This window comes from Hymenobacter aranciens, assembly GCF_030580865.1.
In the GTDB taxonomy this organism is placed as follows: Bacteria; Bacteroidota; Bacteroidia; order Cytophagales; family Hymenobacteraceae; genus Hymenobacter; species Hymenobacter aranciens.
On record NZ_JAUQSY010000001.1, the window covers coordinates 171,073 to 286,415 of the forward strand.

General features: G+C 61.9%; 99 protein-coding genes, 1 tRNA gene and 1 pseudogene (2 of these 101 only partly in view). 66 read left to right on the forward strand and 35 right to left on the reverse strand.

Features of this window, described 5'->3' with window-relative positions; translation table 11 throughout:
• The 3 genes from Q5H93_RS00655 to Q5H93_RS00665 all read right to left on the reverse strand — a co-directional run.
• Positions 1 to 65: the start of a reprolysin-like metallopeptidase gene (locus Q5H93_RS00655; protein ID WP_305004536.1), read on the reverse strand. 3,139 nt of this gene lie to the left of the window's left edge; only the first 65 of its 3,204 coding nucleotides appear in the window; it begins with the start codon at positions 63 to 65; the stop codon falls past the left edge of the window.
• Between the two features lie 161 nt (positions 66 to 226).
• Positions 227 to 3,427, reverse strand: coding sequence for a reprolysin-like metallopeptidase (locus Q5H93_RS00660; protein WP_305004537.1), 3,201 nt, complete (start codon positions 3,425 to 3,427; stop codon positions 227 to 229).
• A gap of 71 nt (positions 3,428 to 3,498) precedes the next feature.
• Complete coding sequence (locus Q5H93_RS00665; protein WP_305004538.1) at positions 3,499 to 4,413, reverse strand: SMP-30/gluconolactonase/LRE family protein; 915 nt, start codon at positions 4,411 to 4,413, stop codon at positions 3,499 to 3,501.
• Positions 4,414 to 4,591: 178 nt separating this feature from the next.
• Between Q5H93_RS00665 and Q5H93_RS00670 the strand changes: the two genes are divergently transcribed.
• From Q5H93_RS00670 to Q5H93_RS00680, 3 genes are read left to right on the forward strand one after another with little or no spacing between them, the layout of a single operon-like run.
• Complete coding sequence (locus Q5H93_RS00670) at positions 4,592 to 5,773, forward strand: hypothetical protein (RefSeq protein WP_305004539.1); 1,182 nt, start codon at positions 4,592 to 4,594, stop codon at positions 5,771 to 5,773.
• A 27-nt stretch (positions 5,774 to 5,800) separates the two neighbouring features.
• Positions 5,801 to 6,982 carry a hypothetical protein gene (locus Q5H93_RS00675; RefSeq protein WP_305004540.1) on the forward strand — a complete coding sequence of 394 codons (1,182 nt, stop codon included), beginning with the start codon at positions 5,801 to 5,803 and terminating at the stop codon, positions 6,980 to 6,982.
• An 11-nt stretch (positions 6,983 to 6,993) separates the two neighbouring features.
• Positions 6,994 to 7,128: a hypothetical protein gene (locus Q5H93_RS00680; protein WP_305004541.1), complete on the forward strand. Its 135-nt coding sequence runs from the start codon at positions 6,994 to 6,996 to the stop codon at positions 7,126 to 7,128.
• A gap of 166 nt (positions 7,129 to 7,294) precedes the next feature.
• Here Q5H93_RS00680 and Q5H93_RS00685 read toward each other — a convergent pair whose 3' ends face one another.
• From Q5H93_RS00685 to panC, 9 genes are all read right to left on the reverse strand, one after another.
• Entirely contained in the window at positions 7,295 to 7,543 is a 249-nt protein-coding gene (locus Q5H93_RS00685) for a hypothetical protein (protein WP_305004542.1), read from the reverse strand.
• A 197-nt stretch (positions 7,544 to 7,740) separates the two neighbouring features.
• Positions 7,741 to 9,438, reverse strand: coding sequence for a hypothetical protein (locus Q5H93_RS00690; protein ID WP_305004543.1), 1,698 nt, complete (start codon positions 9,436 to 9,438; stop codon positions 7,741 to 7,743).
• Positions 9,439 to 9,577: 139 nt separating this feature from the next.
• Positions 9,578 to 10,225 carry a DNA-binding domain-containing protein gene (locus Q5H93_RS00695; protein ID WP_305004544.1) on the reverse strand — a complete coding sequence of 216 codons (648 nt, stop codon included), beginning with the start codon at positions 10,223 to 10,225 and terminating at the stop codon, positions 9,578 to 9,580.
• Positions 10,226 to 10,377: 152 nt separating this feature from the next.
• Complete coding sequence (locus Q5H93_RS00700) at positions 10,378 to 11,007, reverse strand: helix-turn-helix transcriptional regulator (RefSeq protein WP_305004545.1); 630 nt, start codon at positions 11,005 to 11,007, stop codon at positions 10,378 to 10,380.
• 229 nt (positions 11,008 to 11,236) lie between these two features.
• Positions 11,237 to 11,914, reverse strand: coding sequence for a zinc metallopeptidase (locus Q5H93_RS00705; protein WP_305004546.1), 678 nt, complete (start codon positions 11,912 to 11,914; stop codon positions 11,237 to 11,239).
• Positions 11,915 to 12,012: 98 nt separating this feature from the next.
• Positions 12,013 to 12,486, reverse strand: coding sequence for a D-glycero-beta-D-manno-heptose 1-phosphate adenylyltransferase (rfaE2, locus tag Q5H93_RS00710; protein ID WP_305004547.1), 474 nt, complete (start codon positions 12,484 to 12,486; stop codon positions 12,013 to 12,015).
• A gap of 118 nt (positions 12,487 to 12,604) precedes the next feature.
• Positions 12,605 to 13,648 carry a lysylphosphatidylglycerol synthase transmembrane domain-containing protein gene (locus tag Q5H93_RS00715; protein WP_305004548.1) on the reverse strand — a complete coding sequence of 348 codons (1,044 nt, stop codon included), beginning with the start codon at positions 13,646 to 13,648 and terminating at the stop codon, positions 12,605 to 12,607.
• A gap of 87 nt (positions 13,649 to 13,735) precedes the next feature.
• Positions 13,736 to 14,083, reverse strand: a complete 348-nt coding sequence (panD, locus tag Q5H93_RS00720) for an aspartate 1-decarboxylase (RefSeq protein WP_305004549.1) — start codon at positions 14,081 to 14,083, stop codon at positions 13,736 to 13,738.
• 114 nt (positions 14,084 to 14,197) lie between these two features.
• On the reverse strand, positions 14,198 to 15,049 hold the full coding sequence (panC, locus tag Q5H93_RS00725; protein ID WP_305004550.1) for a pantoate--beta-alanine ligase: 852 nt from the start codon (positions 15,047 to 15,049) through the stop codon (positions 14,198 to 14,200).
• 117 nt (positions 15,050 to 15,166) lie between these two features.
• Here panC and Q5H93_RS00730 point away from each other — a divergent pair, with 117 nt between their 5' ends.
• The 6 genes from Q5H93_RS00730 to Q5H93_RS00755 all read left to right on the forward strand — a co-directional run bounded on the left by Q5H93_RS00730 (position 15,167) and on the right by Q5H93_RS00755 (position 22,583).
• On the forward strand, positions 15,167 to 15,979 hold the full coding sequence (locus Q5H93_RS00730; RefSeq protein WP_305004551.1) for a glycogen/starch synthase: 813 nt from the start codon (positions 15,167 to 15,169) through the stop codon (positions 15,977 to 15,979).
• The gene (locus tag Q5H93_RS00735; protein WP_305004552.1) at positions 15,963 to 17,441 is read left to right on the forward strand and encodes a DUF4270 family protein; all 1,479 of its coding nucleotides are present in this window, start codon (positions 15,963 to 15,965) and stop codon (positions 17,439 to 17,441) included. The genes Q5H93_RS00730 and Q5H93_RS00735 overlap by 17 nt, the downstream gene beginning before the upstream one ends.
• An 88-nt stretch (positions 17,442 to 17,529) precedes the next feature.
• Positions 17,530 to 19,365: a glutamine--fructose-6-phosphate transaminase (isomerizing) gene (glmS, locus tag Q5H93_RS00740; protein ID WP_305004553.1), complete on the forward strand. Its 1,836-nt coding sequence runs from the start codon at positions 17,530 to 17,532 to the stop codon at positions 19,363 to 19,365.
• Positions 19,366 to 19,481: 116 nt separating this feature from the next.
• Positions 19,482 to 19,865: a RidA family protein gene (locus tag Q5H93_RS00745; protein WP_305004554.1), complete on the forward strand. Its 384-nt coding sequence runs from the start codon at positions 19,482 to 19,484 to the stop codon at positions 19,863 to 19,865.
• Positions 19,866 to 20,075: 210 nt separating this feature from the next.
• Entirely contained in the window at positions 20,076 to 21,617 is a 1,542-nt protein-coding gene (gene gltX / locus Q5H93_RS00750; RefSeq protein WP_305004555.1) for a glutamate--tRNA ligase, read from the forward strand.
• 567 nt (positions 21,618 to 22,184) lie between these two features.
• Positions 22,185 to 22,583, forward strand: coding sequence for a hypothetical protein (locus tag Q5H93_RS00755; RefSeq protein ID WP_305004556.1), 399 nt, complete (start codon positions 22,185 to 22,187; stop codon positions 22,581 to 22,583).
• 12 nt (positions 22,584 to 22,595) lie between these two features.
• Here the strand turns inward: Q5H93_RS00755 and Q5H93_RS00760 are convergent, their stop codons facing one another.
• Positions 22,596 to 23,894, reverse strand: coding sequence for a T9SS type A sorting domain-containing protein (locus Q5H93_RS00760; RefSeq protein WP_305004557.1), 1,299 nt, complete (start codon positions 23,892 to 23,894; stop codon positions 22,596 to 22,598).
• A 232-nt stretch (positions 23,895 to 24,126) separates the two neighbouring features.
• On the opposite strand from Q5H93_RS00760, the gene Q5H93_RS00765 reads away from it, so the two are divergent.
• On the forward strand, positions 24,127 to 24,909 hold the full coding sequence (locus tag Q5H93_RS00765) for a TIGR00266 family protein (protein WP_305004558.1): 783 nt from the start codon (positions 24,127 to 24,129) through the stop codon (positions 24,907 to 24,909).
• Positions 24,910 to 24,945: 36 nt separating this feature from the next.
• Here Q5H93_RS00765 and Q5H93_RS00770 read toward each other — a convergent pair whose 3' ends face one another.
• From Q5H93_RS00770 to lptB, 3 genes are all read right to left on the reverse strand, one after another.
• Positions 24,946 to 25,170, reverse strand: a complete 225-nt coding sequence (locus Q5H93_RS00770; RefSeq protein WP_305004560.1) for a hypothetical protein — start codon at positions 25,168 to 25,170, stop codon at positions 24,946 to 24,948.
• A gap of 179 nt (positions 25,171 to 25,349) precedes the next feature.
• Entirely contained in the window at positions 25,350 to 26,885 is a 1,536-nt protein-coding gene (locus Q5H93_RS00775; protein WP_305004561.1) for a GH3 auxin-responsive promoter family protein, read from the reverse strand.
• A 208-nt stretch (positions 26,886 to 27,093) separates the two neighbouring features.
• Complete coding sequence (gene lptB / locus Q5H93_RS00780) at positions 27,094 to 27,828, reverse strand: LPS export ABC transporter ATP-binding protein (RefSeq protein ID WP_305004562.1); 735 nt, start codon at positions 27,826 to 27,828, stop codon at positions 27,094 to 27,096.
• Positions 27,829 to 28,016: 188 nt separating this feature from the next.
• Here lptB and Q5H93_RS00785 point away from each other — a divergent pair, with 188 nt between their 5' ends.
• From Q5H93_RS00785 to Q5H93_RS00810, 6 genes are all read left to right on the forward strand, one after another.
• Positions 28,017 to 29,321: an OmpP1/FadL family transporter gene (locus Q5H93_RS00785; RefSeq protein ID WP_305004563.1), complete on the forward strand. Its 1,305-nt coding sequence runs from the start codon at positions 28,017 to 28,019 to the stop codon at positions 29,319 to 29,321.
• 33 nt (positions 29,322 to 29,354) lie between these two features.
• Positions 29,355 to 30,794: an SGNH/GDSL hydrolase family protein gene (locus tag Q5H93_RS00790; protein ID WP_305004564.1), complete on the forward strand. Its 1,440-nt coding sequence runs from the start codon at positions 29,355 to 29,357 to the stop codon at positions 30,792 to 30,794.
• 137 nt (positions 30,795 to 30,931) lie between these two features.
• Positions 30,932 to 31,402, forward strand: a complete 471-nt coding sequence (locus tag Q5H93_RS00795; protein ID WP_305004565.1) for a hypothetical protein — start codon at positions 30,932 to 30,934, stop codon at positions 31,400 to 31,402.
• A gap of 74 nt (positions 31,403 to 31,476) precedes the next feature.
• Positions 31,477 to 31,932 (forward strand): lipocalin-like domain-containing protein, encoded by a 456-nt coding sequence (locus Q5H93_RS00800; protein ID WP_305004566.1) that lies wholly within the window; start codon positions 31,477 to 31,479, stop codon positions 31,930 to 31,932.
• 134 nt (positions 31,933 to 32,066) lie between these two features.
• Complete coding sequence (locus Q5H93_RS00805) at positions 32,067 to 32,528, forward strand: hypothetical protein (RefSeq protein WP_305004567.1); 462 nt, start codon at positions 32,067 to 32,069, stop codon at positions 32,526 to 32,528.
• A 169-nt stretch (positions 32,529 to 32,697) separates the two neighbouring features.
• A complete protein-coding gene (locus Q5H93_RS00810) occupies positions 32,698 to 33,204 on the forward strand; it encodes a hypothetical protein (protein WP_305004568.1) in 507 nt (168 codons plus the stop codon).
• Positions 33,205 to 33,280: 76 nt separating this feature from the next.
• Here Q5H93_RS00810 and Q5H93_RS00815 read toward each other — a convergent pair whose 3' ends face one another.
• The 5 genes from Q5H93_RS00815 to Q5H93_RS00835 all read right to left on the reverse strand — a co-directional run bounded on the left by Q5H93_RS00815 (position 33,281) and on the right by Q5H93_RS00835 (position 38,295).
• Positions 33,281 to 34,255: a YpdA family putative bacillithiol disulfide reductase gene (locus tag Q5H93_RS00815; protein ID WP_305004569.1), complete on the reverse strand. Its 975-nt coding sequence runs from the start codon at positions 34,253 to 34,255 to the stop codon at positions 33,281 to 33,283.
• 109 nt (positions 34,256 to 34,364) lie between these two features.
• On the reverse strand, positions 34,365 to 36,194 hold the full coding sequence (gene htpG, locus Q5H93_RS00820) for a molecular chaperone HtpG (protein WP_305004570.1): 1,830 nt from the start codon (positions 36,192 to 36,194) through the stop codon (positions 34,365 to 34,367).
• Positions 36,195 to 36,331: 137 nt separating this feature from the next.
• A complete protein-coding gene (locus Q5H93_RS00825; RefSeq protein ID WP_305004571.1) occupies positions 36,332 to 36,793 on the reverse strand; it encodes a hypothetical protein in 462 nt (153 codons plus the stop codon).
• Positions 36,794 to 36,870: 77 nt separating this feature from the next.
• The gene (locus Q5H93_RS00830; RefSeq protein ID WP_305004572.1) at positions 36,871 to 37,302 is read right to left on the reverse strand and encodes a Fur family transcriptional regulator; all 432 of its coding nucleotides are present in this window, start codon (positions 37,300 to 37,302) and stop codon (positions 36,871 to 36,873) included.
• Positions 37,303 to 37,371: 69 nt separating this feature from the next.
• A complete protein-coding gene (locus Q5H93_RS00835) occupies positions 37,372 to 38,295 on the reverse strand; it encodes an NAD(P)/FAD-dependent oxidoreductase (protein ID WP_305004573.1) in 924 nt (307 codons plus the stop codon).
• 271 nt (positions 38,296 to 38,566) lie between these two features.
• Between Q5H93_RS00835 and Q5H93_RS00840 the strand changes: the two genes are divergently transcribed.
• The 13 genes from Q5H93_RS00840 (at position 38,567) to Q5H93_RS00900 (ending at position 48,917) form a co-directional block, all read left to right on the forward strand.
• Positions 38,567 to 38,923, forward strand: a complete 357-nt coding sequence (locus Q5H93_RS00840) for a hypothetical protein (RefSeq protein ID WP_305004574.1) — start codon at positions 38,567 to 38,569, stop codon at positions 38,921 to 38,923.
• 179 nt (positions 38,924 to 39,102) lie between these two features.
• Entirely contained in the window at positions 39,103 to 41,529 is a 2,427-nt protein-coding gene (locus Q5H93_RS00845; protein WP_305004575.1) for a TonB-dependent receptor, read from the forward strand.
• A gap of 46 nt (positions 41,530 to 41,575) precedes the next feature.
• Positions 41,576 to 42,133, forward strand: coding sequence for a hypothetical protein (locus Q5H93_RS00850; RefSeq protein ID WP_305004576.1), 558 nt, complete (start codon positions 41,576 to 41,578; stop codon positions 42,131 to 42,133).
• A 165-nt stretch (positions 42,134 to 42,298) separates the two neighbouring features.
• Positions 42,299 to 42,874, forward strand: coding sequence for an RNA polymerase sigma factor (locus Q5H93_RS00855; protein WP_305004577.1), 576 nt, complete (start codon positions 42,299 to 42,301; stop codon positions 42,872 to 42,874).
• Positions 42,875 to 42,876: 2 nt separating this feature from the next.
• Complete coding sequence (locus Q5H93_RS00860; protein ID WP_305004578.1) at positions 42,877 to 43,143, forward strand: hypothetical protein; 267 nt, start codon at positions 42,877 to 42,879, stop codon at positions 43,141 to 43,143.
• Positions 43,144 to 43,226: 83 nt separating this feature from the next.
• Positions 43,227 to 43,919, forward strand: coding sequence for a ClpP family protease (locus Q5H93_RS00865; protein ID WP_305004579.1), 693 nt, complete (start codon positions 43,227 to 43,229; stop codon positions 43,917 to 43,919).
• 74 nt (positions 43,920 to 43,993) lie between these two features.
• Positions 43,994 to 44,920, forward strand: coding sequence for a cation diffusion facilitator family transporter (locus tag Q5H93_RS00870; RefSeq protein WP_305004580.1), 927 nt, complete (start codon positions 43,994 to 43,996; stop codon positions 44,918 to 44,920).
• Positions 44,921 to 45,187: 267 nt separating this feature from the next.
• A complete protein-coding gene (locus tag Q5H93_RS00875; protein WP_305004581.1) occupies positions 45,188 to 46,432 on the forward strand; it encodes an MFS transporter in 1,245 nt (414 codons plus the stop codon).
• A gap of 104 nt (positions 46,433 to 46,536) precedes the next feature.
• Positions 46,537 to 46,893: a hypothetical protein gene (locus tag Q5H93_RS00880; RefSeq protein WP_305004582.1), complete on the forward strand. Its 357-nt coding sequence runs from the start codon at positions 46,537 to 46,539 to the stop codon at positions 46,891 to 46,893.
• A gap of 162 nt (positions 46,894 to 47,055) precedes the next feature.
• Positions 47,056 to 47,322 carry a hypothetical protein gene (locus tag Q5H93_RS00885; RefSeq protein WP_305004583.1) on the forward strand — a complete coding sequence of 89 codons (267 nt, stop codon included), beginning with the start codon at positions 47,056 to 47,058 and terminating at the stop codon, positions 47,320 to 47,322.
• 117 nt (positions 47,323 to 47,439) lie between these two features.
• Positions 47,440 to 47,880, forward strand: a complete 441-nt coding sequence (locus Q5H93_RS00890; RefSeq protein WP_305004584.1) for a DUF6526 family protein — start codon at positions 47,440 to 47,442, stop codon at positions 47,878 to 47,880.
• Positions 47,881 to 47,998: 118 nt separating this feature from the next.
• Positions 47,999 to 48,301 carry a DUF4286 family protein gene (locus Q5H93_RS00895; RefSeq protein ID WP_305004585.1) on the forward strand — a complete coding sequence of 101 codons (303 nt, stop codon included), beginning with the start codon at positions 47,999 to 48,001 and terminating at the stop codon, positions 48,299 to 48,301.
• Positions 48,302 to 48,338: 37 nt separating this feature from the next.
• Entirely contained in the window at positions 48,339 to 48,917 is a 579-nt protein-coding gene (locus Q5H93_RS00900; RefSeq protein WP_305004586.1) for an arylesterase, read from the forward strand.
• A 129-nt stretch (positions 48,918 to 49,046) separates the two neighbouring features.
• On the opposite strand, the gene Q5H93_RS00905 is transcribed toward Q5H93_RS00900, so the two are convergent.
• Positions 49,047 to 49,961 carry a DUF72 domain-containing protein gene (locus Q5H93_RS00905; RefSeq protein ID WP_305004587.1) on the reverse strand — a complete coding sequence of 305 codons (915 nt, stop codon included), beginning with the start codon at positions 49,959 to 49,961 and terminating at the stop codon, positions 49,047 to 49,049.
• Positions 49,962 to 50,390: 429 nt separating this feature from the next.
• Here Q5H93_RS00905 and Q5H93_RS00910 point away from each other — a divergent pair, with 429 nt between their 5' ends.
• The 3 genes from Q5H93_RS00910 to Q5H93_RS00920 all read left to right on the forward strand — a co-directional run bounded on the left by Q5H93_RS00910 (position 50,391) and on the right by Q5H93_RS00920 (position 55,203).
• The gene (locus Q5H93_RS00910) at positions 50,391 to 51,251 is read left to right on the forward strand and encodes a septal ring lytic transglycosylase RlpA family protein (RefSeq protein ID WP_305004588.1); all 861 of its coding nucleotides are present in this window, start codon (positions 50,391 to 50,393) and stop codon (positions 51,249 to 51,251) included.
• Positions 51,252 to 51,417: 166 nt separating this feature from the next.
• On the forward strand, positions 51,418 to 53,856 hold the full coding sequence (locus tag Q5H93_RS00915) for a penicillin acylase family protein (protein WP_305004589.1): 2,439 nt from the start codon (positions 51,418 to 51,420) through the stop codon (positions 53,854 to 53,856).
• Between the two features lie 246 nt (positions 53,857 to 54,102).
• Positions 54,103 to 55,203: an energy transducer TonB gene (locus Q5H93_RS00920; protein WP_305004590.1), complete on the forward strand. Its 1,101-nt coding sequence runs from the start codon at positions 54,103 to 54,105 to the stop codon at positions 55,201 to 55,203.
• Between the two features lie 100 nt (positions 55,204 to 55,303).
• On the opposite strand, the gene Q5H93_RS00925 is transcribed toward Q5H93_RS00920, so the two are convergent.
• Positions 55,304 to 55,549 (reverse strand): hypothetical protein, encoded by a 246-nt coding sequence (locus tag Q5H93_RS00925; protein WP_305004591.1) that lies wholly within the window; start codon positions 55,547 to 55,549, stop codon positions 55,304 to 55,306.
• Between the two features lie 174 nt (positions 55,550 to 55,723).
• Positions 55,724 to 56,428: a C40 family peptidase gene (locus Q5H93_RS00930; RefSeq protein WP_305004592.1), complete on the reverse strand. Its 705-nt coding sequence runs from the start codon at positions 56,426 to 56,428 to the stop codon at positions 55,724 to 55,726.
• 322 nt (positions 56,429 to 56,750) lie between these two features.
• Between Q5H93_RS00930 and Q5H93_RS00935 the strand changes: the two genes are divergently transcribed.
• Positions 56,751 to 57,074, forward strand: a complete 324-nt coding sequence (locus tag Q5H93_RS00935; RefSeq protein WP_305004593.1) for a hypothetical protein — start codon at positions 56,751 to 56,753, stop codon at positions 57,072 to 57,074.
• A 116-nt stretch (positions 57,075 to 57,190) separates the two neighbouring features.
• On the opposite strand, the gene Q5H93_RS00940 is transcribed toward Q5H93_RS00935, so the two are convergent.
• Positions 57,191 to 57,919, reverse strand: a complete 729-nt coding sequence (locus tag Q5H93_RS00940) for an SDR family NAD(P)-dependent oxidoreductase (RefSeq protein WP_305004594.1) — start codon at positions 57,917 to 57,919, stop codon at positions 57,191 to 57,193.
• Positions 57,920 to 58,159: 240 nt separating this feature from the next.
• Here Q5H93_RS00940 and Q5H93_RS00945 point away from each other — a divergent pair, with 240 nt between their 5' ends.
• On the forward strand, positions 58,160 to 58,873 hold the full coding sequence (locus Q5H93_RS00945) for a hypothetical protein (protein ID WP_305004595.1): 714 nt from the start codon (positions 58,160 to 58,162) through the stop codon (positions 58,871 to 58,873).
• Between the two features lie 41 nt (positions 58,874 to 58,914).
• On the opposite strand, the gene Q5H93_RS00950 is transcribed toward Q5H93_RS00945, so the two are convergent.
• From Q5H93_RS00950 to Q5H93_RS00960, 3 genes are all read right to left on the reverse strand, one after another.
• Complete coding sequence (locus tag Q5H93_RS00950) at positions 58,915 to 59,232, reverse strand: hypothetical protein (protein WP_305004596.1); 318 nt, start codon at positions 59,230 to 59,232, stop codon at positions 58,915 to 58,917.
• An 86-nt stretch (positions 59,233 to 59,318) separates the two neighbouring features.
• On the reverse strand, positions 59,319 to 59,633 hold the full coding sequence (locus Q5H93_RS00955) for a hypothetical protein (RefSeq protein ID WP_305004597.1): 315 nt from the start codon (positions 59,631 to 59,633) through the stop codon (positions 59,319 to 59,321).
• Positions 59,634 to 59,717: 84 nt separating this feature from the next.
• Positions 59,718 to 59,790 (reverse strand) — tRNA-Thr (locus tag Q5H93_RS00960).
• A 139-nt stretch (positions 59,791 to 59,929) separates the two neighbouring features.
• Between Q5H93_RS00960 and Q5H93_RS00965 the strand changes: the two genes are divergently transcribed.
• Positions 59,930 to 60,370: a hypothetical protein gene (locus Q5H93_RS00965; protein ID WP_305004598.1), complete on the forward strand. Its 441-nt coding sequence runs from the start codon at positions 59,930 to 59,932 to the stop codon at positions 60,368 to 60,370.
• Positions 60,371 to 60,474: 104 nt separating this feature from the next.
• The gene (locus tag Q5H93_RS00970; protein ID WP_305004599.1) at positions 60,475 to 60,744 is read left to right on the forward strand and encodes a DUF4834 family protein; all 270 of its coding nucleotides are present in this window, start codon (positions 60,475 to 60,477) and stop codon (positions 60,742 to 60,744) included.
• Positions 60,745 to 60,780: 36 nt separating this feature from the next.
• Here Q5H93_RS00970 and Q5H93_RS00975 read toward each other — a convergent pair whose 3' ends face one another.
• A complete protein-coding gene (locus Q5H93_RS00975; RefSeq protein ID WP_305004600.1) occupies positions 60,781 to 63,429 on the reverse strand; it encodes a DUF5686 and carboxypeptidase regulatory-like domain-containing protein in 2,649 nt (882 codons plus the stop codon).
• Between the two features lie 174 nt (positions 63,430 to 63,603).
• Between Q5H93_RS00975 and Q5H93_RS00980 the strand changes: the two genes are divergently transcribed.
• The 3 genes from Q5H93_RS00980 to Q5H93_RS00990 all read left to right on the forward strand — a co-directional run bounded on the left by Q5H93_RS00980 (position 63,604) and on the right by Q5H93_RS00990 (position 65,314).
• Positions 63,604 to 64,107: a regulatory protein RecX gene (locus Q5H93_RS00980; protein WP_305004602.1), complete on the forward strand. Its 504-nt coding sequence runs from the start codon at positions 63,604 to 63,606 to the stop codon at positions 64,105 to 64,107.
• A 61-nt stretch (positions 64,108 to 64,168) separates the two neighbouring features.
• A complete protein-coding gene (locus tag Q5H93_RS00985) occupies positions 64,169 to 64,651 on the forward strand; it encodes a DinB family protein (protein WP_305004603.1) in 483 nt (160 codons plus the stop codon).
• A gap of 60 nt (positions 64,652 to 64,711) precedes the next feature.
• Positions 64,712 to 65,314 carry a Uma2 family endonuclease gene (locus Q5H93_RS00990; protein ID WP_305004604.1) on the forward strand — a complete coding sequence of 201 codons (603 nt, stop codon included), beginning with the start codon at positions 64,712 to 64,714 and terminating at the stop codon, positions 65,312 to 65,314.
• On the opposite strand, the gene Q5H93_RS00995 is transcribed toward Q5H93_RS00990, so the two are convergent.
• Positions 65,315 to 67,459 (reverse strand): sigma 54-interacting transcriptional regulator, encoded by a 2,145-nt coding sequence (locus Q5H93_RS00995; RefSeq protein WP_305004605.1) that lies wholly within the window; start codon positions 67,457 to 67,459, stop codon positions 65,315 to 65,317.
• A 222-nt stretch (positions 67,460 to 67,681) separates the two neighbouring features.
• On the opposite strand from Q5H93_RS00995, the gene Q5H93_RS01000 reads away from it, so the two are divergent.
• From Q5H93_RS01000 to Q5H93_RS01010, 3 genes are all read left to right on the forward strand, one after another.
• On the forward strand, positions 67,682 to 69,049 hold the full coding sequence (locus Q5H93_RS01000) for a TolC family protein (RefSeq protein WP_305004606.1): 1,368 nt from the start codon (positions 67,682 to 67,684) through the stop codon (positions 69,047 to 69,049).
• Positions 69,050 to 69,149: 100 nt separating this feature from the next.
• Positions 69,150 to 69,563 (forward strand): universal stress protein, encoded by a 414-nt coding sequence (locus Q5H93_RS01005; RefSeq protein WP_305004607.1) that lies wholly within the window; start codon positions 69,150 to 69,152, stop codon positions 69,561 to 69,563.
• 33 nt (positions 69,564 to 69,596) lie between these two features.
• Positions 69,597 to 70,679 carry an HlyD family secretion protein gene (locus tag Q5H93_RS01010; protein WP_305004608.1) on the forward strand — a complete coding sequence of 361 codons (1,083 nt, stop codon included), beginning with the start codon at positions 69,597 to 69,599 and terminating at the stop codon, positions 70,677 to 70,679.
• A 42-nt stretch (positions 70,680 to 70,721) separates the two neighbouring features.
• Here Q5H93_RS01010 and Q5H93_RS01015 read toward each other — a convergent pair.
• Positions 70,722 to 71,066, reverse strand: a pseudogene (locus Q5H93_RS01015) (four helix bundle protein); the annotation flags it as partial.
• A gap of 136 nt (positions 71,067 to 71,202) precedes the next feature.
• On the opposite strand from Q5H93_RS01015, the gene Q5H93_RS01020 reads away from it, so the two are divergent.
• From Q5H93_RS01020 to Q5H93_RS01115, 20 genes are all read left to right on the forward strand, one after another.
• Positions 71,203 to 72,774 carry a DHA2 family efflux MFS transporter permease subunit gene (locus Q5H93_RS01020; protein WP_305004609.1) on the forward strand — a complete coding sequence of 524 codons (1,572 nt, stop codon included), beginning with the start codon at positions 71,203 to 71,205 and terminating at the stop codon, positions 72,772 to 72,774.
• Between the two features lie 240 nt (positions 72,775 to 73,014).
• Positions 73,015 to 73,953 (forward strand): OmpA family protein, encoded by a 939-nt coding sequence (locus Q5H93_RS01025; RefSeq protein WP_305004610.1) that lies wholly within the window; start codon positions 73,015 to 73,017, stop codon positions 73,951 to 73,953.
• Between the two features lie 79 nt (positions 73,954 to 74,032).
• Positions 74,033 to 74,467: a dUTP diphosphatase gene (dut, locus tag Q5H93_RS01030; protein WP_305004611.1), complete on the forward strand. Its 435-nt coding sequence runs from the start codon at positions 74,033 to 74,035 to the stop codon at positions 74,465 to 74,467.
• Positions 74,468 to 74,557: 90 nt separating this feature from the next.
• Positions 74,558 to 75,568, forward strand: a complete 1,011-nt coding sequence (locus Q5H93_RS01035) for a sugar phosphate nucleotidyltransferase (RefSeq protein WP_305004612.1) — start codon at positions 74,558 to 74,560, stop codon at positions 75,566 to 75,568.
• Between the two features lie 214 nt (positions 75,569 to 75,782).
• On the forward strand, positions 75,783 to 77,573 hold the full coding sequence (locus Q5H93_RS01040; RefSeq protein WP_305004613.1) for a tetratricopeptide repeat protein: 1,791 nt from the start codon (positions 75,783 to 75,785) through the stop codon (positions 77,571 to 77,573).
• Between the two features lie 61 nt (positions 77,574 to 77,634).
• Positions 77,635 to 78,447, forward strand: a complete 813-nt coding sequence (lolB1, locus tag Q5H93_RS01045) for a lipoprotein insertase outer membrane protein LolB1 (protein ID WP_305004614.1) — start codon at positions 77,635 to 77,637, stop codon at positions 78,445 to 78,447.
• Positions 78,448 to 78,462: 15 nt separating this feature from the next.
• Positions 78,463 to 79,974 (forward strand): murein hydrolase activator EnvC family protein, encoded by a 1,512-nt coding sequence (locus tag Q5H93_RS01050; RefSeq protein ID WP_305004615.1) that lies wholly within the window; start codon positions 78,463 to 78,465, stop codon positions 79,972 to 79,974.
• Positions 79,975 to 80,280: 306 nt separating this feature from the next.
• Complete coding sequence (locus tag Q5H93_RS01055; RefSeq protein ID WP_305004616.1) at positions 80,281 to 83,427, forward strand: SusC/RagA family TonB-linked outer membrane protein; 3,147 nt, start codon at positions 80,281 to 80,283, stop codon at positions 83,425 to 83,427.
• 38 nt (positions 83,428 to 83,465) lie between these two features.
• A complete protein-coding gene (locus Q5H93_RS01060) occupies positions 83,466 to 84,974 on the forward strand; it encodes a RagB/SusD family nutrient uptake outer membrane protein (RefSeq protein WP_305004617.1) in 1,509 nt (502 codons plus the stop codon).
• Positions 84,975 to 85,083: 109 nt separating this feature from the next.
• Positions 85,084 to 86,160 (forward strand): glycoside hydrolase family 43 protein, encoded by a 1,077-nt coding sequence (locus Q5H93_RS01065; RefSeq protein ID WP_305004618.1) that lies wholly within the window; start codon positions 85,084 to 85,086, stop codon positions 86,158 to 86,160.
• A 37-nt stretch (positions 86,161 to 86,197) separates the two neighbouring features.
• Entirely contained in the window at positions 86,198 to 87,892 is a 1,695-nt protein-coding gene (locus tag Q5H93_RS01070) for a family 43 glycosylhydrolase (protein ID WP_305004619.1), read from the forward strand.
• Between the two features lie 26 nt (positions 87,893 to 87,918).
• Entirely contained in the window at positions 87,919 to 89,118 is a 1,200-nt protein-coding gene (locus Q5H93_RS01075; RefSeq protein ID WP_305004620.1) for an aldose epimerase family protein, read from the forward strand.
• A gap of 180 nt (positions 89,119 to 89,298) precedes the next feature.
• Positions 89,299 to 91,023 carry a ribulokinase gene (locus Q5H93_RS01080; protein ID WP_305004621.1) on the forward strand — a complete coding sequence of 575 codons (1,725 nt, stop codon included), beginning with the start codon at positions 89,299 to 89,301 and terminating at the stop codon, positions 91,021 to 91,023.
• Positions 91,020 to 91,721 carry an L-ribulose-5-phosphate 4-epimerase gene (locus Q5H93_RS01085; protein WP_305004622.1) on the forward strand — a complete coding sequence of 234 codons (702 nt, stop codon included), beginning with the start codon at positions 91,020 to 91,022 and terminating at the stop codon, positions 91,719 to 91,721. Before Q5H93_RS01080 ends, Q5H93_RS01085 begins: the two co-directional genes overlap by 4 nt.
• A 127-nt stretch (positions 91,722 to 91,848) precedes the next feature.
• On the forward strand, positions 91,849 to 93,333 hold the full coding sequence (gene araA / locus Q5H93_RS01090; RefSeq protein WP_305004623.1) for an L-arabinose isomerase: 1,485 nt from the start codon (positions 91,849 to 91,851) through the stop codon (positions 93,331 to 93,333).
• 214 nt (positions 93,334 to 93,547) lie between these two features.
• A complete protein-coding gene (locus Q5H93_RS01095) occupies positions 93,548 to 95,251 on the forward strand; it encodes a sodium:solute symporter family transporter (protein ID WP_305004624.1) in 1,704 nt (567 codons plus the stop codon).
• A gap of 45 nt (positions 95,252 to 95,296) precedes the next feature.
• Entirely contained in the window at positions 95,297 to 97,345 is a 2,049-nt protein-coding gene (locus Q5H93_RS01100) for an alpha-L-arabinofuranosidase family protein (RefSeq protein ID WP_305004625.1), read from the forward strand.
• Positions 97,346 to 97,474: 129 nt separating this feature from the next.
• Complete coding sequence (locus Q5H93_RS01105) at positions 97,475 to 99,328, forward strand: NPCBM/NEW2 domain-containing protein (RefSeq protein WP_305004626.1); 1,854 nt, start codon at positions 97,475 to 97,477, stop codon at positions 99,326 to 99,328.
• On the forward strand, positions 99,329 to 100,321 hold the full coding sequence (locus Q5H93_RS01110; RefSeq protein WP_305004627.1) for a glycoside hydrolase family 43 protein: 993 nt from the start codon (positions 99,329 to 99,331) through the stop codon (positions 100,319 to 100,321).
• Between the two features lie 9 nt (positions 100,322 to 100,330).
• Entirely contained in the window at positions 100,331 to 102,376 is a 2,046-nt protein-coding gene (locus Q5H93_RS01115) for a glycoside hydrolase family 127 protein (RefSeq protein WP_305004628.1), read from the forward strand.
• Positions 102,377 to 102,742: 366 nt separating this feature from the next.
• On the opposite strand, the gene Q5H93_RS01120 is transcribed toward Q5H93_RS01115, so the two are convergent.
• The 4 genes from Q5H93_RS01120 to Q5H93_RS01135 form a co-directional block, all read right to left on the reverse strand.
• Positions 102,743 to 103,696 carry a glycoside hydrolase family 43 protein gene (locus Q5H93_RS01120; protein ID WP_305004629.1) on the reverse strand — a complete coding sequence of 318 codons (954 nt, stop codon included), beginning with the start codon at positions 103,694 to 103,696 and terminating at the stop codon, positions 102,743 to 102,745.
• 66 nt (positions 103,697 to 103,762) lie between these two features.
• Positions 103,763 to 107,101 (reverse strand): DUF8693 domain-containing protein, encoded by a 3,339-nt coding sequence (locus Q5H93_RS01125; protein WP_305004630.1) that lies wholly within the window; start codon positions 107,099 to 107,101, stop codon positions 103,763 to 103,765.
• Between the two features lie 135 nt (positions 107,102 to 107,236).
• Positions 107,237 to 109,285 carry a transketolase gene (tkt, locus tag Q5H93_RS01130; protein ID WP_305004631.1) on the reverse strand — a complete coding sequence of 683 codons (2,049 nt, stop codon included), beginning with the start codon at positions 109,283 to 109,285 and terminating at the stop codon, positions 107,237 to 107,239.
• Positions 109,286 to 109,401: 116 nt separating this feature from the next.
• Entirely contained in the window at positions 109,402 to 110,391 is a 990-nt protein-coding gene (locus Q5H93_RS01135; protein WP_305004632.1) for an arabinan endo-1,5-alpha-L-arabinosidase, read from the reverse strand.
• A gap of 432 nt (positions 110,392 to 110,823) precedes the next feature.
• On the opposite strand from Q5H93_RS01135, the gene Q5H93_RS01140 reads away from it, so the two are divergent.
• The 4 genes from Q5H93_RS01140 to Q5H93_RS01155 form a co-directional block, all read left to right on the forward strand.
• The gene (locus tag Q5H93_RS01140) at positions 110,824 to 111,669 is read left to right on the forward strand and encodes an RICIN domain-containing protein (RefSeq protein WP_305004633.1); all 846 of its coding nucleotides are present in this window, start codon (positions 110,824 to 110,826) and stop codon (positions 111,667 to 111,669) included.
• A gap of 377 nt (positions 111,670 to 112,046) precedes the next feature.
• Positions 112,047 to 113,180 (forward strand): LacI family DNA-binding transcriptional regulator, encoded by a 1,134-nt coding sequence (locus tag Q5H93_RS01145; RefSeq protein WP_305004634.1) that lies wholly within the window; start codon positions 112,047 to 112,049, stop codon positions 113,178 to 113,180.
• A gap of 10 nt (positions 113,181 to 113,190) precedes the next feature.
• Complete coding sequence (locus Q5H93_RS01150; RefSeq protein ID WP_305004635.1) at positions 113,191 to 113,898, forward strand: 3'-5' exonuclease; 708 nt, start codon at positions 113,191 to 113,193, stop codon at positions 113,896 to 113,898.
• Positions 113,891 to 115,343 carry the 5' portion of a DUF294 nucleotidyltransferase-like domain-containing protein gene (locus tag Q5H93_RS01155; protein ID WP_305004636.1) on the forward strand. It continues 455 nt past the right edge of the window, so only the first 1,453 of its 1,908 coding nucleotides appear in the window; the start codon lies at positions 113,891 to 113,893; its stop codon lies beyond the right edge, outside the window. Before Q5H93_RS01150 ends, Q5H93_RS01155 begins: the two co-directional genes overlap by 8 nt.

The following is a 115,343-nucleotide window of genomic DNA, read 5'->3' on the forward strand; positions in this document are numbered from 1 at the left end:
AGCGAAACCAGGGTTATGCCGGCGGCAATCAGGAATTTTGCAGTGGCTAAGTAAGCGTTTTTCAAGGCGTAAGAGGATTGGTGAGAAAGTCGAAGGTAAGCAAAAATGGCGCCGGTTACTGGGGCGGCTATTCTCACGGGTTCCGGGGGGGGGCACTACCTCGGCCTTGAGGCCAAAACCGGAGCTGCGGCGGCTCCTGCTTTGGCAGTCAAAATAGTAAAAGCTGTTATTTTACTACCACTCGGCGCACGGCGGGGGCTTGCCCGGCCACCTGCACCGTGAGCAGGTAGGTGCCGGCAGCCAAACCGGCGGTGCTTAGCTCCGCGCTGCTGCCGGCAAATAGCAGTTGCCGCAACTGCTGGCCCAGCACGTTGCCAAGCGTAGCGGTAGCTGCTGCCACCGGCACGGGCAGCGTCACCCGGAATGCCGTCCCGTCGCCCACCGGGTTAGGCCACACCTGGAAGGCCGGGCGGGCCGCCGCAGCCGTAGCCGAAGGAGCGGCGCAGGTAGCCAATAGCTCAAAATTGCCCGTCGAGCCATTGTAGCCCGACACAAACACCAGATACGTCACGCCGTTGGTGCTGGGGAAAGAAACGGTTGAGCTAACCCCGCAGCTGGGGTCATCATCGTTGCCATCCACGCAGGTATAGGGGCCGCCGCAGCTGCCCTGGTACACCAGGAGCTTGGAATCATAGTCGGTAGCGCCGCAGGTGCTGATGGTGAGTACCCCGCCATTGCCGACGATGGTGTAGAACACGCCGCCGCCGTCCACGCTGGTGCTGCAGAAGGTGGCGGGGTCGCCGGTGTCGGTAACGCTTTCCGTGGTGCCATTCACGCGCACGCCGCAGGTCAGCGGCAGGGCATTGGCACAAAGGTCGTTGACGGGCGGCGGAGCCACGGTGCGGAAGCTAAGGGTAGCGGCCGCCGAAGTGGCGCCGGCCGCGCAATTGCCCGTCACGCGCACCACGTAGGTGGTGCCGGGTTGCAGGCCCGTCAGATTCACCGGCCCGGCCGTTACGGTCTGGGTGGTTGAGGCGGGCACCGTCGTCACCACGTAGCTGCTGGCCGAGGCCGAGCCCACAAAATTCAGCGTGGCCGAGGTCTGGGTAAGGTTGCTCACGGCCAGCTCCGAAGGGCCGCTGCACAGCGGGGGTGCGGTGGTGGTGAAGGAACCCGTAGCCGCTACCGAGGTGCTGCCGCCGCCGCAGTCGGCCACGAGGCTGAGGGCGTAGCTGGTGCCGGGCTGCAGGCCCGTCAGGGCGATGGGCGAAGCCGTTACGGTCTGGGTAGTAGTGGCAGGGGTGGTGTTCAGCACGTAGCGGGTGGCGCCGGCAGCGGGCACGAAATTCACCGTGGCCCCCGTGTTGGTGATGTTACTCGTTAGCAGCATGACGGGCGGCGTGCACACGCTGGGGCTGCTGATGGTGAAGTTCTGGTCGGAGATGTCGAAGAAGTAGTTGTCGGCGGCTTCCACCAGCAGGCGGGCCGTGGTAGTATTCACGCTGGGCAAAGTGACGGTAGCCGTGCCGCTATTGGGTACGCTCAGGGCCAGCGCGGTGGGGTAGTTGTAGCCGCCGTCGGTGCTGAGGCGGATGTTCACGCGGGCGCAGTTCACGCCGTTGGCGGTGGTGCCGGCCACCGCCCAGGTAACGGTTTGGGTGCTGCCGCCGGGCCAGTTCAGGGCCGTGTTGGGGCTCGTCACCACAAAGGGGCCGGCGGCACTGGTCACGCGCAGCTTCACCGAGTCGCTGCTCATCACGCCGCCGATGGAGCCGGCCGGGCCGCGGTGCTCGTCGCGGGCGGTGCATTTGAAGGTCAGCTGGCGCGTGACCATGGGCAGCCGCTCGCCCAGGGTGCGGGTGTTGTTCACCACGTCGGGCAGCTGCGGGAAGTAGCGCGTGGCCGAGCGCTGCGGCACGAAGGAGCGGAACAGCGGCACGTTGTCGCCCGCCACCTGGGTGGCCGTGGGCGAGCCCTGGGTGCCCAGGTCCAGCTCTTCCCAACTGTAGGTGAGCGAGTCGCCTTCGGCATCGACGCCGGTAGCCGTCAGCTTGAAAGGTGTGTTGATGGGTAGCACCAGGCCGCTGGCGGGGGCGCTTACCAGCGGCGGCGTGTTGGCGGTGGGCGTGGTCACGGCGCAGGTGGTGGTCACGATGAAAGCGCGCATCTCCTCGTAATTCCCCACGTGAAACTGGGCGTCGGAGTGCGGCGCGATGTCATTCGTCGCGCCGCAGATGCCGGCGTAGGCCATAATGCTGGTGCCCGAGCCGGGCTCCCAGGCGCGGTCGCCGCTGCGGTTGCCGGCGCAGGCGCCGTCGTCGCCGTTGAAGGGGTGGCTGCCGCTGAACTGGTGGCCCATCTCGTGGGCCACGTAGTCGATGTCGAACGAGTCGCCCACCGGCGAGCTGCTGCCGGTCACGCCGCTGGCTTTGTCGGGGCCGCACACCACGGCGTAGCCCGCCACCCCGCCGCCGCCGGTGCTGAATACGTGGCCGATATCATAATTAGCCGGCCCGATAATGGCGTCTACGTTGGTCTGGTTTTCGCCCAGCATGTCGCCACCGTCGTTGTTGGTGTAGGGGTCGGTGTTGCCGTTGAGGTAAATGAGCTGGTCGTTGTTGGACACCAGCACCAGGCGCACGGCCAGCTCCTTTTCATACACGCCCACCACGCGGTTCACGCTGGTCACGATGGCCGCCTGCGTCAGCGCCACCGTGCCGCCGTGAAAGGCCGCATACTCGCCCGTGGCCGCTACCGCCAGCCGGTAGGTGCGCAGCAAGCTGCCGCTGCTGATGGCCAGCGGCCCGCCGCCGTGGCCCAGTTGCGTTTGCCGCTGTCGGGCCATCTTCGCCAAATCGGCCTTGTCGGGCCTGAAAGCGCAGATGACTTCCGGGCCGCCCGTCCGGCGCATATCGCGCTTAGAAAAGCTGAGGTAGTGCCGGGTATCGCCGCGCCGGGCGGGGTCGATGTAGATGGTGCCCGTGGTGGGCGAGAGGATTTGCGCGTGAAACCCGGCCGGGGTCACGTCCAGCCGCACCGTGGCCGTGGCATCGTCGAGACCGTAGCCGGCGTAGGTTTTTATCTCTGGAAACTTCGCCGCCAGGGCGGGCGCCATCACGGCGGTTGCGCGCAGGGCGAAGCGGGCGTTGCGGCCGTCGGGCAGGGGCAGGCTGAGCACCAAAGGGTCCGCGCTGGCCTGGCCCTCGGCCGGGGCGGTAGCCAGCGTGGCGCGGGCTGCGTTCAGGTCCAGCACCAGGGGCCGGGCGTGCGTGAGGGCGGCGGCCAGGGGCGAGTCGCCGGTCGCTTCGTCGCGGAGTAGTGCGGGAGCGGCTTGCGGCTGTTGGGCGATGACGTGACCCAGGCCCAGCAGACTAAAAGCCATGCCGCCGAGCAGGCGGCGGGCAGCAGAAGCGTAGGAGTGTGGCAAGAAATGAAGGGCTTAGCGGAGGTGGAAACCAAATGTAAGCACCCGCGGCCCTTTGCTTCATGAAGACGGTACTAATTCACGCCCCGCACTTGCATTGGCAGCACGTACACCGCTTCCGAGGCCGTTATAAATAGCATTTTCCGGTCTTTGCCGCCAAAGCACACGTTGGCGGTCCACTTCTCGGGCACGTCAATCTGCTGGATTTTCTGGCCCGCCGGGCTGTACACCGTCACGCCGTTGCCGGTGAGGTACACGTTGCCCTGCGCGTCAATGGTCATGCCATCGGAGCCCTGCCCCACGAACAGCTGCCGCCCGCTCAGCTTGCCGTCGGCCTCAATCTGGTAGCGGTAGGTGCGGCCGGCCTCGATGTCGGCCACGTACAGTGTGCGCCCGTCGGGCGTGCCGATGATGCCGTTAGGCTGCCTGAGCTGGTCGTCCACCACCACGGGCTGGCTGGCACCCTGGGGCAGGTAATACACCTTCTGACCACCGATGGCGGGGTCGGGGGCGCTGCGCGTCCAGTACGGGCGCTGGTAATAAGGGTCAGTGAAGTAGATGGCGCCGGTTTGGGGCTGCACCCACAGGTCGTTGGGGCCATTAAACTGGTGGCCGCCGAGGTCGCGCAGCAGCACGGTCACCTGCTTATCCGGCGCGATGGACCAGAGCTGGCCTTCGGCATCGGCGCAGGCCAAGAGGTTGCCCTGCTTGTCGAAATAGGTGCCGTTTGCACGGCCGGCCTTATCCAGAAACACGCTGAACTGGCCGCTGGTGTCGTACTTCCAGATTTTGTCGTTCGGCTGGTCGGTGAAGAAGACGTTGCCGGCCCGGTCCACGGCCGGGCCTTCGGTGAAGGCAAACTGCCGGGACACGAGCTGCGGGGTGGCGGGGTTGGCCACGAGGCGGGTGGCGGCCGGCGGGCGGGTGGTGCAGGCGGCCAGGGCCAGCAGAGGAAGCGCGTAGTAATTGCGGACGGCGAAGAAGGTCATGGGGGCGAAAGCTAGGGATTTTATTCGGCCATTGGCGGGCTGGGGGGCGCGGGGCCGGCGGTAAGCCCAGCCCGCATACGATAAATAGCGCTGCCGACAGCGCTTTATCAATTTCCGGCGAACGAAAAATCAGCCAAAATCCGTAGCTTGGGCCACATTTCACTGCTACTGGTTAGATATGGGCACACATTCCGCCAATGAGCACGAGCAGCGCGCCGCCGAAGAGCTGCGCAAAGCTCAATTTGTAGAAGAAACGGAAACCTGGCTGCGTACCGACCCGGCCATCAAGGAGTGGCTGCAGCCATTCTACGGCGACGGCTCGTTGTTTCATAGCAACTACGTGCGGGAGCGTAGCCAGTGGGCCGACCTGGGTACGTTCTGGCTGGGCGTGGAGCGTGCCGAGCAGCTGAACCTGCTGGACGAAGCCTACGCCCGGCTGTGGCAGATTCAGCAGAAAAAGCTGTTTAACCTGCACTGCGAGTGGCGCGCCGGCCGCGTGGAACTGCCGGGCATCGCCGTCGAGGCCGACCTGGATGACTGGGGCGACGACATTCAACAGTGCCGGCTGGTGCCGCCCGTCGAGGCCGATGAGCTGGACCTGTACCTGGCTTACCTGACCAGCGACGACTGCACGGATTCCGGCATCTTTCGGGGCGACTTCAGCGGGCACAACTGGCAGAAGTACGACGGCTTCCGGCGCTGGCTGCGGGCCGAAGAAACCGGCGAGGAAGACGAAATGGGCGGGTTCTTCGGTATCATGTCGGGCCTGGTGTGCCCGTACCCGGCCTGGTATGCCTACTACGACCAGCACCGGGGCACAAACTTCTACGTGAGCCTGCCCGACGTGCGCGGCCCCGGCCCGCGCCGCGCCCCAAAATACCTGCGGGACAAGTACCCGGAAATGGCTGCCGCGCAGGCTGCCGCCGAGGCCGGGGATGCTGCTGCCCAGCAAGACCCGGCCCCCGCCGCCTTGTCGGTCCCCGCGCCGCCGCCCGCTACTCCGCCGCTGCCCCGCCTTGATGCCCGTGACCTGGCGCTGACCGAAACCTTGTTTAAGCGCTTCGAAAGCCAGGAGCTGCTGCACTTTATGCGGGCCTGTGAGTACCGCGCCCCCGAAACCGACCGTCTGACCGAGCTGGCCAGCGAGGCCTACGAGGAACTGAAGCACCTGCGCCACCCCACGCCCATCCGGGCCAGCCACGACTGGCGGGAGGCTCTTTGCCGGGCCTATATGGACCAGCGCAAGCAGCAGGTGGCGGCCCTGCTGCCCCAGGTATTTGCCGATTACTGCGCCCGCGAGGCGGCCGGCCAGCCGCACCCGCGCCGGCTGCCGCACCCTCACCGGCCCGTTGCCGACTGATTTTCCCGCTCACTTTCCGCGCGCCCTATGTCGTCCGAAAACGATTATCACCGTCGCAAAGCTGCCGAGGAGCAGCGCCTGGCGCAGCTCGTGCGCGATACCGAGCACGAGTTGCGCACCAACCCCGACTACCAGCCTTACTTCGCCGGCTACGACCCTGCCAGCGTCGAGGGCTTCATTCGGGCCTACGCCCAGCGCAAGGTGCACTACCTGCAAAGCGGGCCCACCATGGTGCGCTGGACTACGCACCAGGCCAGCGAGTTTCGCGAAGAAGCCTACGAGCGGCTGTGGGAAATTCAGCAGAAAAAGCTGTTCGACCTGCAGTGCCAGTGGCGCGCCGGCCGCCTCCGCCTGCCGGGCGTGGACCTGTGCGAGCAGTTTCACGACTTTGGCGAGCACCCCGAGCGCTGCGCCTGGCTGCCGCCCATCACGCCCGATGAGGTGGCGGCCTATCGCGACTATCTGCTGAGCGACGAGTGTGTAGACGTGGGCTACGACCATCGCCTGCGCAGCTACGAGTGGCAGAATTATGAAAATACCTGCTTCGAGGGCCTGAAAGAGGCGACGGGCTACGGCCGCCAGCCGTACCACCCCTGGTACCGCTACTACGATGCCCGCTTCGGCCCCGGCCCGCAGCTGGGCCTGCCCGACGTGCGCGGCCCGCGCCAGGAGTTTTATCTTAACCTGGGGGATAAGGAGGAAACCCCGGCCGCCGAGGGCCCCGCTCCCAGGCCGGACCCCGTGTATGACCGGCGCCCGCACTACGGGCCGTATGCCGAGCTCGAGGACGCCTACACGGCTTTCATGGAGCGCTTCGAGACAATTCCGGAGCTGATGGAGAAGCGCCGGGCATTCGAAAACGTGACCCACTACGGCGTCGATGATGAGCTGATTATGGCCATGGACTTGCTGACGCAGGTGCCCGAGCTGCTGCCCGTGCCCGAAGATGCTCCGGAGTGGCGGCCGGTTATCCTGCAGCTGGCGGCGCAGGTGCGCAAGCAGCTGCTGGCCGAAGCCCTACCTCTGGTGTACGACGACTACCGCCTGCGCCTGGACATGGGCCTGCGCCCCGCGCCGCCCTACCGGTCGTACCGCGACGATGATGACGATGATATTTCGCCCCGGCGCAAGGAATGGCAGGATAAGGACCGCGAAAAAATCCTGCGCGGCCGCGAACGCAACGGCGAGCCGCGGGATTTCAACTACTAAGCCCCCGCCGCATGTCCGACGCCGACGCCGACGACCTCCGGCACCTGCCCTACGACCACCCCTTGCGCAAGGCGGCCCGCCACCGCGAACTGCTGCGCCAGCACGAAGCTACCGTCGCCCGCTACCAAGCCAACCCCGCGGTGTAGAAGTAGCTGCGCCAGTTCTACAACGACGGGGATGGCTTGCTGAAATCCTTTGCCGAGAAACGGTCCGCCAGCCTCCGCAGTGGCCGCTAGATGTATGGGCGGGAGCGGGCCGACGCCCGGGAAATCCGGCGCGAAAGCAAACGCCAGCTACGGGAAATTCAGCAGCTCAAGCTGCGGGAGCTGCAGGCGCGCTGGCCTCCATGGTCACATCCAGCGCATCCAGCGTCATCAGCACCTGTCCGGCCCGCGCCGTTTTGAGAAAGACCGTTACCTCGGCCCCGGCGGGCTTGTACATGAATAGCTGCAACTCGTAGCGCACCGTGGCTGGGGTATCGGTGGGCAGGTCCAGCAGCTGGTGCAGGCCGAAGCGCCACTTGCCTTCCGTTTCCGGGCCGTGGGGCCGCAGCTCGCGCACCAGCTCGCGGCCGAAGGTGAAGTGACAAGTGGGGCCGGCGGGGGGGGGTAGGTGATGGGGAGGCTACAGGTGGGGCAGCGGTGGATGCGAGCATGGATTACAGGAAATAGTGACAAGAGCTTCTATCGTTCGGACAGAAGGCCTTGTTAAAATAAGGCGATTCCAGAATCGCATTTCCAGCCCGATGAACGGTTCGCTTATTGTGGACTAAGCAGGTGTGTTGTGGCTCCCGCGCCACTAGCTCCAGTGTCGTCAGAGTTATTTTGCGGTTGAAATAAGCTGCCTAGGCCGATGGAATATCCCACCTGCAACTGCACAAAGTCGCGCTGTCGACCTTTGGGAAAAATGAAATTAGATACCCGGAAAAACAACTTGTTATTAGGCGAACCGAAGGGGTGGTAGTAAAATAAAGCACCAGGCCGAAGTGCCCATTCAGCACCATTATTTTCAATGTAACGACGGCTCTGCACATTGTGGAGATAAGCTGTAAAGTACAGGTCGGCTCCGAAGTTGCGTTGGCGACGTACTGTCATTAGAAATTCCAGACCATACAGGTTTTGGTAAGTGTTCCGTTCCTGCGCGGTATCAAGCCCCATATTGCCAGCCACCCGGCTGATGGTGCGTGTCCAAGAAGCATTCAGATGATAAGAAACGTGCCGACGGTTGTCAAAAGTGAGGAGGTTGGCGTTTAAGCCGAAACGCAGATAGCTGCGCTGTAACAGGTTGGGACGGTCTATGATGCTGTCGCGTTGCAGGCGCAAGGTGTCAAAGCGAGAGTCTAGCCGTGCCAGGGTTACAAAGGGGCGGGCTGCTGTAAAAAGGCGGAAATTACTATTGGGAAAAAGCGGTTGTTGGTTAAGTGGCAACAGGCTGCTTATTTCTGTTGTTACCAAGCTGTTGTCTTCGTTATTTAATGCAGCTAGCAGGTCTGTGTACAGGGCTACATCTAGCAGGCCGCTAAGTGAGGCACTTGCCGTGAGTCTATGAGACGGTGCTTTGGTAGGCGTCAGTATCCAGCTTTCATTATTCGTGACGAAGCGTCTTCCAGAAGCATGCTCTACGCTAACCAGGTCACTGAAGCTCAAACCGTAGCTTCTGTTCTTGCTGCTGGGGCGCTCATCAGGCACTAGTACGTCAATACCGTCTTGGGGCGCCTTGTTGAGGTCAATTGCTACTTTGCCGTTTGTAAATCGAATAGGCCGTATAGTAATGTATGCGTGTCGGGTGCTGACGCGTGGCCCATCTGGGGCATTTGCGGGTAAATTACTTATCACGGTGTCCTCTTTTGCTAGAGCACTGACTTTTTTCTCAGCACCGACAGCCAGCGCTATTTTGGCCCGCACTTCCTCTAACAGGTTGTTCCGCTCCTGAGTCAAAGCAGCGATTTGAGCTTTGGTGAGCTTTGCTCCGCTTTGAAGCTTCGTCTGAGCATTCGCTGCTGCCAAGGCAGCAACATCCGCCTCTGCTCGAGCTTGGCGAGCTGCCCGGCTATTTTCCCGCGCCTGTTTAACAACGGCTGGGTCGGGAGTGCTCTGTTTGTATAGGCTGTCTTTTAGTAAGTTGCCAATGGCATACACGCGCAATAGCTGCCCATTTTCTAAATGGAATTTCATCTCTTCTAAGCTGAAAAGAGTGTCTTTTACCACCTTGTTATTTGCAACGTTAGTGTAAACCGTATACCGGGGGCCACTAATTAGGGCGATAGTGCCAATATGCGCCTCGTCAGCTTGGGCGTCAGCTTTGCGAGCAGCCTCTTTTCGTAAGCTGTCCAGAAGCTGCTTACGTACGTTCGCAACAGTTGGAGCTTGCCCATAAGAGGACAGCGTAAGCCCAAGAAAGAAAAAAAAAATGTATAAATGCTTCATGGGTTTTAAAAATACCGCCAGAGGAATCATGGCTATTAGAAATGCATTAAGTGTCTGCCACGCCTACATCAGGCGTGCACTACGCTTGATGTAGGCGTAGTGCACGTCTTAACTTACCGTAAGCACCTCGCTCAGCGCGGCCGTTTTAAGCTGGTTGCTGCCTTTATACTTAACTGCGCACCTCCAGCCGGTACGTCCCCGCCGTGAGCGTACCCGGCACCACAAACAGCTGTTCCGAAGGCGCATTCTTCTTCACCCGCTCCACGCGCACCGGGGCGCTGCTGCCGGTGGTTTTCACGAAGAAAAGGCCCTGGTCGAGGTCTGCGGGGTCGTATTTGAGGTTGGTGCCGCGCAGGTGAGCCAGATTGCCTTTGGTAAGGGCGCCGTTCACGGCATCGGTGAGCAGGTCTTCCAGCCTTTCAGGGCGGGGCTCGCTCTGGCTCACAGCCCGCACCAGCACGAAGCTTAGCTCTGTTTCGGCCTGGCGCAGTACCGTGCCGGCACTCAGGCGCAGGTGGCCGCGGTGGCGCTGCGGGTCGAAGGTATCGTTGGCATCGCGCCACACGCCGGTGAGGGCAGGGCGCAGGATAAACAAGTCCGTTACCACGCTCTCGCCGCGCTGGGCCCGGCGAATGGCGGCCATCTTGAACTCCTCGTACATAGCCAGAAACTCGGCCTTGGTGACGGTAGAGCCGGGCCGCACCACGTCGGCGGCCAGGTCTTCGATGGTAGCGGTGTTCGTGATTTGCACCTGCGCCCGCAAGTCGTTGGGGGCGGGCGTCAGCTTGTTATCGATAAGGGAGTAGGAAATATCCATGCGACGAGGAGTAGATGAGAGACGATGCAAAGGTGGTGAATTGAAATACCCCTCCGCATCGGTAATTCTACCTATTCTCAGACACGCGCCAAAAGCCCGTTTTTCTTGGCAAAGCCATATTTAAACCGCGCTTACGGGCAGTTAAGCGCCGCTTATCCCAATTCTATCCAACCTTCGCGCACGGCGTGCAGCACCAGGCCCACCATCGAGCGGGTGTTGGTTTTTTCCAGCAGGTGGCGGCGGTGGGCGTCCACGGTGCGCGTGCTGATACACAGCTGCTCGGCAATTTCCGGGGTCGAGAAGTCCTGGCCGACCCAGTGCAGAATTTCCAGCTCGCGGGGGCTGAGGTGGCTGGGGGGCACGGCCCGGCAGCGGTCGGCCTCGGCGGGCGCGGGCAGGCGGCCGTTGGTCAGGAGCTGCTCCACAGTGGTTACCACCTGCGTGGGCGTGATTTGCCGGGCCAGCAGGGTGCCCGCCGCCATTTTACGCAGCTGCTGCTGCAAAGCCGGGGGCAGGCGGCGGCCGCCCAGCACCAGCAGGCGTTGGCGCGGGCGCTCCTGCCACATTTGCTGCAGCAGCTCGAGCAGGGGCGGGCCGGGCAGGCTCACATCCAGAATGAGCAGCGCCGGCGACAGCGTGCGCAGGCGGGCCGGCAAGGTGTTGGCATTGTCGGTGGTCTGCAAAAACAAATCGGGCCGCCGCTGCTGCAGGGTAGCCAGCAGGCCTTGGCGTTGGAGGGTGGGGGCCGCGGCCACCAGCACCAGAGAGGCAGAAGTTCTCATGGAAACGACAGAAGAAAGGGCGCACAAATACAGGCGGCCTCAATTGCTGACGTGGGGGGGCTGTCGCAAACGAAGACGATACACGGAAGGAGCTGCCAAAGTAGGCAGTCTTTTCGACAATGCAATAGCGAGTTATCGAAAAACCGCAGAAATCAGGAATAAATTATAAAAAAAGCCGCTGCCCCGGGTAGGGCAGCGGCTTTCAGCGGCTTACGGCTGAGCTAGCTGCCTAGCTGCGCCGGTTGCCCCCCATGAAGATGCTCACGTAGTAGAGCAGCGTGGCCAGCGAGCTGATGGCCGCCACCACGTAGGTCATGGCGGCCCACCACAGGGCGTCTTTGGCCATGGTGTGCTCCTGCACGGTCACAATGCCGCGCTTGTCCATCCAGGCCAGGGCCCGGCGCGAGGCGTCGAACTCTACGGGCAGCGTCACAAACGAAAAGATAGTAGTGAGCGAAAACAGCACAATGCCCACGCCCAGCGGAATCAGCGAGGTGCGAATCAGCAGCACACCCGCAATCAGAATCCAGGGCATCCACTTCGACACGGCGCTCAGTGTGGGCACCATGGCCGAGCGGAACTGCAGCATGGAGTAGGCCGTGGCGTGCTGCACGGCGTGGCCGCACTCGTGAGCCGCGATGGCGGCAGCGGCGGCGCTGCGCTCGGCATACACGCCTTCGCTCAGGTTCACGGTTTTGTCGGTCGGGTTGTAGTGGTCGGTCAGCTGGCCGTCGGTGCTGATGATGCGCACGTCGCGGATGCCGTGGTCGGCCAGCATCAGCTCGGCCACCTGGGCGCCGGTGAGGTTGGCCTGCAGCTGCACCTGGGCGTATTCGCGGAACTTGCTGCGCAAGCGCCACTGAATGCCCATGCTGGCGAACATTATCAGGATGATGAGGAGGTACATGGTTGAGAGTTATGAGTTAAGAGTTTTGAATTATGAGTTGAACGTCGAATTATAAGGCCAGTTGGAAAGCAATGCCCCCAATTCAAAACCCATAATTCCTAACTCATAATTTTCTGAATGATGCGCGAGGTACTGTACCCCGGCACCAGCGGCACGGTGAGTACCTGGCCGCCCTTGCCTAACACCAGCTCGTGCCCCACAATTCCGCTGATGGCGTAGTCGTCGCCTTTCACCAGAATGTCGGGCTGCACCAGCGTAATCAGCTCCAGCGGCGTGGGCTCGCCAAACAGCACCACGGCATCCACAAACGAAAGGGATGCCAACACCCGTGAGCGCGACACTTCGTCCTGAATGGGCCGCCCCGGCTTGAGGCAGATCACCGAGGCATCGGTGTTCAAACCCACCACCAGGGCATCGCCCAGGTGCCGCGCTTTCTCCAGGTAGTCAACGTGCCCCAGGTGCAGCAGGTCGAAGCAGCCGTTGGTAAATACGATGCGGCGGCCCTGCGCACGCCACTCGGCCAAGGTGGCAGGAAGCTGGGCGCGGGAAAGGATTTTATCGGCAGTCCACATGGGCAAGAAACTGATTTTGCGGGGAAAAATCGGTTGCTGGGTATTGGGTTTTTGGTGTTGGGGCTCGTACATCACCTAACATCTAACATCTAACATCTAACATCTAACACCTAACACCTTAAGCCTGCGGCGGAATCGGCTGTGCTATCTCGGCCACCAACTCCGCCGTCGGGGCCTTCTTCGCCACGGTCGCCACAAAGCTGATGGCGCCCATCAGGGCAATGAGCAGCGTTTGGGCCCCGTGCACCACCAGCGCAAAGGCAATACCGGCCTCCAGGCTAATGCCGTAAGCCAGCAGCACGCTCTGCACCAGAATGTGAAACGTGCCAATGCCGCCCGACACCGGCGCTGCCATGCCAAAGGTGCCAAAGGTGAGCACCGCCAGCCCGGCCCGCCAGTCGAGCCCCGCCGTTTCGGGAAAGCAGCGGAAAGCCAGGTAGTTCATCAGGTAATATACCAGCCAGGTGAAGGCCGTGTGCAGCAGAAAAACACCCTTTTTCTCCAGCTTGAGCACGCTGAACACGCCGGCCAGCAGGCCCTTCACAAACTTCACCACCTTCGCAAACAGCGCATTTTGCCGCAGCCGCTCCAGGTTGCGAAACAGGGCGTAGAGCGCCGCCAGCCCCAGCACCAGCGCAATAGCGGCCGCAATGAGCAGCGGGGTGCGGTTGCGGGCCATAGCGTCGTAGTTGCCGCCCAGCAGCTTCTCTACCACCAGGCCCCAGAAACGGTTAAAGTCGATGGCCAGCACGGTGCCCAGCAGGCCCGCCAGCACCAGCACGTCAATCACGCGCTCCGCCACCACCGTGCCCAGGGCCACATCCACCGGGATTTTGTTGCTGCGCCACAGCACCGAGCAGCGAATAACCTCGCCCATGCGGGGCAGCACCACGTTGGCCAGGTTGCCCACCATCATGGCGTGGTACACCTGCCAGAACGAGGCCGTGCGGCCGGCGGCCGTCAGCTGCATCTGCCAGCGGTAGGCCCGGCTGAAGTAGCCCAGCACCGACAGCGCCATCGTCAGTATCAGCCAGGAGTAGTTGGCCGTGACAATGTAGTGCTTGATGCTGCTCAGGTCCTGCCCGCGCAGGGCATACACCATCAGGGCGGCCGAAATGGCCAGCAGCAGCACGTATTTCAGGGTGTTAGTCAGTTTTTTCAAGTCAGCTAGTAGCTAATAGCGGTTAGCCGTTAGCTTTCAGTCTGCTGCCTCCCAGAAGCTAACAGCTAACAGCTACAGGCCAACAGCTTACGAAATCCGGTTGTGCTCGTCGGGAAAGATAATGGTGGGCTGATGCGCCCGGGCCTCGGCAAAGTCAACCAGACCGTAGGAAATGATGATGACGATGTCACCCACAGCCGCCTTGCGGGCCGCCGGGCCGTTCAGGCAAATCATGCCCGAGCCCCGCTCGCCCCGAATGGCATAGGTTTCGAGCCGCTCGCCGTTGTTGACGTTCACCACCGTAACCTTCTCGTTTTCCACCATGTTGGCGGCGTCCAGCAAGTCTTCGTCGATGGTGATGCTGCCCACGTAGTGCAGCTCGGCCTGCGTCACGCGGGCCCGATGAATCTTCGATTTGAGAACCTCAATGTGCATAGTGGGACAAAGGTAAGGAGGGTAGGAGGGTGTGAGGGTAGGAGGTGATTGGAACCGATAAACTCCCATTGCAATTCTTTTGGTGCCCTCTTACCCTCCTACCTCCATACCCTCTTACCCTAAACTCACTATCACGTTGTCAATCAGCCGCACGGCACCCAGGTGCACGGCCAGGCACAGCACTACGGCCCGGCCCGGCGCGTAGTCGGTCAGCGGCTGCAGGGTCTGGGCGTCGGCTACCTCGAAGTATTCGGGGGTGAAGCGGGGTTCCCGGGCCAGCGTGGCCAGGGCCCCGGCCTGCACCTGGGCGGGCGGCATCCCCTGCCGCACCTGCTCAGCAGCCTGTGCCAGGGCCTGGTACAGTTGCGGAGCCACGGCGCGCTCCTCGGGCGTGAGGCGGCGGTTGCGCGACGACATGGCCAGCCCATCAGCCTCGCGGATGGTGGGGTAGGCCACGATTTCGAGGTCGAACGACAAATCGGCTACCAGCTGCTTAACCACGGCCACCTGCTGCCAGTCCTTCTGCCCGAAATACGCCCGGTGCGGCCGCACCAGATGAAATAATTTGCTTACCACCGTGGCCACGCCGTTGAAATGGCCGGGCCGGTGGGCGCCCTCCATCACGCTTTCCAGGGCGCCGAAATTAAATTTCAGCACCGCCGGCTGGGGGTACATTTCCTCCACCGAGGGCAGAAACAGGGCCGTGCAGCCGGCCGAGCGGAGCAGGTCGGCGTCGGTCTCCGGCAGGCGCGGGTAGAGCCGGAAATCCTCGGGGTTGTTGAACTGCGTCGGGTTGACGAAGATGCTGGCTATGACGACGTCACAATCGTTTGCAGCGGCCCGTACCAGCTGCAGGTGGCCATCGTGCAGGGCGCCCATAGTGGGCACAAAACCAATGCGCTGGCCAGCCCGGCGGGCCGTTTCGGCATAGGCCAGCAGGCCGGCCGCCGTGGTGAATAAATCCATGGAAGAAGTCAATTTGGAACGCGTTCGGGAGTAGGTTTTGTTGAAATTTCGCCCAAAATTGTTTAATTTTGTGAACCCATAGCTTGGCCTTACCTCATTCTCTTCAATAAAACATTTATGTCGAAGTTGCGAATCCTCTACGCGGCCACTGAAATTGACCCTTTCCTCAACACCACGAAGGTAGCTGAACTATTGCGCAAGCTACCGGCTGGGATGCAGGAGCTGGGCTGCGAAATTCGGATTTTCGTGCCCCGGTTCGGCATCATCAACGAGCGGAAAAACCGCTTGCACGAAGTGGTGCGACTGTCGGGTATCAATATTGCCGTGGGTGATGATGAAAAGCCTTTGGTTATCAAAGTAGCCTCTATCCCGACGGCAAAGCTGCAAGTTTATTTTATCGATAACGAAGATTATTTTCACCGCAAGTCGGCCCTGGTAGACAAAAACGATAAGTTTTTCTCCGACAATGACGAGCGGGCTATTTTCTTTTGCAAAGGAGTGCTCGAAACGGTGAAGAAGCTGGGCTGGTCGCCCAACATCGTGCACTGCTCCGACTGGATGACCTCGCTCATCCCGCTCTACCTGAAAACGACTTACAAAAAAGACCCGGTGTTCAAGGATGCCAAGTCGGTGTTCTCGATTTACAACAACGAGTTCATGGACAAATTCGAAGGCAACATCCTGGAAAAAGCCAAGATGCTCGACATCGACGATGCCATGCTGGCCTCGCTGAAAACGGCCGACTTCTCGGGCTTTGTGAAGATGGGCATGGAGTATGCCGACACCGTGGTGCGCTCCGACGAAGACTTCTCCGACAACATGAACGGCATGTTCCAGGAGTATGCCCAAAGCAAGCGCCTCAGCCAGGTGGCCACCGACGAAAACCTGCAGTCTTCTTACCTAGCGCTGTATAATGAACTGGCTAACTAGCCGAGTTGCAACAGTAGCGGTGCCCTTGGCGTTGCTGGCTCTGGCCGGCTGCGACAAGGGCACTGACCTGAACGTTGACCTCCCCGACACCACCGGCATCAGCACCGACTACCTCGACCTCGACCTGGGGGCGCAGGCGGCCACTGTGCGGTTGCAGCCGGTGAGCACCCTCAAGGCTGAGCACTACCTGGTGGGCCGCCTGAGTGAAGGCGTAGCTGGCACCACCACGGCCCGCTCGTACCTGAACGTGCTACTGCCCGTGCTGCCCGACTCGCTACCCAGCAAATTCGCCGACCCGCGCCTCGACTCGGTGGTGATGGTGCTGACCTACGACCGGGTATATGGCAGCACCACGGCCCCGGTACGCCTCAACATCGGCAACCTGCCCGCCCGCCTTGATGACCGGGCAGTGTACGACAGCAGCACGCCACCCATTTCCAACGTGGAGTGGCTGCGCACCAACGTGCCCGGCAAGATTGACCGGACCCGGCAGGTAACCTCTTCGGCCACCACGAGCAACCCGGCCGTAACCACTACCGTGCCCGACCCCAGCGTGCGGCTGGTGCTGCAACGCGGAGCGGCCATTCCTTCGGCATTCTTCGATGATGTATTTGCCAGCCTGAAAGCCGGTGGTTTCACTCAGGCTAAGCTGGATGCCAAACTGCGCGGCCTGGCGCTGGAGCCCGCCAGCGGCTACAACGGCAGCATCCTGAGCATGGGCCGGGTGGCCATCGGCCGTATTGAGCTGTTTTTCCACGATGAGGGGGCGACCGTTCCCACCAAATGGCACGCTTTTCCGCTCGTATTCGGGCCGGTGTATAGCGCGTCGGGCCAGGCCTCGGCGCTCGACCCCCGCTACTACACGCAGCTGGAGAGCGACCTGAGCAACAGCGCGCTCAGCGCACTGGCGCTGCCCGGCAGCGTGGGCGTGCCCGCTGCCAGCCTCAACAACACCAGCTACCTGCAGGAAGGCAACGGCATCGGTACGCGCGTGGCACTGAGCAACCTGCCGAAGCTGGAAGCCCTGCGCAACCTGCGCGGCCTGGCCATCAACCGGGCCGAGCTGCGGGTGCCCATCAAGCCATATTCCAACCTGCTGTTCCCCAATTCGCCGCTGCTGTATCTGCTGGAAGCCAACGCCAGCAACGAGGTGCTGCAACGGACGCTGAGCTACGTGCCTTACGACCGCGTAGTGCAAACCGATGGCGCTAACCCGCGTGGCGCGGGTGAAATCCGAAACTTTGCCTTCGGGACGATAGTGAATGGAGGTACCAGCCAGCCATATTATAGCATCTTGCTGACAACGTACTTGCAGGCTTACCTGAATAACAACCTGGATGGTGAATTGCCCGCCAGCCTGATTCTGATGCCCACCGTGCGACAGTCGTCCACGTTGTCGCTCAACCGGACGGCCATCGATGCCGACAACATTCACCTGTTCGTCTATTACTCGCAGCAGTAATTTTGTAGTAACTTTCCCGGCGGCTGGCTTCCATTCAGAAGCTAGCCGCCGTTCCTGTCTTTTCCATTCGCTTTAATTCTAATTTGCCATGTGCGGCATTGTTGCGTATCTCGGCCATCGTGAGGCCTGTCCTATCATTCTCAAAGGCTTGCATCGCCTTGAGTATCGCGGTTACGACTCGGCGGGCGTGGCCCTGCTGAACGGCGAGCTGAACGTGTTCAAGAAAAAAGGCAAGGTCAGTGACCTGGAGGCCTATTTGAAGGATAAGAACGTGCACGCCAACGTGGGCATGGGCCACACCCGCTGGGCCACCCACGGCGAGCCCAACGACGTGAATGCCCATCCGCACTACTCCACTTCGGAGCGGATTGCCATCATTCACAACGGCATCATCGAAAACTACGCGGCGCTGAAAAAGCACCTCGAGCACCAGGGCCACGTTTTTCATTCCGACACCGACACCGAGGTGTTCGTGAACCTGATTGAGGAAATCCAGAAGCAGAACAGCTGCTCCCTGGAAGAAGCGGTGCGTCTGGCGCTGCACGAAGTGATTGGTGCCTACGCCATTGTGGTGCTCAGCAAGGATGCACCCAACCAGCTCATTGCCGCCCGCAAAGGCTCGCCGATGGTTATTGGCATCGGCGAGGGCGAATTTTTCGTGGCTTCCGACGCCACGCCCATCATCGAGTACACCAACGAAGTGGTGTATGTGAATGACTACGAAATCGCCGTTATCCGCGATGGTAAGCTCGACATCCGCTCGAAGGAAGACGTGGTGCAGACGCCCTACATCCAGAAGCTGGAGCTGGAGCTGGACAGCATCGAAAAGGGTGGCTACGAGCACTTCATGCTGAAGGAAATCTTCGAGCAGCCCCGCTCCATCCTCGACTCGATGCGCGGCCGCCTGGAGCTGGAAGCCGGCCACCTGAACATGGGCGGCATCCGGGCTTACGAGCAGAAATTTGTGAATGCCCAGCGCATCATCATCGTGGCCTGCGGCACGAGCTGGCACGCCGGCCTCGTGGCTGAGTACCTGATTGAGGACCTCGCCCGCATCCCGGTGGAAGTGGAGTACGCCTCGGAGTTCCGCTACCGCAACCCCGTGATTACGGAGCGTGATATCGTAATTGCCATCTCGCAGAGCGGCGAAACGGCGGATACGCTGGCGGCTATTGAGCTGGCCAAGAGCAAAGGTGCGACCATTTTCGGCGTTTGCAACGTGGTGGGCTCGTCCATTGCCCGCGCCACCGACGCCGGCGCCTACACCCACGCCGGCCCCGAAATCGGCGTAGCCTCCACCAAAGCCTTTACCGCCCAGGTGACGGTGCTGACTTTGCTGGCCATGATTATGGGTCAGAAGCGCGGCACTATCACCGACACCAAGCTGCGCGAGCTGATGGTGGAGCTGAATAACATTCCCGCCAAGGTGGAAAAAGCCCTGGAGCTGGACCTTGAAATTCAGGCTATTGCTGAGATTTTCAAGGATGTGCCCAACTTCCTCTACCTGGGCCGCGGCTACAACTTCCCCGTGGCCCTCGAAGGCGCCCTGAAGCTGAAAGAAATCAGCTACATCCACGCCGAAGGCTATCCGGCGGCCGAGATGAAGCACGGCCCCATCGCCCTCATCGACGAGAACATGCCGGTAGTGGTAATCGCCACCAAAGACAGCTCCTACGAGAAGGTAGTGAGCAACATTCAGGAAGTGAAGGCCCGCAAAGGCCGCATCATTGCCGTGGTGACGGAAGGCGACACCGTGATTCCGGCCATGGCCGAGTTCGTGGTGGAAGTGCCGCCGACTTCGGAAGTGTTGGTGCCGCTGGTATCGGTTATTCCGCTACAACTGCTGAGCTACCACATTGCCGTACTGCGCGGCTGCAACGTCGACCAGCCCCGCAACCTCGCCAAATCGGTGACGGTGGAGTAAGTAAGTTGTAAACTCGTGAACTCAGAAAAGAAAGCCGTCCCCTCAGGGGCGGCTTTTTTGCGTTATTTCGCACCCATTCCTTCGTAAGCAAATTCATCACTTCACTCATTCTCCTCATGGCAAATCAAATCATTTTCACTGACCAAGCACCCGCGCCCATCGGCCCCTACTCGCAGGGCGTGCGGGCCGGCAATACCGTGTACGTATCGGGCCAGATACCTTTAGACGCGCAAGGGCAAATGGTAGGGGCGGACGACGTGGCCGCTCAGACCCAGCAGGTGCTCAAAAACCTGACGGCCGTGCTGGCCGCCGCTGGCCTCAGCCTCAACGATGTGGTCAAATGCTCCATTTTCGTGCGCGACCTCAATCATTTCGGCACCATCAATCAGGTGTACGGCAGTTTCTTTGATGAAGCCACTGCTCCGGCTCGGGAGACAGTGGAGGTGAGCCGCCTGCCGCGCGATGTGGACGTAGAAATTTCCTGCATTGCGGTAGGATAGGGGCTGGAAAACAAAAAAGAACGTCATCCTGAGGCGCGAAGCGCCGAAAGGACCTCACCCGCTTCGTTGTGGTGGTAATTCTAACCGTTCGAGCGAAAAGAAATTACTGCTGCGACCAGCGTGGGCGAGGTCCTTTCGCCTTCGGCTCAGGATGACGTTCTTTTTTGTCTGGCTTTCCCCATTCCCTCCTCCCCGCCGTACCTTTGCGGCATGAGTGAAAGACCTGTACGGGTGCGCTTCGCACCCTCGCCGACGGGGCCGCTGCACATTGGTGGCGTGCGCACGGCGTTGTATAACTATTTGCTGGCCCGCAAGCTGGGCGGCACTATGATTCTGCGCATCGAGGACACCGACCAGAACCGGTTTGTGCCCGGCGCCGAAGACTACATCCGCGAAAGCCTCGAATGGGTGGGCATTGAGCTCGATGAAAGCCCCTGGAAAGGCGGCCCGCACGCGCCTTACAAGCAGAGCGAGCGCAAGCCGATGTACAAGCAGTACGCCGACCAGCTCATCGCCGACGGCCACGCCTACTACGCCTTCGACACGCCCGAGGAACTCGACGCCATGCGCGCCCGCCTCACGGCCGCCAAGGTGCCCAACCCGCAGTACAACAGCATCACCCGCGCCCAGATGCGCAACTCGCTGACGCTGCCCGCCGAGGAAGTGCAGCAGCTGCTGGAAGCCGGCGTGCCCTACGTCATTCGCCTGAAAGTGCCCCGCAAGGAGGAAATCCGCTTTCAGGATATGATTCGCGGCTGGGTGGTGGTGCATTCGTCGAGCGTGGATGACAAGGTGCTGATGAAGTCGGATGGGATGCCGACCTACCACTTAGCCAACATCGTGGACGACCATCTGATGGATATCTCGCACGTTATCCGCGGCGAGGAGTGGCTGCCCTCGGCGCCGCTGCACGTGCTGCTGTACCGCTACCTGGGCTGGGAAAGCACCATGCCGCAGTTTGCCCACCTGCCGCTGCTGCTCAAGCCCGATGGCACGGGTAAGCTCAGCAAGCGCGATGGCGACCGGCTGGGTTTCCCGGTGTTTGCGCTGGAGTGGCACGGCACCGACGCCGAAACCGGCGAGCCCACCGTGAGCCGCGGCTACCGCGAAGACGGCTACCTGCCCGAGGCACTGGTCAACTTCCTGGCCTTCCTGGGCTGGAACCCCGGCACGGCGCAGGAAATCTTCTCGATGGAAGAGCTGATTCAGGCCTTCAGCATCGAGCGCGTGAGCAAGTCGCCGGCCAAATTCGACCAGAACAAGGTGAAGTGGTTCAACGAGCACTACCTGCGCGCCAAGTCCAATGCCGAGCTGGCGCCCTACCTTATCGACGCGCTCAAGGAGCATGGCATTGCCTGTGAGCAGGCCCGCGCCGAGCAGATTGTGAGCGTGATGAAGGAGCGCGTGAGCTTCCCGCAGGATTTCTGGATGGAAGCCCGCTATTTCTTCCAGGCCCCCACGGAATACGACCAGCACGTCGTCGAAAAGAAGTGGAACCCGCAGGTGTCGGCCGCCCTGGCCGTCTACGCCGAAGCATTGAGCAGCGCCGCCGAAACCACCGCCGAAGGCCTCAAAACGCTGTTCAACCAAACCATGGAAGCCCAGGGCCTCAAGCCCGGCCAGGTGCTGCAAGCCCTGCGCGTGGCCGCTACTGGTGCTGGTGCCGGCCCTGACTTGTTTGAAACCTTGGCTATTTTGGGCACGGCCGAGGTGACGACGCGCCTGCAGACTGCCGTGGCTAAGCTGGGCTAGACGCTTAGTAAATAACTGCTTGCTAATTCAAAGGCCCGGCCTGGCACTGCCAGGTCGGGCCTTTATGCATAGGCCAAAAAATACCCCCGTAAAAACACCTGTTTTCGAAAACAGGTGTTTTTACTCTAGTATCGGCCAAAGCGCTTGCTCACCTTTGTGCCGTGTTGCCGAAGGCACCATGCTGACGGAAGTCAGGGATATAGTGTGTGATTAGTTGGCTGAAAATGTGGTGCTATTGCTAAAAGATGAAGCTTTTGCGAAGTTGGTCAGCGTCGTCGGGGGATGGCACTGGCTGACGACGGAAGAAGTAGCAATGGCCCCACCGAGCAAGCCGACTGACAGCGGTGCCTGGCTGGTAGCCCTGCCGGTTTCTGGGAAAGTCGCCAGGATGGGGCGCCCGGCTAAGCGAGGCTTACGCGGAACGAGAAAAATGACCTTGGCTGGCGAGCAGAGGCATTTTTCTCGCTCCGTATGCGCCCTGGCAGGCGCGTCGTCTTAGTGCGCGCCGCCGACCCTGCGCCGCGTTTTTGCGTACAGTAGGGCTCCGTTGTTAAGCATCCCCCCGTTATGGCCAAGAAACCCACCAAGCCTAAAGCCAAGCCGCAGGACCCCAATAAGAAAGCTAAAGTTCACAAAGAGCTGGAAGGCTTCGAAATCGGCGTCAATCCCCTAGGCGAAATCACGTCCAACTACAGCATCGAGGAAATCAACAAGTTTCTGGGCCGCCACGTGCGCGACAAGAAGTTAGTGGACCGCGCCGGGCAGTTTGGCGAAAAACCCGCTCCCGGCGAGTCGGAGGACGAGGCTTTTCCCATCGAAGATGGCCACAACGACCCCGAGCCGGAAGAGTCGGATGAGGACTTCATCAAGCGCAGCAGCCGCGAGGCCAAGCGCAAAAAAAGCGTGGCTGACGACGCATCCGAAGCCGACGAGGTTCGACGCGAACTGCCCCGCGACGAAGAGTAGCTGCTGGTAGCCCTACTTTTTTTCCAGGCGGAGTGGCTGGCTGCCGTTCACGCGCACCAGATAAACTCCTGGGGCGAGGTTCTGCACCGGCAGGCGGCAGGTGGATTGCGCTGGTAGGCTACCCGCAGCCACCGTGCGCCCGAGCAGGTCGCATAGCGTCCAATGGCCTGTTAGCGGGCTGCCATCGGTAGTAGCTAGGGTAGCGTAGTCGTCGGCCGGATTAGGGTACAACCGAATGCCTGCCCGGGCGTTGCTTTGGGCTGGTTGCGTGGCTAGCAGCCGGTCCCAGTTGCGGAGGGCAAACCACAGTTGAATGTATTGTGGCGTATTGTTGTACGGAATAGCGTCGTTGGCGCTGCCAGCCCACACATAGTCTCCGGCGGATGTCACTCCTATTCCCGCAGTGCGCTGTCTGCCAATATAATACGCCAGCAGCGTGTCGCGGAGCAATAAGCCGTTACGGTCGAGCAAAAAGAACGTCAGGTTGTGAGTGGTGCCATTAAACCACGCTCCGGCGGCTAATAACCGACCCGAGGGCAATTCTACTACGTGGCTCATTCCTTGCATGCTATTGCTACCGATGCGATGTGTCCGACTCCAGATGGTATCGCCCACGGGACTGAGCTTGGTAACAGCCCAGCCTGCGGCCAGTACATTGCCATCGGAGGCCGAGCATAGCTGCGAAGCCAGCTTGAGCGAGCCCAGTCGTTCCTGCTGGTAAGCGCCCGCTTCGCTGATGCCGACGAATTTATTTGGCGTTCCGCCGTAGTCAGATGTTAGTTGCAGGAGGTAGCCGCCCCTTACCGCCACCAGATTGAAGATAGACCCTGGTCGGCTGCTGCTGTACGGCACTAGGCGCTGCCAGACTTGCCGGCCGGTAGAATCATACTTACAAATAGCCGGAATCGTATCAGCCCTGCTCCCACACACATACCCGCCGTCGTTGCCCAGCATCAGCGAGTTCAGACAGTCACCGATTTTGCGGCTCCACAGTGTGTCGCCGGTAGAGTTGAGCTGGGCCAAAATCCCCCAGGACCTATTAGGATTACCACTGCTGAAGGCAGTGGCAGTAACGGCCAGATTGCCCCGCCGGTCCTCAACTACCCCGCGGGCGTAGAGCACCAGCGCCTGTGGAAATCGCAGACGCCTCGTCCAAAGGGTGTCGCCCTGATAATTAATCTTGCTGCAATACAGGCTCGTAGGAGAAGGAGAGGCTGATTCGCCCACTAGTACAAATCCTCCGCGCACCGCCGTCATAAACTTGCCGGTTTCCTTGAAGCCCGGCGTAAATACCGCCCGCTCCCAGAGCATTTGGGCGTGGGCCGCCTGCCCTTGCCAACAGGACCAGAATAAGTTTCAGAACGGAAGCACGGCGGTAGAAAAAAAATATCCTAGCTGACGAAGAAAAGCAAAATCAGCCCGATATAGGTGGTTAGCGGGATAATTGCGGCATTGAACAACTGGGCTTCGGATAGCCAAAACCTGGAAAATGCAGTTATTTGTCCTGGATATTGCCCCTTGACTTCTCCCACATTCCAATCCAATGCAGTCCCACGAAATTGACTACCGCATCCTCGGCAACGACATTCAGGTGCTCGAGGTAGAGCTCGACCCCAACGAAACGGTGATTGCCGAAGCCGGTGCTATGGTGTACATGGAAGAAGGCATCGCCTTCGAAACCAAGATGGGCGATGGCTCGGAGCCCGACCAGGGATTTATGGGTAAGCTGTTTTCGGCGGGCTCGCGCCTGCTCACCGGCGAGTCGCTGTTTATGACGCACTTCACGCACCGGGGCGGCTATGGCAAAAGCCGGGTCGGCTTTTCGGCCCCTTACCCCGGCACCATCATTCCCATTAACCTAGCCGATAAGCCCAACGGCCTCATCGTGCAGAAAGATGGATTTCTGGCGGCGGCACGCGGCACCAAAATCAGCATTCACTTCAACCAGAAGCTCGGGGTAGGCCTGTTTGGCGGCGAAGGCTTTATTCTGCAGAAGCTCACTGGCGACGGCAAAGCCTTCATTCACGCTGGCGGCACCATCATCGAAAAACAGCTCAACAACGAGTTGCTGCGTGTCGATACCGGCTGCGTGGTAGCCTTCGAGCCGGGTATTGATTTCAGCGTGGCGCGGGCCGGCGGCCTCAAATCAATGATTTTCGGCGGCGAAGGGCTGCTGCTGGCCACGCTGCGCGGCACCGGCCGCGTGTGGCTGCAATCGATGCCCGTGAAGAAGCTCATTCAGGCGCTGGCGCCCGGCGGCGGCAACGCCCGCAAAGAAAGCGGCGGCGTATTCAGTGGGGTATTGGGCGGCTTGCTGGACGAATAACCTGCAACACCTCAGCCCGTAGCAGAAGCCAGACGATTACTGGGCTCCCAACGCCGTTGGGGGGTCCATGGCCATCTGGCTTTTGCCGATGTCCTTGAATATAAGTGCAAGGGCCACGATAAGTGCCACCACCATCACGGCCAGCAGGCGGAGCAGCATCTTACCATCCTTTTTATCGCCTTCGAGCTTGGCTGCTTCACGGCGGCGGCGCGACTTGTAGGGGCGCCGGTACGGAGATTCCTTAGTAGTAGTGGTGGGCACGAGTGAAAACGAGGGTGGGAGGAAAATGGAGAGCGTGGAAAATTGCAGTAATAATAGCTAAGTTAACGAAAGATTAAGAAAAAAATTAGCCTAAAAAACTTCTTTGCCCCATCAACGTGACCGATTTGCCGACGAATGGACGAGTGGGACCTGCTTAGCGGTAGAGTTGTACTTACGGGTTATACGAAGTTGGCGGATTGTGCCAGCACCGCCTCCAGCACTTCGCGCGAGTTGAGCAGGCGGGGCACCTTGTGCTGGCCCCCCAGCTTGCCCTGGCCCGCCAGCCAGGTTTCGAAGGTGCCAGGGGGCACCAGGCGCACCAGGGGAGGGGCCAAGGCCAGGTCGCGGTGGCGCTTGGCAGCGTAGTCGGAGTTAACGGTTTGCAGGTGGCGGTCCAGCGCCTGGGCGAAGGCGGCCACATCAGCTGGCGGCGTCAGAAATTCGATGGCCCACTCGTGCCCCCCCCGCGACGCACCATCATCGGCGGCAAACCAGACCGGGGCTGCCGTGAAATCGCGGACCGTGGCACCCGTAGCGTTGCTGGCCGCCGCCAGCGCTGCTTCGGCATTTTCAATTACCACTTCCTCGCCAAAAGCATTGAGAAAGTGCTTGGTGCGCCCCGTGATGCGAATGCGGAACGGCGCCAGCGAGGTAAATCGCACCGTGTCGCCCACCAGGTAGCGCCACAGGCCCGCATTGGTGCTGATGATGAGGGCGTAATGCTGGCCCAGCTGCACGTCGCGCAGCGGCAGCGGGCGCGGGTCGGGGCTGGCCCACTGGTCGGCGGGCAGAAACTCGTAGTAAATCCCGTGGTCGAGCAGCAGCAGCAGGTCTTCGCTATCGGGTTGGTCCTGAATGGCAAAATAACCTTCCGAGGCATTGTAGATTTCAAGGTAGCGCATCTGCGGCCCGGGAATAAGCTGATGGAACAGCTCGCGGTACGGCCCGAATGCCACCGCGCCGTGCAAAAACAGCCGCAAGTGCGGCCACACCTGCCCGATATGCTCGGCCCCGGCCAGGGCCGTCACGCGACGCAGCAGCACTATCATCCAGGTGGGTACGCCGGCCAGGGTGCGCACGTCCTGCCGCAGCACGTGCCGGGCAATGCGCTCGATTTTTTCTTCCCACTCGTTCAGCAGGGCCAGCTCCAGCGAAGGCGTCCGCAGCTGCTCGGCCCACCACGGCAGCTGCGCCATGATGACGGCCGACACGTCGCCTGCCCGCGAGCTGGGTTCGTCGGGGCGGAAGGGATTGGGCGTGTGGCTGCCGCCCAGCGACAGCGTTTTGCCGGCCAGCAGCCGCTGCTGCGGGTAGAGGTGCGTGGCCAGCGCCAGCATGTCGCGCCCGGCGCGGTAGTGGCCCTGCTGCAAAGCCTCGGGGGTGACGGGGATAAACTTGCTGCGGGCGTTGGTAGTGCCGCTCGACTTGGCAAACCAGCCGGGCCGGCCGGGCCATAGCACGTCGGACGCGCCGCGCAGCACGCGCTCCAGCTCGGGGTACAGCTGCTCGTAGGTGCTCACCGGCACCCGTTGGGCAAAGTCAGCGGCTGTGGGCCGTTCGCCGAAGCCATAGCGCCGGCCCCACTCGGTGCGGCGGGCGCGTTGCAGCAGGTGTTTTAAGGTGCTTTCCTGAAGCTCAATACCGTGCTCGCGGATGTGCTTCAGCCGCCGCAGGCTGCTGACCTGGACGGCGGCCGCAAGAAGCAAATCGAACATGAAGCAAAAATAAAGCGGGAAGAACAACTCCCCTCCCTGGGAAGGAGGGGATGTTTCAGCGAAGCTGAAACGGGGGGGGAAGTCGGCAGGGCTTTCGCGCCGGTGAAGAATCAGTATTGCAAGCGGCGCTAACGGCGCGACCGGGCCAACCACCCCCGTTCTCGCTGCGCGAAAACATCCCCTCCTTTTCTAAGGAAGGGAGTTCGTTCTACTTGAGGCTGCGCTTCAGCTCGAAGTTTTTGCCCAGGTACACGCGGCGCACGGTTTCGTCGCCGGCCAGGTCTTCGGCGGTGCCGGCTTTCAGGAGCTTGCCTTCGAAGAGCAGGTAGGCCCGGTCCACGATTTCGAGGGTCTTCTGCACGTCGTGGTCGGTGATGAGCACGCCGATGTTGCGAGCTTTGAGGCGGTAAATAATGCCCTGAATTTCTTCGGTAGCAATGGGGTCGACGCCCGCGAAGGGCTCATCGAGCAGCACAAACTTGGGGTCCACGGCCAGGGCGCGGGCTATTTCGGTGCGCCGCCGCTCGCCGCCGCTCAGCACTTTGCCCAGGTTTTTGCGCACGTGGGTGAGGCTGAATTCGTTCAGCAACTCCTCTACTTTGTCTTTCCAGCTGGCTTTGGGCAGGTTGGAGAGCTGCAGCACGGCCAGAATATTTTCCTCCACGCTCAGGTCGCGGAACACGGAGGCTTCCTGGGCCAGGTAGCCCACACCGCGCCGCGCGCGCTGATAGATGGGCATTTTGGTAATTTCTTCCTGGTCGAGAAATATCTGGCCGCCATTGGGCTTCACCATGCCCACCATCATGTAGAAACAGGTGGTTTTGCCGGCGCCGTTGGGCCCGAGCAAACCCACAATTTCGCCCTGTTCTACGGTCACCGACATGTCGTTGACGACGGTGCGGGCTTTGTATTTCTTAATGAGGTGTTCGGCGCGAAGAATCATGCAACAAAGGTAAGAAGACAGGGGAGGGCGTCGGACGCTGGTGCGGCTGGGTGGGTGTTTAACGCAGTTTGCCCCGAAATTCTTGCCAATTACAAAAAATACTCGGCTTGCCTACTATCTCGGCTTGAAAATTTCCGCTACTTTTAGGCCACCAAAACCAACCCACTCAACCCTTCTTCTTTTTCAGTATGACGGTAAAATCATTACTTCTTGCGGGCGGCGCGTTCCTCGGCGGAACGTCGGGCGCCTTGGCGAGTGGCTTTCAGGTCTATCTGCCCAGCCAGCAAAGCATTGGTATGGGCGGCGTGGGCGTCGGCCTGTCGATGGAGCAAGCCGCTCAGTTTATGAACCCCGGGGCCATGGCCATGCTGCGCCAGAACGGCGTGCAGGTAGGCGCCAGCGCCACGTTTGCCCGGTCGGCGTTTCGCTCGGCCAATGGCGGCGAGCAACGCGAGCTGCAAAACACGGTCGTGACGCCCTTTAACGTGTATGCCAGCTTCGGCCCCAAGGAGGGCAAGTGGCGCGCTGGCGTGTCGGTGTACACGCCCTACGGCTCGCAGCTGAAGTACGCCGACGGCTGGGAAGGCCGCTTTTCCCTCACCGAAATCACCCTGCAGTCGGTGTACGTACAGCCTACGTTCAGCTATGCCATCACTGATAAGCTCAGCATAGGTGCCGGGCTCATGATTCTGGCCTACGGCTCAGTGAACCTGCAACGTGATATTGCCCTGCCCTCGCCTTACCCTGAAGGCCATATTACCCTCGACGGTACCACCGAAACCGCCTTTGGGGTGAATGCCGGCATCTTCTTCAAGCCTTCGGATAAACTGAGCGTGGGTGTGAGCTACCGTTCTAAAATTGACGCTAAAGCCAAAGGTGGCGACGTGACGGTAACCGGCCTGCCAGACCCCAACACTACTATCACAGGAGCATTACTAGCGCCGCGCTTTGTGGGCAATAAGTTCGATGCCACACTGCCGCTGCCGGCCTCGGTCAACATCGGCCTCGGTATCATGCCCAACGACAAGCTGACCATCGGCCTGGACGTGAACTGGACGCAGTGGAGCGAATACCGGGCACTGCGCTTCGACTTCACGAAAGACGGCGCCCCGGCTTCAGTGGGTGATTTGACGCGCACGTTCTCCGAATCGAAGCGCAACTACGAAGACGCCCTGACGTTCCGCCTCGGTGGCCAGTACAAGGTGACCGACAAGCTGGCCCTGCGCTTGGGCGGTGCCTACGACATGACCCCGGTGAAAGACGGCTATGTGACGCCCGAAACCCCCGATAATGACCGTATTATCGGCACGGCCGGTATCGGCTACGACATCACCGAAAATCTCGGCGTGGATGCCTCGTTCATGTTCCAGGCCATTCTGAAGCGCACCCAAACGGAGGCCCAGCTGCTCGACAACGGCACCACCGACCGCGTGGCCGGAACCTACCGCACCAACATCAGCATTCCCGGCATCGGGGTGCGCTACAATTTCTAGGCATTTTCCCACCCGACCCAAGCTTTCGTTTATATGAAACCTGTTTTTAACTACGCTGCCGCGGCGCTGGGCCTGATGGGCCTGGGACTCACCAGCTGCCAGCCCGACATCGACGACCCGAAATCGAGCGCCGGGCAAGCTGACTTTACCACCTACCTCGCCGTGGGCAACTCGCTCACCGCGGGCTTCAGCGACAATGGCCTGTACCTGGAAGGCCAGCAAAACTCTTACCCGTCCATTCTGGCCCAGCAGTTTGCCAAAGTAGGCGGCGGCGCCTTCGTGCAGCCGCTGTTTCCGGCGGCTAACTCTAACGGCAGCGGCTACCTCAGTATCACGGGCTTCAGCACCAGCGGCACTCCTACGCTGGGGCCGGTGGCTCCTAATGCCGGAGTTGGTATTGGGGCCGACAACAGCACCCCGCTGCTGGTGAAATATACCGGCACCGACAACCAGAACCTCGGCGTGCCAGGCATTCGGGTGGCCGATGTCACTACGCCCGGCTATGGCTACAACAACCCCTCGGGTTTCAATCCATACTTCGAGCGCCTGCTGGCTGGGCCGAGCGCCCTCTTCTCGTACCAGCAATACGTGGAGGAGCGGGTGACGACGCTGAAGCCGACCTTCTTCACCAACTGGCTGGGCAATAACGACGTGCTGGGCTATGCCACCTCGGGCGGCACCGCTCCACTGACCGGAGTAGCCCTGTTCACCACCAAATACACCGCTATTACCGATGTGCTGACTGCCGGCGGGGCTAAAGGCCTCTTGGCCACCATCCCCAACGTGGTAAACGTTCCGTTCTTTACTACGGTGCCGACGGCCAACGTAATAGGCCTCATTAATAACACGCCCATTCCGACGGCCTTAGAGCCGGCCATCAAAGCTGCGCTGGGTTTGCCTCAATCCTCACCTCTGCCCACAGGCTTGCGGTTTGGCTTCTACATCACTACCGGCACTGGTGCCAAACGACTGGCTACCAGCAGCGACCTGTTGCTACTGACTGCTCAGGCGGCCATCAACGTGCCGTCAACCAACCCCCTGCAGCCATTCCCTTCAGGGGTAGGCCTGGAAATACCCGGGGCGCCGGCTGCTACTGCAGCGCAATTGGCGGCTACGTCCAATGCTTTGGACAGCAGATTTGTGCTGGATGCTGCTGAGGTGACGAGCGTGCAGAACCGCACTGCAGAGCTCAACACCGTCATCACCAACGTGGCCAATCAGAAAGGCCTGGCCTTGTTCGACTCCAACACTTTCTTCCGGGGTGTAGCCACCAACGGGCTGGTGATAAACGGCGTGAATAACACCGCCGCCTTCGTGTCCGGCAACCTCTTCTCGCTCGACGGGGTGCACCCCACGCCGCGCGGCTACGCCGTGATAGCCAATGAGATGATTAAGGCCATCAATGCCAAGTACGGTGCGGCCGTGCCCGGCGTCGACGCCACGGCTTACCGGGGCGTACGATTCCCGCAGTAAGCTGCGGCGCGCTTAAAATTGCTGATGAATGCCCTGGTCTGCGGACCGGGGCATTTTTTATGCCCAGCCAGCCAATCTGGCGACAGGAGCTATATTTAGGCTGTGCAACTCTCTCTCCAACTTCCATTCGCCTGGTTATGAAACTCCGCTTTTCTGTTTCCCGTGCCGCCACGCTGCTGTTGCTGGGGGCTACATCGGCCCTCACTGCCTGTGAAGACGTGGCCGAAAACCCCGCTCCCAACACCAAAACCCAGCTCCTGACCGCCGACCCCTGGCACATCACCACTTACACCCGCAGCACGGGCGGCGGCACGGCCACCAACTACCTGGCCACGGCATTTCCGCGCAGCTGCGAGCGCGACGACCGCTACACCTTCAAAACTAATGGTGTGCAGGAGCGCACCGAAGGCCCTGCCGCCTGCGGCGGTGGCAATTCTTCGACCGTGGTGGGCACCTACCCCTGGAATTTCAACAGCAGCCAGACGCAGCTCACGCTTGGCGGCACTACGTTCGAGCTGGTGCAGCTCACCGAAAGCAGCCTGCAATTGCGCTCCACGCACACCAGCAGCGGCGTTGCCATCGTCGAGACCGTAACTTATGCCAATTAGCGGCAGCGAGTTATTGGCAATTATGAGAAATTGAGGTTAGCTTTGTTTATTCGAAACCACCCACTTGTTTCCCCATGAAAACGTTTTCCACTTATCTGGTACTGGCCACGCTCGGCCTGACCGCCGTAGGCTGCAGCGACGACAGCGATGACGCCGCCCCCAGCAAAACCACGTTGCTGACGGCTAAAAGCTGGCGCCCGACGGCCATCACCGTGGCTGGCACCAACTACATCGACTTCCTCCTGGCCGAACCCTGCGACAAAGACGACTTCATCACCTTCAAAGCCGACAAAACGGCGGTGTATGATGAAGGCGCTGATAAGTGCGATACCGCTAGCCCTCAGACCTCAACCGGGAGCTGGGAATTCACCAACAGCGAGGCCAAGCTGAAGCTGACCGACCCGAGTGGCGAGGTGATTGAAGGAGATATTCTGACCTTGAATAGCACGACGTTAAGCGTCCGCTCTTCGCAGGACCTGCTGGGCACGGGTACGCTCGTGCCGGTAGATTTTACCTTTACGGCGAAGTAGATACGGCCAATCGCTACAACCGAAAGGCAGTCCTGACAGGGCTGCCTTTTTTGGCGAAACAGCTTGCTAATTTGCTGAAAAACATGTAAACTTGCTTTACCACGCCGCAGTAGAGCGAGGCGAGCCGACGCGCTATGAAAAAACTTCTGTACCTGCTACCGCTGGCCGTGCTGCTGGTCGATTGCAAAAAAGACGAAACCATTGAGCCTCTGGAGCTGACCAACAAGCGCTGGCGCCTGGCTGACCTCACCGTGGCCCCCGAGGCTGTGCCCGTGCCGGTGAATGTGTATAACGACTACATTCAGGCCTGCAGCAAGGATGATTACATGTTCTACAGCAACGATAGCACCGTGATTTACGATGATGGGGTGCTGCACTGCGACCCCAACCAGCCCCAGCAGATTTCCGGCGTGTGGCGCTTCCGCGAAAACAATACCCGCCTGCTGATGGAAGGCTACAAGATTGCCGGTGTGCCCGTGAACGAGGTGAACGTCATCTCGCTGTCGTCGCGCAAAATGGTCATCAGCTACCGCTATACCGACCTGACGCAGGTGCCCACGCCGGTAATTGCCACCGGTACGCTCGTTACTTTCTAAACGGCTTGCACTTATTCAGAAGGCCGCCCCAGCAAGGGGCGGCCTTTTTTGGGTTGGCTGGTTGAAAATCAGTTGAAATAAGGCGAGGATAGTAAAGGTTAGTCACTACATTTGCAGGGTCCGGCCGTGGGGCCGGATGTAAAAAAACATTCTCTACTTCCTCGTTACGATGACTAAAATCTCTACTTGTCTGGTGGCTTTGTCGCTGGGGCTATTGCTGGCCAGCTGCGGCGGCAGCGGCAACTCGAATCCTACCCCCTCCGTTTCGCCCCGTACGCAGCTGCTGACTACACCCAAATGGCGTATCTCCGGCATCAGCCAGGCGCTGACATTCAACGGTCAAACCATTACGACGAATGCCTATGCAGGCGTCAGCAGCTGCCGTAAAGACGACTTCGGCAAGTTCAACGTTGACAAAACCGTGGTGACCGATGAGGGCGCTACCAAGTGCTCGAGCTCAGCGCCGCAAAGCAAGACCGGCACTTGGTCGTTCAATACGGCCGAAACGGAAATCACGGTGGTCGACCCGAACCCGACACCCGGCAGCATCGGCAATGCGACGGCCGAAATCCTGCAGATGACCGCGACCAATATGCAGCTGCGCACCACCACTACCCAAACCCAGGCGGGCTACCCCATTACGGTGGTGCTGACGACAGATTATATTGCGCTTTAGGTAATTACACCTTGTCGATTGCAGCCGCTTGGCGTAGCGGGCCGGAATGCGGTAAAAAGCATCCTGGCCTACTACTTCAGGCGGCTGTGGCTTTGGTAGTACCCAGGTATTGCGCAATCAATTGCGCATGGTGCCGGCCATTCTCGATAAACCAGCGGCTGGTGGCCCGCCCACCGCACACCGTGCCCGCCACAAACAGCCCGGGCCGCGTGGTCTGGTGCGTGGCCGGGTCAAATAAGGGCGCCCGCGCCTCGTCATTTGGGTCGGGTTCGATGCCGAGGCGGCCAAGCAGCGCCTCATCGGGGACGTAGCCGGTGAGGGCATACACAAAGTCGGCCGGGGCGCTGCCCGAGCCCTCGGGCGTGGTAAAATGCACCGCTGTGGGCGTGATTTCTGTGAGTTGCACGTTGAAATGCGCCGTGATGCGGCCTTCGGCAATGCGGTTGACAAGGTCGGGTCGAATCCAGTATTTCACGGACTGGCTGATTTCGGGGCCACGCACGAGCAGCGTCACCTGTGCTCCGGCGCGGGTGAGGGCTAAGGCCGCCTTGGCCGCTGAATTCTTGGCACCGATGACTACAATTGGCTGCCGGGAATGGTGGTAAGGCTCTTTATAGTAGTGGCTAACATGCGGCAGGTCTTCGCCGGGCACGTTCAGGAAAATGGGTAAATCGTAGAAGCCAGTGGCTACCACCACATTCTTCGCGGCGTACTCACCGCGGTCGGTTTGAACCAGGAAATTTCCCTGCTCACCGCTGAGGCTGACGACCTTTTCGTGCAGATGCACTGTCAGATTCTCAGCGCGAGCCACGCGCTGGTAATAGTCCAGCGCATCTTCGCGCAGGGGCTTGTAGTGGCTGGTGGGGAAAGGGTAGCCGCCGATTTCGAGCAGTTCGGGCGTGGAGAAAAACTCCATGTTGGTGGGGTAACCGATGAGGGAGTTCACCAGCGCGCCCTTCTCCACAATGGCCACCTGCAGGCCCCGCCGTTGAATTTCGAGGGCGCAGGCCAGCCCCACCGGGCCGGCTCCAATAACGAGAGCATCAAGCATAAATCGAAGTAAAAGAGCAAGTAGAACAGCAACTTTAACGAGAAGTTTCGCAAAAAGAAGGCCCGCCAGTCAGCGACTAGCGGGCCTTCTAAGCATTATTCAAGCTGAATTACAGCAGTTCCGTGCTGCGCTTTACGAACTGCGTCAGCGCTTCGCCTTTCAGCATGCCCTGGGCCAGTAGAGCCAGGTCGAAGGCTTGCTTGGCGAGCTTTTCGCCGCCGTCGGCCAGGATTTTCTGCACCAGCGGGTGGTTGGCGTTCACGGTCACGTCGAACGAGTCGGGGAAGGCGCCGAACATCTGCATGCCGCCGCCCCCGCCGGTGCGCTGCATGTCTTTCATGCGGCGCATGAATTCGTTTTGGGTGATGAGTACCGGGGCGTCCTGCGGACTCAAGGCCGTCACTTTCACGTGCATGGCATCGTTGGCGATGGCCGTTTTGAAGGTGTCGCTCAGTTTAGTTTGCTCGTCTTCCGAGAGCACGCTTTCGGTGGTTTCGTCCTTCTCGATGAGATGGCTCACCGGGGCGGCATCCACGCGCTTGAAGCTGGTTTTCTCCACTTTCTGCTCCAGCTGTCCCACAAAATGCGGGTCGAGTACCTGATCGAAAAGCAGCACGTCGTAGCCGCGCTCTTTGGCGGCGGCCACGTAGCCGTGCTGGGCCTCGGCGTCGTTGGTGTAAAGCACCACCGTGGTGTCGTTCTTGTCCTTCTGGTTGGTCTGAACGTGCTCGGTGTACTCGTTGATGGTGAAGAGCTTCTCGTCGGTGTTTTGCAGCAGGGCAAAGTCCTTGGCCTTGTCGTAAAACTTCTCGTCGCTCAGCATGCCGTACTTCACGAACATGCCGATGTCGCCCCACTTCTCCTCGTAGCCGGCGCGGTCCTGCTTGAAGAGGCTGCTCAGCTTATCGGCTACTTTCTTGGTAATGTAAGTGTTGATTTTCTTCACCGCCGCATCGGCCTGCAGGAACGAGCGACTCACGTTCAGCGGAATATCCGGCGAGTCAATCACACCGTGCAGCAGCATCAGGAACTCGGGCACCACGTCCTTCACCTCGTCGGTAATGAACACCTGCCGCGAGTAGAGCTGAATTTTGTTGCGCTGCAGCTGTAGCTCGTCCTTCACCTTCGGGAAATACAGAATACCCGTGAGGTTGAAGGGATAATCCACGTTGAGGTGAATCCAGAACAGCGGCTCATCGAGGCTCAAGGGATAGAGCTCGTGATAGAATTTCTTGTAGTCCTCGTCGCTCAGCTCCGAGGGCTGCTTGGTCCAGATGGGGTCGGTGTTGTTGATTACTTCGCCCTCGAACTCAATCGTTACCGGCAGGAATTTACAGTACTTGGTGAGGATGCCGCGCAGGCGTGTCTCGTCCAGGAATTCATCGGAGTCGTCGGCTACGTGCAGCACCACGTCGGTGCCGCGCTCGGCTTTTTCGTGCTCGCCGGTGGGCTCATCGAGGCTAAATTCGGTGCTGCCGTCGCACACCCAATGGGCGGTGGCGCTACCTTCTTTATAGGATTTCGACCAGATTTCGACTTCCTTAGCGACCATGAAGGCGGAGTAGAAACCCAGGCCAAACTGCCCGATAATCTGGTCTTTGGCGTTGGCGTCGGTTTCTTTGTACTTCTCCACGAACTCGGTCGCGCCGGAGAAGGCAATCTGGTTGATGTACTTCTTGATTTCCTCGGCCGTCATGCCCAGGCCGCGGTCCGAGATGGTGATTTTGCGGGCTTCCTTGTCCACGGTCACGCGCACTTTCAGCTCGCCCAGCTCGCCCGTGAACTCGCCTTGGCGGGCCAGGCTCTGCAGCTTTTGGGTGGCATCGACGGCATTGGATACCAGCTCGCGCAGGAAAATCTCGTGGTCCGAGTACAGGAACTTCTTGATAATCGGGAAGATGTTCTCGGTATGAATGGAAATAGAACCAGTCTCTTTCATGAGTAGCAAAGGCGAAAATGTGACAATAAATAGCTGGCTGCGCTAACGGCAGCCTGGCTACGCGGCCTGGTCAAAGGCTGTTCCAAGGACAGTTAGCTGCCATGATGACAGCGAAAAAACGTGACGCAGGGGCTGGATTACTGCAATTCTGGCTGGCTGATGACAGCTTCCCACTCGGCCAGTAAGGCCGGTAACTGGGGCGAGTCGTGCGTCAGCCAGCGCAGGGCCGCGCGCGGCTGCTCAAAAAACTGCACGTCGAACCGGATAAACGGCCGGGCCAGCGCCAGTAGCGAGTCGATAGCGGCTTGGTGATACACCCGCTCGGGCTTGATGGTAAACACGACCTGCTGCAAGGGCAGCTGAAAAACCTCCGGCAGCCAGTGAAGGCCCAGCCAGATTTGGTCGTAGGCCGACAAATCGGGCAGCGTATCCATCTCCAGCAGGCAGTTTTGCACCCGCAGCCGCTGCGCCAGCCCCGCCAGCTGCATTGAGCCCACGCGAAACGACTGCAAGCCGGCGCCCCCGGTCCAAGCCACGCGCAGCAGGCTCAGCGGGGCATCGTGTTGCAGGCGGACGTCGGGAATAGCGTTAAGCAGCATAAAGCTCGGCAGTAACCGGTGCTTCTAACGGCAAAAAGCGTGCAAAAGTATATTTTCTATTTGCCCGCCAAGGTTAGTCAGCTCTGGCAAAACTGGCAGGTGCCCGACAGCAAGTAGTCCTTCCGCTCGGCCTGAAAACCACCCGGCAGCGTCACCGTCGGAATAGCTACCTGATTGAGACAGTAGGTGTGGGCGCACTTGCCGCACTTGAAATGCACGTGGTTGTCGAAGTGCGCCGTGGCCGTGCATTCGATAGAGCAGGCCGCGTAGCGCAGCACGTCCGAGTCGTCAATAACCCGATGAATCAAACCGCTCTGCTCAAAGCTCTTGAGCGTGCGGTAGAGCGTGATGCGGTCGGTGCCCACGCCGATTTCCTGCTCAATCTCGGCACCGGTGAGGGCGTAGCCCCGGCCAGCCACCGTTTGCAGCACGGCGCGGCGCACCGGCGTAGTGCGCAGGCCATGGCGGGCCAGGGTTTGGGTGAGGCGGTCGGTAGGAGCGGCGGGCATGGGTCAAATTTACAACCGCCCTGCTTTAGGCAGGCTCGTTGCTGCCACCATAACCAATTGCCCGCGTCGTTAGTGCGCCCCGAAAATCAACTCCCGGCTGATGGCAGCGCCGGCCATATTCCCCGCCGCAATAGCCTGCGCCAATTGACTCACCGGGGTGCAATTATCGCCGGCCGCATACACGCCGGGCACCGATGTGCGGTACTGCGCATCGACCTGCAGCAAAGGTGCTTGCCGGGCCGGCGCGCAGCCCAACTGCGCCGGTAGCTCCGAGGCTTGGTGCAGCGGCAGGCGGGCGTAAAGCACCGGCAATGGGTGGCGGCGGCCGTCGGCCAGGTGCAGGGCGCGCAGCTGGCCATGCTCGTGCTCCAGGGCCGCGATGGGCGTTTCGTCCAGCGCAATGTTCTGCTCTGCTAGCTGCTGCCGCAGGTCGTCGCCGAAAGTAGCAGGGCCGTTGGTGAAGATGGTCAGGTCGCGGGTCCAGTTGGGTAGCAAAGTCGCCAGGTGGTGAGCGTCTTCGCCGTTTACCCAGGCACCGGTAGGCTGGTCGGCCACTTCGTAGCCGTGGCAGTAGGGGCAGTGAATGACCGACTTGCCCCAGCATTCGGCGAAGCCGGGCACGGCGGGTAGCTCGTCGCGCAGGCCGGTGGCCAGTAGCAGGTAGCGCGCCTGTAGCGGGCCGTGCTGCTGCGTGTTTAGCTCGAAGGAGCCGCCGGGTAATTTCCGGGCCGCCGTAACCTGGTCCGTCAGCAGCTGCACGGTGGGGTAGTAGGCCAGATTTTGCCGGGCGCGGGCAGCCAGGGCGGCGGGTGCTTCGCCGTCGTTAAGCAGCAGGTTGTGGGCGTGCGGGGTAAAGTGGTTGCGCGGCAGGCCGCCGTCGATAACTAAAACCTGGCGGCGGGCGCGGCCCAGGCTCATGGCGGCGCTCAAGCCGGCGTAGCTGCCGCCAATGATGATAACTTCGTAGGGTCGGGAAGGAGTTGGAGCAGGCATAAATACAAACAGGAATTAAAAGCAACATTGTTGCAAAATTAGTAAAATTGCTTTTGCAACAAGGTTGCGCTAGTGTTTTGTTGGAAGATAAATCGGCAATCTGCTGACTCCAAACACGGTTATCATTGCAGAAAAACTCTCCAGACCAACTGCAGCCGACGCCACTCCCCGTGAACCATTCGCAATAATGCTGCATTGCCTACCTTTGTCGGACCGCCTAACCTCCGGCTGGGTCGCCGCGTAAGCTGGCTGCCGTATTGTACTTCTTCGCTTGCCCGTGCTGCTTCGCCGCCAATTATTCGCCGTTTTCCTGCTGCTCTGCTTCGTGCGGGTGCTGCTGCCGGAGGCGTCGCTATTGGCATTACACCCGCACCAGCACACCGAAGAGGAGCCCACGCATCAGGCTGCTTTTGGCACCACCAAGGGCAAGGCGCTGCTGAGCAAGCAGCACAAGCACTGCCACGAAGAGCAACTCTTCAATGCGCCATTCCAGCCCAGCGCGCCGCTGCTTTTTGTGGCGCCGCAGCCGCGGGCAGTGGTGGGCATTCTGAAGCCTTTCGCGGCTTCGGTGTGGGCCGAGGCGACGGAGGCGCAGCGCTGCCTGCGAGGGCCACCGGCGGGGGCGTAGATTTTCGGTAGTCAGCAAGAGGCTGCAGTAGAGGGGCGCATCCGTTGGGATGGCGTTTCAGTATAGCTGCTTGTTCCTCTTGCTGAGCTGTCTTAGTAAGCCGGGTCGAGTATTTCGGCGGCTTCATTCAGGCCCAATGCGCTACGGCGCTGGGCTATTCCTCTCCAATTTTCTTGTCAATGTCTCTCCAGATTCTGGCTCCGCGGCCGGGGCTGAGGTGGCGGGTGCTGCTACTGGCGGCCGGGCTGTGGGCGCATGGGCTACTGGCCTGGGCGCAAGCTGCTGCGGGGCAGCTCAGTGGCCGCGTGAGCGACCACGAGTCGCGCGAGGCGCTGCCCGGCGCCACCGTGCTGCTGCTCGAAACTCAGCAGGCCACCCAGACCGACCCCAGCGGCGCCTACCAACTGAGCGCCCCGGCGGGCCTCTACCACGTGCAGGTGCGCTTCGTGGGCTACGCCGTCGAAACGGCCGAGGTGCGCCTCAACGACGTGGGCCCGGCCGTGGTGCGCAACTTCCAGCTGCACCCCGATGCCGTGGTGCTGAAGGGGGCCGAAGTACGCGGCCACCGGGCCGACGAGCCCAACGCGCAGGCCACCAACAGCCTGAGCGGCGCGGCCCTGCGCCAAACCAGCGGCCAGGCGCTGGGCGAGGCCTTGCAGAAAATCAGCGGCGTATCGGCCATTCAGACGGGCCCCAGCATCTTCAAGCCCATCATTCACGGCCTGCACTCCAACCGCATCAGCATTCTCAACAACGGCGTGCGGCAGGAGGGCCAGCAGTGGGGCCAGGAGCACGGGCCCGAAATTGACCCCTTCGTGGCCTCGCGGCTGACGGTGGTGAAGGGCGCGGCCAGCGTGCGCTACGGCTCCGATGCCATCGGCGGCGTGGTGCTGGTGGAGCCGGCAGCGCTGCCTGATTCGGCCGGTACCACGGCCGAGATGCAGCTGGTGGGCGCTAGTAATAATGGCCTTGGGGCCGGCTCGGCGCAGGTGCAGGGAAGTCCGGCGGGGCTGTCGGCCTTGCGCTGGCGGGTGCAGGGCACGGCCAAGCGGGCCGGCACCACCCGCTCGCCGGGCTACTACCAGCAAAACACTGGTTTCTCGGAGTACGACTACTCGGCGGGGCTGGGCTGGCAGAAGGACACGTATGGCGTGGAGTTATTTTACAGCCATTTCGGCACGAAGCTGGGCATTTTGTCGAGCGCCTACACCGGGAGCTACCAGGATTTGCAGGCCGCCATTGCCCGCGACCGGCCCTACGAAACCTCCGGCTTCAGCTACGATTTCGGGCGGCCTTATCAGAACATCAGCCACGACCTGTACAAGCTGACGGGCTTCGTGAAAACGCCGCTCGGCCGGCTCTCGGCCACGCTGGCGCAGCAGCAGGACTTTCGGGAAGAGTACGACAAGTACAACGCCCGCAACCAGGAGCTGGCGGCCCGCAACCTGCCCGAGCTGCGCTACGAAAACGCCACTACCACCGCCGAATTGCTGCTGGAACACAAGCCGCTGGGAAATTTCACGGGTAGTGTGGGCCTGGCGGGCACGTATCAGGACAACACCTACGAGTTTCGCTACTTCATCCCCTTCTATCAGAACTACGTGGCCGGCGCCTTCGCCATTGAGCACTGGGAGCGGGACCGCTGGCACCTCGAAGCCGGGCTGCGGGCCGACTACCGCCGCCTCGAAGTACGCCGCCGCCTGGGCTCGGGCAGCAGCTCCTACGTGCAGCCCACGGAGTTTACTTACGTGACGCCCGCCGCCAGCCTGGGGGCCATCTTCGCCGCCGACGCCCACTTCACCCTGCGGGCCGATGCCGGGCTGACGCGCCGGGCCCCCGCACCCAACGAGCGCTACAGCCTGGGCGTGCACAATGCCATCTATGAAATAGGTTTCGACGTGGCGAATGACACCCTGGCCCCCGGCCAGACGTCGCGCTACCTGCAGCCCGAAACGGCTTATAACCTGGGCCTCACGGCCACCTGGCACGACAACCCGCGCCTCAACGGCGAGCTGACCATCTACCACAATCGCATCGACGACTACATCTACCAGTTGCCGATTCTGCCCGCGCCCTACACCATTCGGGGCACGTTTCCGAGCTACCGCTTTCAGCAGAGCAATGCCTCGTTTACGGGCTTCGATGCCACGGCCAGCTACGCGTTCCGGCCCAATTGGCAGTTGGGCGCGAAGGCCGCCGTGGTCATTGCCTGGAACCGCGACCAGCGCAATTACCTCATCTACGGCCCCGCCGACCGGCTGGAGCTGACCCTGCGCCACGACCTGCCCGACCGCCCTGCCAGCCGCCTGATGGGCCGCTACGCGCAACTCAGCGGCCTGGGCGTGTGCCGCCAAACCCGCACGCCTGGCCCCGACTACGACTACGCCCCGGCGCCCGCCGGCTACGCCCTGCTGGGCGCCGAAATCGGCACCACGCTCCGGCTGGGCCGCACGCCACTCACCCTCAGCCTCACCGGCGCCAACCTGCTCAACCAGCGCTACCGCGACTACCTCGACCGCTACCGGTACTTCACCGATGCCATGGGGCGCAACGTGACGTTACGCGTCAGGATGCCGCTGGCGTTTGGCTCCGCTAAAAAATCTTAAAGCCATTTCACGTCATCACGTTTTACCTCAAATCACTCAGTTACTCATGAAAATCACTTTCTTCCGCCCTTTCGCCCTGATTCTTCTTGCCGCTCCCTTCTTCACCGCTTGCGACGACGACAAGGACCCGGCGCCCGTCGATGAAAACGAAATCATCACCACCGTCACCTACACGCTGACGCCGGTGGGCGGCGGCACGCCCGTGTCCATCACCTACCGCGACCCTGACGGCGACCAGGGCTCGCAGCCGGGCGTCATCACCGGCGCTCTCACGCTCGCGGCCGGCACCAGCTACACTGGCGCCCTCACGCTGCTCGACGAAACCAAGACCCCCGCCGGCAATACCACCGCCGACATCCTGGCCGAGGCCGACGAACACCTTTTCGTGTACACCGTGAACCCCGCCGGGCTGCTCACCATCGCCCGCACCGACAAGGACAGCAAAAATCTCGAAGTCGGCCTGGCTACTTCCGTGCAAACCCGCGCCACGGCGGGCACGGGCACGCTCAACATCGTGCTGCGCCACCAGCCCGGCGTGAAAGACGGCACCGCCACGCCCGGCTCGTCCGATGTGGACGTGAATTTCCCAGTGACGGTGCAGTAAGCTGATTTTTTCTCCGGTTTGGTTCAGTTGGAGAATACTTGGGAAAGCCCTGGCCTTTGGTCGGGGCTTTCTTGTTGTAGGTGGAGTTGCCGGCACGCCAGTAACTTCCATTTATTTTTCAGTCTTTCGGGTGATACTTGCGCCCAAAGTGGATTAACCAGTACCATGCCCGCTACCGCCCTCCCCGCCACTTCCCCGCCCGCCGCGCTTCGCCAGGCCCTGCTGGCCGACCGCACCCGGACGCTCACCCAGCTCTACGCCCGTGCCTTTCCGGCCGTGCAGCGGCTGGTGCGCCGCCAGGGCGGCTCGGCCGAGGATGCGCAGGACGTGTTTCAGGATGCGCTGGTGGTGCTGGTTGAGCAGGCCGTGGCGGGCACGCTGATGCTCACGGCCTCGGCCGGCACCTACGTGGTGGGCGTCAGCCGCCACCTGTGGCAGCACGAGCTGCGCCGCCGCGCCCGCCTGCCCCACCAGCCCCTGCCCGACGACCCCGGCCTGCTGCTCGCCGAGGCCCCCGCCGCCGAAGAACCGGTCTTCGCCGTGCTCGACTACGTGCAGCAGCTGGGCGAAAAATGCCGCGAGGTGCTGCTGGCCTTTTACTACTTCCAGCAGCCCCTCACCCAGATTGCCGCCCGCCACGGCTACCGCTCGGTGCGCTCGGCCACGGTGCAGAAGTTCAAGTGCCTGGAGCGCCTGCGGGAGAAAGTGCGCGCCGTATTCACCCCCGAATTCGCCGACTAGCCATGCGCCCCGAACTCGACCGCCTGCACCTCATCGAGCAGCAACTGCTGCAAACCCCGGCCGCCCTGCCCGCCAGCGAGTGGCACCTGCGCCAGCTTTTCGACGGCGAGCTGACGGCTGATGCCGCCCTTCAGCGGCAGCTCTACCACGGCCTGCACCAGGCCGGGCGGCAGCAACTCAAGCGCGAGCTGCGGACTATTCACACCCAGCTTTACGGCTCGCCTGGCCCCCGCTGGCTGGCCGCGCTACGGCGCTGCTGGCCCTGGTAAAACCTTTGATTTAATGGCGTTGCTGCCCCTTGCATAATGCAAGACGGGCCACGCCATGCCCTTTTCAAACCCCTCATTTCCTCATGCTCAACCAAACCGAATTCCGCAAATTTGCCGTGCACGGCCAGGGCCTCAACGGCCTGACCGTCGACCGCTACGTCTCGAACGTCGAAGCCGCCGCCCGCCCTTACGTGCAGAACATGACCCGCTCCGTCATCGAGGAGCGGCCCCAGAACTTCCGCGAAATCGACGTCTTCTCGCGGCTCATCATGGACCGCATCATTTTCCTCGGCCAGGCCGTGGATGACCATATTGCCAACATCATCAACGCCCAGCTGCTGTTCCTCGAATCGGCCGATTCGCGCAAGGACATCCTGCTTTACATCAACTCGCCCGGCGGCTCCGTCTACGCTGGCCTGGGCATGTACGACACCATGCAGTACGTGCGCCCCGACGTGGCCACCATTTGCACCGGCCTGGCCGCCAGCATGGGCGCCTTCCTGCTCTGCGGCGGCGCCATCGGCAAACGCTCGGCCCTGCCCCACGCCCGCGTCATGATTCATCAGCCCTCCGGCGGCGTGCAGGGCGTCTCGGCCGATATCGAAATCACGGCCCGCGAAGTAGTCAAGCTGCGCCAGGAGCTCTGCCAGATTTACGCCGACCGCACCGGCAAAACCTACCAGCAAATCCACGACGACTCGGACCGCGACTACTGGCTGCGCGCCGATGAGGCCCAGGAATACGGGCTGATTGACGAGGTGCTGCGGCGGGGCTAAACCTGCTTCGGTATTCAGAACATGGCCATAAGACGACTAGTTACGTTCTTCGCGTAACCTACTGCGCCTTCGCCATGCCCCACTCGCACGCCTCCCACGCCGGCCACCAGCACGCCGCCCCGCCGCCCGGCGGCAGCTTCAGCGCCGCCTTCGCCACCGGCATTGCCCTCAACGTGGCCTTCGTGATAGTAGAAACCATCGGCGGGCTCTGGGCCAACTCCGCCGCCCTGCTCTCCGATGCCGGCCACAACCTCTCCGACGTGCTCAGCCTGGCCCTGGCCTGGGGCGCCGCCTGGCTGGCCGGCCGCCCCGCCCAGGGCCGCTACACCTTCGGCTACCGCGGGGCCACCATCCAGGCCGCCCTGCTCAATGCCATGCTGCTCTACCTCGCGCTGGGCTTCATCCTCTGGGAAACCATCAACCACCTGCGCCACCCCGCGCCCGTGAATGGCAAGGCCGTGATGCTGCTGGCCGGCGTCGGCATCATCGTCAACGGCGTCACGGCTCTGCTCTTCCGCGCCGGCCAGAAGTCCGACGTGAACGTGCGCGGCGCCTACCTGCACATGCTCACCGATGCCCTCGTCAGCCTCGGCGTGGTGCTGGGCGGCGGCCTCACCCTGCTCACCGGCTGGGCCTGGCTCGACCCCGCCCTCAGCTGCATCATTCTCATCATCATCGCCTACACTTCCTGGGGCCTGCTGCGCGACTCCCTGCGCCTGGGCCTGCAAGCCGTGCCCGACGGCATCGACCTGGCCGCCGTGCGCGCCTGGCTGCTGGCCCAGCCCCAGGTGCAAAGCGTCCACGACCTCCACATCTGGAGCCTCAGCAGCTCCGGCCACGATGCCGCCCTCACCGCCCACCTCGTGCGCCCCGGCGGCGCCGATGCCCCCTGGCTGGCCGCCCTCTCGAAGGGTTTGGAGTCCGAATTTCACATCCACCACAGCACCGTGCAGGTCGAAGACTCCGAATTGCCCGACGGCTGCCACAGCGGCTGCGACTAAGGTGGTAGCACAACAACCAGTCGAGCAGCACCGGTTACCCGTCAGCACCGGTTATCTCTCTGTCAGTAGGATTTATTCGGCCGTCAGTATTAATTATTTCAGTGTAAGTAATAATTATTTCAGTGCGAGTAGGATTTATTTCAGGGTAAGTACCCATTCGGTACCTGCCAGTAGGATATAATTAAGCGACAGTAGGATTTCGGCCGGAAACAGCCCCAAACCCGTCCTATTTCCGCATCTTGCGGCCCCAATCCAACTCCCACCCCCGTGTCCGCCACCCCTCCCGTTAAGAATACCGTCCTCACGGCCGCCGTCATCGTGGCCGCCCTCGGCTACTTCGTCGATATCTACGACCTCATTCTCTTCAGCGTCGTCCGCGTCCAAAGCCTCGCCAGCCTCGGCATCGAGGCCAAAGCCGCCGTCAAGGCCCAGGGCGAATACCTCATTTCGATGCAGATGGGCGGCATGTTGCTCGGCGGCATCCTCTGGGGCGTGCTCGGCGACAAGAAGGGCCGCCTGTCGGTGCTCTTCGGCTCCATCCTCATCTACTCCCTCGCCAACCTCGCCAACGGCTTCGTCCAGACCATCGAGCAGTACGCCTGGCTGCGCCTCATCGCCGGTATCGGCCTGGCCGGCGAGCTCGGCGCCGGCATCACCCTCGTCAGCGAAAGTTTGCCCAAGGAAAAGCGCGGCCTCGGCACCATGATAGTGGCCACCGTGGGCGTGAGCGGCGCCATGCTGGCCTTCTGGGTGGGCCAGCGCCTGGGCTGGCAAAAGGCCTACATCACCGGCGGCGTGCTGGGCCTGGCGCTGTTGGCCCTGCGCGTCAGCGTGTTTGAGTCGGGTATGTTCCAGAAAACCCAGGCCCAAACCGACGTCTCGCGCGGCAATTTCTGGCGGCTCTTCACCGACACCGCGCGCCTCGGCCGCTACGTCCGCTGCCTGCTCATCGGCGTGCCGCTGTGGTTCGTCGTCGGCATCCTCATCACCTTCGCCCCCGAGTTCGGCGAAGCCCTCGGCATCCGGGGTCCCGAGCCGCTGTCGGCCGGGCTGGCCGTGTTCTGGTGCTACTTCGGGCTGGTGTTTGGCGACTTCGCCAGCGGCACCCTCAGCCAGCTGCTCCGCAGCCGCAACCGCGCCCTGCAAATCTTTCTCGTCTTCTGCGCCCTGCTCGTTGGCGTCTACCTCTACGGCCTGCGCGGCGCCACGCCCACCACCTATTATATGGTGTGCTTCGTGCTGGGCATCTCGGTCGGCTTCTGGGCGCTGTTCGTCACCGTCGCCGCCGAGCAGTTCGGCACCAACCTGCGCGCCACCGTCGCCACCACCGCGCCCAATTTCGCCCGCGGCTCCGTCGTGCTGCTGGTGCCCGCCTTCCGCTGGGCCGAATCCGTCTTCGACAGCCGCATCACCGGCGCCGCCGTGCTGGGCGGCGTGAGCTTGCTGGTGGCCTTCTGGGCCGTCAGCACCCTGCCCGAAAGCTTCGGCAAAGACCTCGACTACGTGGAGTAGCAAATGAGTTCCAAAAGTCGGATTTATTTTTGAAAATGAGAAAGTTAAACTATTAGAGGCGGCGCGGCGTACACAGTCCGAACCCCAGGTTTCTAACCACCCTCATGAAAAAAATCCTCGGCCTCCTGGCCATCCTCGCCCTCTTCGCTTCTACCACCCAGGCCCAAACCCTGCCCCCCAGCCCGCTCACTCCCGAAATGCAGCAGCAGCGCGCCGACGAAGCCCGCCGCAACTACGACGCCCAAAAGCAGCAAGGCAACGCCGACCAGCAAGCTTCCCGCGACACCCGCGGCGCCATGAAAGACAGCAAGCAGCAGCTGCGCGCCCAGAAAAACCAGCTCAGCGAGCAAAAAAGCCAGCTCAAAGCCCAGCGCCGCACCGAAAAGGAAAGCGCCACCCGCGAAAAAGCCGCCCGCACCGAAATGAAAGCCGAAAAGAAGCGCGCCAAAGCCATGAACTAAGCCGCGATATACCAGTCGCGCTTTAGTCAAATAAAAAAACTCCGGTCTGCACCGGAGTTTTTTTTGTTCCTTGCAGTCCGGCAGCCACCGCCCCGCGCCCGCCGCCCCGCCCGGCCTAAGCGCCGCGCTCCCATCTGCTTACTCCCACTCACCTGCTTTCCCATGAAAAACGCGTTACTCCTTTGCTTCCTGCTGGCCGTCGCCGCCAGCGCCCACGCCCAAAACGGCAACTCCTCCATGTCGTCCGGCAGCAGCGGCTCCGGCGTCAAGCTGAAATCGACCGCCAAGGCCGCCGAAAAGAAAACCAAGCACCTCAAGCAGGAAACCCGCCAAACCCAGCGCGAGCACGACAAAGTCGAAAACCGCATCGACGCCCAGAACAAAGCCCGCCGCAAAGCCGCCCGCGCCAAAGCCGCCGACGGCAAATAAGCCCGGCAGCAACCCCGCCTTCCCGCCCCGCGTTAGCCCATCACCCGCTACTTTCGTCAGCGGCCGGGTCCCTTCGGCCCATTCACCCGCCGCCGGCCGTCGCCGGCATTCCTCCCTATGGCTGCCAAAAACCCCGTTCAGTTCTATCCCTGGCACCATTTCGTGCTGGTGCCCGCCGCCCTCATCATGGCCGGCTACGCCGTGCGCCGCTACGTGGCCGTGGCCGGCGACGACTCCGAAATCTCCCGCCTCTGGTTCACCGTGGCGGCGCTGGCCGTCATCGGCCTTGGCGTGCTCGTGATGCTGCGCCAGCACTACGCCCTCACGCTGCAGGACCGCATCTGCCGCCTCGAAGTGCGCCAGCGCTACTTCGAGCTCACCGGCCAGCGCTTCGCCGAGCTTGAAAAACAGCTTTCCCTCAAGCAAATCCTCACCCTGCGCCTGGCCGGCGATGCCGAGCTGCCCGCCCTGGCCCGCGCCGCCGCCCAGGAAAAACTCACCCCCACCGACATTAAAGCCCGCATCAACGACTTCCAGTTTGATACAATGCGGGTGTGATGTTGTTAGGGTAGGAGGGTGTGGGGGTAAGAGGGTCGGAGGGACGCGTGAGAACATTTCCTCCGGCTTTCCCTTTTCCCTCCTACCCCCATACCCGCCTACCCTCATACCCTCCCTCATGATTCTCTACAACGTCACCACCAGCCTCGACCCCGCCATCGCCGACGAATGGCTGGCCTACATGCAGGAAACCCACCTGCCCGAAGTAATGGCCACCGGCTGCTTCATCAAAAACCAGCTCTGCCGTCTGCTCAACGAGGAAGACAACGGCATCACCTACGCCTCGCAGTACTACTGCATCAGCCTCGAGCAGCTCGAAGCCTACCAGCAGCATTTCGCCCCCGCCCTGCGCGCCGACATGGAAAAGAAGTTTTCGGGCCAGTACGCCTCCTTCCGCACCGTGCTCGAAATAGTGGAGTAGGGGAGTCAAACCGCCGTTTTCGCTGTTGCAGCAGCACATGAAAAACATCATTTTCTTCGGCGACAGCCTCACGGCCGGCTACGGCCTGCGCGCCGGCGACGACTTCCCCGCCCATATCCAGCGCCAGCTCGACCAGGCTGCGCTCCCTTATAAAGCCTTCAACTACGGCGTCAGCGGTGAAACCAGCGCCGGCGGCCGCCAGCGCCTGCCCACCATCCTGGCCCGCCAGCCCGTCGATGTGTTCGTGCTCGCCCTCGGTGCCAATGACGGCCTGCGCGGCATCCCCGTGCGCGAAACCGCCCAGAATCTCCAGTTCATCATCGACGAGGTAAAGCGCCGCTTCCCCCAGGCCCTCGTCATCCTCGCTGGCCTCGAATTACCTTTCGACCTCGGCCCCTTCGGCGCGCACCAGCTGGCCCGCTACGCCACCGAGTTCAAAGCCCTGTTCCGCACCCTGGCCGAGCAAAACAGCCTGCCCTTCGTGCCCTTCCTATTACAAGGAGTGCTCGGCCGCCGCGAGCTCAACCTGCCCGATGGCGTACACCCCAACGCGGCGGGCCAAAAAATCCTGGCCGAGAACGTATGGGCCGTGCTGTCGGCCAACCTCACCCCCTGACCCCCAAAGAATGCTTGATTCGCATTCCTCGTGGAGAGGGGGCACCGGTCATGCACTTATCGGGAAATCGTTCGGCTCCCCCTCTCCACGGGAGAGGGGGCCGGGGGGTGAGGTTCACGTGGGCAGAACTCAGAACAAGCTCCCCTGCACCGCCTGCGGAATCACAAACGGCTTGGGCACCACCATCCCCGTCAGCTCCCGCACCCGGTCCAGTAAGTAGCTGGTCCACACCGGCGCGTCCAGCACGTTTTTCTGGTGAATGAAGACATACGCCTCGTGCATGCCCTGGGCATACCACGCGGCCAGCCGCTCGGCCCAGGCGTCGGCGCGCTGGTAGTCGGTGCTGTGCAGCCCGTGGCCATTGAAGCGGATGAGCGCCGTGGGCGTCGTCAGGCGCATGGGCAGCACGTCGCGGCGGCCTGCTACGTCGGTTATCACCAAGGTTTTATTCAGCGCTTCCAGCGTGGCGAACACCGCGTCGCGCAGCTCCCGGTCGGCAAACCAGCGCGGGTGGCGCAGCTCTACGGCCAGCGGCACGGTGGCGGGCCAGTCGAGCAGGAAGCGCTCCAGCCGCGGCAGATGCTCGGGCCCAAAGTGTGGCGGCAGCTGCAAAAAGGCCCAGCCCAGCGTATCGCCCATCTCCTCAATGGCGCGGCTGAAAGTCAGCACTAAATCATCCGTATTAAACAGCTCCCGCTCGTGGCTGATGCTGCGCGGCAGCTTCGGGCAAAACTTGAAGCCCGGCCCCACCGCCCCGCGCCAGCGCCGCACAGTGGGCGCATCGGGAATGCGGTAGTGCGTCATATTTAGCTCCAAACTGTTGAACTGCTGCGCATAGTAGTGCAAGTAATCGGCCTCCTTGATGCCCAGCGGGAAGTAAGAGCCCAGCCATTCCTTGTTCGTCCAGATGGGGCAGCCCACGTACAGCTTCGGCGCGGCAGGCTGCGTAGGGAGGGCCTGCGCCAGCAGCCGGGCGGTTTCGGGGTGGTCGGGGGGCAGTCGAAAATCGACGTAGCGCAGGTCGGGGAGGCGGCCAAAATCCATAGGGCGAAAGTACGGCGGCCCCCGGCAATGGTTGGAAAACTGGTGATTGGTCTGCCAGGCAGCCTAGGATACAGTTTTTAAATGGAATTATTCTAAAAATCCAGTTAAAGTCCAGCTTTAGGCATTACAAAAAAAAACTAACCTGCGCAAACAGCTTTTCCACTACTTCGCGTTTCCGATGCCAAAATTTTATACCCGTCGCATAATCTAATTTCTGTGCCCCGGCAATAGTTGCCCCGGTTTTCCAGAAAAAATATCTTCCCCGGCCCGTAGAGCCCGGTTTCGGCGATTTGGAAAAGATAAATTAAATGCAAGTTTTATGACCAAAGTTCAATTTTAATCCCAACCAGCTTAGGAGTGAGCCGGCTTTTTTAGCAAGCCCGGATGGGGGATGGGTAATTTTGTATCGCTAACCATCCCCAATAGCGCATGATTTTATTCCGACGCTCTGCTACCTCCGTCTTTTTTCTGAGTCTGCTTTTGCTGCTGGCCCTGCCCTCCTCCGTGTGGGCCCGCCGCAGCCACACCACGAAAACCTGGAAATTTTCGGCCAACGCCACTACGGTGCTGCGCGGTCGGGCTTCCTGGTACGGACGCGAGTTTCAGGGCCGGCGCACCACCAGCGGCGAACGGTTCAACCGCTTTCAATACACCTGCGCCCACCGCACGCTGCCCTTCGGCACCCGCTTGCGCGTCACTAATCCCCACAGTGGCAAATCCGTCGTAGTTCGTGTATCTGACCGCGGCCCCTACCGCCACCAGCGCATCCTCGACCTGGCCGAGGTCGCCGCCCGCCCGCTCGACATCGTGCGCCTCGGCGCCGCCACCGTCGTAGCCGAAGTAGTGGACGACGAAACCCCCCTCGGCCCCACCGACGCCCCCGAAAACATCGACGTGCTGCGCGCTGCTGACCCGCAGCCGGAAGCCGCCTTCGCTACCTATACTGTTCCTACTGAGCAATCCGCTGCCCTCACCGATTCGCTGGCTGCGGCTGCCGCTCAACCGGTGGTGCCTATCGTCATCGGCACGTTGCTGAAGCCTGCTACGACTTCCTTTATCGTGCAGGCCGGCACCTTCGCCAACCTGACCAATGCCCAGGCCATGCAGGCCAAAATCGAGTCGCTCGACGAGAAGCTCGAAGTAAACCTGAGTGAAGAAACCATCGACGCCCGCATCATGAACCGGGTGCTCATCGGCCAGTTCGGCACCCGCGCCGAAGCCGAGGCTGTGCGCCGCCGCCTGATGCTCTGGGGCATCGGCGGGCTGGTGCGCGAAATTGCCAGTCTCTGACGAGGTTAGGAATCGAATAGAATACAACGCGTCAGTGTCATGCTGAACGCAGTGAAGCATCTTTTCACGCTCGAACGATTGGTTTACTGCCTCGTTCCAGCGTGAGAGGATGCTTCACTGCGTTCAGCATGACACGTTCTTTTGCTTCAACCAGCTAAATTGGGCCATGCTTTCCTGGATAAAAGCCCTCCTGACGCTGGCCGCTGGCCTCGCCCTCGTGTGGGCGCTCAACACCAAGCTCGGCGATACGCCCCCCTTCGGCAAGCTGCTGAGCCCGTACCGGGGCTTCTGGCGCAACGCGGAGGCCGCCGCCGATTTTCCCACGCAGCAGGAACTGCAGCTCCCCGGCCTGCAGCAGCCCGTGACGGTGCGCTACGACGACCACCGCGTGCCGCACGTCTTCGCCCTCAACGACCACGACCTGTACTACGCCCAAGGCTACCTTACGGCCCGCGACCGGCTCTGGCAGATGGATTTCGTGAGCCACGTTGCCGCCGGGCGCTTATCTGAAATCGTGGGTCCGGCCCGGCTCGAAACCGACCGGTTTTTCCGGCGCATGGGCCTGGGGTTTGGGGCTGAGAAATCGCTGAAAGCGGCGATGGCGGAGCCCACTTCCCGGCTGGTGCTTACGGCCTACGCCGAGGGCGTGAACAGCTACATCAAGACCCTGACGCCGGCCACGTTGCCCTTTGAATACAAGCTGCTCGACTACGCGCCGGAGCCCTGGGAGCCGCTCAAGAGCGTGCTTATTCTGAAGTACATGGCTTTCGACCTGACCGGCAAGTCGGACGACATGCGGATGAGCAACGCGCTGGCGAAATACGGTCCGGCCGTGGTCAAAGACCTGTTTCCGGACTATCCGCGCCGCGAAAGTCCGGTCATTCCGCTCGGTACGCCGCTGGATTTTACGCCCCAGCCGGTGCCGCCGGTGCCGGCCGCCTTCAAGGCCGCTGAGGCGGAAGAAGTGCCGCCGTATGACGCCAGAAAAGAGCTGGGCTCGAATAACTTTGCCGTGAGCGGCGCCCGCTCGGCCACCGGCTTCCCGCTGCTGGCCAACGACCCGCACCTGCAGCTCAACCTGCCCAGCATCTGGTACCAGGTGCAGCTGCAGGCGCCCGGCGTGAACGTGTACGGCGTATCCATTCCCGGCGCGCCCTTCGCCATCATCGGCTTTAATGAGCAGGTGGCCTGGGGCGTGACGAATACCTACGCCGATGTGCTCGACTGGTTTCAGCTGAAATTCAAGGACAACACCCGCCGTGAATACTGGCACGACGGCCGCTGGAAACCCCTGACGCCGCGCGTGGAGCGCATCAAGGTGCGCGACCGCCCCGACCGGCTCGACACCGTGCTCTACACCCACCACGGCCCCGTGGTGTACGACCACCAGGAGGAACCATTTCTGTCGCAGACGCCCATCGGCCACGCCCTGCGCTGGACGGCCCACGACGCGGCCAACGAGTTTCTGACCTTCTACCACCTCAACCGCGCCCACGACTACGCCAGCTACGTGGCCTCGCTGGCCAGCTACGGCGCGCCCGCCCAGAACTTTATCTACGCCGATGCCGCGCAGGACATTGCCCTTTGGCCTAACGGTCGTTTCCCACTCAAGTGGCGCGAGCAGGGCAAGTTCGTGCTCGACGGCCGCGACCCCGCCCAGGAGTGGCAGAGTTGGATTCCGGCCGCCCAGAATCCGCACGTCCGGAACCCGGCGCGGGGCTTCGTGAGCTCGGCCAACCAATTCTCCGCCCACCCGCGCGACTATCCCTACTACCTCAACTGGGATTACAGCGGCTCGGAGCGCGCCCGCCGCATCAACCAGCGCCTGGCCCGCATGACCCAGGCCACGCCCGACAGCCTGCGCCAGCTTCAGAACGACAACCTCGGCCTCAACGCCCAGCTGATGCTGCCGCGCCTGCTGGCCCTGGCGGGCACCCCGGCTGCCAAATCGCCCGCCGCGAAAGCCCAGGCCGAGCTGCGCCGCTGGAACTACCAATACAGCGCCGATGCCATCGGCGCCAGCCTGTTTGAGGTGTGGTACAATGAGCTGGTGAAGCGCCTCTGGGACGATGATTTCGGCAAAAAAGCCACCGGCCTGGAAATGCGCCCACCCGCCCGCGACCGTACCAACAATCTGTTGCTGAGCGAAGAAAACAGTCCCTGGGTTGACGACCGCCGCACCCCCGCCCACGAAACGATGCCGCAGCTAGCCCGCCAAAGCCTCGACTTCGCCATCGACTCGCTGACCCGCAAATTTGGCCCGCAAAGCACCAAGTGGCGCTGGGCCAATCAGAAAAGCACCGACATCCTGCACCTGCTAAAAATCAAAGGCTTCGGCCACGATGACGTGGACTGCGGCGGCGGTGCGGGCATCGTCAATGCCACGTCGGAGCGAAATGGACCTTCGTGGCGCATGGTGGTAGCGCTGGGGCCGCAGGTGCGAGCCTACGGGCTGTTTCCGGGCGGGCAGAGTGGGAATCCGGGGTCCGTTTATTACGACAACATGCTGGAAAACTGGCGGGTGGGCAAGCTGGATGAGCTAGTGTTTTTGCGTAGTGCGCAGGAGCAGAACCCGCGGGTGTCGGCCGAGTGGAAGCTGCAGTGATTGGTCGGACGAATTTACCGCAGAGCTTTGTCTGACCATTGGAAGGTGTTAGGTATTAGGTTTTAGGATTCGTATGCCACCTAACACCTAACACCTAACACCTAACACCTAACACCTAACACCTAACACCTAACACCTAACACCTAACACCTAACACCGCTAATCGGCGTGGCCGGAAGTGGCCGGAGGAACCGTTGCGTGGAATTCGCCCAAACACTCAAAAACTGCCTTGCGTAAATTTGCCCCATGAGAACCCGCCTTTTTTCACTGCGCCGGGTTGCGGGGATGAGCTTGCTGCTGCTGGTCGCCCGGCCCACAATGGCCCAGTTTTACAGCCAGTATCCCGCCGATACCTCGCGCATTTTCAGCTACGTCGAGCAGATGCCCGCCCTGCCCGGCGGCGGCGGCAACCTGGCCCTGGTCAAAACTATTCAGCGGGCGGTGCAGCTGCCGCCCGAGGTGCGTGAGGGCAAGGTCGAAGGCCGCGTATTCGTGCGAATGGTCATCGGCGTGAGCGGCGTGGCCCGGCAGTTCAGCATCGCCCAGAGCCTGAACCCGGCTACCGATGCGGCGGCCCTGACGGCCGTGCGCCAGCTGCCGCGTCTGGTGCCCGGTCGCTACAATGGCCAGCCCGTGGCCGTGGTGCTCACGGTGCCGGTGGTGTTCTACTCGCCCCGCCACGTCTTCAGTGCCAATGAGGTAAGCCGCACCCCGCAGTTTGCCGGCGGCAACGATGCGCTCGATACCTACCTGCGCAAAAACCTCAACCCGCCCGCCGAAGTCAAAACCCGCGACCTGCGCGGCCGTGTCACCGTCCGTTTCGTGCTGAGACCCGATGGGCGCGTGGGCGCTACCGAAGTGGTCAACTCCCTCAGCCCCGCCTGCGACGACGAAGCCCTGCGCCTCGTGCGCAGCATGCCGCGCTGGCAGCCCGCCCTGGGCTACGACGACCAGCCCGTGGCCGTGTCGCAGGCTCTCAACATCTGGTTTGAGCCGCCGCCCCCACCCGCCGGCATCGCGCCCCCGGTGCCCGAAACCCAGATTTACAGTCAGGCGCAGAAGATGCCCGAGCTGCCCGGCGGGGGGGGCATCGCCGCCGTCAAAGCCGCGCTGCTCGAGCGCATCGAATTCCCGGAGCAGGCGCTGGCCCGGCAGGGGCAGCTAAGCTTCGTGGTGGAGCCCGATGGCCGCGTCACGCGCCCCGTCATGCTCAAAAGCATCAGCAACGAGTTCGACGAAGCCATTATGGCAGCGGCGCTACGGCTGCCGCGCTTCGAGCCCGGGCAGCAGCGCGGGCGCCCGGTGGCCGTGCGCCTGGTGCTGCCCATTGAGGTAGAAATTCGGTAATAAACTGTCCTGCTAAACGCAGAGAAGCATCCTATTACGCCACAACGAGTCGTTGAGACGTAATAGGATGCTTCTCTGCGTTCAGCATGACAGAGGAGGTTTACTCCTCCTGCGCCTTATTAATAGCCACGACGGCTGCAACTGCCAATACGGCGATGCCGATTATCATTTGCGTCTGCGTGAGTCGCTTCGAGGCTTTGCGCAGCAGGGTGCCGCCGCTTTTCAGCAGGTCGTCAATGTGTTCGGCTTCGCCTTTGAATACGTGGTAGGCGCTTTCGAAAGTCCGGGCCAGGTCTTCGGGCAGAATTTTTTCGAGCTCTTCGCTCGCTTGTTGCGTGATGTCCATTTGGTAAGGCGAAATAAGATGAGAGAAACGGGCTTCGCGGGCCCGTCGGCACTTCTACGTTAAGTCCGGGCTGGTGTTTGGTTGGGCTTGCGGAAAGATGCTGGGGCCGCACGGGGCACAAAAAAAGCGCCCGACTGCAAGAGCCGGGCGCCTTTTCAAAATTCAGACAAATACCTACTGCGCTACGGCCAGTTCGGCGGCCGGCTCGGCGGCTGGCTCAATAGCCATCACGCGGCCGGCCGCGTAGAAATTGTGATTGTAATAGCCTTCGCGCAGCGAGCTGATAGTAACGCCTTTGCCACAAGCCGAGTGAGCAAACTTGCCGTCTTTCAGGTAGATGCCCACGTGGTAGATGGGGCCGCGGCCGCGACGGAAAAATACCAGGTCGCCGGTATGCATCTCCTTGCGTGGCACGCGCTTCACGGTCGTAAACATCGAGCGCGAGCTGCGCTTAAGCGTGATGCCGTATACTTCCTTGAACACGCGGGTCACGAAGCCCGAGCAGTCGGTGCCGTAGCGCTGCGAGTTGCTGCCGTAGCTATAAGGCGTGCCCACCCAGTTGGTTACGGCTTGCAGCAAGTCCTTGTCCTCGGTGTAGTCGAGGTGCAGGCCCAGGGTTTGCGCGTAGTAGTGGTAGGTGATGGAGTCGCGGGCGGCGGTGGCGGCCAGCGCGTCGGCGGGGTTCACGGGGCCTTTGGCGGTGCCGGCCGGGGTGCTTTCGGGCTCATTTTCCAGGAGGGCCGGAAACAGCGATGCTTCGGCCACGGCGGGCGCCGCAGGGGCGCAGGCCGTACCCGAAGCATCGGTAGCGGGGCGTTCGAAGAAGAAAGAGAGAGCCAGCGAAGCAGCGGCGAGGCAATACAGGAGGCTGTTTTTCATTGTCCGTCGTTGGGTGGTAGGGGGAGGAAATCCGGGTTCTGCGGTGAGAGGCAAAAGAGCCGGGCTAGTAGTTTCTCCGTCGATAGGCGATGCTGCGGGCAGCTTGGGAAAAGAAGTGAAAAAGAGTCGAGCAATTGGCTTTTTTTAGTGGTTATAAAGCCAGCCTTGGGGTAAAGCTAAGGCAAACTTTTCGTAACTCCGGCATTTTTGCTCGGAAAAAGTCAAAGATTCTTTATTTGGTACAATGATTTGGGCGAAAAATCTTTTTCGCCCTTGCAACCATCCCGAAACTTTCGGCGTACTAGCGCCCTTCTATTTCCCTATGTCTGAGCCCACCAAATTCCCCCGCACCTGGACCAACTCGCCGCTGGCCCGCATTGCCCGCTTGGTGCTGGGCAATAAGGCCAACGTGGCCATGGTCATTGGCCAGACCGTGCATCTGAGTGGGGCCACCCGCGAAGAGTTTCTGGCCGACGCCGAGTGGCTGGCGCACGAGCGCGTGCACATCCGGCAGTTTCGGGAGCACGGCTTCGTGCCCTTTCTGTGGAAATACCTGGTGGAATCGGCGCGGGTGGGCTACTTCAACAATAAGTTTGAAGTGGAAGCGCGGGAGGAAGCGTATCGGCTGACACGGGGGAAGCGCTGAAAAGCGAACTGTCATCTTGAGCGCCGCGAAGGACCTGCTCACGCCGGAACAATAACTGTTCGGACGCGAGCAGGTCCTTCGCGGCGCTCAAGATGACAGCTCTTTGCAATTCTGGCTTACAGCTGCGCCAGCCGCCCGCCATCCACCACCAGCGTGGTGCCGTTCACAAACGACGCCTCGCTCGAGGCCAGGAAGCAGATGGCGGCCGCCAACTCGCGGGGCTTGCCAATCTGCCCGCTGAGGTGCTCGGCGCCCGATTTGATGTTCGGATTGTCGTGCAGCATGGGCGTATCCACGGCACCGGGCGCTACGGCGTTGATGCGGGCCTGGGTGTGGGGAATTTCGAGGCTGAGGCCGCGCACGAAGGCCTCCATCGCGCCCTTGCTGGCGGCGTAGGGCACCACGTTGGCGCTGGTCTGGTGCGCATGGACCGACGAGACGGCTACCACTGCGCCGTGCTGCATGTGCGGCAGACAAAGCTGACAGAGGCGAAACAGCGCCCGCAGGTTGACGGCAAAAAGCTGGTCCCAAGCCTTGGAGGTGATTTTTAGAATCGGCTCGTAGGTCATCATGGCCGCGTCATTCACCAGCACGTCGATGCGGCCCCAGCGGGCCAGGGTTTTGCGCACGGCGGCGGCCAGCTGCCGGTCTTTGCCCACATCGGCTTTCAGGAAAAGGATTTCGCCGCCCAACTTTTTAATCTCGGCCACTACTTCCTGGCCTTCGGCGGCGTCGCGGCCGACGGCCGCTATTTTGCCGCCTTCGCGGGCCATTTGCAGAGCGGTGGCGCGGCCGATGCCCGAAGTGGCACCGGTGATGAAGCAAACTTTATCGGTAAAGCGCACGGTATTAGCGGCTATGTGCGACGGATGGCCGCGTTAAAAGTATTGGTAGGCAGTACGGTAGCGCCGGGCTAAAGTTGGCGGCGGCGGGAGCTGTCAAATCCGGCTGCTTACTACTTGTTTCGGTACAGGATTAAAACAAATGCCGGCTTAGTGCAACTTTGACGGCGGCGATTACGAATACTACCCAGCGCCGCCTCAGCGGTTGGCGTCACCCTTCCTTTCCACCTTCATTCCTTTCCCATGAATACCCAGCAAAACAAGCCGACTGCCTCGGCAACTGATACCAATTCCCGTTCGCAAGCTTCCTCGTCGCCAGCGCCGAGCAATGCCAGCGCCCAAACCTCGGCCGACCAGCCTACCAGCATCATCGACAGCGCCCTGGCCAGTGGCCGCAGCGCCCTCGACAGTGCCGTAGAAAGCGGCCGCAGTGTGCTCGATAGCGCCGTCGAAACGGGCCGCACCGCCCTCGACAGCGGTAAAAAATGGATTGGGGACGCGCACCTGCGCGAAACTGTTGACCAGACCACGCAGAGCGTGAAAGACTGGAGCGGCCGCGCTGCTGCTAAAGTCGGCAACCTCAGCACCACCCAGAAAGTAGTAGGCGGCGCCATCCTGGCCGCTGGCCTGGGCTGGCTGGCCTACCGCAAAGTGAAAGCCTCGGACGCTTCGTCGTCGGAGAGCAGCGACAGCAGCCCGCGCTCAGTATATGGCCGCTCGGGCAGCTTCACCCGCACCGGCAGCGCTGGTTACCAGGCGCCCGATGCTTCCAACCGTCGCCCGGCCAATACCAGCAACCGCCCGGCTTCGATGCCGTCGTTTGGTGGCGAGTCGAGCGCTAAGCGTCCCAGCGACTCCGGCTTCGGTGGCGCTTCGACCAGCGACTTCAGCAGCCGGGCTTCGGGCTCGGGCAGCAGCTACCGCTCGCAAGACGATGACTATCGCACGATTGAATAAGGGTTAAATTCCCTGTTGATTAGTGGAAAACCCCGTCTCATTCAGTTGAGGCGGGGTTTTTCTTTTTGCAGGCTATAGTGGTAAACAGGCGCTGAATTCAGCCAGCGCCAGAAAATCAGGCCGCCCAAGGCGTAGGCAAGCACATCGAAGCCATCGGCGGTAGCGGTGTGCGGCTGCAAATAAGGCAGTAGCAACTCAAACCAGATACTTAGGACTGCCCAGGTGCTTATTACCCAGGCAACTGGCAGCGTGAAGCCGGATTGCCTGAAATAAACGTGACGCATGAGCCACAGCGCCCCACTCAGGATGAGCGGCAGGGCTAGCACATCGGCCAGATAGGAGGTGATAATGGCCGGCAACGGCCAATGCAGCCAGTGCCGGTTAGCATATAATAGCCCGTAGGTCAGCGTAAATGCTGTTAGTAACAGAGAGTGGGCATGATGCCTCAACCAGCCAGCACGGTGACTACCCATACCACGAAGGCCACAATGGCGGCAAAAAACAATTGGCCCCCGCGAATCACATATTTGGCCAGCTTCAGGGGTAGTGGGTCGTCGGGATTGATGTCGATGAGGACCAGGTTGGGCCCGGATTTATCATTCAGGGCCTGACGGGCTTGGTCGTTGGCCACGCGGTGCGGCTCCAGCGTCTGTTGGCAGTGCTCGCAGCGGTCGTCGGGGTGCTGCTGCCAGCTGGTCCACTGGCCGCAGTGAGGGCACTTTTTGGTGGAAGCCAGCGGGGCGGGGGAGTCGGGATGCATAGCGAGAGTATCCGAAAAGGCACACTGACTGCCGGTGAATAGAAAAAGCCCGTTGATAATCGTTTGATTATCAACGGGCTTTAGAGCCTTCTACGGGATTCGAACCTGCGACCTGCTCATTACGAATGAGCTGCTCTACCAGCTGAGCTAAGAAGGCGTTTCCCATACAGTATTTCCGATTGGGACAACAAAGATAGGCAAGCCGGATAAAGCGGCGCAACCTTCTGGCTGAAAAAAAACAACAACCCGCTCCCAGGCCCTGCGTTTTACGCTTGCCACTCCATCTTTTTCCAGCTATGAAAATTCTCCGTTCCCTCGCCGCCGGTTTTGCCGGTGCTTTGGCCCTCAATGTACTGCACGAAACAATGCGCCGCCTGCGCCCCCACGATGCCCCGCGCATGGACGTGCTGGGCGAGCGCGGCCTGCGCAAGCTGCTGGCCGCCGCCGACGCCCCCCAACCCGACGACGATACCGCCTACGCCCTGACCATGGCGGGCGACCTGGTTTCAAACGGCCTCTACTACAGCATGGTGGGTAGCGGCCCGCACACCATTGCACGGGGCGTGGGCTTGGGGCTGGCGGCGGGCATCGGCGGCGTAGTGCTGCCGGGGCCGCTGGGCCTGGGCGAGGCGCCGAGCAACCGCACCCCCCAAACCAAGCTCATGACCGTGGCCTGGTACACGCTGGGCGGGCTGGTGGCCGGGGCGGTGGCACAAGGCCTGCGGCAGCGGGACTAGGCCGTAAATTTGCGACTTGTTAAAGCAATTTTCCGGTTTGCGCGTTAAGCAGGCAGGAGTGCCGGGCTGTGTCAGTCCGGCGTAATACAAAAAGCATTTTGCCAATGGAGTACATTCTGATTCTGCTGATTGCGCTTATTTTCATTCGGTTCATCCTGCCCGGCCTGGTGAAGGCGCTGCTGGCACGATTTATCCGAAAGCAGATGCGTACTCACGGTTTCGAGGTGCCGCCGCAGGCACCGCCCCGGTCTGGGCCCACGCCGTCGGCAGGGCAGGTGCGCGTTGATTTTGTGCCGCCCCGCCAGACCATCAACCCCGACAAGCCGCACAGTGCTCAGGGAGGCGAGTACGTTGATTTTGAAGAAATAAAATAAGCAGAGTGCCCGGGTGAGCAACCCGGGCACTCTGCTTTAAAAGCCCAGACCGAACCGCAGGCCGGTGCCCAGCCGCTCGCCGCTTTGCAGGGCGGTGTATAAATCAACGCGCAGCACTTTTACAATGTGCTCGATGCCCACGCCCAGCTCCAGGTAGTGGCCGGCAGCGGCGGTGTGCAGGTAGTTGAGCGAGGCTACTTCCTGCCATTTCAGGCGGCGCAGCAGCGGCACCTTGTTCAGGATGAAGCCGTTGAAATGATGGTTGTAGTGGCCTTCGAAGTAGCTGTTGTTGGTGCTGAAGCGGTAGTAGTCGAGCAGCTGGAAGTCGCTGAAGTCGCCGGTGAGGATGGTGCGGTTGCCGGAGAAATGGCGGTAGTCGATGAACGTCATCCCCGCCCGCGAGCCCAGGAAGCCGCCCACGGCCGCCTCGTAGTTGCTGGTGCCGAACAGGCCGAGCTTAAAGCTGTGGCGCACACCGGCCTGCGCCAGCGTGTAGCGCACATCGGAGCCCAGCACGCCGGCGATGGCGTGGCGGGCCTGCATGTTGAAAGTAGGCCACTTCGAGCCGAGGTTGATTTTGCCGGTGGGGCGGGTGATGTAGCGCTGGCCGGGCTTGAAGTCGAGCGACACGCTCATGGTCAGCAATTGGCTACGGTTGAAACGGGTGTCGGGCAACTCGTCGCTCACCGGGGCGTTGGGCGTGAAGGCGCGGCCGGGCACATCATTTATGAGCTTGTAAGTGCTGTTTTCCAGCTCGTGACGGTCGAAGTAGGCGCCGCTGACGCGGAGGTTGAGGCCATTCACGGGCTCGGTCACGTATACCAGCTCGGCGCCGTCGCGGCGGTAGAGCTTGGCGTAGTTCTGGTTGACCAGCAGCGTGTAAATGCTGTTGATGGCGGGCGTGAGCTGGCTGTTGTGGTCGAAATTCTGGATGGTGCGGCCCACGGACACGCTGACCTGCTGACGCTTCACCGGGTGCAGCTGCCAGTCAATTTCCAGGTTGGGCTTCAATCGCTCATCGGCAAAACCGTAGCGCAGCGTGGGCTTAATGGTAAGAAAGCGCCGGTCTTCGGTGCGCTGGGTGAAGATGGCCTGCGCGTTGAGCACCGTGCCTTCCACGGTGTTATACTGAATAATCTGGGCCACGGGCAGCACCGAGGTGCTGCGCTTGCGGAAGGTATTGCTGTACGTGTAGCCACCGATGAGAAGCTTGATAGGCTCGAACTTGTTGCGCTCGCGGTCGAGCGAATCCTGGTAGGGGCGCGAGTTACGGATAACTTCGGAGCTGTCTTTCACGTGGTAATCCTTCTGCTCCTCCAGCGTAAGGGGCACGGGGCGCACCTGGTCCCAGTAGGCCGAGTCGCGCTCGTTCACGCCTTTCTCGACCAACTGCACCTCGTTGCGGCCCATTTGAGCGAATGGGTCGTTTTTCACCGAGTCACGCTGGGCCTGCTTCACCTGCTTGCGCACCTGCTTGTTGAGGCCGCTGAGGTCGGGCTTGCGCTTGCGAATCTGGGCGGCGGTTTCCTGGCCCTTCGGGGCGTCGTCCTTGCCTTCCTTGACGACCGGCGGCGGCGTTTTGGCCACGGGCGGGGCCGGGTAGGTCGGCACGACGTTGGAGTAGTTCGTAAACACGGCCGTGAGGTAGCCCGAACCCTTAAAGCCCAGCGCGGAGAATGAGAAGTCGAGCTGCTGCGACTGGATGAGCCACACGTGGGGCGAGCCCGGCGCCGGCGCGTAAAGCTGCGAGATGTGCAGGCTTTCCACGTAGTCGAGCTGGGCGTTTTTGTCGAGGCTCAAATCGACGGAGTGGATGCGCCAGCTGCCGTCGGCAATATAGATGTAGCCCGAAAAGGCCGGGTCGTTGCGGCGGCGGGGCGTCACGCGGATTTTATGCACCAGTTCGCCGCCCTGCTGTTTGCTGCCCACCAGCTCGTAACGGTAGAACAGCATGGCGTTGGAGGCAATGGGCGACACAAAGCCGCGCTCCGAGAAACCGCTCTTCAGCACGTTGTTGTAGAACGTCATGTTGCGCCCCGCGCTGGCCCGGTTGAAGCTGATGCCGCGGCTGTCGCCGCTCACGCGGCTCGAAATGGTGCGCTCCTTCACCACGTCGGGCTGGGTGAAGGAGATGTCGGACAGGGTTTCGGAGAGGTAGAAAATACCCGGTTTCAGGTCGGGGCCGGTTTTGAAGAGGCCTAGGATTTTGCTGGGCGTGTCCGAGAGGCGGCCCAAAGCTTTGATATAGAGTCGGCCCCGGAAGGCGGCTACCTCGCGCTTATGGTAAGCGCGCCACTGCTGGGCTTCCTGAATGATGGCGTAGGCCGGGTCGCGGTCGGTGGAGCGCACCAGCACTTCGCCGAGGTTGTAGGACTCGGGCTGCAAACTCACGTTTAGCGTGGTAACGGAGTCGCCGCCCAGCACGCGCACCGGCTGCACCAGCGGCCGGAAACCGACGTACTGAAACACCAGCTCATATTGCCCGGGGTCGAGGCGCAACTGATAGGAACCCTGCTCGTTGCTGGCGGTGCTGGTGGCGGTGCCGCGCACGGCCACGTTGGCAAAGGGCAGGATTTCGTTGGTGCTGCCGCTGATTTTGCCCCGGATGATGCCCGCGTAGGAAAGGCGCGCCGCCGGTCCCAGCAGGACCATTACGAGCAGCAGGCGAGTAAATAAAAGAGGCATAGGTAGGAGCAGGAGCAAGACGCGGTGCCAAAATACGGCACATAACGGGCAGATGGTTGGTAAAAGCCCAGCAGCTGCACTAACGCTGACGCGACGAATACATTTTAAGGCCGCCCGCTAAGGCAACGAATTTCGCTGCCCGATGTTAGTTCTTTGTGCAATCAGCGCCTTCCTATGTTTAAAACCGACAAAACCCCCAAGCAATACACGCCCGGCGAGGCCCTGCAGAAAATTGCCTCCTTCTGCGCCTACCAGGAGCGCACCCAGAAGGAAGTGGAGCAAAAGCTTAAGTCCTACGGCCTTGACGAAGATGAGGCCGGCGAAATCATCATCCGCCTGAGCCGCGAAAAGCTGCTGGATGAGGAGCGGTTTGCCAAAGCCTACGTGAGCGGGCACTATCGCCAGAAGAAGTGGGGCCGCCGCCGCATCGTGCAGGAATTGAAGCAGAAAGGCATCAGCGAGTACTGCATTAAGTCGGGCCTGAAGGAAATCGACGGCGACGAATACTACCAGAACCTGGTGGATGTTCTGGAGAAGAAAGACCGGCAGGAAAAGGAGAAAAATCCGCGCGTGCGGCGGCAGAAAATGTCGGTGTACCTGACGGGCAAAGGCTACGAGCAGGACTTGATAAAAATGGCGCTGGATGAGCTGGGCAAAGCACCGGAAGACGACGAATAGCCGTCCGGGCAACAATTCCGGCGCAGATTGGTAAGGCAGAAGCACCTCATCAGCCCGTCTCATGGAAAAAGCCGCCCGCACCGCCCTCGTGGCCGAACTCATTGCCCTCATCACCAAAGGCAACGCCCACGCCACTTTCGAAGAGGCCGTGGCCGACCTCACGCCGGAAATCTGGAACCAGCACGTGCCCGAGGTGCCCTACACCATCTGGCACTTGGCGGAGCACGTCCGCATTGCCCAGTGGGACATTCTGGAATTCAGCCTCGACGCCCGCCACCAATCGCCGGAATGGCCCGCGGGCTACTGGCCCGCCAAAGACGCCACCGCCGACGAGCAAACCTGGCAGCACACCCTCGACCAGATAAGCGCCGACCGTCAGCGGTTCATTGACTTGCTGCAGAATCCTGCTACCGATTTGCTGGCCCCGCTGCCCCACGGCACGGGCCAGAATATCCTGCGCGAAGCCCTGCTCATCGGCGACCACAATGCCTACCACACCAGCGAAATCATCCTGCTCCGCCGGCTACTGAAGGCCTGGAAGTAGACTGTAACTGGCCCGGCGTGCCCCTGTATCTTTGAGGAAAGCACTTTCACCTCGATTCATATGAGCCCTATCACATCTTTCTCCCAACTCAATCCAGAAGGCACTTATTCTTATGCCGACTACCTGACCTGGAAGTTCACGGAGCTTGTAGAGTTGATAAAAGGCAAGGTATTGCGTCCCATGTCGGCACCGGCACCTTCGCATCAGCGGCTCTCGCGGCGGCTTGAATATTCGATTGAAACCTTCCTGCGTGGTGGAAGTTGCGAGATGTTTCATGCTCCATTCGATGTGCGTCTTAGCCGAAATGTTGGCAGCAGTGATGCGCAGATTCAAACCGTAGTGCAGCCCGACATTTGTGTGGTATGCGACCCGACCAAGATTGATAACCGTGGCTGTCTCGGCGCACCCGACTGGATTATCGAAATCGTGTCGCCCGGCAATCTAAAGCACGACACCATTACCAAGTTCGACCTTTACCAGGAAAACGGCGTGCGCGAATACTGGGTGGTTTTTCCGGGCGAGCAAACCATCCAGATTTTTGAGCTGACGGACAAGGGCCATTATCAGATAACGGCCGAATATGCCGAACCCGGCCTTATGCCCGTAGCTACGCTGCCGGGTTTGGCCATTGAGTGGAGCGAGGTCTTCGATGCGCCGCGGTGATTAACCTTCCGCCGTCACCGTGCGGCGGATGCCCAGCTTTTTCATCCGCGCCTCCAGCGTCTTAGCATTAATATCAAGTAGCACGGCCGCGCCCTGCGGCCCGCTCACCCGCCCGCCGGTGCGTTGCAGCGCCGCCAGAATATGGTCGCGCTCCTGCTCACGTAGCGTTTTGATGGGCGGCTCGGCCGCTGCCACTGCCACTACCGCGCTGCCGGAGCCCGCCACCGCCAGCAGCGGCCCCGCCGCGAAGCCGCCGAACTCCAGGTACGGCCCCTGGCTGACGATAACGGCCTGCTCCAGCACGTGCTCCAGCTCGCGGATATTGCCGGGCCAGGCGTAGGTCTGCAACGCCGCCAAATCGGCCGGGCGCAACTGGCGGATGGGGCGCGCCATGCGCTGGCTGAGGCGCTGGATGAAGTGCCGGGCCAGCGGCTCGATATCCTCGGGCCGCTCGCGCAGGGGCGGCATCTGGATGGGAAAGACGTTGAGCCGGTAGTACAAATCGGCACGGAAGCGGCCGGCGCGCACTTCGTCTTCCAGCACGCGGTTGGTGGCGGCTATCACGCGGGCATCGGTGAGCAGTACCTTGCTGCCGCCCAGGCGCTCAAACTCTTTTTCCTGCAATACCCGCAGCAGCTTGGCCTGCAAGTCGAGCGGCAGCTCGCCGATTTCGTCCAGGAAAATCGTGCCGCCGTCGGCCAGCTCAAACTTGCCGATGCGGCGCTCGGTGGCGCCGGTGAAAGCACCTTTCTCGTGGCCGAATAGTTCGCTTTCAATTAATTGGGCGGGCAGGGCTGCGCAGTTCAGCTTCACCAGGGCACGGTTGTGGCGCGGCGACTGCTGGTGCAGGGCGCGGGCTACCATTTCCTTGCCGGTACCGGTTTCGCCGGTCACGAGCACCGTGGTGTCGGTGGGGGCCACTAGGGCGATGCGCGTTTGCACCAGGTGCAGGGCGGCGCTGGGGCCGATGAGGTCGCCGGCCTTGGCCACGGCGGCGGTGTTGATTTCGTCGATGAGGTAGCTGCGCTCCTGCTCCACCTGCTGCTTGAGTTCCTCGATTTGCTCGAAGGCGAAGAGGTTTTCCAGGGCCAGCGAAATCTGCGGCACCAGCGCCTGCACAGTTTCTAAGTCCTGTTGGTTAAAGCCTTGCGGATTATCCGAGGCCAGCACCAGCACGGCCGCTCCGCCCGGCCGCTGGCCCAGCGGCACCAGCAGCATGGCGCGGGTCTGGTGCACATCATACACGTAGCGCATGGCGGGGTAGCGGCGGGCCAGCTCCCGAAACGCCTCGCCGGTGTAGAGCCCCGGCTGCTCCAGCAGATTTTCGACCTGGTTGTACATCGCCGAAAGATTGAACTCCAGGTCCTGGTACCGCTTGGGGTCCAATGCTAGTAAAGGAGCCTGCGGGTCGTCGTCGGGACGGGCAAATTCGGCGAAGCCCGCGAAGCCCTCGCGCCGGCTCGGGCGCTGCACCCGGATGCCGAAATAATCGAAGGGCACCACGCGGGCCAGCTCCTCAGCGATGGCCCGAAACAGCGGCTCGCGCTGCTTGATGCTGAGCAGGGCATTGCTGATGTTGAGCTGCAACGCGCGCTGCTGCTCGCGGCGGGCAATATCCTCGAAGGCCAGCGTATTAGCCACGGCAATGGCCACCAGCGAGCCGATTTTCTCCAGCAGCGATTGGTCGGCGGCGCTGAAATTAGGATGGCGGCGGGTGGCCAGCATCAGGAAGCCAATGAGGTGCCCAGCCAGGCGTAGCGGCACCAGCGTGAGGCAGCAGATACCCATTTCCGTCAGCTTATCGAAGCCGTGGAAGTTGGGGTATTGACTCAGCAGGTCGGCCAATTCGATTTGGCGGAAGATGGGCTCGGCCAGCAGCATTTCGGTGGGTGTGCCGGCCACCGGCTCAAACTGGGTGAAGTGGTGCATCAGTTCGGGCCCGGCCCCGGTTTCGCCGCCGAAATAATCGCGCATGAACAGCCGCCGCCGCTTCTGCTCGCGGTCAAACACGTTGATACCGATGAGGTCGAAGGGAAAAATCAGCCGCAGCTTCGTGGTGACGGTTTTGAACAGCGTCTCCTTGTCGCGGGTGGTGGCGATGGCCTCGTTGAGGTGCAGCAGCAGGTTTTCTTCGTCGTTCGGCACAGTCAGCGCGGCTTGGTTTCCTGAAATAGCAGGAGCGTGTTTTGAGAAAATCCTGCTATTTCAGGAAACGAACAAAGAGAGCCGATGTTTTAAGCGGCCTGAATTTTTATTAAAATCCGATTAAAATACACGTAATCAACTGCTGACAAAAAGACGGGAGACCGGCCGCGTAGCTGGCACAACAATGGGTAAAGGGCTGGCACACCTAAGCCATTTGGCCTTATGCTTTCCAGATATCACCTGATGGGTTTTGCGGGTTTGTCGCTCTTCGGCGGCCTGCTGGCCCACCCAGCGCTGGCCCAAAACCAGCCCAGCGTGCCCGCCGCCGCCCAGTCCATCGGCCTGGTGAGCGACTCGCTGACGCTCGGCGGCACCCTGCAAGCCGTGCTCGACGCCAACCCCAGCCTGACCAACCTCACTGAGCTGAGCAATGCTGCCAGCAGCCGCCTGACGCAGACGCAATCCGGCTTCCTGCCGCAGATTACGGGCACGGCCACTTACACCCGCATCGACCCGGTGGTGAAAATAGCGCTGCCGGGCAGCACTGAGCAGCTGCAGTTTGCTCCCAATAACAACTACGATTTTCACGTCACGGCCCAGTACCTGCTCACGGATTTCGGCAAGAACGCCGCCAGCGTGCGCCTGGCCGAGTCGCAGGTGAAAACGGCGCAGGACAACATCATCGTAGGCCGCCGCGACCTGGCCTTCAGCGCCGCGCAGGTGTACTACAACATCCTGTTTATGCGCGAAAGCATCCGGGTGCAGGACCAGCAGATTGCCTCGCTGCAGGCTCACCGCAACGAGATGCAGAAGCGCGTGGAGGCCGGCGTCAGCACCCGCTTCGACGTGACTACCACCGACGTACGCATCACGCAGGCCGAAAATACCAAGCTCGACCTGCAAAACCAGCTGCGCAACCAGCAGGTGCAGCTGGCCCGCTTCCTGCATAAGCCGTCGCAGGTCGATGTGCCGGTGAAAGGCCGCCTGACTTACGAGCCCCAGCCCGTGAGCCTGGAAGCCGAGCTGACCAAAGCTGCCGAAAACCGCCCCGAGGTGAAGCTCGCCCGTGACGCCGAGCAAACTGCTGCCCTGCAAGCCAAAGTGGTTGAAAAGAGCGACCTGCCCACGCTGGGCATCGGCGCCCAGGCCGGCGGCAAAAACGGCTACATCCTGCCGGATATCGACAGGATTCGCTTCAACACCGTGGGGGTGGCTCAACTGTCGGTACCCATCTACGACGGTGGGCGCAATAAGAAGCAGCGCGTGGAGGCCCAGGCCAACGTGCGCGCCGCCTCGGCCCGCACGCAGGACACGCAGGAGCAAATCCGCGCCGACGTGCGCCAGGCTGTCAACAACATGGAATTCAGCCAGGCGCGCTACGAAAATGCCCTTCAGCAAGTGCGCCAGGCCACCGAGGCCCTGACCAAAGCCAAGTCGCGCTACAGCAACGGCGTCGGCTCGAACCTCGACGTGCTCGACGCCGAAACTCAGCTGGCGCAGTCGCGTTTGGCCCGCGCCCAGGCCGTGTACAACTACACCCTCGGCCAGTACCAGCTGCGCCGCGCCACCGGCGAGCAGATTTGGCAATAGCTTTTCTGAGTTGTTAGCTAATAGCTGCTAGCTGTTAGCCAACGTTCTGGCAGAATAAAAAAAGCTAATAGCTAGCAGCTATTGGCTAACAGCTAAAAAAATGCACCTCACAACCATCCTCTGTCCACTCGACTTCTCGGCCGCCTCGCCCGGGCTCGTGGCCTACGCGGCGGCGCTGGCCACCGCCACCGGCGCGGCCCTGCGGCTGCTGCACGTGGTAGAGCCCGCTCCGCCCTCCGACGAGGAGCGGCCCGCCACCTGCGCCGGCCGGCTGGCCGCCCTGCAGGCCGCAGCCGGCGAGGCTGGCGCCACCCAGGTGAGCGCCGAAATGCTGCGCGGCGAGGCCGCCACCGAAATCGTGGCCGAGGCCGCCCGCTGCCAGGCCGATGTGATTGTGATTGGCGCCCTGGGCCAGACGGGCCTCACCCGCTTCCTGATGGGCAGCACCGCCGAGGCGGTTTTGCGTACGGCCTCCTGCGCTACCTTGCTGGTGCGCAATAACTTTTCTTCTTAAACTCTTCGACTTACCCCTTCTCCGTTTTTTCTCATGGCTCAGACCGAACCCAACGCGCCCATCGTGGCCGCGCCTGCTACCGAAGCCGCCGAACCCAAGCGCCGCAGCCCGATTCCGCTCATCATCCTGGCCATCGTGCTGATTGCCGGCAGCATCTACGGCTGGAACCGCTACCAGTATGCCAAAGCCCACGAAGACACCGACGACGCCCAGGTAGAAGGTGACGTGTACCCCATCCTGCCCCGCGTGGGCGGCCCCGTGCTCGAAGTGAAAGTGCAGGACAACCAGGTGGTTAAAAAGGGCGACGTCCTCGTCACCCTCGACCAGGCCGACTACCAGCAGCGCGTCAACGCCGCCGAGGCCGCCCTCGCCGCCGCCAACGCCCAGGTGGTAGCCGCCCGCGCCCAGGTAGCCACTGCCCAGGCCACCGTGCGCACCGCCCAAACCACCATTGGCGTGAGCGAAGCCAGCCGCGAGCGTCTCGAAAAAGACCTGAAACGCAGCGACAAACTGCGTAAAGACGACATCATCCCGCAAAGCGAGTACGACGCCGTGCAGGCCAACCTGAAAACGACCCTCGCTCAGCGCGCTACCGCCACCGACCAGGTGAGTGTGGCCCGCCAGCAGGTACTCGCCGCCGAGCAGCAAATCGTAGTGGCCCAGGCCGTGGTGAAACAGCGCCAGACTGACCTCGACAACGCCAAGCTGCAATTGAGCTACACCACCCTTACCGCCTCCGGCGACGGTATCGTGAGCCGCAAAAACGTGCAGCCCGGCCAGGTAGTAATGCCCGGCCAGCAGCTGATGGGCCTGGTAGCCAGCGGCAACACTTGGATTGTGGCTAACTTCAAGGAAACCCAGCTGGAAGACATGAAAGTGGGCCAGAAGGTGAAAATCGAAGTAGACGCCTACCCGAAAGAAGATTTCGAAGGCCACATCGAGTCGCTGTCGGCCGCCACGGGTGCCCGCTTCGCCCTGCTGCCCCCCGACAACGCCAGCGGCAACTTCGTGAAAGTAACCCAGCGCGTGCCGGTGAAAATCGTGCTCGACAAGGTGGATGCGAACCATCCCCTGCGCGCCGGGATGAGCGTGAAGGCGACGGTGAGCACGAAGTAGTTTTTTGGGTAAGAGGGTAGGAGGGTGTGAGGGTAGGAGGGGTTAGTGCTCGTTCTGCATTTTCCTCGCATTCTCGCGGGCTGTTTTTTCAGCTTTACCCAGAGTGGACATAATGGCTTTGGCTTCGGTTAGCAAACTGTCCAGCTTTCCGGTTGTTACGGTCCCGCTTTCAGCTAGCAACTCCAGCCACAGAACAGTTTCATCTGCTTCTTCCAGCGCAATATGCAGTTTGGCAACAAACTCGCGGTTGGACCGGGCGCGGCAGGCAGCTCGATAGTTGGCTGCCACTGACGACCCAGACCGCACAAGTTGCGCACCAATGGCTCGACTGGAAGGCTTGGTCGGTAACTGGTCAACCAGCTTCATAATCCGCAGTGCAAACGCCTTGGTTCGTTGCCGAAACTGCTCGGCAAAATCGAAGTTTGACTACTGGTTATTCACGGTTGAAAGCTGAGTTGAGCATTACTGCCGCAAACATATAACTCCTACCCGCATACCCTCTTACCCTCCTACCCTATAAATCATGGAAACCGGATTTAGAAAGTGGATTATCGTAGTAACGGTAGTCTTCTGCTGCCTGCTGGAGCTCATCGATACCAGCATCATCAACGTGGCCCTTACCCAGATGATGGGCAACCTCTCGGCCACTCAGCAGGAAGTGACCTGGGTAGTAGCGGCTTACGCCATTGCCAACGTAATTGTGATTCCGATGACCGGCTTCTTGGCCGAGCAGTTCGGGCGCCGGAACTACTACCTTGTATCGGTCATCATATTCACCCTGGCCTCGATGGCCTGCGGGCAAAGCACCAACATCTGGGAGCTGGTGGCTTTCCGCTTCATCCAGGGCATTGGCGGTGGGGCACTTATGGCTACTTCGCAAGCCATTCTGATTGACACCTTCCCGCCCAAGCAGCTGCCGCTCGGTCAGGCGCTGTTCGGCATGGGCGTGATTATCGGCCCCACCATCGGTCCCACGCTCGGCGGGTTCATTGTGGATAACTACGACTGGCCCTGGATTTTCTACGTGAACGTGCCGGTTGGCATTCTCGCTGCCATCTTCACCCTGCTCTTCATCCGCGACCCCGAGCGCATCCGCAATGCCATTCCGCGGCCGCTGCGCGAAATCGACTGGGCCGGTATTTTCCTGCTCGTGATGGGCGTCGGCGCCTTGCAGCTGGTGCTGGAGCAGGGCGAAAGCGAAGACTGGTTCGAGAGTGCCTACATTCTGTTCTTCTCGGTGCTGGCCGCCATCGGCGTCATCGGCTTCGTGTGGCGCGAGCTCACGGCCGACAAGCCCATCGTGGACTTGCGCGTGCTGGGCAAGAGCCGCAACCTGGCCGTGGGGGCCGTCCTGTCGTTCGTGCTGGGCTTTGGCATGTTCGCCTCGATTTTCATCTTCCCAATTTTCACCCAGCGCATCCTCGGCTTCACGGCCGCCCAAACCGGCTACCTGCTGCTGCCCGGCGCCCTGGCTTCCGGCTTCATGATGCCCGTGATTGGCCGGATGCTGCAAGCCGGCGTGCCCCAGAAATTTATGATTCCGGTGGGCTTTACCATCTTCTTTATCTTCACTTTCTGGATGGCCAACATCATCTCGCCCACCGCCGGCGAAGATGACTTCTTCTGGCCCCTGATGGTGCGCGGCCTGGGCATGGGGCTGATTTTCCTGCCCATCACCACGATGAGCCTGGCCGGCCTGGCCGGCAAAGACGCGGGCCAGGCGGCCGGCCTCACCGGCATGATTCGCCAGCTCGGCGGCTCGTTCGGCGTGGCCATTGTAGGCACCTATCTGGAGCGCAGCATCGCCCAGAACCGCATCAGCCCCCTGGCCCACATCTCGCTCTACGACACCAACACCGTGCAGCGCATCCAGGCTTTCACCCAGAACTTTATGGCGCGCGGCTTCTCGTTCGAGCAGGCGCAGAAGCAAGCATACGCGGCCCTGGAAGGCATCCTGATGAAACAGGTTTCCATCATCACCTACTCGCAGGTTTTTACGATGATTGGACTGTTTTTCGTCGTGTGTCTGCCGCTGATATTGTTCATCAAGCGCGCCAAAACGGCCGAGAAAATTGACCTGAACGCCGCCCACTAAAGCGGTAAGCTATGAAACGGACCGAAGTGGTCGGGCGACTTCCGCATAGCGGTTCGGCCGGCCACTTTTTCGTTGGTGCCAAGAGCTTAAAAAGGTTGTTAATGGATTTGATATAGGCAACCCTCGCCCGTATTGCGGCATCCTACGCCCGATATAACTAACCGCATTACGATGGACAGGCATCAACCCAAACCAGTGGTCGGACTCGGCAGTAAGGCCATAGCGTGGCTGATAACATTGGTGTTTGCTCTTACGCCGGCATGGGCGCAGGACCAGGGTACGCCCCAGGCGTTGCCCGCCGGTGATGGCTTGATGGGCTATTACTACCGCGGTGCCAACTTCGACCAGCTGGTGCTAAGCCGACGCGATACCACCCTTGATTTCGACTGGAATTTCCGCCCGCCCGGCCCCGGCTTGCCTAACGAGCACTTCTCGGTGCGCTGGACGGGCTGGCTGCTGGCCCCCGCCACGGGGCGCTTCCTGCTGCACGCCCGGGTCGACGATGGAATGCGGGTGTGGATTGATGATGAGCTGGTGCTTGACGAGTGGCGCCCGCAGGTAGTGAGCGACTTCACGGCTACCGTGACGCTCAAACAGGGCACCGCTCACCGCCTCCGGGTCGAATACTTTCAGGATATCCTGCATACCCGCGCCTTTCTAAACTGGTCACCCCCTGACGAGTCGAACACCGACCGCCGCGCCAATGCCCGGCAGCCCATCCCGACGCGCTACCTGTTCAGCACCGACCCTGGGCTTACTCCCGTGGCAAGCGTAATGGTGCCGCCGCCGGCTGCCCCCGCCGATACGAGCCGTAGCGCCCAACTAACTCAATTGCAGAAAGGCGAAGACCTTACTTTGCCCGAAGTACACTTTCAGCGAGGGCAGGCCACGCTGCTGCCCGTGGCCCAGGCGGCCCTCAACCGGCTCGCCGCCGCGCTGCAGGCCACGCCCGAGCGCCGGTTTGAAGTGCAGGGCCACACCGACAACATGGGCGAGCCCGAGCTTAACCGCCAGCTTTCCCAGCGCCGGGCCGAAGCTGTTTGTCGCTACCTCATCGCGCGTGGTGTTGCTACCAGTCAGTTAACTCCCAAAGGCTACGGCAGCACGCAGCCCGTAGCCGACAACGCCGACCCGGCCCAGCGCGCCCGTAATCGGCGGGTAGTGCTGCATCGGCTCTGAAATGCGCGGGCCCCGACGTAAGCATAGCGGCGCGGCGGCGAGCTACCTTCGCACCCGCTAACCTACCAGCCCGCCAGTTTTGCAAATCCCCGTCATCAACGCCTCCGGCCACCCGCTGCCCGAATACCAGACCGCCCACGCCGCCGGCCTCGACCTGCGCGCCCACTTAGAAGAACCTGTTACTCTGGCCCCGCTGGAGCGTGCCCTCATTCCCACCGGCCTGAGCCTGGAAATTCCGGTCGGCTACGAGGCCCAGGTGCGCCCGCGTAGCGGGCTGGCCGTGAAGCACGGCATTGGCATCGTGAACAGCCCAGGCACCATCGACGCCGACTACCGCGGCGAAGTACGTGTTCTGCTGGTTAATCTGTCGAATGAGCCTTTCGTAGTGCGCGATGGCGAGCGAATTGCCCAGCTCGTGGTGGCCCGGCACGAAACAATAACCTGGGAGCCCGTCGAGACGTTGAGTGAAACCCAGCGCGGCACCGGTGGCTACGGCAGCACCGGCGTCGGCTAGGTGGCCGGGCCCGATAAAATTTTTAAAATCGGGTATTGCCACCATCTTTGCCTTCCCAACCACTTCAACACCTCACCCAACCTTTCTCTCGTGAAAATCATCGTCCCGATGGCTGGCATGGGCAAGCGCATGCGCCCCCACACCCTCACCGTTCCTAAGCCCCTGATTCCCATTGCCGGTAAGCCCATCGTGCAGCGTCTGGTCGAAGACATCGCCAAGGTCTGCGGCGAGGCCGTGGACGAGGTGGCGTTCATCATCGGTCGCTTCGGCGAAACCGTGGAGAAAAGCCTGATTGCCATTGCCGAATCGGTAGGCGCTAAGGGCACCATCGTGTACCAGGACGAGCCGCTGGGCACCGCCCACGCCATTCTCTGCGCCAAGGAGTCGCTGAGCGGCCCGCTGGTCGTGGCCTTCGCCGACACGCTTTTCAAAGCTGATTTTACCCTCGATTCGAGCGTGCCCGGCACCATCTGGGTGCAGCGCGTGGAAGACCCGCGCCCCTTCGGCGTGGTGAAACTCAACGAGCAGGGCCAGATTACGGAGTTCGTGGAGAAGCCCCAGGAGTTCGTGTCCGACCTCGCCATCATCGGCATCTACTACTTCCAGGACGGCGAGTACCTGCGCTCGGAGCTGCAATACCTGCTCGACAACGACATCAAGGACAAAGGCGAGTATCAGCTCACCAACGCCTTGGAAAACATGAAGAACAAGGGCACCGTGTTCGTGCCCGGCCAGGTAACCGAGTGGCTCGACTGCGGCAACAAGGACGCTACCGTGTTCACCAACCAGCGCTACCTCGAATACCTCAAGGAGCGCGGTGAAGAGCTGGTCGCCAAGTCGGCCAAAATCACCAACTCGGTGCTGCTGGAACCGGTGTACATCGGTGAAAACGCGGTGATTACCGATTCGGTAGTGGGCCCGCACGTTTCGCTCGGCGACGGCGCTACCGTCACGGACTCGCGCCTCTCGAACTCCATCGTGCAGCAGTCGGCCGTGGTAAAGTCAGCCGTGATTACCAACTCGATGGTCGGCAATCACGCCACCGTGAGCGGCCAGCCCCACGATTTGAGCCTCGGTGACTACAACCAGCTGAAAGTGTGATTTATGGAAGCTGTTAGCTTGTAGCTGCTAGCTATTAGCTTTCCTTCAGAACGAGGCTAACAGCTAGCAGCTACAAGCTAACAGCTAAGAAACGCTGCGACATTTTAAGCAATAATTACGTTACCAACGACGCGACCTTCTTGCGAGGGCCGCGTCGTTGCTTATTATTACCCGTAATTTCGTGGGCTGGGCTGCGGGCCCGGTTTTCTTGTCTATGCGTCAGGTTGCGTTTGCTTTGTTGATTGGTCTGGTTTTTAGCGGGGCGAGCTATGCCCAGCCCACGAGCGAAAAAGCGGCCGCGCCCGCCAAGCTCAGCCGCAAGGAACGTAAGGAATTGGCGCGCCGCGCCGAGGAGCAGGCCAAAAAAGGCCCCGTGAAACAGCTATCCGAGCACGACCGCGAGGTGAGCGAGGCGCTGTTTGTGGAAGGCGTGAAGTACGTGCTGCTGGAGGACTACACCAAGGCCCTGGAGCGCCTGCTGAAAGCCTACGCCCTGTCGCCGGAAAATGCGGCCGTCAACTACAAGATTGCCGAGGCCAACCTGCTGAGCGGCAATATGCGTGATGCCAACAACTACGCCGAAGCCGCCATCCGCCTCGACCCGAAAAACGCCTACTACTACCTGCTGCTGGCCCAGATTCAGGCCAGCCAGAAGCAGTATGACGCGGCCACTAAAACCTACGCCGCGCTGATTAAGGAAGTGCCCGATTCGGGCAACTACCTCTTCAATCTGGCCGATTTGTACCTGGCCCAGAATAAGATGACGGAGGCCCTGGCCACCCTCGACCAGGCCGAAAAGCAGTTCGGGCAGGTAGACGAGATTTCCTTCAAGAAGCAGCAGATTTTCCTCAAGCAAAACAAGCTCGATTTGGCGCTGGCCGAGGGCGAAAAGCTCATCGCCGCCAACCCCGACGAGCCGCGCTACGTGCTGGCCCAGGCCGAGATGTACGCCAGCAACAACAAGCTCGACGACGCCGTGCGCGTGGCCCAACAGGCCCTCAAAGCCGACCCCGACAACCCCCAGGCCCACATGATTCTGGCCTCGGTGTATCAGCAGCAGAAGAAAAAGCCCGAAGCCGAGCAGGAGCTGAAGCTGGCCTTCAACTCGCCCGCGCTCGACATCGACGATAAGGTGCGCATCCTCGTCGGTTTCATCAAGCAATTGCCCGACCCGTCGGTGAATCAGACGGCGCTCGACCTGGCCGCCGCCACCGTGCGCGTGCATCCGAAGGAAGCCAAGGCCTATGCCGTGGCCGGGGATGTGCAGACCTTGACCGACCACAAAAAAGATGCGCGCGACACCTACCTCAAGGCGCTGAAGCTCGACAATTCCAAGTTTCAAATCTGGCAGCAAGTCGTGCTGATTGATGCCGAACTCAACCAGACCGATTCGCTGCTGGCGCACACCGACCGGGCGCTGGAGCTGTTTCCGAACCAGGCGGCGCTGTGGTTTTATAACGGCGTGGGCTACCAGCTGAAAAAGCAGCCCGCGAAGGCAGCGAAGTCGCTGGAGCGCGGGCGTAAGCTGGTGGCGGGCAACACGGAACTGCTGGGTCAGTTTGATTCCTCGCTGGGCGACGTGTACCACGAGCTGAAGCAGTACGAGAAGTCGGACGCGGCTTACGAGTCGGCGCTGGCCAGCGACCCGAACAACGTGGGCGCGCTCAATAACTATAGCTACTACCTGTCGTTGCGCGGTGAGAAGCTCGACAAGGCCAAGCAGATGTCGGCCCGCACGCTCAAGCTTTTCCCGGACAATGATACCTACCTCGACACCTACGCCTGGGTACTGTATAAAATGAAGGATTACGCCGGGGCGAAGGAAAACCTGGAAAAAGCGCTGAAAACCACGCAGGATGCGGCCGTTATCGAGCACTACGGTGATGCGCTGTACCAGCTGGGCGACAAGGAGAAAGCCCTGGCCGAGTGGCAGCGCGCCAAAAAAGCCGGCACCGGCTCCGAGTTTCTGGACCGTAAAATCAAAGAGCGCAAATTGGTGGAATAGCTGGTAGCCGGGCGGCCGTTTGCGTAGAAGGCCGACCAGTTTGCAACTTTACGAATTACTCATGTTTTCTTACCGACTGCCTTTTATCTCCGGCCTGCTGGCTTTCACGCTGCTGAGTAGCTGCCACCGCAAAGTGGTGCCGACTACTACGGCTGCCGGGCCGGGCACTTCCACGCCCGTAGCTGCGCCGCAGGGCATGGAGCCCAGCCTGCCGGCTCTGAAGCCGGTGAATACCGCGTTCGAGTTTCTGAATGCCAAGGGCAAGGCAACCATGGAGTTAAAGGGGGACAAGAAAACCGTCAGCATATCGGTGCGGATGCAGCGTGACAAGGCTATTTGGATGTCGGCCGGACTGGCCGGTTTCGAGGGCGCCCGGGTGCTGCTGACTCCCGACTCGGTGCGTGTGATTAACCGCCTCGAAAACACCTATTTTGCGGGCGGTTACGATTATCTGAGCCAGCTGCTGAACGTGCCGGTGAGCTTCGCCGACATGCAGGCGCTGCTGCTCGGCGATTACCTGCCCGCCCCGGCCGGCAGCAAGCCCACCCTCGAAACCGAAGCTGGCGACAAGCAGCGCGTGCGCTACCCCCGCCAGAACGTGAGCGTGGAGCGCCTGCTGCTGGCCACCACCGGCCGCGTACAGCAGTTGAAGGTGAGCGAAGCCGCCCAAAAGCGCAGCCTGACCGTGGATTACGGCGACTTTAAGCCGCTGGAAGAAGCTGCCGGCCTGCCATTTGCCAACAATCTGAATGTGCAGGCGCAGCAACCGAGCGGCGCCACCACGGCGTCGGTGAGCTACAGCAAAGTGAGCGTGGGCAGCACGCCGCTGGAGTTTCCTTTCGACGTGCCAAAGGGCTTTAAGCGTACCAAATAATTTCGTTAGCAGGTTTTGAGTAAGGCGCAGGCGAATCGACAGGCAGAGCAGGGCGGCGGGCGGCAGTCCGGTGGCGGGCGTGGCCTTGCGAGGCTGTGGCTGTTGGTGCTGGCCGTGTTGCTGCTGGCCGCGCCCGCCGGGGCCCAGCAGCGCCGCAAAAAGCAGCCGGCCAAGAAAACAACTCGCACGACCACCCGCACCAAGCGCCAGAGCCGCCCTAAGAGCAAGGAGCAGCTGGAGCGTGAGCGTCAGGCCAACCTGCGCCAGATTGCCGAGGCTGGTCAGCAGCTCAATAAAACCCAGGAAAAGAAAAAGGCCAGCCTGGGTCAGCTCAACGTTATCAAGGAGAAGCTGACGCAGAAGCACGAGGTTATTGCGGGCATTTCGACCCAGTTGAAAGGCATTGAAACCGGGGTGAACCAGACGGCGCAGCAGGTGCTGAAAACCCAGAAAAACCTGGCCGAGCTCAAGGCCGAATACGCCCGGCTGCTGTACACGGCTTCCAAAACGTCGAGTGGCTTCAACCGGCTCATGTTTCTATTTGCCTCGGAGTCGTACAACCAGTTTAGCTTGCGGCTGCGCTACATCCGGCAATACACCGAAGAGCGGCAGCGGCAGGCGGCGCGCATCATGGGCACGCAGCAGCGGCTGCACCAGCAGCTGACGGGCCTCACCGAGCAGCAGAAACGCAAGAGCCAGCTGCTCAACGCCCAGCTTTCGGAAAACCAGAACCTGCTCAGTCTCAAGACGCAGCAAGACCAGATGGTGCAGCAGCTCAGCCAGCAGGAGCAGGGCCTGCGCCAGGAGCTGGAGCAGCGCCAGCAGGCCGTGCGCCGCCTCGACAACCTGATTGCCGACCGCGTGCGCGAAGAAATTGCCCGCGCCGCCCGCGCCGAGCGGTTGGCGGCCCGCCGCGCCGCCGCCCGGCGCTCCACCGCCTCGCGCAGCAGCGGCCGCAGCAATACCCGTAGCGAAGAGCGCACCGAAACCGCCGACGCCCGCGACGATGCCTCGGCCAACCCCGATGCCGACGCGCCCGAAACCGCCGCCGAAGCCGCCGCTGACCGCCGCGCTACCCGCGTCGCCCTCACGCCCGAAACGGCGCTGATTTCCTCGTCCTTTGCGGGCAATAAGGGGCGGTTGCCCTGGCCCGTGAGCCGGGGCTTTATCAGCCAGCACTTTGGACGGCACCAGCACCCGGTGCTCAAGCACGTGGTGATTGACAACCGGGGCGTGGATATCCAGACCGACGAGGGCGCGGCCGTGCGCTCCTGCTTCGATGGCAAGGTGCTGACAATTACGAACATCGCCGGCATGGGCACGATTGTCATGATTCAGCACGGCGACTTTTTTACGGTGTATGCCAAGCTGCGCTCCGTGAGCGTGAGCGTGAACCAGCACGTGAGTGCGCGGGAAGTCATCGGCACGGTGGCCACCAATGGCGAGGGCACGTCCGAAGTGCAGTTTCAGGTGTGGCACAACTCCTCGAACCTGAACCCGGAGACCTGGCTGGGGCGGAAACGCTAGCGGCAGCGCATTTTTAATTGAGGTAGGGGAGTAGCGCGGGCTGGTAGCCAGCGCGCCGAACCGGCATGTGCTTTGGGGGCCGACTAGCGTAGTACGGCCTGCAAATGCGGGTGAAATTCGCGCCAAAAAGTGCGTGTAAAACGGCGTGGAAGCTGTGAATTAATTAGGGGAAGCGCTGCAGGATAAATTTTAATGGTCTGTCAATCAGAAGTGCGAGTTGTTGAAAAAATATTTGCACAAACGATTGTGTAAACACAAACGATTGTGTTACCTTTGCCGTAGTTCCCACTCAAAACACCACACTCAATGAAGAAGCCTGTACCCAAAATGCCCCGGCTGGTACTTCCGGTTCTGCTCGGCTGTTTGCCTATTCAACCGTTGCTGGCCGGCGCGCCGGTGGGCGGAACGGCATTTGCCTTCAGCACGACGGCCCGGCCCGCCGCCCCGATTTCCGGCCGCGTAACCGATGCCAACGGCCAGGGCCTGCCCGGCGTGAGCGTGATGGTGGCCGGCACTACCACGGGCACCAGCACCAATTCCGAGGGCCAGTTTACGCTGGATGCGCCGGCGGGTGCTGTGCTGTCTTTCAGCTACGTGGGCTACGTGACGCAGAGTGTGACGGTCGGCTCGGAGGCCACTATCAACGTGCAGCTGCAGGAGGACATCCAGAAGCTGAACGAAGTAGTGGTGGTGGGCTACCTGACCCAGGACCGCCAGAACGTGACCAGCGCCGTGAGTACCGTGGACGTACGCGAATCTGCCAAAGCACCGGTACCTACGCTGTCGCAAGCCATTCAGGGCCGGACGCCGGGCGTGCTGGTGGAAGGCTCGGGGGCACCAGGTGCCACGCCTTCCATCGTCATTCGCGGGGTAGGCAGCCTGGCTCTGACCAGCCAGCCGCTCTACGTAATTGACGGGCTGTGGACGGACAACATCCGCGACCTGAGCCCGACCGATATTGCCTCGGTTACCGTGCTGAAAGATGCTTCTTCGACGGCCGTGTACGGCTCGGCTGGTGCTAACGGCGTGGTGGTTATCACCACGAAGCGGGGCCAGTCAGGAGCTCCTAAAATCAGTTTCAACGGCTACCGCGGTATCGAAAACGTGTACCGCCGCTACGACCTGACCAACGCCAGCGAGTGGGCCGACCGCAGCGCCACGGCTTCCATCAACGCGGGCGTGCCGGTGCTGCCGGGTGCTGATAAAGCCAACGGTACTTTCAACCCGAACGTGGACACCGACTGGCAGAATGAGTTCTTCCAGACCGGCACGGTGCAGGACTATAACCTGACGATGTCGGGCGGCACCTCGGACGGCAAAAACGCCAGTAACTTCCTCATCTCGGGTGGCTACTTCAACCAGGAAGGCATTGCCAAAGGCCCCAACTTCGAGCGCTACAGCGTACGCCTGAACTCGGGCCTGCGGCGGGGGCGCCTGAAAATTGGCCAGAGTGCGCTGCTGACGCACATCAACACGACGCTGCTCAATAACTACCCGTTCATTGACATCCTGACGATTCTGCCCAGCATTCCGGTCTACGACAACACGCACAGCAGCGGCTTCGGCTTCGGTAGCACGGGCAGCCTGCCCACCTACTCGGTGAACCCGGTGGGCGCGCAGCAGATTCTGAGTCGCACGCAGTCGAACAACCGCCTGCAGGGCAGCGCTAACGCTGAGTTTGCCTTCACCGACTACCTGAGCTACCGCCTCAATCTGGGTTTGGAGATGCACCTCTTCGCCGACCAGGATGCCCGCAAGGGCGGTGCCATTCGCCTCGGCGACCCGGACGTGGACCAGGATTTCCTGTACCAGAACCGCGGCACGGCCAAGACCCTGCTGGTCGAAAACACCCTGAATTTCAACAAGCGCTTTGGTAGCCACAGCGTGAACGCGCTGCTGGGCTACTCGGAACAGAAGTACGACTTCAGCAACACCAGCGGCCGGGCGTCGGGCTTCAACTCGGTGCCGCAGTATTACTTCGTGCTCAATGCCGGCACCAACCGCGCCTCGGCGCCCACGGTGGGCGGCATTGCCGACGAGTGGGCCAAACGCTCGTTCTTCAGCCAGCTGACTTACGACTACAAAGGCCGCTACCTGCTGACCGGCAGCTTCCGGCGCGACGGCTCGTCGCGCTTCGACCCGACCCGGCGCTACGGTAACTTCGGCGCCGGCTCGGTGGGCTGGCGCGTGAGCGAAGAGGAATTCTTCAAAACCGCCGTGCCGGTGGTGAGCAACCTGAAGCTGCGCGCCAGCTACGGCGTGAACGGTAACGACAATCTGTTCAGCTCGTACCTGTACCAGGCCACGGTAAACCAGAACGTAAACTACATCCTGGGCAGCGGCCAGACGCTGACCAACGGTGCCATTCAGATTGGCTTTGCCAGCCAGGATATTCACTGGGAGTCGCGCTACACCACCGACTTCGGGCTCGACATGGGCTTGATGGAAAACCGGTTGACCCTGAGTGCCGACTATTACAGCTCGACCACCAAGGACGCCCTTATCAACCCGCCCCTGCCCACGTACCTGGGCAGCTTCAACGCCGCGCCGTATACCAACCTGGGTGAGATTCGCAACCAGGGCTTCGAGTTGGCGGTGGGTTACCACGACAACCGCAAGGCCTTCACCTGGGGCGTCGATTTATCGCTGACGACGCTGAAAAACGAGGTCATTCAACTCTCCGAAACGCTGCCGGCCATCCCCGGTCACCTGGGCCTCACCCGTACCGAAGTGGGCCAGCCCATCAGCCGTCTCTACCTGATTCCGATGGAAGGCATCTTCCAGAGCCAGGAAGAAGTGGACAACTACCGTAGCGCCGACGGCAAAGTCATTCAGCCCTATGCTTCGGCCGGCGACGTGAAGTATAAGGACGTGGACGGCGACGGCATCATCGACCTCGACAAAGACCGGGAGTTCGTGGGCCAGCCCTTCCCCACGCTGCAGGGTGGCCTGAACCTGACGGCCGGCTACAAAGGCTTCGACCTGTCGGTGTTCTTCCAGGGCGTGACGGGTAACGACGTGTTCAACGTGGGCCGCTTCGCCCTCGACCAGCTCAACGGCCCCACCAACTACCGCCGCGACCTGGAGCCCTGGACGCCCGAAAACCAGTCGAACACCACGCCGCGCCTGCTGCAGATTGGCGGCACCGGCAACGTGGGCACCGCCGCCGTGATGAACAGCCTGCGCCAGACCACCCGCTGGGTGGAAGACGGCAGCTACCTGCGCCTGCGCAACATCCAGCTGGGCTACACCTTCCCCAAAGCCCTGACCAGCCGCGTGCAAAGCCTGGGCTCGGTGCGAATTTACGTGACGGGCCGCAACGTGTTTACCCTCACCAAATACCTGGGCTACGACCCTGAAACGCCCGGCGTGGGCACCTTTGGCCGCGGCATCGACGACGGCAGCTACCCCAACGTGCGCGCCTTCACCGGCGGCCTGCAGGTTGAGTTTTAAGCGCCGCCCGCTCGTCCCACCTTTAGCTTCTTACTCCCATGTTCGTTCGTAAAATTTCCATTGCCCTGGCCGCCGGCCTGCTGTTGTTCAGCACGAGCTGCAAAGACGACCTGCTTGATAAAGTAAATCCCAACGAACCCTCGACGGGCTCGTTCTGGAAAAGCTCGGAAGACGCCACCCGTGCCGTTACGGCCATGTACTCGGGGCTGCAATACATTGGCACCTTCAGCCAGCGCTGGCACTTCGCTACCATTCCGCGCTCCGACGAAGCATTCAGCGTCAGCCCCTATGCCGAGCTGGCCAACTACACGCGCTTCATCCAGGCCAACACCATGTTCGAGTACTCGAACTTTATGTGGATTGACTTTTACCGGACCATTTTCCGGTGCAATCAAATCCTGGAGCGCGTGCCGGCCATCGACATGGACGAAAACCTGAAGAAGCGCCTGCTCGGCGAAGCTCACTTCGTGCGCGCCCTGTGCTACTACGAAATGGGCTCGCTCTTCGGCAACATTCCCCTGAACCTGAGTGCGGCCAACGCCAACACCCGCTTCCCGCAGGGCACGGTGGCCGAGGTACAGGCCGCCGTGATTGCCGACCTGCAAGCTGCCAAGCCCGACCTGCCCCTGACCTACGACGCCGCCAACAAGGGCCGCGCCACCCGCGGGGCTGCTACCGCCCTGCTCGGCAAGGTGTACATGATGCAGCGCCAGTGGGCGCTGGCGTCGGCTGAATTCGCCGAAATCATCCGCGACAACCAGTATGCGCTGGTGCCCAACTACCTCGACAACTTCACGATGAGCAACGAAAACAACAGCGAGTCGGTGTTCGAGGTGCAGTTTTCGGATTACTCCACCACCGGCGGCCAGGACCTGGCCGGGGTGTCGGAGGGCAACGAGCGGGCGCAGTTCTTCGCGCCGCCCGGCATCGGCTACACCGACGTGGAAGCCCGCCGCTGGATTTTCCAGGAGTTCAACGAAACGACGGTATCGGGCGCGCCCGACCCGCGCCGCGAGGTGACGCTCATCAGCTCGGCCATCACCACGCCCACCATCTATGGCAAAACCTTCGGCGTGGGCGGCCTGAACCTGAACCCCTCGCGCTACTTCTGGCGCAAGTACCAGAATGACCGCACCCGCAACTTTGAGAACTTCTTCTCGGGCATCAACATCCGCCTGATTCGCTACGCCGACGTGCTGCTGATGCAGGCCGAAGCCCTCAACGAGCAGGGCCAGCCCGGGGCCGCCCTGCCGCTGGTAAACCAGGTACGCCGGCGCGTCGATTTGCCCGCCCTCACTGGTAGCCTCTCGCAGGACGATATGCGCACCCAAATCCGCCACGAGCGCGTGACCGAGCTCTCGGGCGAAGGTACCCGCTGGAACGACATCAACCGCTACGGCCTGCTCGACAACCAGGCGGGCATCGACGAGCTGCGCAGCCGCGACGCCGACTTCGCCAACTTCGTGCTGGGCAAGTCGAAGCTGCTCCCCATCCCGCAGGAAAACATCGACATCGACCCCAATATCAAGCAGAACCCCGGCTACTAAGCGCCGGCCGCTTCGGCCTGCTGCCCCACAGTTGCCCCGGCCCCGCGCCGGGGTCGCTGTGGGGTTTGGCGGTGCCAGACAACGCATTCTGGCGGGTTTTTATAAGGTTATGCAGCAAGTTTGGCTAGTGCGACTCGGTAAGGCGGCCCTGATGGCCGGGCTGGTAAGCGCGGCCGGCGCCTGCCAGGAAAAAAGCGACCCGGTGGTCATTGTGCCGCCCACCACCGCCAGCACCACCACGTTCCAGAACCCGCTCCAGGCTTCCGGCGCCGACCCTTTCGTAGCGCAAAAGGATGGCTATTATTACTACCTGCACACGACTTACAACGACCTGCGCATCTGGAAAACCGCCAAGATGTCGCGCCTGCGCGCCACGGCCGGCAAGGTAGTGTGGACGCCCCCGGCGCAGGGCGCCGCCTCGGGCAACCTGTGGGCCCCGGAGCTCTTTTTCCTCGATGGCAAGTGGTATCTCTACTACTCGGCGGGCCCGGCCGGCACCGACCTGGGCCGCCAGCGCACCTGGGTGCTGGAAAATGCCAGCGCCGACCCCACCCAAGGCACCTGGATTGACCGGGGCCGCATTTTCAGCCCCGTGGCCGACTACTGGGCCATCGACGGCACGGTGCTGGAACAGAACGGCAACCGCTACTTCATCTGGTCGGGCCACAACGGTATCGACGCCATTCAGCGCCTATATATCTCGCGCATGAGCAACCCATGGACCCTCACCGGGCCCCGCGTTGAGCTCTCGCACCCCGAGCATGCCTGGGAAAACGTGGGCCCGCCCTACGTGAACGAAGGCCCGGAAATCCTGCAGCGTAACGGCAAGACTTTTCTGGTGTACTCGGCCAGCTACTGCGGCACCGACCAGTACGTGCTGGGCATGCTCACCGCCAGCGACACCGCCGACCCGCTGAACCCGGCCTCGTGGACGAAATCGCCGCAGCCGGTGTTCGGCCAAAGCCCGGCCAACCGGGCCTACGCCACCGGCCACAACTCTTTCTTCAAATCGGTTGATGGCCAGGAAGACTGGCTGATTTACCACGCCAACTCCAACGCCAACGAAGGTTGCTTCGACAAGCGCAATACCCGCATGCAGAAGTTTGGCTGGAACCCCGACGGCACGCCCAATTTCGGCGTGCCGGTGGCCATCAACACAAATATTCTGAACCCCAGCGGCGAGTAGCTCATCTGGTTCCTCTTATCCCACCCACGCTATGACAATGACCGTATCTGAACACACTGGCGCTGTGCACCTTCGCTCGGCTATCTCCCGGTACTTCGCAGGGCTGCTCCTGCTGGCTGGCCTGGTGCTTGCGCGGCCCGCGCTGGCGCTCCAGGGTACGCTGGGCGCGCACGACCCTTCAACCATCGTGAAGGACGGCAACACCTACTGGACCTTCACGACCGGCCAGGGCATCACCAGCCTGTATTCGACCGACCTGGTGAAGTGGACGGCGGGCGCCCGGCCGGTTTTTCAGAACAACGTCTATCCTAGCTGGATAAATACCCGTGTGCCGGGCTTCACGGGTAATTTCTGGGCGCCGGAATGCATTTTCATGAATGGGAAATACTACCTGTATTACTCCTGCTCCAGCTTCGGCTCCCGCGTGTCGGCCATCGGGCTGGTGACCAACACCACCCTGGACCCCAACAACCCTGCTTACCGTTGGGTAGATGAGGGCGAGGTTATTTCGACCAACGGCGGCAGCTCGGTGAATGCCATTGACCCGGCCGTGTTCAAGGATTCTAACGGCGACGTGTGGTTTACCTACGGCTCGTATTTTGGCGGCCTCCGCACCACGCAGCTTAACCCCAGCACCGGCAAGGTAATCAACACCAGCAATCAGTTTGCGGTGGCCAACAATGACCCCGAAGCCGCCTGCCTCACCAAAAACGGTAATTATTATTACCTGTTTATCAACCGCGGGGCCTGCTGCCAGGGTAGCAACAGCACTTACTACATTCTGGTGGGACGCTCCACCTCGCCCACCGGCCCGTTCCTCGACCAGAATGGCGTGAGTTTGAACAACGGCGGCGGCACGGTGGTACTCAACGCCTCGGGCCGCTACGTGGGGCCGGGCCACGCGGGCCTGCTGGAAGAAGGTGGGGTAACGTACTTTTCGCACCACTACTATGATTTTGACGACAACGGTGCCCCCAAGCTGGGCCTGGCTAAGCTGACCTGGAGCGCCGCCGGCTGGCCCGTGGTGAGCCGCGACTGGGTGACGCCCGGCCGCTACGAAATCGCCGGCGCCAACGGCCTCGTGTGGGACGCCTGGGGCTGCACCGGCGTGAGCGGTCAGACCATTGCTCAGGGCACCCGGGCCGGCCTCGATTGCCAGAAATGGGACTTCGCGACGCTGGGCGACGGCGAATACAAAATCACCAATGCCCTGGGTGGCCTGGCCGCCAGCGTGGCCGGCTGCTCGGCCGCCAATGGTGCGCTGCTACAGTTGGGTACTTACACCTTCACCGGCTGCAAGCAATTCCGTCTGGAGCGGGCGAACAATGGCACGATGGTCATTGCCTCGCTCAATGGCAACCGCGTGGTGGAAGTGCCCAATAACTCAGCTACCGTGGGCCAGCAACTCGGCCTCTATGACTACAACGGTAGCGCCGGCCAGCGCTGGACGCTGACCAACACCGCCCTGAACACGGCGGCCAGCCAGCCGCTGCCGGGCGCCAGCATCTACCCCGTGCCCACCGCCGGCCGCTTCACCGTGGACCTCGGCCCGCAGCCCCGCGCCGAAGCCGTGACCGTGGAAATCTTCAACCTGCAGGGGCAGCGCGTGCACCGGCAGACCTTCGCCAGCCGCCCGACTACAGCCGTGGATGCGGCGCTGGTCCCCGGCCTCTACCTGGTGCAGGTGCGCCAGGGCCAGGGCCTGTTGAGCCAGAAAATCACGGTGCAATAAGCTGCTGACTAATTAATAACCTTGCCATGATTTCCCCGAACTCCTTCCGCCTGCTGACTTTGGGCCTTTCCGGCACGCTGCTGCTGGCGGCCTGCGAATCGAAAACCAGTTCCTCCAACGCTATGGAAACAACCGGCGCTGCGACCGACTCAACTGCCGTAGGCGCCACTGCCGCGCCCACCTCGGCTGCTTTCGGCAAAACCACTGATGGCACCGAAATACAGCTCTTTACTCTCACCAACGCCCACGGCCTCAAAGCCACCATCAGCAACTACGGTGGCACTCTCACCAGCCTGCTGGTGCCGGATAAGGACGGCAAGCTGGGTGACGTGGTGCTGGGTTTTGACGACGTGAGCGGCTACCAGAGCCCGGCTTTCCGCAAGTCCAACCCCTACTTCGGTGCCCTCATTGGCCGCTACGGCAACCGCATTGCCAAGGGCAAATTCACTATCGATGGCAAGACCTACCAGGTAGGCGTGAACAACGGCGCCAACTCCCTGCACGGCGGCAAAATCGGCTTCGACCAGCGCGTGTGGCAGGCTACGCCCGGCACCTCGGCCGACGGCCCGACGCTGACCCTCAAATACCTGAGCAAAGACGGTGAGGAAGGCTACCCCGGCAACCTGCAGGTGGCGGTAGTCTACACCCTCACCAACGACGACGCGCTCAAAATCGACTACACCGCCACCACCGACCAAGCCACGCCCGTCAACCTCACCAACCACGCCTACTTCAACCTCAGCCACGGCCAGAGCAAGGATATTCTGAAGCACGAAGTAACGCTGCCCGCCGACCGCTACACGGTGGTCGATGCGGCGCTGATTCCGACCGGCGAGCTGAAAGCGGTGAAAGGCACGCCCTTCGATTTCACCACGCCCCACGCCATCGGCGAGCGTATCGCGCAGGTGCCCGGCGGCTACGACCACAACTGGGTGCTAAACCAGACCACCGGCCAGCACTCGGCCGCCACCGTGTATGACCCCGCTTCGGGCCGCACCATGGAAGTCGTTACCGACCAGCCCGGCGTGCAGTTCTACACCGGCAACTTCCTCGATGGTACCCTCACTGGCAAGGGCGGCACCGTGTACGGCCAGCACGCCGGCTTCTGCCTCGAAACCCAGCATTTCCCCGATTCGCCCAACCAGCCCGCCTTCCCCGGCACGGTGCTGAAACCCGGCGAAACCTACCACAGCGTGACCAGCTACCACTTCGGCGTGCGGAAATAAAACAACTGAACCACATGGCCTGCCGCTGCCAGAATCGGTCCGACGCTCCCGGCGTCGGACCGGTGAAACGGTAAAAAACAAGTGAATGGTGCGGCCAGTCTACCCCAGTTTTCTCGCCCTCGCCTCTAACCGCCCATTCACTTTCTTACCCCGTCTCCGACCATTCACTTCCTGATTTCCGTGCAAAACCCAACCTCCCAACCCGCCTACGTTATCGGCATCGACTACGGCACCGACTCGGTGCGGGCGCTGCTGGTGAATGCCCACACCGGGGCCGAAGTAGCCCAGGCCGTGCATTACTACCCGCGCTGGAAAACCCTGCAATACTGCCGCCCCGCCAAAAACCAGTTTCGCCAGCACCCGCTCGATTACATTGAAGGTCTGGAAGCTACCGTGCGCAAAGTGGCCCAGCAGGTGCCCGCCGAACAGATTAAAGGCCTGGCCATCGACACCACCGGCTCGACGCCCGGCCCGGTAAACGCCGACGGTGTGGCCCTGGGTTTGCTACCCGAGTTTCAGGACAATCCCAACGCCCTGTTTGTGCTCTGGAAAGACCACACGGCCCTGGCCGAGGCCGCCGAAATCAACCACAAGGCCCGCACCTGGGGCGGCGAGGATTTTACCAAGTTCGAAGGCGGCATCTATTCCTCCGAGTGGTTCTGGGCCAAAATTGCCCACATCCTGCGCGAAGACGAGGCCGTAGCCGAAGCCGCCCACTCCTGGATGGAGCACTGTGACTGGATGACCCTGCTGCTCACCGGCGGCGACCTCGCCAGCTTCCGGCGCAGCCGTTGCGCCGCCGGCCACAAGGCCATGTGGCACGAGAGCTGGGGCGGCCTGCCCGCCGAGGAGTTTCTGACCCACGTCGAGTCGAAGCTGGCCGGATTACGCAATCGATTATTCACCGAAACTTACACTGCTGACCAGGTCGCCGGCCACCTTTCCGAAGAGTGGGCGCAACGCTTAGGTTTGACCACCAGTACCGTAGTAGCCGTGGGTTCCTTTGACGCTCACGCCGGCGCGGTGGCGGGCGAAATCGAGGCCTACTCAATGGTGAAAGTGATGGGCACCAGTACCTGCGACATCGTAGTAGCGCCCACGGCTGAAGTGGGCGACCACCTCGTGGCCGGCATCTGCGGGCAGGTCGATGGCTCGGTGATTCCCGGCATGCTGGGGCTGGAGGCCGGGCAGTCGGCCTTCGGCGACTTGCTGGCCTGGTTCCGCAACATCGTGGAGTGGCCGCTGCACAACGTGCTGTCCCACTCCAAGGTGCTGACTGCTGAGCAACAAGCCGACCTGCGCGAGGAAATGACGGACAATCTGATTGTTCACCTCAGCCAGGCCGCCGCCGCCGTGCATCCCGACGACTCCCACGTGCTGGCCCTCGACTGGGTGAACGGCCGCCGCACCCCCGACGCCAACCAGGCCCTGAAAGGTGCCCTCACCGGCCTCACGATGGGCACCAACGCCCCGCAGATTTTCCGCGCCCTCGTGGAAGCCATCTGCTACGGCTCCAAGCAAATCGTGGAGCGTTTCGAGTCGGAAGGCATTCCGATTAAACAGGTTATCGGCATCGGCGGCGTGGCGAAGAAGTCGCAGTTCGTGATGCAGACCCTGGCCGACGTGCTTGACCGGCCCATCAAAATCGCCGTCTCGGAGCAGGCGCCGGCCCTCGGCTCGGCCATGTACGCGGCCGTAGCCGCCGGCCTGCACGCCGACGTGCTCACGGCCCAGAAAGCCATGGGCAGCGGCTTTGCCGAAACCTACACCCCAAACCCCGACCGCGTGGCCGACTACGCCGCCCGTTACGCCCAGTATCAGGCCCTCGGCCGGTTCGTGGAAAGCGTGACGGTGGGGGAGGAACCCGTTGTTGAAACCGAAACCGCCGCCGTCACCACCGCATGAGCCAGTACCAAGCCCTGAAACAAGCCTGCTACGAGGCCAACATGCAGCTGCCCAGGCTCGGACTGGTGCTCTTCACCTTCGGCAACGCCAGCGTGGTCGACCGGGAGCGCCAGGTGTTTGCCATCAAGCCCAGCGGCGTGCCCTACGACACGCTCCAGCCCGAAGACATCGTCATTGTGGACTTCGACGGCAATGCTGTGGAAGGCACGAAGCGCCCCAGCAGCGACACCAAAACCCACGCCCTGCTATTCAAGCAGTGGCCGGGAATCGGCGGCATCGTGCACACCCACAGTACCTACGCCACCGCCTGGGCCCAAACGCAGCTCGACATTCCCATCCTCGGCACCACCCACGCCGACCACCTGACGGCCGACGTGCCCTGCGCCCCGCCCATGAGCGACGAGCTCATCGCCGGCGACTACGAACACCAGACCGGCTGGCAAATCATCAACGAGTTCGAGAAGCGCGGCCTCTCGCCCAGCGAAGTCGAGATGATTCTGGTGGGCAACCATGCCCCCTTCACCTGGGGCAAGACGGTGGAGAAAGCCGTATACCACAGCGCGGTGCTGGAGGAGCTGGCGCGGCTGGCGTATCTCAGCTGCACCTTGCGCCCGGGCGTGGAGCGGCTGAAGGATGCTTTGATTAAAAAGCACTACGAGCGCAAACACGGGGCGAATTCCTATTACGGACAGTCGTGAACTGTCATGCTGAACGCAGTGAAGCATCTCGCCCGCGTTACTAACTCTAACAATTGATTTACTACCACATGCGAGATGCTTTACTGCGTTCAGCATGACAGGTAAAAGATAACACCCCCCCTCTTCCATGATTGACCTTACCCACTACGAAGCCTGGTTCATCACCGGCAGCCAGCATCTCTACGGCCCCGAAACCCTCGAAGAAGTAGCTGTTCACTCGCAGGAAATTGCGAAGGAGCTGGACGCCAAGCTGCCCATCAAAATCGTGTTCAAGCCCGTACTCACGGGCTCCGAAGGCATCTACAAGCTGGTGCAGGAAGCCAACAATACGCCCAATTGCGTGGGCCTCATTGCCTGGATGCACACCTTCTCGCCGGCCAAAATGTGGATTAACGGCCTGAAAATCATGCAGAAGCCGCTGGCCCACCTGCACACGCAGTTCAACCGCGACATTCCCTGGGACACCATCAACATGGACTTCATGAACACCAACCAATCGGCGCACGGCGACCGGGAGTTTGGCTTCATCGGGGCGCGCATGGGCATCAAGCGCAAGGTAGTGGTCGGCCACTGGCAGGATGCGGCCGTGCACAACAGCCTTAGCATCTGGGCGCGCGTGGCCTCGGCCTGGGCCGACTGGCAGGGTGCCAAGTTCATCCGCTTCGGCGACAACATGCGCTATGTGGCCGTGACTGAGGGCGACAAAGTGGAGGCCGAAATCAAGTTCGGCTACTCGGTGAACACCTACGGCGTGGGCGACCTGGTGGCGGTAATCGACGCCGTGACCGACGCGCAAGTAGATGAGCTCATTGCCACTTACGAGCAGGAATACGAGCTGGCCGCCGACCTGCAGGCCGGTGGTGCCCAGCGCGACAGTCTGCGCGACGCCGCCCGCATCGAAACCGGCATGCGCAAGTTTCTGCAGGACACCGGTGCCAAGGGGTTCACCGATACCTTCGAGGACCTGCACGGGATGGTGCAGCTGCCCGGCATCGCTACCCAGCGTTTGATGGCCGAGGGCTACGGCTTCGGAGGCGAGGGCGACTGGAAAACCTCGGCCCTGGTGCGCGCCATGAAGGTGATGGGCGCCGGCCTGCCCGGCGGCAACTCCTTCATGGAGGATTACACCTACCACTTTGCGCCCGGCAACAACCAAGTGCTGGGCTCCCACATGCTCGAAATCTGCCCCAGCATCGCCGAAGGCAAGGTGCGGGCCGAAATCCACCCCCTCGGCATCGGCGGCAAGGCCGACCCGGTGCGTCTGGTGTTCAACTGCCCCGCCGGCGAAGGCCTCAACGCCACCATCGTGGACATGGGCAACCGCTTCCGCCTCATCGTGAACGAAGTGACGGCCGTGGCCCCTGAGGCCGAGCTGCCCCACCTGCCCGTAGCCCGCGTGCTCTGGAAGGTGAAACCCGACCTCGCCACCGGCGCGGCGGCCTGGATTCTGGCCGGCGGCGCCCACCACACCGGCTTCAGCCAGAACCTGACGGCCGAATACCTGGAAGACTTCGCCGAAATCGCCGGCATCGAGTACCTCATCATCGACGCCGACACCAAGCTGCGGACCTTCAAAAACGAGCTGCGCTTCAACGAAGTGGCCTTCAAGTAAGCAGCACTGGCGCGAATTTAGGCGAAGCCGTAACTCGTGCCAATCATTCGGGCGAGGCTGAGCCTCGCAACAGAACGACCGGCCACGGCTACATTATAAACCAGGCGCAAGCTTGCCGCTGGCGCGGCACGGGAGGCACAGCCTCCCGGTTATCATGGGCACGAGTTACGGCTTCGCCTAAACTCGCGCCAGACACCTTCCCAATCCCACCCGGATGCAAAACGCTTTCAATTCTTTAGACCTCACGGTCTTCCTGATATACATCGTGGGCGTGGCCGCTTACGGCTTCTACATTTACAAGCGCAAGCAGAGCGCGCAGATGACCACCAAGGACTACTTCCTCGCCGAGGGGTCGCTGACGTGGTGGGCCATCGGCGCGTCCATGATTGCCTCCAACATCTCGGCCGAGCAGTTCATCGGCATGAGCGGCAACGGGTTCCAGGTGGGCGTGGCCGTGGCAGCCTACGAGTGGGTGGCGGCCATCGTGCTGATTATCGTGGCGGTGTTCTTCATGCCCATCTACCTGAAACGGAAGATTTACACCATGCCGCAGTTTCTGGAGCAGCGCTACAACGCGGCCCTGAGCCTCATCATGAGCATCTTCTGGCTGTTTCTGTACGTGCTGGTCAATCTCACTTCGATTCTGTACCTGGGCGCCCTGGCTATCAGCAGCCTGGTGGGTGGGGCCGAGAGCTTTCACCTCATCCTGGTGGCGCTGGCGGTGTTTGCGCTTATCATCACGCTGGGCGGCATGAAAGTGGTGGGCTACACCGACGTAGTGCAGGTGACGGTGCTGATTGTGGGTGGCCTGGCCACTACCTACCTGGCCCTGACGCTGGTGAGCGAGAAGTTCGGCCTCGGCCACGACGCCATCGCGGGTTTCAACGCCATGATGAAGGACGCCGGCGACCACTTCCACATGATTTTCCCCAAACCCACGGCCGCCACGCCGCAGGTCGACATCAACAAGTACCTCATGGTGCCGGGCATTGCTATGTACGCGGCGGGCCAGTGGATTGTGAATCTAAACTATTGGGGCTGCAACCAGTACATCACCCAGCGCGCCCTCGGTGCCGACCTCAAGACGGCCCGTACCGGCATCCTCTTCGCTGGCATGCTCAAGCTGATTATGCCGGTGATTGTGATGCTGCCGGGCATCGCGGCCTACGTGCTGCACAAAAACGGCAGCTTGCAGGAGCAGATGTCGCCGGGCGGCGCCTTCAACTCCGACAACGCTTACTCGGCCATTCTCACCTTCCTGCCCAACGGCCTGAAAGGCTTGTCGCTGGCCGCGCTCACGGCTGCCATCGTAGCCTCGCTGGCCGGCAAGGCCAATTCCATCTCCACCATCTTCACGCTCGACGTGTACAAGCGCTACCTCAAGCCGGAGGCTGATGAAACGCAGCTGGTGTGGGTGGGCCGTTTGACGGTACTCGTGGCTACGGTGCTGGCTATTCTGCTGACCTGGCAGGACTTGCTGGGTATCGGGGGCGAGGGTGGCTTCACCTACATTCAGAAGTACACCGGCTTCATCTCGCCGGGTGTGGTGGCGGTGTTTATCCTGGGCTTGTTCTGGAAGCGCACGACCGCGCCGGCTGCCATTGCGGGCATGCTGTCGGGCTTCCTGCTGTCGGTGTTCTTTAACAACTACGCGCCCAGCGTGCTGGGCAACGAGACGATTCTCTACACCGCTTTCCCCAACGGGCACGGCGGCTACGAAATCCCCTTCCTGATTTGCATGGGCCTTTCCTTCGCCTTCACGATGGTGCTGATGGTGGCCATGAGCCTGGCCGGCCCGGCCATCAACCCCAAGGCCATTCCCTACGATTCGAGCTGGTTCAAGGTGAGCCCCTCGACGCTGGTGCTCATCGTGCTGACACTGCTGATGATTACGGCGCTGTACGTGAAGTTTTGGTAGGGTTCTGCCGGCCCGGTGCTGACTAGCTTTTCAACTAACAATTCAATGACTATCAATCCCACCCTCCGCAACTACCTGCTGGCTGCCAGCTTGCTGGCCGCCGGCACCGCCCAGGCCCAGAACGCTGCCCCCGGCACCATCACCGTGCAGGTGAACAAGCCCGGCGCGGCCGTGCCCAAAAACCTCTACGGCCTCTTTTTCGAGGACATCAACTTTGCCGCCGACGGCGGGCTGTATCCGGAGCTGGTGAAAAACAAGTCGTTTGAAACCGACGACCATTTGATTGGCTGGAAGGCCATCAAGGGCGCGGCGGGGCTGTCGACTTATACTATTTCCACCCAGAACCCCATCAGCGCTACCAACAACCACTTCCTGCGCCTGACGGTCGCCACGGCCGGGCCGGATGCGGGCTTCGTGAACGAAGGTTTCCGCGGCATGGGCGTGAAGGCTGGGGCCGAGTACACGCTCTCGCTGTGGGCGCGACGCGGGCCCGGCAGCATCGGCAGCCTCACGGTGAGTTTGCAGGATGAGAAGGGCCAGCCGCTGGCGCAGACCAAGTTCAGCGGACTGACCGGGGAGTGGAAGAAGTACACTGCCGTGCTCAAAGCCAGCGCCACCGCCCTCAAGGGCAGCCTGCAAATCAACGTAGACGGCACCGGCACGGCGGATATCGACGTGGTGTCGCTCTTCCCCAAGGACACCTGGATGAAGCGCGAGAACGGCATGCGCCCCGACCTCGTGCAGCTGCTCAAGGACATGAAGCCGGGCTTCCTACGCTTCCCCGGCGGCTGCATCGTGGAGGGCATCACGCTGGATAACCGCTACCAGTGGAAGAAATCCATTGGCGACGTGGCAGCGCGGGAGCCGATGATAAACCGTTGGAACAAGGAATTCAAGCACCGCTACACGCCCGACTACTACCAGTCGTTCGGGCTGGGGTTCTTCGAGTATTTCCAGCTCTCGGAGGACATTGGCGCCGAGCCGCTGCCCATCCTCAACGTGGGCATGGCCTGCCAGTTCAACTCCTCGGAGCTGGCGCCGGTGAGCAGCGCGGCCGGCAAGGGGCCCAGCGCCTCGGAGCCGCACGACCACGCTACCGACGACCCGACGCTGGAAACCTTCATCCAAGACGCGCTCGACCTCGTGGAGTTTGCCAACGGGCCCGTGAGCAGCCCCTGGGGCGCCAAGCGCGCCGCCATGGGCCACCCGGCGCCGTTCAACCTCAAGATGATTGGCATCGGCAACGAGCAGTGGGGGCCGCAGTACCTGGAGCGCTACGAGCCGTTCGCCAAGGCGCTCAAGGCGAAGTATCCGAAGATGGAAATCGTGAGCAGCGCCGGCCCTTCGCCCGACGGCGAGCTGTTTGACAAGGCCAGCAAGCGCCTGCGCGAGCTCAATGCCGAGTACATCGACGAGCACTACTACGCCAAGCCCGAGTGGTTCCGGCAGAACGTGGGGCGCTACGACAACTACCCGCGCACCGGCTCCAAGATTTTCGCCGGCGAGTACGCGGCGCAGAGCGTGGCCATCGGCAGCACCGAGAACAAGAACAGCTGGGACTGCGCCATTTCCGAAGCGGCATTTATGACTGGTTTGGAGCGCAACGCCGACGTGGTGAGCATGGCCAGCTACGCTCCGCTCTTCGCCCACGTCGATGCCTGGCAGTGGGTGCCGGATATGATTTGGTTTGATAACCTCAAATCGTACGGCACGCCCAACTACTACGTGCAGAAGATGTACAGCACCAACCGCGGCACTACCATGCTGCCCGTGCAGCTGCCCGGCAACGCCAAGAACGGCACCGACAACCTCTTCGCCACCGCCGTGGCTGATGGCAGCGACATCGTGGTGAAGCTGGTGAACTACTCGCCCACCTCCCGCCCGGTGAAGGTAAACCTGGCCGGCGCCAAGGGCCTCGGCAAAACCGGCAAAGCCACCACCATGAGCAGTCCCGACCTGCAAACCGTGAACTCGCTGACCGAGCCCATGAAGCTGGTGCCGCAGGAATCGACTTTTGCGGTGAATGGTACTCAGGTGAGCTATACGCTGGCGCCGAACTCGTTCACGGTACTGCGGGTGGCGGGGAAGAAGTAGAACTTAAGGAAACAGGTTGTCATGCTGAACGCAGTGAAGCATCCTCTCACGTCTGCACGGAATCGTTGGGGCGGGAGAGGATGCTTCACTGCGTTCAGCATGACAGACGTTTTACATAGCTACCACCTTATGAAGGCCATCCCTTACCTGCTGGCTGGTGTGGCGCTGGCTTTCACTATCCCCGCCCCCGCGCAAAAGGCCACGTCCGCCCCCGACTTCCACGCCTGGGCTGCCACGCCGCCCATGGGCTGGAACAGCTGGGACTGCTACGGCCCCACCGTGACCGAGGCTGAGGTGAAGGCCAACGCCGACTACATATCCACTAATCTGAAAGCCTTCGGCTGGGAGTACGTGGTGGTGGATATCCGCTGGTACGTGGGCAACGACACGGCGCACGGCTACAATGAGAAAGACCCGGCGTTCAGCATCGATACCTACGGCCGCTTCGTGCCCGCCGTGAACCGCTTTCCCTCCGCCGCGAATGGCGCGGGCTTCAAGCCGCTGGCTGATTACCTGCACGCGAAGGGGCTGAAGTTCGGCATTCACATCATGCGCGGCGTGCCGGTGGTGGCGGTGGAGCGCAAACTGCCGGTGCTGGGTACGAAGGTGACGGCTGCCGATATTTATAGCAAGGAAGGGCAGGCCGGGTGGCTGCACGATATGTACACGGTGGTGGCGGGCCGGCCCGGGGCGCAGGAGTATTACAACTCGCTGTTCAAGCTTTACGCCGGGTGGGGGCTGGACTTCGTGAAGGTCGACGACCTCTCCGAGCCCTACCACAAGCCGGAGGTGGAGATGATTCGCCGCGCCATCTACCTATCGGGGCGGAGGATTGTACTCAGCACCTCACCCGGCGAAACTCCCATTGCCGAGGCCGGGCACGTAGCGGCCCACGCCAACATGTGGCGCACCGTGGGCGACTTCTGGGACAGCTGGGAGCAGCTCAAGGAGCACTTTGCCGTGTGCGCGCGCTGGGCGCCGCACATCGCGCCCGGGGCCTGGCCCGATGCGGATATGCTGCCGCTGGGCCGCCTGAGTATTCGGGCGGAGCGGGGGGACGACCGGATGACGCGCTTTACCCGCGACGAGCAGTACACGCTGATGACCTTGTGGAGCATCTTCCGCTCGCCGCTGATGTTCGGCGGGGACTTGCCCAGCAACGACGCCTTTACGCTCTCGCTGCTGACCAACCGGCGGGTGCTGGCCCTGCACCAGAGCAGCACCCGCAACCGCCAGCTCTTCCGCCACGACGACCTCGTGGCCTGGACGGCCGACGACCCCGCCACCGGCGACAAGTACCTCGCCCTCTTCAACGCCCAGGACCAGGAGCTGGCCCCGGCCGAAGCCGCCGCCGGGCGCAGCCCGCTCGTGACGCGCCAGCAGCCCCACGCCACTATCACCGCCGACATTACCGGCGCCACCAGGCTTTACCTCAACGTGCGCGATGCCGGTGACGGCATTGCCTGGGACCACGCCGACTGGCTCAGCCCCACCCTCAGCAACGGTAGCCGGACGCTGCCGCTTTCCTCGCTGCCCTGGCGGGCGGCCACGGCGGGCTGGGGGCAGGCGCAGGCGAATAAAAGCGCCTCGGGTGGGCCGCTAAGCGTGGCGGGGCAGACCTACATCGCCGGCATCGGCACGCATGCCAACTCCATGATTGAGTACGACCTGCCGGCGGGCTACACCCGCTTTACGAGCGGGGTGGGGCTGGATGTGGCGGGCGCCGTGCAGAACACCGGCGGCACCGTGCAGTTCCTCGCCTTTACCAGCAACCCCTACCGGCCCGCGCCGGCCGACTCGGTGCGGGTGCCGGTGGCGCTGGCGACGCTGGGGCTGCCCGCCGGGGCCCGCGTGCAGGATGTGTGGACGGGCCAGCCCCTCGGCACGGTGGCCGGCGAGTTTGCGCCCTACGTGCGGCGGCACGGCGCGAAGCTGTACCGCCTTACTGCGCCGGCTGCGGCCGGCGCCAAGCCTAAGAACTAAATGAAGACAACCTCCCTGCTACTGGGCGTGAGCCTGCTGGCCGCCGCCTGCCAGAAAGACAAGCCCGCGCCCTTCGTGCCGCCCGTCGTCGTGCCGGTGACGTACCACAATCCGAGCATCACCAACAAGTTTGTGGGCGACCCGGCGGCCCTGGTGAGCAACGGCACCGTGTATTTGTATGGCGGGCACGACGAGGCGGCCGTGGGCCAGCAGGCTTACGTGATGAACGAGTGGCTCTGCTACTCCTCCACCGATATGGTGACCTGGGCCGAGCACCCCGTGCCCCTGCGCGTGACGGACTTCAGCTGGGCGCGGGCCGATGCCTGGGCCTCGCAGGTGGTGGAGCGCAACGGCAAGTTTTACTGGTACGCCACCGTGGACCACCGCACGGTGCCCGGCAAGGCCATCGGCGTGGCGGTGAGTAACAGCCCGACCGGCCCCTTCGTGGATGCGCGCGGCACGGCCCTCGTGACCAACGCCATGACCACCGACGTAAGCAGCTTCTTCGACGACATCGACCCCACGGTGTTTATCGATGACGACGGGCAGACCTACCTCTACTGGGGCAACACCGGCTGCTACTACGCCCGGCTCAAGGCCAACATGACCGAGCTCGACGGCCCCATTCATAACGTGACGGCCGACCTGGTGGCCTACACCGAGGCGCCCTGGCTGCACAAGCGCGGCGATTGGTATTACCTGAGCTACGCCAGTGAGTTTCCGGAGAAAATAGCCTACGCCATGAGCCGCAGCCCCGCCGGGCCGTGGCAGTATAAGGGTGTGCTGAACGAGCTGGCCGACAACTGCAACACCAACCACCAGGCCATTATCGACTACAAGGGCAAGAGCTACTTCATCTACCACAACGGCCTCGGCCGGCCCGATGGCGGCAGTTACCGCCGCGCCGTGAACATTGATTATCTCAACTACAACGCCGACGGCACCCTGCAAAAGGTTATTATGACCAGCAAGGGGGTGGACGCGGCCCTCTAAATTGTCGCTATGACCAAGCCCCTGCTTCTCCTCGCCCTGCTCGGCCTCGGTGGTACCCTGCACGCTCAACCCGCCCAGACCGCCGACTACCCCATCCAGGCCGTGCCCTTCACCAAGGTGAAGCTCACGGATAATTTCTGGCTGCCCCGCCTGCGCATCAATACCGACGTGACCATTCCCGCGTCGTTCCAGCGCTGCGAGAGTACCAACCGGGTGAAGAACTTCGAGATGGCGGCGGCCCGCAGCGGCAAGTTTGCCACCATCTTTCCGTTTGATGACACCGACATCTACAAGACCATCGAGGGCGCCGCGTATTCGCTCAGTGTGCAGCCCGATGCGAAGCTCGATGCCTACGTGGATGGCCTCATCAAGAAAGTGGGGGCTGCCCAGGAGCCCGATGGCTACCTCTACACCGCCCGCACCATCGACCCCGCCCACCCGCACGCCTGGGCCGGCCCCGAGCGCTGGGTGAACGAGCGCGAGATGAGCCACGAACTCTACAACGCCGGCCACCTCTACGAGGCGGCGGTGGCCCACTACGAGGCCACGGGCAAGAAAACTCTGCTCAACATCGCCCTCAAGAATGCCGACCTCGTGTGCAGTGTGTTCGGCCCCGGCCGACGCAGCGTGGCCCCGGGCCACGAGATTGTGGAGATGGGCCTGGTGAAACTCTACCGCCTCACCGGCAAGGCGGAGTACCTCCGCACCGCCAAATTCTTCATCGACGCCCGCGGGCACTACGCGGGCTACGACGCCAAAAGCCCCGACCCCTTCCGCAACGGCTCCTACTGGCAGGACGACCGGCCCGTGCTGGAGCAGCGCGAGGCCCAGGGCCACGCCGTGCGCGCCGAATACCTCTACTCGGCGATGGCCGACGTGGCCGCCCTCACCGGCGACCATCAACTGCTGGCCGCCATCGACACCATCTGGCGTAATATGGTGACCAAAAAGCTCTACCTCACCGGCGGCACCGGGGCCGTGCCGGGCGGCGAGCGGTTCGGGGCCAACTACGAGCTGCCCAACGCCACGGCCTACAACGAAACCTGCGCCTCGGTGGCCGACGTGTACTGGCAGCAGCGTATGTTTCAGCTGCACGGCCACGCCAAGTACATCGACGTGCTCGAAAAGGTGCTCTACAACGGCCTCATCTCCGGCGTGGGGCTCGATGGCCAGTCGTTCTTCTACTCAAATGCCATGCAGGTAAAGGCCAGCGCCAGCCACCCGCAGACCGAGCCCGCCCGGGCCGGCTGGTTCGAGTGCTCGTGCTGCCCCACCAACCTGGCCCGCCTCATGCCCGCGCTGCCGGGCTACGTGTATGCCCAAAAGGAGCGCGACGTATTCGTGAACCTCTTCGTGAGCGGCACCAGCGAGTTTACCCTCAACAAGAAGCTCCTCCGCATCACCCAGCAGAACAACTACCCCTGGGACGGGGAGCTGCAATTCACCGTGAGCCCCGCCAGCGCCACCGCCTTCAACCTGCTCGTGCGTATTCCGGGCTGGGCCCGCAACGAGGCGGTGCCCTCCAGCCTCTATAGCTTTGCCCAGCCTGCCACCCAGGCCGTCAGCATCAGGGTGAATGGCCGGCCCGTGGCCTACACCCTGCGCGACGGCTACGCCGTGCTGGCCCGCACCTGGCGCAAGAACGACGTGGTAGCCGTCAGCCTGCCCATGGAGGTGCGCCGCGTGGTGGCCCACCCGCTGGTGAAGGACGACCAGGGCAAGGTGGCTTTGCAGCGCGGCCCGGTTATCTTCTGCGCCGAGTGGCCCGACAACCACGGCCTCACCAGCAACCTGCTGCTGCCCGCCGCCACGCCGCTCACGGCCACCTACCAGCCCGCGCTGCTGGGCGGGGTGATGACCCTCACCGCCACCGTGCCCGCCGTGCTGGTAGAGCCTGCCGCCGTGCGCACCGTGCCCCAAACCTTCACCGCCATCCCATACTACGCTTGGGCCAACCGCGGCAAGGGCGAGATGACGGTCTGGCTGCCGGAGAAGCTAACCGCCGTGGACCTGCTCAGCCAGCCCCCGGCCGTGGAGGCCACTCTTGCCAAATAGCGCCACCGCCGCCACGGGCAATTGAAAAGACCTGGCGGCTGATTCGGACGGCATTCCAGCCTCTTGGCAAGTAATGCTACTATTCAGCAATGTCTTGCTGCTAATTTCGGGAGCTTCCCCAGCACTGCCGGCAACTTCCCCGGCGCTGTCGGGAACTTCCCCGGCGCCGCCGGGAACTTCCCCAGAGTGGCCGGGAGCTTCCCCAGCGCCGCCGGGAACTTCCCCAGCGCCGCCGGGAGCTTTCCCGGCGCTGCCGGGAGCTTTCGCAACTGCAGGGGTATTAAAGCTGCTTATACAAAAAAAATCCTCGTTCGCATCGCCCTAAGGGGTGAGACGAACGAGGATTTTGCTGTTATCAGCAGCGTTTTACTTGGCCGCCTGCACGCCCTCCGAAGTCATCTGCACGCGCTTGATGGTGCCATCTTTGTTGTAGTAGAGGTAGTCGATGCACACCGAGCGGCGGAAGCTACCGCCATCGGTGTTGATGCCGCCGTTGTGGTAAATAAAGTAAGACTTGCCCTTGAAGTCGATAATGGCCTGGTGGTTGGTATTGGAGTTGCCGGCCAGCTCGTTGAGCAGGCCCTTGTATTCCCAGGGCCCCTCGGGGCTGCGGCTCATGGCGTAGGCCAGTTTTTCGGGGAAGCCGGTGGCGTAGCTGAGGTAGTACCAGCCCTTGTGCTCGTGCAGCCAGGGCGCCTCGGTGAAGGCGGGCAGGCTGACGTTGTGGATGGGACCGTCGAGCTCGGTCATGTTGGCTTTCAGCTTGGCGTAGCGGCACACGGTGTTGCCCCAGTAGAGGTAAGCCTGGCCCTTGGCGTCGATGAAAACCGTCGGGTCGATGTCGTCCCAGAATATTTTACTCTCGGTCATGTCGTTGGTGACGATGGCCGAGCCCCGGGCATCCTTGAAAGGACCCGTGGGGCTGTCGCTAACCGCCACGCCGATGGCCTTGCCGGGAATCGTGCCGTGCTCCACGGCCGCGTACCAGTAAAACTTTCCATTGCGCTCCACCACCTGCGAGGCCCAGGCGTCGTCCTTGGCCCAGGCGAAGTCTTTCACCTTTAGCGGCACGGCGTGCTCGGTCCAGGTCACCATATCCTGCGATGAAAAGCAGAGCCACTCGTGCATCACGTAGCCGTCCTGGCGGGCGGGAGCCTCGTCGTGGCCCGCGTAGAGGTACACGGTGCCCTTGCTCACCAGCGCCGCCGGGTCGGCGGTGTACTTGTGCTTGATGACGGGGTTGCCGGTGGTTTGGGCCAGGGCGGGGGCGGCCAGCAGCGCAAGCGCCGGCAGCAGCAAAGAAGCAAAACGGAAGTGCATATGCAAAGAGAAGCAAAAAGCCCCGACGACCACGCCAACAGCGTGGCCGCCGGGGCGGCGAAACAATTACTGAATAACCACCCGGCGGCTCACCGAGCCCCCGGCCGTGCCCACGCGCAGCACGTAGGTGCCGGCCGCCACGCCGCGCACGTCGAGCGTGGTCCCGGCGGCATCGCGCTGCTGCGGCACGGCCACCGCCTGCCCCAGCACGTTGAGCAAGGTGCATTCCGTGGGCAGCTGCTGGTCAAACGTAACCCGCATGCTCCCGCTGGCCGGGTTGGGGTACACCGTCAGCAGCTCGGCGGCCAGCTGGGCGGCGGTAGCCGTCGGCCGGCCCGCCTCGAAGCGCAGGCTGAACCGGCCCGCCAGGGCCGTCGTGGCGGCCGTGAACGTGTAGGCGGGCTGCTGGTGCAGGTCGATGGTCTGGCCAGTAGCCGCGTCGAGCAGGTACACGGCCGTGCCGCCCAGGTTGAGCAGCTGCTCAGCGCTGAGGGTGTAGCTGCCGGCCTGGGGCAGGTTGATGGTCAGGGGCACCACGGTGCTGGCGGTGAGCGTGGGCAGGCCGTTGATGGCCAACTCCTGCCCGCCGGCCACCGGCCAGGTCAGGTTGAGGCCGCTGGGGTTGGCCAGCTTCTCGGCATCGAAGCCGGTATCGAAGCCAGCGGTGGCACCGTTCTCAAAGTAAACGTGGGCCACATCCTCGTGGCCCGCGCCGCGCAGGGCCAGGGCCACCAGCGGGCGGCTGTCGGCCGCACCCCGGTTGAAAGCCACCTGGCTGGTGCGGGAGGTCACCCGGTTGGCGTTGGTGAAAGCCAGCGCGCCGTTGCCGGCCGCCGTGCTCTTGCGCACGAAGAAGCCCTGCCCGGCCGCCACCAGCGGACTGATGCCCACACCATTCACGTAGCTGCGGTAGCCGCCGCTGTATTGCCCCGTGCTCTGGAACACGTAGAGCGCCGGCTCCATGTTGGTAAAGCTGGCTGCCGTGAGGGTGCTCCAGTCAATGGGCGCCGGGTAAGGGTTGCCCAGCAAATGCCAGCCCGCCTCTGCCTGCGGCCCCCGCGTCAGGTTGCCGATGGTCACGTTGCCGTTGGCCAGCGTCCCGCGGAAATTCACCACGGCCGTAGCCGGGATATTCACCGTGTAGCCGCGGCCGTTGTCCATCGGGTCGCCGCTGCCGGGCGAGAAGAAGCCCTTGTCGAAGCTGTTGAGGGCCGTGGCCGGGCTGGTGCCCAGCAGCACCTCATAGTAGCCAAACACGGTGGGGTAGGGGGTAATCAGGTTGGGCGTAGCCGAGGTGTTATAGTTGGTATTGAACACCGGCGCGTAGCCGGTGGTCGTCAGGTCGGCCAGCAGGCCATTGCTCATCGGCGAAGCATAATGCCGGTAGCCGCTGCCGGCGTTCAGGCTGGGGTCGATGTAGCGCTGCATGGTGGCGCGGCCGTTTACCACGCCGCCGCTGTTCACCACCAGCGCTGTGCCGGCGGCATTGGAGAGCAGCGTCAGGTCTTGGCCGTTGGTGCGCAGGCTGCCGGTGAGGCTCAGGGCGCCCGCCACGGCGGCGGGGCCGCCCAGGCTCAGGCCGTTGCTGCCCACGCTCAAGTCCATGAAGGTGCTGGTCTGGCTGCCGCCGAGGCTCTGCAGCTCGGAGCCGGTAAAGGCCACAGTGCCGCCGGTGCTGGTCAGGGTGCCGTTGTTGGTGAAGGTGCCCGTCACGCTCAGCTGCCCACCCGCGATGCTCAGGCGCCCGCCCGTCTCGATGGTGAGGTCGGCCACCGTCGTCGTGCCGGTGCCGATGGCCGGGTAGCGCGTGCGGCCCGCCGGGATGATAACGCTCTCATTCGCCGCGGGCACAATGCCCTGGCTCCAGTTGCCGGCCGTGGCCCAGGCGGTGGAGCTGGCGCCGGTCCAGGTGTTGGGTGCGGCGGCCACGGTCCACTTCTGGCACAGGCTGCCCGTGTATTCCCAGATGGCCAGCTGCACGCCCGCCGTCAGCGAAGCGGCGGGCACCTCAATAATCCGGTTGCTGGCCGCCGCCGGGCTGAAGGTAAAGGACCCATCGGCACTGCGCTCCAGCTTCATTTTCTGGCAGTCGTTGTTCAGCCAGTCCCAGATGCCGATGGTGGTGCCGTTAGCATTATTGCAGAAGGCCAGGTCGGCCACGCGGTTGCCATTAAGCGCATTGGCCACCTTGTAGAAGCCGTCGCCCACGGGCACGAGGTCCCAGCGCTGGCACTGGGCGCCATTCCAGGGGCCCTGCGCAATCATCTCCCCGGCGTTGGCCGTGCAGCCCCAGGAGTCCCACACCAGCCCGCTGTTGCGGTTGGTAATCTTGTAGCGCCCGGCCGGCAGCCAGTTGCGGCTGATGATGGGCCAGTTGTTCACGTCGTACTTCAGCTGGGCCAGGTCGAGCTTGGCGTCGCCGTTGGCCGTCGTGCCATCATAGTAGTGCATCGACACGATGTTCACCCCGCCGTCGCGCAGCAGCCCGAAGTGCCCCGGCCCAATGTAGCGGCCCGAGGTGCCCAGCACCAGCGTGCCCACGCTGTTCACGCCGGCCTGGGTGGTGGCTTGGGCGTTGGTGGCGGTCAGCGCCACCCCGTTCTTATCGAGGAAAGGCCCCATCGGGCTGGTGCCCCGGCCCACTACAATGCGGTAGGTGCTGCTCTTGCCGTTGCAGCATAGCCCGCGGTTGGCGTAGTAATAGTAGAAACCGTTTTCCTTCACCAGGTAGGGGGCTTCCCAGTCGCGGGTGCCGCTGGTGGTGTTGCCGGCCACCCGCAGCACGGCCGTGCTATTGAGCTTGCCGCCGGTGGTGGGGTTGAGCTCCACCACGCCCAGCCCGCCATTGAAGGAGCCGTAGTGCATATACACCCGCCCGTCGCTGTCCTTGAAGATGGCCGGGTCGATGGCATTGACGTTGGAAGAAGTAGTGGACGTCACCACCGCCTGCCCCAGGTCGGTCCAGCCATAGTTGGGCGCCGCCGGGTCGAGCGTGGGCGAGGTAGCCACCCCAATGGCCGAGCGCGGCGAGCCAAACGTCGAACAAGAGTAGTACAGGTAGTACTTGTTGTTCATGAAGATGCACTCCGGCGCCCAGTACGTATCCACGAAGCCGGGCACGGCCGTCGCAATCCAGGCCGGCTTGCTGCTAAACACCGGCGCCGGCGCCGACGTCCAGTTGATAAGGTCGGTAGAGTACGCCGCGTAAATGCCCACCCCGGTAGTGAACATCCAGTACTTGTTGCCTTCTTTGATGATGTTGCTGGGGTCGTGGCTGCCGTTGGCGCCCTGCAGCGCCTGGGCCATCGGCGCCAGCAGCAGGCCGGTCAGGAGGAAAAAACAGCTGGCAAGTTGCCGGGCGCGGCCGCTGAGCCGCTTGCCCCAAGTGGGAAATAGTTGTGTCATGTGGTGGGAATTGTGAAAAAGTTGGAATAGCTCGTTAAGCGGGCGCATCCGCGGCCCCAGGGTAGGTAAGGACTGGCGGCAATCGGCGGGCGCGCCTCCGGGAAGCGCGCCCGCCGTGGCCCCGGCCCCGGCCGCCTACGACAGCACTTCTTTCGCTTCAATCTCGGCCGGCTCGCTCGCCAGCACCAGCTGCGCCTGCCGCAGCACGTTCGCCACCGAGAAGCCGAACAGCTCCAGCACCGCCTCGCCGGGCCCCGACTCGCCAAAGCGGTTCAGGCCGATGACCGTGCCCTCGTCGGTCACGTACTTGTGCCAGCCCATCGGCGAGCCCGCCTCAATGGCCACGCGCTTGCGCACCGTGAGCGGCAATACTTCGCGCTGATAAGCCTTCGGCTGCCGCTCGAATAGCTCCCAGCTGGGCATGCTCACCACGCGAGTGGCTACGCCCTGCAGCTCCAGCTGCTGCTGCGCCTCCATCGCCAGCGCCACTTCCGAGCCGGTGGCCAGCAGCAGCAGCTCCGGCGCACCGCTGGCCGCCTCGCTCAGGATGTAAGCCCCGCGCGCCACGCCCTCGCGGGCCAAGCCATACTTCTGCTGGTCCAGAATCGGCAGCTTCTGCCGGCTCAGTATCAGCACCACCGGCGACTTGGGCAGGGTCATCGCCACGCGCCAGGCTTCCACGGTCTCGTTGGCATCGGCCGGTCGTAGCACCACGATGTTGGGGATGGTGCGCAGCGCCGCCACCTGTTCCACCGGCTGGTGCGTGGGCCCGTCTTCGCCCAGCCCGATGCTGTCGTGGGTAAAGACGAACGTCGCCGCCGTTTCGGCCAGCGCCGACAGCCGGATGGCCCCGCGCATGTAGTCGCTGAAGGTGAGGAAGGTGCCGCCGTACGTCCGCAGCCCGCCGTGGTGCGCAATGCCGTTCATGGCCGCCCCCATGGCATGCTCCCGCACTCCAAACCAGATGTTGGTGTGCCCGTAGCTGCCCGGCTGAAAGCTCACGGCGCTACTGGTCGGCATCTCGTTCGAGCTGGCCAAATCCGCCGAGCCCCCAAACAAGAACGGCACTGCCTGCTTCAAGGCCGTCAGCGCCTTGCCCGAAGCCTGTCGCGTCGCCAGCGCCCCATCGGCCGGCGTAAACACCGGCAGCCCCGCATCCCAGCCTTCCGGCAGCTCCCCTGCAAACGCGGTGCGAAACTGCGCCGCCTCCGCTGCAAACTCCTGCCCATAAGCGCCGAGCTGTTTTTCCCATTCGCCCTGCAGCTGCGCCCCGCGCTGCCCCGCCTCGGCCAAATGTTCCTGCACCGCCGCCGGCACCACAAACGTCGCCTCCGGGTCAAAGCCAAAGAATTCCTTGGCCTTCTTCACGTTCTCCGCCCCCAGCGGCGAGCCGTGCACCTTACTGGTGCCCTGCCCCGGGCTGCCAAAGCCAATAATAGTCTTGATGGAAATCAGCGAAGGTCGCTCTGTCTCGTCCTGCGCTGCCCGAATGGCCGCCTCGATGGCATCCAGGTCATTACCGTCAGCCACGCGTTGCGTGTGCCAGCCATAAGCCGCAAACCGGGCCAGCGCATCCTCGCTGTAGGTCAGATTAGTAGGCCCATCGAGGCAGATGTCATTGTCGTCGTAAAGGTAGATGAGCTTGCCCAGCTTGAGGTGCCCCGCCAGCGAAGCCGCCTCGGCCGCAATGCCCTCCATCAGGTCGCCGTCGCTCACAATGGCGTAGGTGTAGTGGTCCATCAGCGCGTGGCCGGGCCGGTTGTACACCGCCGCCAGGTGCGCCTCGGCCATCGCCATGCCCACGCCATTGGCGAAGCCCTGCCCCAGGGGCCCGGTCGTCACCTCCACGCCCGGCGTTATGTGCGACTCGGGGTGGCCCGGCGTGCGCGAGTGCAGCTGCCGGAAGCCCTTCAAATCATCGAGCATCAAATCGTAGCCGTACAAATGCAGCAGGCTGTACAGCAACGCCGAGCCGTGCCCGGCCGAGAGTACAAAACGGTCGCGGTTAGGCCATTGCGGGTCCTGCGGATTGAAGCGCAAAAAGCGCGAAAACAGCACGTAAGCCATCGGCGCCGCGCCCAGCGGCAGGCCCGGGTGGCCCGAATTGGCCGCCTGCACCATATCAACAGAAAGGAGGCGAATGGTACTGACGCTCTGCGCCGCAAGGGAAGAAGAATTGCTCATGAGAAAGAATGATGAATCAAAGGGTTAGCAGGCTTAGGCCGGAAGCCAGGAGGGTTTCAGCGTTTGATTGAATATGCACAATCGATTGTGCAAAAGGTCAAATAAAAATGACGAGTTCAGGGCCGGTTTGCCAAAGTCGGCCACCCTTCCGCATCCCAGCTCAGGGGCTCGATGCGCAGCTTCGAGCGTCCCTTGTTGGCAGCGTCGTAGCCGTGGAATGCCAGGTAATCAATGCCATCGAAGGAGCTGACGGCGTTGTGGCCCACGCCGAACCAGCTTTTGTCGCCGGCCAGCACCAGCGTGCCGCCGCCCTGTTCCAGGCTGAGGCCGGCGCGGTCAAGGTAGGGACCGGTCAGGGCTTTCGAGCGGCCTACTACCATCTTGTAGGTGCTCTGCGGACCCCGGCAGCAGTAATCGAAGGAGGTAAAGAGGTAGTAGTAAGCACCTTTTTTAAAGATGAAAGGCGCTTCAATGGCGCCGTCGCCGGGCAGCGAGTCGTTGAGCTTCGGGTCGCGGGGGCGGCGGGCCAGGGTGCGCCACTGCTCGGGCTGGGCGGGGGCCGTGAGGTCGGGTTGTAGCTGCACCAGCTTGATGCCGCCCCAGAACGAGCCGAACGTCAGCCAGGGCCGGCCGACTTCGTCGCGTATCAGGTTGGGGTCGATGGCGTTCCACATGTCGCGCCCGGGCACCGACTGAATCACGCGGCCGTGGTCTTCCCAGCGGTAGTCGGGTGACTTGGTATCCAGGGTTTTATTGGTGGCCAGGCCAATGCAGGACGTATTCTTGCCAAAGGCCGACACGGAGTAGAACAGGTAGTAGCGCCCGTCGTGAAAGGAAATGTCGGGTGCCCAGATGTGGTTGTCGCGGAAGCCGGGCACGGCCTGCGTGGCCCAGGCCGGCGCGCTGGCAAACACCGGCGGCGCGGGCGTCCAATGCTGCCGGTCAGGCGAGGTCCACACGGCAATGCCCTTGCCGGTGCCGAAGAGGTAATACGTGCCATTCTGCCGGATGAGCACCGGGTCGTGTATCGGGATGGCCGCCGGGCCATTCTGTGCCCAACTCCTCAAACTCAATAGCAACAGGATGCCAGCAAAGACGGCCTTCATAGGGAAGTAGGTTACATAAACGTTTGTGCAAGTTGCACACGTTTGGGGAAATCATCAAAAATGTGCAGAGCAGCAGCTAGTGAAAAACGGGCCTCATACTAGCTCGTAGCGTTTCATCGAGAATGCGGTTTCCAGCCGCGCTAGGATAATGTTAAAGCCTGGATTTTGCTTTATAATTTTCTTGAAAACAGGGGTTTATTATTAAGTCAGTTGGTTCTGAAAAGGGCCGGTAATATAGCTTTTAGATGGGCTTCCTGGAGCTTTGCGGATGGCAGGAGAAAAATATTATGTGGCGCAAGTCAAAAATAAATTTCACACAATCGTTTGTGATAATTCCGAAAGAAATTCTACATTTGTCGGCCGACAAGCTGCAATAGCCGGCTGGGCAACAACCGCTTTTCAATCCATCACCCCCTCTTTTCAAAATTCCCCATGAAAAAATTCGTACTTCTCGGCTCTCTCATGGCCCTGGCGCTGCTTGGTTCCAATCAGTCGCAGGCCCAAACTGCTGGCCTCGTTGATGGTGGCACGTATAAGTTCACGCACCACGGCGTGGTGGACCCCACCACCGGCACGCCTTTATGCCTCGATGTGGATTTCGACTCGCAGGTAGCTGGCGCCAGCATCGGGCAGTGGCTCGACAATGGCATTGATGCCCAGCGCTTCATCCTGGAGCTGCAAACCGATGGCTCCTACAAAATCCGCCATAAAAACACCCAGCTCTACGTGCAGCCGGTGGGCGGCGCCACGGCGGCAACCACCCAAATCGAGCAGAACGTTTCGACCAACGACGACACGCAGCGCTGGATTATTACCGACACCGGCGCCGACGGCTACAAGCTCATTCTTAAGGCCACGGCGACGGCCGCCCTGCCCCAGGCCCTGGAAGTAGGTTTCGGCAGCAACGTGCCCGGCGCCCGCGTCAATTTGTTCGACGACAACGGTTTCGTGCCTGCCCAGCGTTGGGATTTGACCCTGATTCCGGCCACTCCTACCGGCACCCGCCAAGCCAGCGAGTCGGTGCTGAAAGCGGAAGTTTTCCCCAACCCGGCCGCCGCCGCCCAAGCACTTAAAGTCCAGGTAACGACCATCAGCGCCGGCCCGGCTACGCTGGAATTGCTCGACATGCTGGGCCGCCCGGTGGCGCAGCAGGCGGCTACCCTGGTGGCTGGCCCCAATACCGTGGCGCTGCGCACGCCCACGCTGGCGGCGGGCATCTACGTGGTGCGCGTGCAGCAGGGGGGCTTCGTGCAGCAGACCCGCCTGGTTCAGAAGTAGTAATGCAAGCTGCAGCGCAGCTGTGCGGCCCATAAAAAAAGCGCCTGAGCTCCGGTTCAGGCGCTTTTTTGGTGCTTACTTTAGCTCGGCTCACTTAAGATTGCCAGCCACCAACCATAGCCAGGAAAGCCGGTTTGCCAGCTTTAGCTAGTAACTTTGACTGCTCACAAACGATTGTGCTACGTGCTGCTGAAGCAGGCCTGCCGGATAGGTCAGCGCGTCGAATTCGGCGTAGATTTTCGACTACCGGCTGGCTTATCCGCCGAATCCGTTGTTTCTTTCTGACTTTAGCGAGTCCGGTGGTTGTTAGGGCGGCGTTCCTGCTGCCGCTGCCAGCTCTCTATTCTACCTAAGCGCCCTCCATAACGCTCTGATTTATGGCTTCTCCCAAAAAAACCGAACCTGCCGCCCCGGCCCCCACGCCCACCGGCAGCTCCGTGTCGATGGCCGACCTGGCCCGCGAGCTGGGCGTGTCCATGACTACCATCTCGCGGGCCCTGAGCGACCACCACAGCATCGGGCCCGCCATGAAGCAGAAAGTGCTGCGCCTGGCCAAGAAATACAACTACCAGCCCAACCGCCTGGCCTCGGCCCTGCGCAAAGGCAAAAGCAAGCTGCTGGGCATCGTGGTGCCATACATTGAAGGCCGTTTCTTTCCCTCGGTAGTCCACGGCATCGAAACGGCCGCCAGCAAGGCCGGCTACAACGTCATCATCTGCCAGTCGAACGAAGATATGGCCCAGGAGCGCCGCAACCTGGAGTCGCTGCTCAGTGCGCAGGTGGCGGGTATTCTGGTGTCGTTGGCCCGGACTACTAACGACTTCCGCCACTTCGACAAGCTGCGTAACCGCGGCCTGCCGCTGGTGTTTTTCGACCGCGTGGTGGAGGGCGACGCCGTGAATGCCGTGGTGCTCGACGACCGCGAGGGCGGCTACCTCTCCACCCGGCACCTGCTGCAGCAGGGCCGCCGGCGCATTGCCCACCTGGCCGGCCCGCAGCACCTCAATATCTACAAAAACCGCCGCCAGGGCTACTTCGACGCTCTGCGCGAAGCGGGATTGCCCGCCGATGAAAGCCTAGTGGTGTACAACGACATGGCCCAGGAGCAGGGCGCCGAAGCCCTGCGCCAGCTGCTGGCGCTGCCCAACCCGCCCGACGGCCTTTTCGCCGCCGGCGACTACGCCGCCCTCGGCGCCCTGCAGGAGGCCCAGCGCCAGGGCCTGCGCGTGCCCGAAGACCTGGCCATCACCGGCTTCAGCAACGAAACCTTTACCCTAGTAGCCCGCCCCACCATCACCACCGTCGACCAGCGCTGCGAGGAAATGGGCCAGGCCGCCGTGCGCCTGCTGCTGGAAATGATTGACAACGGCGGCGAAGGCTTTTCGCCCCGCCAAGTGGTGCTGCGCCCCGAGCTGGTGGTGCGCGGCTCCTCCACTCCCGGCGACGAAGATGATTCGCACGTAGCCGTGCGCAACCCCGCCGACAAGTTCGTGGGCAGCCCCGTCGCCTAGCGCTCCCCGCATGGCCGGCGACTACCTGCTGTTTCTTGACACCGAAACCACCGGCTTGCCGGCGCGCTGGGACCGGCCGTATTCCGAGCCGCAGCACTGGCCGCGGGTGGTGCAGCTGGCCTGGCTGGTGTATGATACCTCCGGTAAGCTGATAAAAACCGACCGGGATTACCTGCAGATTCCGCCCGATACCATGCCCGCCTCGGCGGTGGCCATTCATGGCCTCACGCCGGAGTTTTTGCGGGCAAAAGGGCGGCCGCCGGCCGTCGTATTGCGCCGCCTGCTGCGCGATTTGAAAACCTACCGGCCGCGCATCGTGGGCCACTTTCTGCGGCTCGATTTTCACGTGCTGGGCGCGGCGCTGGCGCAGGCCGGGCTGGCCAATCCGCTGCCCACGTTGCCGCAGTTTTGCACCATGCAGCTGCGGCTGGCGCTGCCCGGCGCCACGCCGCACCGCTACCTGCGCCTGCCCGAGCTGCACGCCGCCCTGTTTGGCGAAGCGCCCGCGCTGGCCCACGACGCCTATGCCGATGCCGCCGCCACGGCCCGCTGCTTCTTCGAATTGCAGCAGCGCGGGCTCTTACCAGCTGAGGTATTGAATGGCCAGCGGCCGCTCACCCCACCCGGCGCGCTCCAGTGGCAGCTGGCGCTGGGGTGGGCCCTGCCCGCGGCGGCTTTGATTGTTGTGTTGCTCTTATACTGGCTTTTGTATGGATAACCGTTTGGCTTTCCTGCGCACCGTCGCGCCCTTCGACCTACTGCCCGACGACGTGCTGCTAGGCGTAGTAGACCTGCTGCAGGAAGTGCGGCACGACCGCGAAACCCTGCTCTACCAGCAGGGCGCGTCCAAAGTGCGCAGCCTCGACATCATCGTGGAAGGGGCCTACGATACCTTTTTCTACGACAGCGAGCAGCGCCCGCGCCTGCCCGAAACCTACGGCCCCGGCACCTGCTACGGCGGTATGTCCATTTTGCTCAATAAGAAACGCTCGCTGCGCACCGTGATGGTGCGCAAGAATACCCGCGTGCTCCAGCTGCCGCGCCGCGATTTCCGGGCGCTGTGCCAGGCCTACGCGCCGTTCTTTCACTACTTCACGGCCCGCTACGGCGAGCGGATGCAGGACGAGGAGTTTGCCCACTTCGTGCAGCCCGCCACGCTCCCCGAGCAGAATTTCCTGGTAGCTGACCAGCTGTTCTCGCGCCGCATCCTGACCATCGAGGTGCGCCCGCTCGTCACCTGCCCCGCCGATGCGCCCATCTTCGAGGCCGCCCGCCGCATGGCCGCCGCCAAGGTCAGCTGCCTGTTTGTGACGGATGTGCAAACCCAAACTGTCATCGGCTACTGCACCGACATTACGCTGCGCGATAAAGTCATTGCCCGACAGCTCGACGCGGCCCGGCCGGTGGGGGAGGTGCTGGCCGCCCCGCTGGTCAGTATTTCGCACGAGGCCTTTGTGTACGAGGCCATCCTGCTGATGTTTCAGACCAAAACCCGCTACCTGCTGGTCGAAAAGAACGGCGAGTACGTGGGTTTTCTGAGCCGCAACAAGCTGCTGAGCGATTTGGCGCAGTCGCCCTTCATGTTCATTCAGGCCGTGAAGCTGGCCCAGAGCACCCGCGAGCTCAAGCGCCGCTGGGAAATGGTGCCCGACATCGTCAATCAGCTCCTGAGCCGCGGCGTAAAGGCCGACATCGTGAACCAGGTAATCACCACCGTGGCCGATGCCATTGCTCTCAAGGTGATTGAAAACACGCTGGCCGAGCAGGGCCCGGCCCCGGCCCGCTTCGTGTTCATGGTGCTGGGCAGCGAGGGCCGGCAGGAGCAAACCCTGCTCACCGACCAGGACAACGCCATTATCTACGAAGACAAGGCCAACGAGCAGCGCGAGCTGGTGCGCGAGTATTTCCTGCGCTTCGCCACCGCCGTGTCCGACGAGCTCAACCACATCGGCTTGCACTACTGTACCGGCGGCTTCATGGCCAAAAACCCGAAGTGGACGCACTCGCTCTCGCACTGGAAGCGCAACTACCACGAATGGATGAGCGAGTCGAACCCCGAAACGGTGATGAGCTTCTCCACCTTTTTCGACTGCCGTTACCTCTACGGTGAGCGCGCCCTCATGGACGAGCTGCACGAGTTCCTGAACCAGGAGCTCAGTCAAC

Bases quoted from the DNA above. Each gene is read 5' to 3' on its own strand.
- Q5H93_RS01000 (WP_305004606.1), top strand. From the start codon at position 67,682: ATGCTTTCCAGATATCACCTGATGGGTTTTGCGGGTTTGTCGCTCTTC.
- Q5H93_RS00905 (WP_305004587.1), bottom strand. From the start codon at position 49,961: ATGGATTTTGGCCGCCTCCCCGACCTGCGCTACGTCGATTTTCGACTG.
- Q5H93_RS00850 (WP_305004576.1), top strand. From the start codon at position 41,576: ATGAAAATCACTTTCTTCCGCCCTTTCGCCCTGATTCTTCTTGCCGCT.
- Q5H93_RS00735 (WP_305004552.1), top strand. From the start codon at position 15,963: ATGAACTGGCTAACTAGCCGAGTTGCAACAGTAGCGGTGCCCTTGGCG.
- rfaE2 (WP_305004547.1), bottom strand. From the start codon at position 12,486: ATGTGGACTGCCGATAAAATCCTTTCCCGCGCCCAGCTTCCTGCCACC.
- Q5H93_RS00775 (WP_305004561.1), bottom strand. From the start codon at position 26,885: ATGTTCGATTTGCTTCTTGCGGCCGCCGTCCAGGTCAGCAGCCTGCGG.
- Q5H93_RS00670 (WP_305004539.1), top strand. From the start codon at position 4,592: ATGGGCACACATTCCGCCAATGAGCACGAGCAGCGCGCCGCCGAAGAG.
- Q5H93_RS00945 (WP_305004595.1), top strand. From the start codon at position 58,160: ATGAATACCCAGCAAAACAAGCCGACTGCCTCGGCAACTGATACCAAT.
- Q5H93_RS00730 (WP_305004551.1), top strand. From the start codon at position 15,167: ATGTCGAAGTTGCGAATCCTCTACGCGGCCACTGAAATTGACCCTTTC.
- Q5H93_RS01040 (WP_305004613.1), top strand. From the start codon at position 75,783: ATGCGTCAGGTTGCGTTTGCTTTGTTGATTGGTCTGGTTTTTAGCGGG.
- Q5H93_RS00910 (WP_305004588.1), top strand. From the start codon at position 50,391: ATGATTTTATTCCGACGCTCTGCTACCTCCGTCTTTTTTCTGAGTCTG.
- Q5H93_RS00985 (WP_305004603.1), top strand. From the start codon at position 64,169: ATGGAAAAAGCCGCCCGCACCGCCCTCGTGGCCGAACTCATTGCCCTC.
- Q5H93_RS00880 (WP_305004582.1), top strand. From the start codon at position 46,537: ATGAAAAAAATCCTCGGCCTCCTGGCCATCCTCGCCCTCTTCGCTTCT.
- Q5H93_RS00835 (WP_305004573.1), bottom strand. From the start codon at position 38,295: ATGCCTGCTCCAACTCCTTCCCGACCCTACGAAGTTATCATCATTGGC.
- Q5H93_RS00975 (WP_305004600.1), bottom strand. From the start codon at position 63,429: ATGCCTCTTTTATTTACTCGCCTGCTGCTCGTAATGGTCCTGCTGGGA.
- Q5H93_RS01125 (WP_305004630.1), bottom strand. From the start codon at position 107,101: ATGACACAACTATTTCCCACTTGGGGCAAGCGGCTCAGCGGCCGCGCC.
- Q5H93_RS00885 (WP_305004583.1), top strand. From the start codon at position 47,056: ATGAAAAACGCGTTACTCCTTTGCTTCCTGCTGGCCGTCGCCGCCAGC.
- Q5H93_RS01100 (WP_305004625.1), top strand. From the start codon at position 95,297: ATGACTATCAATCCCACCCTCCGCAACTACCTGCTGGCTGCCAGCTTG.
- Q5H93_RS00890 (WP_305004584.1), top strand. From the start codon at position 47,440: ATGGCTGCCAAAAACCCCGTTCAGTTCTATCCCTGGCACCATTTCGTG.
- Q5H93_RS01055 (WP_305004616.1), top strand. From the start codon at position 80,281: ATGAAGAAGCCTGTACCCAAAATGCCCCGGCTGGTACTTCCGGTTCTG.
- Q5H93_RS01075 (WP_305004620.1), top strand. From the start codon at position 87,919: ATGATTTCCCCGAACTCCTTCCGCCTGCTGACTTTGGGCCTTTCCGGC.
- Q5H93_RS00965 (WP_305004598.1), top strand. From the start codon at position 59,930: ATGAAAATTCTCCGTTCCCTCGCCGCCGGTTTTGCCGGTGCTTTGGCC.
- Q5H93_RS00915 (WP_305004589.1), top strand. From the start codon at position 51,418: ATGCTTTCCTGGATAAAAGCCCTCCTGACGCTGGCCGCTGGCCTCGCC.
- htpG (WP_305004570.1), bottom strand. From the start codon at position 36,194: ATGAAAGAGACTGGTTCTATTTCCATTCATACCGAGAACATCTTCCCG.
- Q5H93_RS01140 (WP_305004633.1), top strand. From the start codon at position 110,824: ATGAAAAAATTCGTACTTCTCGGCTCTCTCATGGCCCTGGCGCTGCTT.
- araA (WP_305004623.1), top strand. From the start codon at position 91,849: ATGATTGACCTTACCCACTACGAAGCCTGGTTCATCACCGGCAGCCAG.
- lptB (WP_305004562.1), bottom strand. From the start codon at position 27,828: ATGATTCTTCGCGCCGAACACCTCATTAAGAAATACAAAGCCCGCACC.
- Q5H93_RS01085 (WP_305004622.1), top strand. From the start codon at position 91,020: ATGAGCCAGTACCAAGCCCTGAAACAAGCCTGCTACGAGGCCAACATG.
- Q5H93_RS00680 (WP_305004541.1), top strand. From the start codon at position 6,994: ATGTCCGACGCCGACGCCGACGACCTCCGGCACCTGCCCTACGACCAC.
- Q5H93_RS00695 (WP_305004544.1), bottom strand. From the start codon at position 10,225: ATGGATATTTCCTACTCCCTTATCGATAACAAGCTGACGCCCGCCCCC.
- Q5H93_RS00925 (WP_305004591.1), bottom strand. From the start codon at position 55,549: ATGGACATCACGCAACAAGCGAGCGAAGAGCTCGAAAAAATTCTGCCC.
- Q5H93_RS00900 (WP_305004586.1), top strand. From the start codon at position 48,339: ATGAAAAACATCATTTTCTTCGGCGACAGCCTCACGGCCGGCTACGGC.
- panC (WP_305004550.1), bottom strand. From the start codon at position 15,049: ATGGATTTATTCACCACGGCGGCCGGCCTGCTGGCCTATGCCGAAACG.
- Q5H93_RS00665 (WP_305004538.1), bottom strand. From the start codon at position 4,413: ATGACCTTCTTCGCCGTCCGCAATTACTACGCGCTTCCTCTGCTGGCC.
- Q5H93_RS00970 (WP_305004599.1), top strand. From the start codon at position 60,475: ATGGAGTACATTCTGATTCTGCTGATTGCGCTTATTTTCATTCGGTTC.
- panD (WP_305004549.1), bottom strand. From the start codon at position 14,083: ATGCACATTGAGGTTCTCAAATCGAAGATTCATCGGGCCCGCGTGACG.
- Q5H93_RS00705 (WP_305004546.1), bottom strand. From the start codon at position 11,914: ATGTACCTCCTCATCATCCTGATAATGTTCGCCAGCATGGGCATTCAG.
- Q5H93_RS00990 (WP_305004604.1), top strand. From the start codon at position 64,712: ATGAGCCCTATCACATCTTTCTCCCAACTCAATCCAGAAGGCACTTAT.
- Q5H93_RS00790 (WP_305004564.1), top strand. From the start codon at position 29,355: ATGAAACCTGTTTTTAACTACGCTGCCGCGGCGCTGGGCCTGATGGGC.
- Q5H93_RS01120 (WP_305004629.1), bottom strand. From the start codon at position 103,696: ATGCACTTCCGTTTTGCTTCTTTGCTGCTGCCGGCGCTTGCGCTGCTG.
- Q5H93_RS00700 (WP_305004545.1), bottom strand. From the start codon at position 11,007: ATGAGAACTTCTGCCTCTCTGGTGCTGGTGGCCGCGGCCCCCACCCTC.
- Q5H93_RS00895 (WP_305004585.1), top strand. From the start codon at position 47,999: ATGATTCTCTACAACGTCACCACCAGCCTCGACCCCGCCATCGCCGAC.
- tkt (WP_305004631.1), bottom strand. From the start codon at position 109,285: ATGAGCAATTCTTCTTCCCTTGCGGCGCAGAGCGTCAGTACCATTCGC.
- Q5H93_RS01010 (WP_305004608.1), top strand. From the start codon at position 69,597: ATGGCTCAGACCGAACCCAACGCGCCCATCGTGGCCGCGCCTGCTACC.
- Q5H93_RS00815 (WP_305004569.1), bottom strand. From the start codon at position 34,255: ATGCTTGATGCTCTCGTTATTGGAGCCGGCCCGGTGGGGCTGGCCTGC.
- Q5H93_RS01105 (WP_305004626.1), top strand. From the start codon at position 97,475: ATGAAGGCCATCCCTTACCTGCTGGCTGGTGTGGCGCTGGCTTTCACT.
- Q5H93_RS00805 (WP_305004567.1), top strand. From the start codon at position 32,067: ATGAAAAAACTTCTGTACCTGCTACCGCTGGCCGTGCTGCTGGTCGAT.
- Q5H93_RS00860 (WP_305004578.1), top strand. From the start codon at position 42,877: ATGCGCCCCGAACTCGACCGCCTGCACCTCATCGAGCAGCAACTGCTG.
- Q5H93_RS01135 (WP_305004632.1), bottom strand. From the start codon at position 110,391: ATGAAGGCCGTCTTTGCTGGCATCCTGTTGCTATTGAGTTTGAGGAGT.
- Q5H93_RS00800 (WP_305004566.1), top strand. From the start codon at position 31,477: ATGAAAACGTTTTCCACTTATCTGGTACTGGCCACGCTCGGCCTGACC.
- gltX (WP_305004555.1), top strand. From the start codon at position 20,076: ATGAGTGAAAGACCTGTACGGGTGCGCTTCGCACCCTCGCCGACGGGG.
- Q5H93_RS00935 (WP_305004593.1), top strand. From the start codon at position 56,751: ATGTCTGAGCCCACCAAATTCCCCCGCACCTGGACCAACTCGCCGCTG.
- Q5H93_RS01145 (WP_305004634.1), top strand. From the start codon at position 112,047: ATGGCTTCTCCCAAAAAAACCGAACCTGCCGCCCCGGCCCCCACGCCC.
- Q5H93_RS00845 (WP_305004575.1), top strand. From the start codon at position 39,103: ATGTCTCTCCAGATTCTGGCTCCGCGGCCGGGGCTGAGGTGGCGGGTG.
- Q5H93_RS00955 (WP_305004597.1), bottom strand. From the start codon at position 59,633: ATGCATCCCGACTCCCCCGCCCCGCTGGCTTCCACCAAAAAGTGCCCT.
- Q5H93_RS01115 (WP_305004628.1), top strand. From the start codon at position 100,331: ATGACCAAGCCCCTGCTTCTCCTCGCCCTGCTCGGCCTCGGTGGTACC.
- Q5H93_RS00810 (WP_305004568.1), top strand. From the start codon at position 32,698: ATGACTAAAATCTCTACTTGTCTGGTGGCTTTGTCGCTGGGGCTATTG.
- Q5H93_RS00755 (WP_305004556.1), top strand. From the start codon at position 22,185: ATGGCCAAGAAACCCACCAAGCCTAAAGCCAAGCCGCAGGACCCCAAT.
- Q5H93_RS00855 (WP_305004577.1), top strand. From the start codon at position 42,299: ATGCCCGCTACCGCCCTCCCCGCCACTTCCCCGCCCGCCGCGCTTCGC.
- Q5H93_RS01095 (WP_305004624.1), top strand. From the start codon at position 93,548: ATGCAAAACGCTTTCAATTCTTTAGACCTCACGGTCTTCCTGATATAC.
- Q5H93_RS01060 (WP_305004617.1), top strand. From the start codon at position 83,466: ATGTTCGTTCGTAAAATTTCCATTGCCCTGGCCGCCGGCCTGCTGTTG.
- Q5H93_RS00675 (WP_305004540.1), top strand. From the start codon at position 5,801: ATGTCGTCCGAAAACGATTATCACCGTCGCAAAGCTGCCGAGGAGCAG.
- lolB1 (WP_305004614.1), top strand. From the start codon at position 77,635: ATGTTTTCTTACCGACTGCCTTTTATCTCCGGCCTGCTGGCTTTCACG.
- Q5H93_RS00760 (WP_305004557.1), bottom strand. From the start codon at position 23,894: ATGCTCTGGGAGCGGGCGGTATTTACGCCGGGCTTCAAGGAAACCGGC.
- Q5H93_RS01005 (WP_305004607.1), top strand. From the start codon at position 69,150: ATGCACCTCACAACCATCCTCTGTCCACTCGACTTCTCGGCCGCCTCG.
- Q5H93_RS00795 (WP_305004565.1), top strand. From the start codon at position 30,932: ATGAAACTCCGCTTTTCTGTTTCCCGTGCCGCCACGCTGCTGTTGCTG.
- Q5H93_RS01110 (WP_305004627.1), top strand. From the start codon at position 99,329: ATGAAGACAACCTCCCTGCTACTGGGCGTGAGCCTGCTGGCCGCCGCC.
- Q5H93_RS00830 (WP_305004572.1), bottom strand. From the start codon at position 37,302: ATGCCCGCCGCTCCTACCGACCGCCTCACCCAAACCCTGGCCCGCCAT.
- Q5H93_RS00690 (WP_305004543.1), bottom strand. From the start codon at position 9,438: ATGATTCCTCTGGCGGTATTTTTAAAACCCATGAAGCATTTATACATT.
- Q5H93_RS01150 (WP_305004635.1), top strand. From the start codon at position 113,191: ATGGCCGGCGACTACCTGCTGTTTCTTGACACCGAAACCACCGGCTTG.
- Q5H93_RS01020 (WP_305004609.1), top strand. From the start codon at position 71,203: ATGGAAACCGGATTTAGAAAGTGGATTATCGTAGTAACGGTAGTCTTC.
- Q5H93_RS00930 (WP_305004592.1), bottom strand. From the start codon at position 56,428: ATGAAAAACAGCCTCCTGTATTGCCTCGCCGCTGCTTCGCTGGCTCTC.
- Q5H93_RS00825 (WP_305004571.1), bottom strand. From the start codon at position 36,793: ATGCTGCTTAACGCTATTCCCGACGTCCGCCTGCAACACGATGCCCCG.
- Q5H93_RS00745 (WP_305004554.1), top strand. From the start codon at position 19,482: ATGGCAAATCAAATCATTTTCACTGACCAAGCACCCGCGCCCATCGGC.
- Q5H93_RS00980 (WP_305004602.1), top strand. From the start codon at position 63,604: ATGTTTAAAACCGACAAAACCCCCAAGCAATACACGCCCGGCGAGGCC.
- glmS (WP_305004553.1), top strand. From the start codon at position 17,530: ATGTGCGGCATTGTTGCGTATCTCGGCCATCGTGAGGCCTGTCCTATC.
- Q5H93_RS00865 (WP_305004579.1), top strand. From the start codon at position 43,227: ATGCTCAACCAAACCGAATTCCGCAAATTTGCCGTGCACGGCCAGGGC.
- Q5H93_RS01065 (WP_305004618.1), top strand. From the start codon at position 85,084: ATGCAGCAAGTTTGGCTAGTGCGACTCGGTAAGGCGGCCCTGATGGCC.
- Q5H93_RS00870 (WP_305004580.1), top strand. From the start codon at position 43,994: ATGCCCCACTCGCACGCCTCCCACGCCGGCCACCAGCACGCCGCCCCG.
- Q5H93_RS00765 (WP_305004558.1), top strand. From the start codon at position 24,127: ATGCAGTCCCACGAAATTGACTACCGCATCCTCGGCAACGACATTCAG.
- Q5H93_RS01070 (WP_305004619.1), top strand. From the start codon at position 86,198: ATGACCGTATCTGAACACACTGGCGCTGTGCACCTTCGCTCGGCTATC.
- Q5H93_RS00920 (WP_305004590.1), top strand. From the start codon at position 54,103: ATGAGAACCCGCCTTTTTTCACTGCGCCGGGTTGCGGGGATGAGCTTG.
- Q5H93_RS00785 (WP_305004563.1), top strand. From the start codon at position 28,017: ATGACGGTAAAATCATTACTTCTTGCGGGCGGCGCGTTCCTCGGCGGA.